Raw genomic sequence first — 113,211 nt, forward strand, 5'->3', positions numbered from 1 at the left:
ACGCCGGGTTAGCCGCGCTGGGCCAAGGATGGCCCATCGCGGCGGCCCACGGTCCAAAGCCGGAGTGAGGGCACACCGAGCCTAAGCGAGGTGCCGAGTGGTGGGGCAAGAGCCCTTTGGTTACTTTGGGGCTTTTCCAAAGTGACCCGCTGTAAGAGCGGAACCATAAGCCGCCGTTATCTAAATAACGGATATGTACACCACGTCAGAGCCCAAACCGCCCCCGCTCATGCTCATACAACGGCCGCACCAGCGCGAATTCATGGTCAATTTCATCCACCAGTTGCCCCAAGTCCGCAACCACAGGCTTGGCCGACTTGTCCTCAAGCAACTGACAAAGCTCAGCCAACCGTACAGCCCCGAGGTTACCGCTACTCCCCTTAAAGCTATGGGCAATCCGCCCCAGGGCCTTGGCATCATCCCGAGCCCGGCGCAGCGCCTCGACCCGCTTCTGCGAGTCATCGAGAAACGTGTCGAGCAGCTTCGGATACTCGCCCTCCATGACCTCCTGCAAGCCGGTCAGCACATCGGGGTCCAGATGAATCTCTGCCACTTGTTCGCTCCCTGATCAAGAATCGGCGGATTATGCCAGAGCCTTCCATGAAAACTCCACGCACACGCACCGCCCGCCGTCGGACCAACTGACTTCACTGCTCAACTGCCGCACCAGGCTCAACCCACGACCAGACAGACGGTCGATATCCAGCGGCCGGGCCAGCACTTTTTCCACATCAAACCCCGGCCCACTGTCCTCAATCCGCAAGGTCAGGCAACCACCCTCCCCCGTGGGCACCACATTCAGATGCACCCGCACATACCCGCTGGTCAACTGCGCCAGCCGTTCATTGCGCTCGCGGTAATAGGCCGCAAACCCCTGGGCATCCCGCTTGAGCCGCGAATCCAGCCCCAGCACGCCATGCTCCAGGGCATTGGAATACAACTCCGCCATCACGCTGTACAACGCCCCGCTTTGCTCACGCAGCCCATGAATCTCCAACAGCAGTTGCAGTAAATACGGCAAAGGGTTGTAGGACTTGAGCGTCTCGGCACGAAATTCAAAACCGACCGACCAATCCAGCGGCGACGACTGGCCACTGTCGGAATACACCACCACCGACGGCGAACGCAACGCTTCGCCCGCCTGCAGGCTGATCTCCACCATGCTGATGTCATCGCGCACCTCGCCGCGAAAACCCGCCAGGGCCTGCTCGATCTCTTCGAACAACCGGTCCGGCTCGCGGTTGGCGGCAAATACCTGCTGCAAGCGCTCGGCACCAAACAGTTGCTCATTAACGTCGGCCGTATCCAGCACCCCATCCGACAGCAAGAACACCCGATCGCCCAAGGCCATCGGCCAGACTTCAGTGCGGTCGTCAAACGCTTCGGCCGCCAGCACGCCCAATGGCAGATGCCGCGACACCAGCGGCGTGCGCTTGCCGCTGGCGATTTCATGCACGTAGCCCTCGGGCATGCCGCCGTTCCACACTTCCACCACCCGTCGCTGGGCGCTGAGGCACAGCAAGGTGGCGCAACAGAACATGTCCACTGGCAGGATGCGCTTGAGCTTGGTGTTCATCTCCCGCAGGGTCTGCGCCAGGCCGTAGCCCTTGGCGGTCATGCCGTAGAACACTTCCGCCAGGGGCATGGCACCGACCGCTGCCGGCAAACCGTGGCCGGTAAAATCCCCCAGCAGCACATGCATATCGCCCGACGGCGTGTAGGCCGCCAGCAGCAGGTCACCGTTGAACAGCGCGTAGGGCGATTGCACGTAGCGAATATTCGGCGCGGCATTGATACAGCCGGAGTGGGCGACCTTGTCGAACACCGCCTTGGCCACCCGCTGCTCCTGCAACAGGTAGTCGTTGTGCCGGGCGATGAGGTCGCGCTGCTGCAACACCGTGGCCTGCAAGCGGCGCAGGCGGTCCATGGCGTTGATCTTCGCCGCCAGGATCACCTGGTTATAGGGCTTGGCCAGGAAGTCATCGCCGCCCGCATCCAGGCACTGGGCCAGGGCTTCGCTTTCGCGCAGGGAGGTGAGGAAGATGATCGGCACCAGCGCCTCTCCCGCCAGTTGCTTGATCTGACGGGCCGCCTCGAAACCGTCCATCACCGGCATCAATGCGTCCATCAACACCAACTGCGGCCGCTCGCGGGCAAACACGTGCACCGCTTCCTGGCCATTACTGGCGGTGATCACCTGGTGGCCCTGACGGCGCACGATGGTCGACAGCAACAGCAGGTCGGCGGCGCTGTCTTCGGCGATCAGTACCGTCAGTGCTTCAAGCACCGGGGCCAGGACGCTCAACTGAGGTCGAACAGTTTGTCGAAGTTGGAAATGGCGAGGATCTTGCGCACATCGGAGTTGCTGTTGACCACTTGCACCTCGGCATTGTCGCCACCGGCATGGTCACGCAGCAGCAGGAGCATGCCCAGGGCCGAGCTGTCCATGTAGGTGGTTTCCTTCAAGTCCACCACGTAGATCTCGGGCACCTTGTAGAACCGCTCGTAGGCATCACGAAAGGCCTGGTGGCTACCGAAATCGAATCGCCCCCTGACGGTGATCGTCAACTTCGTCCCGTCCAGGGACACTTCTGATTCGACTGACATACGACTGCTTCCTTGTCATTGGCAATGTGCAACAAGGTTTAGCAGGAGATGGGGAAGTGGGCAAATCCATACGACAGGAGCGGTGCTTGTGTGGGAGCGGGTTTGCTCGCGAAGGCGGTTGATCCGTCAGTACATCGGGCGACTGACACACCGCTTTCGCGAGCAAGCCCGCTCCCACATTTAGAATGAATTCTGCCGGGGAAGGCGCTGGGACAGTTCATCCAGCAACTTCTGCTCGCGCTTGTCTTCCAGCGCGCGGGCTTCGTCGATGTAGCGCTGCACCAGTTTGCGCAGGCCTTCGACCCGGGCGTAGGCCTGTTGCCAACTGTCGCGGGCCTTGTCGACGTTGGCCTGGTGCCAGGCCAGGCTCTGGCGCTGTTGGCCAACGGCGGTTTCCAACTGGTTGAGAAAGCCCTGGTAGCCCATCAACCACTGCCCCGACACGCCCTTGCTGCCGCGCTCGATCCACTGCTGCTGATACTCGCCGCGAAAGCGTTCCAGGTCCCCCAGTTTGCTTTCTGCCAGGCGAACCTGGCCCTGGAAGTAACCCAGGCGCTGGACGGCGGTTTTTTCGGCTTTTTCGGCCATGTCCACCACCGGGGCAAGGCGTGCGGCGCGGGTGTTGGCCATGGTTTATCCGCCCGGTGCCGGCGCGAAGATGGTGCCCAGGTGCGCCTCGCTTTCACCCATGCTGATCTTGTCGTTGAGGCCCTGGCGCAGGTAGGTCACCAGTTGCGGTTGCAGGGCGATTGCCAGGTCGGTCTCGCGATCCCCCCCGGCCACGTAGGCACCGACGCTGATCAGGTCGCGGCTCTGCTGATAGCGCGACCACAGTTGCTTGAATTGCTGCGCCCGCATCATGTGCTCAGGCGTGACCACCGACGGCATCACCCGGCTGATGGAGGCTTCGATGTCGATGGCCGGGTAATGCCCTTCCTCGGCCAGCCGCCGGGACAGCACGATGTGCCCGTCGAGCACGCCCCGTGCGGAGTCGGCAATCGGGTCCTGCTGGTCATCGCCTTCGGAGAGTACCGTGTAGAACGCGGTGATCGAGCCCCCGCCGGCTTCCGCATTACCGGCACGCTCCACCAGCTTGGGCAGCTTGGCAAACACCGACGGCGGATAACCCTTGGTGGCCGGCGGCTCGCCGATGGCCAGGGCGATTTCCCGCTGGGCCTGGGCGAAACGGGTCAGGGAGTCCATCAGCAACAGGACGTTCTTGCCCTTGTCGCGAAAATATTCGGCGATGCGCGTGCAGTACATCGCGGCACGCAGGCGCATCAGCGGCGCGTCATCCGCCGGCGAGGCGACCACGACCGCGCGCTTGAGGCCTTCTTCGCCGAGGCTGTGTTCGATGAATTCCTTCACCTCACGGCCCCGCTCGCCGATCAGCCCGACCACGATGATGTCGGCCTCGGTAAAGCGCGTCATCATGCCCAGCAACACCGACTTACCCACGCCGGTACCGGCGAACAGGCCCAGGCGCTGGCCACGGCCCACCGTCAATAAACCGTTGATGCTGCGAATGCCCACGTCCAGCGGCACGCTGATGGGGTTGCGCTTGAGCGGGTTGATGGTCGGGCCGTCCATGGGCACCCAGTCTTCAGCCTTCATCCCGCCTTTGCCATCGAGTGCGCGACCGGCGCCGTCCAGCACACGGCCGAGCATGCTCATGCCCATGGGCAGGCGACCGGTATCGGCCAGCGGTACCACGCGGGCGCCGGGGGCAATACCGGCAACGCTGCCGACGGGCATCAGGAATACTTTGCTGCCGGAAAAGCCCATCACTTCGGCTTCAACCTGCACCGGGTGGTAGCTGTCGTCGTTGATCACCATGCAGCGGCTGCCCATGGCGGCGCGCAGCCCTTCAGCTTCCAGGGTCAGGCCAACCATGCGCAACAGGCGGCCCTCCAGGATCGGCTGGCCGGGCAACTCGGTGACTTCAGCGTAGCCACCCAGGCGCTTGGCGAAGCTGGTGCGATCAAGGCGCATCGGGGGTGTCCAGGTCGACGCTCAAGTCGGGCTCGGCGGGGTGCAGAGCCTGCTCGTGCAACTGGTCAAACAGCTTGGCCATGATCTGGGTGACGCGCGTCTCGATCGTGGCATCAATGCGACTGTGTTCGGTCTCCACCCGGCAACCACCGGGCAGCAGTGCGGCGTCTTCGACGATGCGCCAGGTTTCTTCATGGCGCTCGCGCAGGGCTTTGACCTGCTCGAAATCCTGCGGGTTGATGTACAGCCGCACATTGCCGACGCCCAGGGGCAGCAGCTTGAGGGCTTCGCGCATCACGCTTTCGATTTGCGTGGAGTCCAGGGCCAGCTCGCGCTGAATCACCTGGCGGGTGATGTGCTCCACCAGCCCGACCATGGCTTTTTCGATCTGTGAATCCTGCTCGGCGATAGGCTCGAACAGGCTGCCCATCAGGGTTTCCAGGCTGGCCAGCTTGACGCTCAGCGCTGCCTCGGCTTCCTGGCGAACCTTGAGGGTGGTGCTGCGAAAGCCGTCTTTCTCGCCGGTGGAAAAGCCTTCGTTGTAGGCTTCCTGGCGAATGCTTTCCAGCTCTTCCAGGGTCAGTGGCTGGACTTCTTCCAGCGGCACTTCTTCCATCTCGGCCGGGGTTTCTTCTACCGGCTCGGGTTCGGGCTCCGGGCGATGCGGGTCGAAACTGGGCAGCGACCAGACGTCGAACCCGCCGACGTCCCGTGCGCGAATCAGATCGCTGGGCGTCTCATCTTTGTTCGACATGCGCGGCGCCTTAAATCATTTCTTCGCCGCCCTTCCCACCGAGAACGATTTCTCCGGCTTCGGCCATACGGCGGGCAATGGTGAGGATTTCTTTCTGCGCGGTTTCCACGTCGCTGACGCGCACCGGGCCCTTGGCCTCGAGGTCGTCGCGCAACAGTTCGGACGCCCGCTTGGACATGTTCTTGAAGATCTTTTCCTTGACGCCTTCGTCGGAGCCTTTGAGGGCCAGTACCAGCACGTCGGAAGACACCTCGCGCAGCAACGCCTGGATGCCACGGTCGTCGACATCCGACAGGTTGTTGAACACGAACATGAGGTCTTCGATCTGCACCGACAGGCTGTCGTCGATCTCGCGGATCGAGTCCATCAACTGGCCTTCCACCGAGCTGTCGAGGAAGTTCATGATGTCGGCCGCACGCTTGATGCCACCCAGGGTGGTACGCGAAGCGTTGGAGTTGCCCGAGAACTGCTTCTCGAGAATCGTGTTGAGTTCTTTCAGGGCCGCCGGCTGCACGGTGTTCAGGGACGAGACGCGCAGGATGATGTCCAGGCGCACCTTGTGGTCGAAATGGCCGAGCACTTCACCGGCCTGGTCGGGGTCGAGGTACGCCACCACGATCGCCTGGATCTGCGGGTGTTCGTAGCGGATCACGTCGGCTACGGCACGGGGTTCCATCCATTTGAGGCTGTCGAGGCCGCTGGTGTTGCCACCCAGCAGGATGCGGTCGATCAGGCCGTTGGCCTTGTCTTCGCCCAGGGCCGAGGTGAGCATTTTGCGAATGTAGCTGTCGGAGCCCACGCCCAGGCTGGTCTGGTCGCCGACGATCTCGACGAACTCGCTCATCACCTGCTCGACTTGCTCACGGTGCACATTGCGCATTTGCGCCATGGCCACGCCCACCCGCTGAACCTCTTTGGGGCCCATGTGGCGCAGCACTTGGGCGGCGTCGGTCTCACCCAGGGACAGCAGCAATACAGCGGCTTTGTCGACCTTGGTCAGTTTGGCTACAGCGGCTCGGGCATCACTCATCTGCGTTAATCCACTCTTTCACGACCTGGGCCACACGACCCGGATCTTCGGCCACCAGGCTCTTGATTGCGTTCAACTGAGCGTCATAACCCTCGCTCGGGCTCGGCAACAGAATGCTTTGCGGGCCACCGAGGCTCACGCGGTCGTTGGCCAGTTCGCCATCGAGGCCGCCCATGCCACCCAACTCGACGTCACCACCGGCCAGGGCCAGTTGTTTTTTGCCGTGACCGGTGATGTTGTTGAGCACCGGGCGCAGCACACCGAACACCAGCACCAGGATAAACAGCACACCCAGCACTTGCTTGACGATGTCCCAGAACCACGGCTGCGTGTAGAACGCGGCCTCGGCGATCACTTCGCCACGCTCGGCGGAGAACGGCATGTTGATCACGCTGACGCTGTCGCCACGGCTGGCATCGAAGCCCACCGCGTCCTGGACCAGGCGGGTGAAGCGCGCCAATTCATCGGCGCTCCATGGGGCACGGGTGACTGCGCCGTCAGCGGCGTTGACCTTGACCTGATCATCAACCACCACCGACACCGACAGGCGATTGATCCGACCCTGCTGCTGCTTGGTGTGGCTGATGGAGCGATCAAGCTCGAAGTTCTTGGTGGACTGGTTGCGCTTGTCGGCCGGGTACGGCGCAAGCATCGGCTGGCCGGTGGCCGGGTCCATGATTTGCTGACCGTTGGCGTCCAGCAGCGGCTGGCCAGGTTGCACCGCGCCTGCGGTAGCGGCAGCGCCACCGGTGGTTTGCGGGGCCGAGGCCGGGGCTGGCGGCTGGTTGCTCAGGGCACCTGGAACGCCTTGCGGGCCATTGCTGGCGGTGCGCTGTTCGGTGGTCGATTGCTCACTGCGCAGGGCCGGCTGGTCCGGGTTGAACTGTTCGGACGTCGACTCGACCGCGCTGAAATCCACGTCGGCCGACACTTCAGCCTTGTAGCGATCGTTGCCCAACACCGGTTGCAGGATGTTGTGCACGCGCTGGGTCAGCATGCTTTCCATACGGCGGCTGTAGTCGAACTGCTTGCCGGCCATGGTCAGCGAGGAGTTTTCCGCCAGGTCCGACAGCAGGTTGCCCTTCTGGTCGACCACGGTGATTTGCGACTTGCTCAATTCCGGAACGCTGGTGGCCACCAGGTTGATGATCGCCAACACCTGGCCAGGCTCCAGGGAGCGGCCGGCGAACAATTCGACGAGTACCGAAGCGCTGGGCTTGCGCTCATCGCGCACAAACACCGAGCTTTTCGGAATCGCCAGGTGCACACGGGCGCCCTTGACGTTGTTCAACGCGGAAATGGTGCGCGCCAGTTCGCCTTCCAGGCCGCGACGGTAGCGGGTGGCTTCCATGAACTGGCTGGTACCCAGGCCCTGGTCCTTGTCGAGGATTTCAAAGCCGATATTGGCGTCGGACGGGGTCACACCGGCGGCGGCCAGTTTCATCCGCGCACGGGCCACATCATCGGCCTTGACCAACAAGGCGCCGGAATTCGGTTCAACGGTGTAGCTGATGTCTGCCGCCGCCAGGGTTTCCATGATCTGCTTGGAATCCATGCCCGCCAGGCTGCCGTACAGCGGGCGGTAATCCGGTTGCTGGGACCACAGCACCACGGCAAAACCAATCGCCACGCTGGCAGCCAGGCCGACCATCAGGCCCACCTGACGCAGCATGGTCATCTCGGAGAGGTTTTCCAGGAACGACAGGCCGAACAGCGGCGGCTTGCCGTCTGCCTTGGCGGGTGCGTTATCCACGACTGCTTCTGCCATGACTCAAATCGTCCTTAAACCGGCATCTGCATGATGTCTTGATAGGCTTGAACCAGCTTGTTGCGCACTTGGGTCAAGGCCTGGAATGAAACACTGGCTTTTTGCGAAGCAACCATCACGTCAGTGAGGTCCACGCCGCTTTTGCCGATCTCGAAGGCGGTCGCCAACTGATTGGATGCCTGCTGGGTATCGCTGACCTTGTTGATGGCCTGGCCGAGCATGTCGGCAAAGCTGCTCTGACCCAATTCCGGCACGGCTTGCGCGGCGGATTTCGGTTGAGACATGGCATCCATTTGCATGGACCGCATATCCAACATCAACCGATTGAATTCAACACCTTGGCTCATGAACGTTCTCTCCGACGACCCGCAATTTTTTGACACTACACAGCGACTACAGGGGTGGTAGCAACAAGGGTGCCAGCTCCGTGGCAATTCGTAAGAAAAGGCGACTGACCCTGTCGGCTTCGAGAATTTTTAAGTGGCGTAGAGGTAGGCTTCCACGTCCATCCCGGCGTCGCGCATCTGCGCCAGCTTGTAGCGCAAGGTGCGCGGGCTGATGCCCAGGCGTTCGGCGGCCTCTTTGCGACGGCCGCGCTCGGCGCGCAGGGTGTCGATGATCATCTGGAATTCACGGCGGCGCAGGTCGTCCCCCAAGGCACCGGCCGATTCCGCGGGCGCCGCTTCGCTCTGCGGCACGGCCGCCAGCGTGGGCAACGGCGCGGCCCCCGTGCCCATGGCCAGGCAAAAGTCTTGAGGCTGGATCAGTCCGCCCTGCTGCAGAATCAATGCACGCTGGATCGCATTGTCCAGTTCCCGCACGTTGCCGGGCCATGGGTAGCTGATCAGGCAGGCCTGGGCATCCGCCGACAAGCGCGCCTGGGCATGCTTCATTTTATTGACGTGCTTGCTCAGCAGGCGCTCGGCCAACGGGATGATGTCGGCCGGGCGTTCGCGCAACGGGCGCCAGGCCAACGGGAATACCGAGAGCCGGTAGAACAGGTCCTCACGGAAACGCCCCGCCGCGACTTCGCCCGCCAGGTCGCGGTTGGTGGTGGCGACCACGCGGATGTCCAGCTGGATCGGCTTGCGCGCCCCCACCCGCTCAACTTCACGCTCCTGCAACACCCGCAGCAATTTGGCTTGCAGGCCCAGGGGCATTTCAGAGATTTCATCGAGCAGGATGGTGCCGCCGTCGGCCTGTTCGAACTTGCCGGCCTGGGCGGCGATGGCACCGGTGAACGAGCCTTTTTCGTGGCCGAACAAGGTGGCTTCGAGCATGTTGTCGGGGATCGCCGCGCAGTTGATCGCAATGAACGGCTGGCTGGCGCGATGGGATTGCTGGTGGATGTAGCGCGCCAGCACTTCCTTGCCGGTGCCGGACTCGCCGGAAATGAGCACGGTGGAATCGCTGCGGGCGACCCGGGCCGCCAGCTCCAGCAATTGCGCACTGGCCGGTTCGAAGGCAATCGGGCCTTCACCGTCGGCAGCGCCCAAGGTGCCCAGGGCATGCCGGGCGACCAGTTCGATCAAGGCTTTGGGTTCGAAGGGTTTGACCAGGTAGTCCGCAGCGCCTTGGCGCATGGCGTCGACGGCGCGCTCCACGGCACCGTGGGCGGTCATCAACAGTACCGGCAATTGGGGCTGGCGCGCCCGCAACAGACCGAGCAATTGATGGCCGTCCATGCCCGGCATATTCACGTCGCTGACCACCAGGCTGAAGGACTCCTGCTCCACTGCCTCCAGGGCTTCTTCGGCCGAACCGACCGCCCGGTAGTCATGGCCCGCCAATAACAGCGTGTCAGCCAATGCCTCACGCAGGGCGCGATCGTCTTCAACCAATAAAACCTTGATAGCCATGACCTTTTACTCCGCGCTGACGGCGCATGAAAACAGCGGCAGCGTGATCAACGCGCACGTGCCGCGACCCAACCGGGAATGCAGCTGCAATTCTCCCTGATGCGCGCGGGCGACTGCCTTGACCACGGTCAGGCCCAGGCCGGTGCCGTTGGTTTTGGTGGTGAAAAAGGGCTCACCCAGGCGTTGCAGCACCACCGGGTCAATCCCGCTGCCGCTGTCGCTGATGCTCAGGCGAAGGGTGTCGCCCCGGGTGTACAGGTGCACTTTGAGCCGCGCCCCGGGGCCACTGGCCTGGGTCGCGTTTTCGATCAGGTTGAGCAGCGCGCCCACCAGGGTGTCGCGGTTGCACAGCAGCTCGCCGAGGTGGCTGTCGCATTGCCAACGGACTGACGCTTCCTGGGTATGCGTGGCGGCAGCGGCTTGCAGGGACTGCATCAACGCGACCGGGGTGACGCGGTCGGTCAACGGCAGTTCGCCACGGGCAAACACCAGCATGTCGCGCACCTGGTGCTCCAGCTCGTGCAGGCGCTCCTTGAGGCGGCCGGCAAAACGCTGGTGAGTGGCGGCCGGCAACTGTTCATCAGTCAAATGACTGGCGTAAATCAGCGCGGCGGACAACGGCGTACGAATCTGATGCGCCAGAGAAGCAACCATCCGCCCCAACGACGACAGGCGCTCATGGCGGGCCAACTGGTCTTGCAGGTGGCGGGTTTCGGTCAGGTCGTTGAGCAGCACCAACTGCCCGGGCTCGGCATCCAGAGACCGGGTGGCAATGGACAGGCGGCGCCCGTCCTTGAGGGAGATTTCGTGGCCGTCGTCTTCTCGCGGCGCAAAGCAGCGGGTGATGACCTCGCGCCACAGCTCGCCTTCCAGCGGCAGGCCAAGCAGGTCGCAGGCTGCCGGGTTGGCTTCGCGCACGCGGCCCTGGTCGTCGATGACGATCACGCCACCGGGCAACAGGTCGAGGAGGTTTTGCAGACGATTGGCCAGGCGCTCTTTCTCGGCCAGCTCTTCCATGCGCTGGGCACTGACCACCGCCAACTCGCCTTTAAGCTCGGAAACCCGCGCTTCCAACAGGCTGTAGGAGTCCGTCAACTGGCTCGACATCTGGTTGAACAGGGAAAACGCCTGTTCCAGGCCAAGCCGGCTGATTTGCTCTACGGAGGGGGCTGGCCCCTGAGTGTCAGGGACCGAAGATAGTTGGGCGGCGTGGGGCATCATGCTCTCTCGCTTGGCTGACCGTCAGTTAAACGGAACGTTGCGAGTGCTGTAGCAATACCCGTGCCGAAAAAAAACCGCTGATTAATCAGCGGCTTGAAAAACAGGCGTCAATCATCCGCCTGTTCATCACCTTCTTTGCGGCTCATGCCGTACTTGCGCATCTTCTCCACCAGCGTGGTGCGACGGATACGCAGGCGTTCGGCGGCGCGGGCGACGATGCCGTTGGCGTCGTCGAGCGCTTGCTGGATCAGGCCTTGCTCGAGGCTGCCGAGGTAGTCCTTCAAGTCCAGGCCTTCCGGCGGCAGCATGGCGGTGGAGCCGAAGTCCGGCGTGTGGCCGTTGATGGCGACACGCTCTTCCAGGTCGCTGCGCAGGCTGTCTACCAGTTGCTCGTCTTCGTCGTCGACGTAGCGGAATTTCTTCGGCAACTCGACCACGCCGATCACCCCGTACGGGTGCATGATCGCCATGCGCTCCACCAGGTTGGCCAGCTCGCGGACGTTGCCCGGCCAGCCGTGGCGGCACAGGGACATGATCGCGGCCGAGTTGAAACGGATCGAGCCGCGCTTTTCGTGTTCCATGCGCGAGATCAGTTCGTTCATCAGCAACGGGATGTCTTCGACGCGCTCGCGCAGGGGCGCCATTTCGATCGGGAATACGTTAAGGCGGTAGTACAGGTCTTCGCGGAAGCTACCGACCTCGATCATGCTTTCGAGGTTTTTATGGGTGGCCGCGATGATGCGCACGTCGACGCTCTGGGTCTTGTTGCTGCCCACGCGCTCGAAGGTGCGCTCCTGCAGGACCCGCAGCAGCTTGACCTGCATCGGCAGCGGCATGTCGCCGATTTCGTCGAGGAACAGGGTGCCGCCATTGGCCAGCTCAAAACGCCCGGCACGGCTGGTGATCGCCCCGGTAAAGGCGCCCTTCTCGTGGCCGAACAGTTCGCTTTCCAAAAGCTCTGCCGGGATCGCCCCGCAATTGACCGGCACAAAGGGCCCGTCGCGGCGCTTGGAATGGTAATGCAGGTTGCGCGCGACCACTTCCTTGCCGGTGCCCGACTCGCCGAGGATCAGCACGCTGGCGTCGGTGTCGGCCACTTGCTGCATCATCTGGCGCACGTGCTGGATCGCACGGCTGGTGCCGACCAGGCTGCGGAACAGGTTGGGTTCGCGGTGACGGCCGCGCTCGCGGGCCTGGTCGTACATCTCGCGGTAGACCTGGGCACGGTGCAGGGAGTCGAGCAATTTGCTGTAGCTGGGGGGCATTTCGAGGGTGGAAAGGACGCGGCGGCGCTGGTCTTCCGGAAGGTCCACAGAAGAAATATCGCCCATCAGCAACACCGGAAGGAACTCATCCCAGGTTGACAGTGTCTTTAACAAGCCCAGAACGGCGCCAGGAGCGTTTACCGTCCCGATCAGCACGCAAATGACTTCACGGCTCGAGGACAACGAGCTGACCGCCTGCTGCCAGTCATGGCTGCCGCAGGGTAGATTTTCTTCGCCAAGAAAATTCAGGATCACCGCCAGATCGCGGCGCCGAACGCTATCGTCATCGATCAGCAAAATTTTGGTTTCACGCCACATGCAATAGCAACTTCCCTAGTAAAACTCTAATGCCCTCGAGTTGGGGCAATCTAGAAAAACTGTAGGCATTTTCTGCGCTGCAGCTTTCTGACGTCTGAAAATAGCACTAGTTAAGTCAAAAAATCGTGCACAGTCAAATTTATGACGCGCGTTGTTCGGATTAACTGAGCCTTCAGCCGAACATATGGTAAACCTTTGACGCGTGTTTAGCTCGATTGAACTGCGACATCTCTTCGAAAATAGCCTGACGCTCCCCTGTCGTCGCTTCAAGCAACTGCTGATAGACCGAAAGCAGGTCTTCCAGCTTTGCCCGAATCGCCGCCTCATCCGCCGAATCCTCGTTGAGCGCAGCATCGATCAACGCGCGGCAGCCCAAATCCAGTTCGCCGATTGCACTCCAGTTGCGTTCAGCCAACGCCTCGGACAGCGCTTCACGGGTCTCGTCGATTTTTTGCAATGCTTGACTCATGACATCGTCCTCAGGCCTGTCGGCCTACTGCACCTCGGTGGCAATACCGTCCCAGCCTTCCTTGAGCGTAATCAAAAGACCTGCGACCTCATCGATCATAGCAGCGTCGTTCTGACGGTTGGCTTCCAGCAGGCGCATGCTCATGAAGGCATACAAGTTATCCAACTGCTGCAGCGCAATCGGGTCCGGTGTCTTCTCGGGGTTAAGACCGTCACGCAACCCGACGAGGATGTCCACCGCCTTGCCCAGCATCAGCCCCTTCTGCGCGATATCACCGCGAGCCATCGCACCCTTGGCCTGCGCCATACGATCCAGTGCGCCTTCCATCAGCAACTGCACCAGGCGGTGCGGGCTGGCTTCGGAGATCTGGGCGTGGGTGTTGACCTTCTGGTATTGGCGAAGGGCTCTCATGGGATTCATGTTTCTACCTCGTGACAGGCGACAACTAAAAAGGGTGGATGCTGATTATTATGTCGACGGCGTTACACAAAACTTTAGCCCGCCTGGCGCTGCGACACAGCGCCTTGGGCGGGCTTTATCCGCGCCCCCGTCAGGTGGTCTTCGGATTGTTCAGCGAGTTGAGCGTGGTCATTACGCTGTCGCCTTGGGCCTTGAGCTGGGCAACCAGGGAGTCCATCGCGTTGTACTTAACCGTCAGGGAGGCCGTCAGGGCATCAGAGCGCGTGTTCAGGGCGGTCTGTTGGTCGGTCAAATCCCTGAGGTTATCCTGCAGCGTCGAGGACTTTTCGGCGAACACCCCGGTCTTGCTCAGCGCAAAGTTGGCGGTCGCATTCGTCAGGCTTGCCAACAGCCCTGTGGGGCCTGTGAAGATGCTGTTGATGTCGGAGCCGTTAGTGAGAGCGGCCTTGTCAAATGCCACATCACTGACGCTCAGCGTGCCCGCTGTCTGGTCCGTGGTGACGCCAAACTGCGCCAGGGAGGAGAACGAGCCGCTACCGGTTACCGAGTTCATCACGTTGCGTATCGACGCCATCATGCTGCGCACCGAGCTGTCCCCGGTCAACGGGCCCGGCGTGACGGTGCCATCGGCGTTGGTGGTGACCTGAGTCTCGGCATTCACAGCCTTGACCAACGCACTGTAGGTGTCCGTGAAGCCCTTGACTGCCGACTTCAGGGTGGCGTTGTTTGCAGACACCTTGATCGTCGAAGCGCCGTTAAGGCCGTCAGTAGCTGCCGAAATCCCCGTCAAGGTGATGCTCACACCACTGATTGCGTTGGGCAGGATGTTGCTTGTGGACTCTTGAGGACTGCCATCCAGGTTATATATGGCGTTCTGCGGTGCCGAGCCCACAACTGTCGCGCCCGTATCCAGGCCCGAGGAGCCCTTGAAGGTGATGTCGCTACCTACACCGGTGGTCGAGGACGTGACCACCAACCGGGAACCGGTGGAGTCAGTCAGGATGTTGGCACTCAAACCCACATTACCGTACTGCGAGTTGAGCGAGTCACGCACCTGCTGCAGGGTCCCGCCAGGCGGCACGCTGACGCTGTAATTCTTGCCGGACTGGGAGACCGTAAACACCGTCGCCGAAGCCCCGGAATTGACAACGGCCGTCGGCCCGCCAGAAATCAGTGCCGAGGAGACCTTTGACGCCGTGGCCAGCTGGCTAACACTCAGCGTAAAGTTGCCGGCGGCGGCGCCAGGGCCCAGCGTGACCGTCGCGAGCTTGTCGTTCGAAAGCGTCGAACTCAAGCCGCTGAAGTTGACGGTCTGGGTCATGTTGTCCAACGCGCCCCGGAACGCGTCCAGGGCGGCCTGGATTTTACCGATCGAGGTCAGTTGCGCAGTGGATGTTTTTGTCTGGCTGTCGATCTGCGCTTGCTTGGGTGCGGTTTGCGCCCCCACCAACGACTTCACAAGACCTTGCACATCGATACCCGTACCCGGGCCGTTGACCGTTAAACCTGCTACGACTGTCATCGTCTTTCTCCTGATCCGGGGCTGATGCTTTATTGACGAACAACGCTTTAGGCAGTTTTCGCAACAAAGTTCATGCCAGTTTAGACCTTGGCGTCAAACAGCATGCTGCTGGCGTCATGAAGGCTCTGGGCGAGTTTCAGGGCCAATTCCGAAGGAATCTGGCGAATGACCTCACCGCTTTCGGTGGCGATGACCTTGACCACAACCTGGTGGGTGGAGTCATCAATGGAAAAATCCAGTTTGCGCTGGGCAGCCTGGATGAATTCGTTTATGTCCTTGACCGCTTTTTTCAAGTCGGTGTGGCTCGCTGGCTGCTGGGCATCTTTCGCGCCAGCAACGGCGTCCACCTTGGGTTTCTGCGGGTCGGCGCTGCCAGGAACAGGTGCGTTCTGTGGCGCTGCCGCAGGGTAAGACAGGTTCAGCTTGACGCTCATGTCCATGACCAATCACCTCATCAGACAAAAGACAAAAGGGCACGTAAACGCGCCCTTCCGTCAGTTACCAAGCGCCGTTATTACTGAAGCAGCTTCAGTACAGCGGATGGCAGTTGGTTCGCCTGGGACAGGATCGCAGTGGAAGCCTGTTGCAGGGTTTGTTGCTTGGTCAGCTGAGCAGTTTCAGCAGCGAAGTCAACGTCCTGGATCACGCCACGAGCAGCAGTGGAGTTGTCCGAGATGCTCTGCAGGTTGGCGATGGTGTTGTCGAAACGGTTTTGTACAGCACCGAGGTCAGCACGCTGGGAGTCGATGGTGGACAGTGCTTGGGTCAGCACGTCTACCGCGCTCTGTGCGTTGGCAGCGGTGGTCACGTCAGTGTTGCTGACAACGACTTTAGCCGAGTTGACAGCGTTGGTGCCGGTTGCGGCGAACAAACCGGCAACACCACCACCGGTACCAGTCAGCGAGTAGCTGGAGCTGGAGTTCAACGAGATAGCGCCGGTAGCAATGAGGGTAGTTGCGGCCAGGCTGGTAGGAGTAGCGTTGAACTTGCCGTCGCCGCCTTTGGTAGCGATGCTCATCAGCTGGCCGCCGGCATCAGCGTTAGCGAAGGTGAAGTTCTCACCCGAGTCGGATTTGATCGACAGGGAATTGGTCGACTGATCGAAGTTAACGCTGATGCCCAGCTTGGCAGCGTTGGAGTTCAGTTGGTCGGCCAGGTCAGCAGCGCTGGTGATACCGGTGAACGAAACAGTAGTGGCAGTAGGACCGCTACCGACTGTCAGGTCGAACTTACCGTTTGGAGTAGCGGTCGGGAAGCTGGTAGGTACAGTGAACTGAAGCTCAGTGCTGGCGGAGGCCTGCAGGCCGCCTACTGCGCCGTTCAGTTGGGCAGCGATATCCTTGGCCGAAGCACCGGCGGCGACAGCCAGAGAAGCTGAAGTCTGGCCACCACCGGTCACGCTGATGGTACCGGCGGCAATGCCAGTAGCCGTAGGGGTTTGAGCAGAAGACAGCAGTTGCTGCGAACCGATGTTGCTAGCCGATACGTTGCCCAGGCTCATGTTGATGGTCTGGTTGGCGTTGGCGCCTACTTGGAAAGCGGTAGTACCGAAAGAACCGTCCAGCAGGTTACGACCACCGAAAGTGGTGGTGGAAGCGATACGGGTCAATTCAGAAGTCAGAGCCGCGTACTGAGCCTGGTTCGACTTACGGTCGTCAGCGCTGAGGGAGCCGTTAGCGGACGATAGAGCCAGGGAACGCATGGTCTGCAGGATGTTGGTGGATTGCTGCATCGCGCCTTCAGCTGTTTGCGCGATGGAGTTACCGTCACCGGCGTTCTTGATGGCAACGCCCAGGCCGTTGATTTGGCTGGTCAGACGACCAGCGATTTGCAGGCCGGCCGCATCGTCTTTGGCGCTGTTGATACGCAGGCCGGAGGACAGGCGCTGCATGGAAGTTTGCAGGGCGCTGGAAGCCTTGTTCAGGTTGTTCTGAACGGTCAACGAAGCAAGGTTGGTGTTTACTGTTAAAGCCATGACGAAATCCTCGTGGGTGGTGTACTGCGGCTTCCGGCCCTGGCAACCGCCGGGTGTGGCCTAGAGAACCTTCGTAATAGTTATCGTCGTGAACGCAGGTTGCTTGAGGACTTTTTTGATTTTTTTTACTAGCACCGTGCCACCCCTTGTAATTCAAGCATTTACGATAGCCCAAACCTCCGCAATTGCTGGCTTTTCTGGCGCCAAATAAAAAACGCCCATGATCGTTCGATCATGGGCGTTTTTTTGTGCAGCGCCTTTAAAGCATCAAGGGCGATGCAAAATCGCCGAACCCCAGGACAGCCCCACGCCAAAACCACTGATAGCGACGCGCTTCCAGGTGGAATCCAGCATGTGCTTTTCCAGTAGTAACGGAATGCTTGAGGACACTGTATTGCCGGTCTCGACCATGTCCTTGATGAACTTGTCCACCGGGGCGTCTTCAAAACGCCGAGCCACGGCGTCGACAATCGCCGCACTGCCCTGGTGAATGCAGAACGCGTCGATCTCGTCAGCCTTGAGGTCCGACTCGTTGAGCAGTTCATGCAAGTGCGCCGGCACCTTGAGCAACGCAAAGTTGAACACCTGGCGGCCGTTCATGAAGAACACGCCGTCGCTGACCTTCAGGTGCGGCGCACCCGAACCGTCGGTGCCGAACTTGGACTTGCCCAGCTGCCAGGGTGCGTCTTCGCCCATCCAGGTAGCGGTGGCGGCATCGCCGAACAGCATGGTGGTGTTGCGGTCTTCCGGGTCGACGATCTTGGAGTACGGGTCGGCGGTGACCAGCAGGCCGTTTTTCAGGCCGGTGGCTTCCATGAAGCCCTTCATCGCGTAGATGCCGTAGACATAGCCCGAGCAGCCCAGGGAAATATCAAAGGCTGCCACGTGGGTTGGCAGGCCCAGCTTGTCCTGGACGATGGCCGCGGTGTGAGGCAAACCCTCTTCGTCGCCGTTCTGGGTGACGACGATCAGCGCGTCGATGGATTCGCGCTTCAAATCGGGGTTGTTGGCAAACAAGGCGTTGACCGCCTCGACGCACAGATCGGAGGTTTCCTGCGCGGCATCCTTGCGCGGCAGGAACGCCGACCCGATCTTGCCAATGATGAATTCTTCATCCTTGGCGAATTTGGCACCCTGGGCGTAGTTATCGATCCCGTCTGCCGGCACGTAACTGGCGATGCTTTTTATGCCAATCATTGTGGCTTCCCAATACTAAATAGCTGGAGAACACCCCGCGAAACACGTCGCCGGGTGCTGACAATAATGGGGGTAACCCCGCAAAAAACTCGCCGAAAACCGCCTTGATACCTTGGCAGCGGGTCCTCGCTGAGACCTGGCGACGACCTATCCTTTTCACACGATACAGTGAAGATGCCCTTTATGACTCACAGGTCACTCAATTTTCTGCGCTTTGTGCGAAACACGGGGACATACCAACGCCAAAAACAACAACGACCCACCCCGTTTCCAGGGTGAGCCGCCGGTTTGCCGCCGCTGAAATCACATCTTGTTGAACAGGCTCAACTGAGAGATCTTCACAAAGGCCAGTTGAGAGGCCTGCAGCATGGTTTGCTGAAGCTGCAGGTCGATCGCGGCCTGCCCCATGTCGACGTTACCCAACGAACTCATGGTGGCGGTGTTGGCAGTCCCCAGGGCGGTGTTTTCATCCGTTTGAAGGTCCAGGGCGTTCTGGCGGGCACCAATGGAGCCACGCACCTGGTCAATCTGCGAACTGGCGTTGTTCAGGTTGCCGATGGTTTTGGCCACCACATCCTTGAGGTTGTTCTGCGCAACCAGATTGCCATCCGCCGGTGTTTCCAGGGCTTTACGCAATTGGCCCAGGGTGTCCAGTGCGTTTTCATTCTTGTTGCTGACAGCGCTGACCGCAAACTGGTCGCCTGCCCCTGGCGCACCGCTGATATCAAAGGTAACGCCGGCCGCGTTGATCGACGTCGCACCGGCCGCCATGGTGCCTGTCGCGATGGTCTTGCTGTTTGGGCTGTAGGGCTGCGCATACACCTCATACGTGGTGCCGCTGGTGAATTTGATCACCGCGCCGGTGTTTGGGAACGTGCTGGCGTAAGCCGCCTGGTCCGTCACCTGGCCACCGGTGACCTGTGCGGTCGACGGGTTGCCGGGCGAACGCGAAGCACTGAACGTGTCCGGCTTGGATTGCAGGGTGAACGCCTTACCCGCCACCAGTGCATCGGAGGCGGCGCCAGGCGCCACATCCGCGCCGAGGGTCAGGCTGATATCGAACTTGACGCCGCGCAGGTTGACGCTGGACGAGCCCTCTTTGGTCGCGTCGAACGTGCCGTTGCCGGGAATCTCGGAGGTAATGTCGTTACCGTCCTTGTCGGTTACCGAATACTGCGTACTGCTGCTGAAGGTCAGCTTGTAGGGCTGGCCGTCGGTAAAACTCTTGGTGTAGGTCACGCCGGAGGTCACGGTACCCGCCGACACCGCAACCGTGCCGTCGTTGACCGCAGGCGGCAACAAGGTGGCTTGGGTGCGCCCGGTGTTGGTCGAGCTTTCCATCAGCGCCTTGCCGGTATCGCCGGCCGCCATCGACAAATTGTCCGAGATCTGCAGGCTCAGGGGCGTCTCGTCGCCCTGATAGGTGTAGGTGCCGTCGTTATTGCGGATGTAAGGCGGCGTATCGGTTTTCGACCCGGAAAACATGTAATTGCCGTTGGCATCCTTGGAGTTGAGCAAGCCGAACACCTGATCCTCAAGCGATCCCACCTCGCTGGCGATCGATTTACGATCAGCATCGCTGAGGGACTGGTTACCCGCACGCAGCGCCAGCTCATTACCGCGCTGCAAGGCAGTGTTGATACTACTTAACACCGTCTCCTCGTTGCTCAGCGAGTTCTGCAGGGTGTTGATGTTGCCGCTGAACTGACCCAGCATGTCTTTCTGCTGCTGCAATTGCAGCAACCGCGCGGCGGCAACCGGGTCATCCGATGCGGTTTGTACGCGGATACCGCTGCTCGCCTGGTCCTGGGCTTTCACCACACCGGAATAGTTCGTCTGATACTTGCTGGCGCTGGTGTCGAAATACTGCTGTGTAGAAATACGCATCGTCCCAGACTCCTTTAAAGGGCATTAATCAGTGTGCTGAAAGTTTCTTGCGCAGCCTTGATGATCTGCGACGACGCGGTGTAGTACTGCTGGAATTTGATCATGTCACCCGCCTCTTCATCCAGGTTCACCTGGGAAACCGAGTTGCTGGCCGCCTTGTTCGCCGCCAACAGCGCACCGGTCGCAGTGGTGTCGGTAGCGGCCTGACTGGCTTTTGAGCCCACCTGCGACACGAGACGAGCGTTCGCGCTGACCAGACTCACACCCGCAGTGCCGTCACCGACGCCCACGGTGGCCTTGGTCTGCAAGCTCAGCAATTGCTGAGCGTTGCGGTTGTCAGAGGTGCCCGACGCGTTGAACGAAAAGGTGGTGCTGTCGCCAGCGGCTGGCGAGCCGCCCACCGTGGTGTCGAAACTGAAGCTCTTGCCCGGGATCAACGCACCAGAGGCGTCACGCATCGGTACGTTGATGCTGATCTTGTTGCCCTGGCCCGGAATGATGGTGCCACTGCCGATCGGATTACCCTGCGCGTCGCTCACCGTATACGACTGGGTACCATCGGCCGCCGGCTTGCCAAACAGCATTTTCACCGGCATGGAGTTTTCGATACCGCTGCGCAGCTGGGCAGTATCGGCGCCACCATGGATATCCAGCGGGACCGTCAGCTGCGGCGGTGTGAACGTACCGGTGCCGGTGTTGGTCGTGCTCGCATTCCCCGCCAAGGGGCCTGCGAAGGCAAGCTTGTTAGCGTCCTTGAGGTCGACACCGATGCCCGTGGCCCCGTTGGCCGTGGGGCTGACCTTGAAGCTGTCACCCGCCGCCACCGGCCCTTTGCCATTCAGCGCCAGGGTAAAGCCATCAATCACTGGCGGCGGTGTGGTGGTGGTGTCGAACGACCCCATGGACTTGCCGTCGGAGCGCACGACGTTGTACTGGTTACCACTGGTAAACGTCACCTTGTAGTCGAAGGTCGTCAGCTGGCTGCTGTCCGAGATCGAGACATTAAGGTTGCCAGACCCCGCGCTGTTACCGGCCGCGCCCTGGCTGCGCTGGGAAATCGCCGCCGCGCTGTTGATATCGCTGAACAGCGACGAACCGAATTCGCCGTTAAGGTCCAGGCCCTGGCCCAACTGGTTGTTGACCGTGTCTGCCGTGGCAATTGCGATTCGTCCCAGGTCATTGATGGCGGGCATCAACACGTCACTGCGATAGCGCAACAAACCACCGATACTGCCGCCGGTCACCACATTGCCCAGGTCGAGGGACGTGTCGCCCATCGTGAGCTGGATGGTGTACTGGCTATTGTCGGTGCTGCTGGGTACCGCAGAGATATTATTGGAAATACCCCCTTCCACCAGCGACTGCCCCGTGCCGGTCGTCACACTGAACTGGCCGTTTTTTTCCGTGGCGGTGACGCCGATCAGCTCGTTGAGCGAGCGCACCGCCTCGTCACGCGAATCCAGCAGGTTGGCCGGCGCACTGGTGGACGTGCCCTGGGCCTGAGCAATCTGCTTGTTGAGCGAAGCGATTGAGGAGGTCAGCTTGTTAACCTGATCGCTCATGGTGCTCAACTGACTGTTGATCGTTTGTTTCTGCTGGTTCAACTGGCCAGAGATGGAGTTGAACCGGTTGCTCAAGGTCTGGGCGCTGGTCAACAGCAATTGGCGCGCGGACACGTCGCTTGGGGTGGCTGAAGCCGTCTGCGCCGCGGCAAAAAAAGCACTGAGCACTGACGATATGCCGGTGTTTGAATCCGACAGGGTCTTGTCGATGGCGCTGGCCTGGTCGAGGTAGGCGTTAGCGTCGCTGTCGAGTGCCGTACTGTTTTGATAAGCCGTCGTGAGGAACTGGTTATACACCCGACGCACGTCCGCCAGGGTAGTGCCGGTACCGATAAATACGCCGCCGTAGGCGTTCGACGCGTTGGCGGTCTGAGCGCTCTGCTGACGCGAGTATCCCGGGGTGTTGACGTTGGCGATGTTGTTACTTAAGACCGACAACGATCCCTGGGCGGCGTTGAGCCCCGACATCCCGATATTGAGCAAACTCATGATTCAGACCTTATAAATGAGTGGAAGCGCCCGCGGCAGCGTAGTTCTGGTAGCTGTTCATCGTTTTTGCAATCTGCGAAATCTTGCTGGCGTAATCCGGGTCGGTTGCATAACCGGCTTTTTGCAACTCGCGTACAAACTGTTCCGGGTTGTCGGCTGACTTCACAACTTCTTTATAGCGATCATTGCTTTGCAGCAACGTCACCAGGTCATGGAAGCTGTCCTGGTAGGAATTGTAGGAACGGAACTGCGCCGTCTCCTTGACCATCGCCCCATCGCGAAACTCGCTGGTGATCGCACGGGCCTGTTCGCCCTGCCAACTCTGGCCGGCCTTGATGCCGAACAGGTTGTGGCTGCTGGTGCCGTCCTCGGCGCGCATCACCGATTTACCCCAACCGGTTTCCAGGGCGGCCTGGGCCACCAGGTAGCGTGGGTCGACGCCAATCCGCGCGGCGGCCTGCTTGGCCATCGGCAACATGGTGGCGACAAACTCATCCTGCGAACTGAAGGCTTTTTTCGCCGGTGCCAACGGTGGCTGGGCCACGGCGCGACCGTAAATCTGCATCTGCCCATGCGGTATCGCGGCAAGGTTGCGGGCGGTGCTGTTGACCACACCGTCATCGGCGGCACTGTTACGCAGCGGCGCAGCCTTGGCGACGGTGGTGGTGGCATCGGTGCCCGGCACAATGCCGGCCAGCAGGCGATCCGTCAGCTTGCTCGGCAACGAGATGCGCCGCTGGTTCATCAGTGCAATGTCGTTGGCGTGGGAGTTAGTGCCTTCAGGCACCGCCACGCGATACGCCCACAAGGGCCGCTGACCGTTGCTGCGGCCCAACGGGCCATCGGCCTTGGTACCGGCGGCAATTTCGGTCGGCACATCCACTTTCTTCGCTGGCGCTGCCGGGCCTTGCAACGTGGCCGCCTGGGCGTCCACCGGTTTGTTCTTCTGCATCTGGCGCATCAGCACGTCCGCCAGGCCGATACCACCGCCCTCGCGGGACAGGGAGACGGCCAATTGCTGATCGTACATTTCCTGGTACTGCTTGGCCGCCGGCGTATTCAGCGGGTTGTCCTTGCCCAGGGCTTCGGTCGCCGAACGCATGGACTTGAGCATCTCACCCAAAAACAGCGACTCGAATTCCTGCGCGACCTTGCGCATGTTGCCTTCGCTGTTCTTGTCGCCGACCTTCAACTGGTTCAGCCGGTTGAGGTCGGAATAAGAACCCGAGTCCGCCGTGCTGCTCAGGCCGCTCTTGCGCATGTCCATGGCCATGGCGTCAGATCACAATCAGGTCGGCTTGCAAGGCGCCGGCCTGTTTCAAAGCTTCGAGGATCGCCATCAAGTCGCCGGGCGCTGCGCCCACCTGGTTCACCGCGCGGACAATTTCGTCCAGGGTGGTGCCAGGGCCGAACTTGAACATCGGCTTGGCTTCCTGCTGGGCATTTACCCGCGAGCGCGGTACCACGGCGGTCTGGCCGTTGGACAACGGGCCAGGCTGGCTGACGATCGGGTCTTCGGTGATGGTCACGGTCAGGCTGCCGTGGGTCACGGCCGCTGGCGAAACCTTCACGTTCTGGCCGATCACGATGGTGCCGGTACGGGAATTGATGATGACCTTGGCCACGGCCTGGCCCGGGTCGACCTCGAGGTTTTCCAGCAACGACAGGTAGTCGACGCGCTGGCTGGGGTCCAGCGGTGCAGTGACGCGCACCGAGCCACCGTCGATGGCCTGGGCCACACCCGGGCCCAGCAGGTCATTGATCTTGTCGACCACGCGCTTGGCGGTGGTGAAGTCCGAACGGTTGAGGTTCAGGGTCAGGCTGTTGCCCTGGTTGAAGCCGCTCGGCACCGTGCGCTCCACCGAGGCACCCCCGGGAATCCGGCCGGCCGAGGGTACGTTGACGGTGATCTTCGAACCGTCGCGGCCTTCGGCATCAAAACCGCCTACCACCAGGTTGCCCTGGGCAATGGCGTAGACGTTGCCGTCGATACCTTTGAGCGGCGTCATCAGCAAGGTACCGCCCCGCAGGCTTTTCGAGTTACCCATGGACGAAACGGTAATGTCGACCACTTGCCCCGGCTTGGCGAAGGGCGGTAAATCCGCGCTGATGGATACCGCCGCGACGTTCTTCAACTGCACGTTACCCGAGCCCGGCGGTACCTTGATGCCGAACTGCGAGAGCATGTTGTTGAAGGTCTGCAGGGTGAACGGGGTCTGGGTGGTCTGGTCGCCGGTGCCGTTAAGCCCCACCACCAGGCCGTAGCCGATCAACTGGTTGGACCGGACGCCGGAAATGCTCGCGATGTCTTTCAAGCGCTCAGCCTGAGCACCTGCGCTCAAGGCCAGCAGCAACATCGCAGCCATCAGCTGTTTGAAGTTCAAAGTGATCACCTAGAAAGGGAACAGCGGGCTAAGGAAGAAACGGTCAAACCAGCCCGGCTGACTGGCGTCAGCAAACGAACCCGTACCCGAGTAGGTGATGCGTGCATCGGCAATCCGTGTCGACGGCACGGTGTTGTCGGTGGAGATATCGTCTGCGCGGACCATGCCCGCAATGCGCACCAGTTCGTCACCGGTGTTGAGGGTCATCCACTTCTCGCCGCGTACGGCGATGATGCCGTTGGGCAGTACGTCGGCCACGGTCACGGTGATCGAACCGGTCAGGCTGTTGCCCTGCCCCGCCGCGCTCTTGCCGTTGGTGGCACGGTCGCCGCTGTAGCCGGCGTTCAGGCTCAGGTCGCCGCTGCCCAGCGGGTTGTTGGTGTTCGGCACACCGCCAAACAACGAGGTCAGGCCGATGCTGGTCTTGCTGTTCTTGTCGATCTGCGAGTTGGCGTTCTTGCTCGCCTGGGTCTTCTCGTTGAGGGTGATGGTGATGATGTCACCGACCCGGAAGGCCTTGCGGTCGCTGTACAGGTTCTGTTCGAAACCGGCCTGGTAGATCGAGCCATTGTTGGCGGCCGCCGGCAACGGCGTACGCGGCAACACCGGCGCATAGTACGGGTCATTGGGCTTTGGCGTCGGGGCGACACAGCCCGCGAGCACAGCAATCCCACTCAATGCCAAAACAGAAACATAGCGATTCATGACCCATACCTCACGGTGTTGCAGGCGCCGTCAATGGCGCCCCATAGACTTGATTACAGATTCTGCGTTACGAACGAAAGCATCTGGTCGGCGGTGGAAATCACCTTGGAGTTCATCTCGTAGGCGCGCTGAGTGGTGATCATGTTGACCATCTCTTCAACGGTGCTGACGTTGGACGTTTCCAGGGTGCTTTGCAGGGTGGTACCAAAACCGTTGAGGCCCGGGGTGCCGATTTGCGGCGCGCCGCTGGAAGCGGTTTCCAGGAACAGGTTGTTACCAATCGCCTGCAGGCCGGCCGGGTTGATGAAGTCGGCGGTTTGCAGGTTGCCGATCACCTGGGACGCCGGGTTGCCGGCAACGGTGATCGACACGGTGCCGTCGTTGCCCACGGTGAAGGTCTGGGCGTTGTTGGGCACCACAATGGCCGGCTCCAGCGCAAAACCGTTGGCGGTCACGACCTGGCCGTTGGAGTCCAGGTGGAACGTACCGTCACGGGTGTAAGTGGTGGTGCCGTCCGGCTGCAGAATCTGGAAGAAACCCTTGCCGTTGACGGCCAGGTCCAAGGGCTGGCCGGTTTGCTGCAGGTTGCCGGCGCTGAAGTTCTTCTGGGTGCCAACAATTGCCACACCCGTACCCAGTTGCAGGCCCGACGGCAATTCGCTGTCCTGGGTCGACTGGGCGCCCGGCTGCTTCTTGATCTGGTAGAGCAAGTCCTGGAACTCGGCGCGGTCACGTTTGAAACCCGTGGTCGACACGTTGGCCAGGTTGTTGGAAATGGTGGTCAGGTTGGTGTCCTGGGCGGACAAACCTGTTTTGGCAACGTATAGAGCCGGAAGCATGTTCTTCTCCTTCGTGCGCCTGTTTTATGGCGCCGCGCTACAAAAATGTGTGTGTGGCTGCTATCAGCTCATCGCCAGGACGCGGGTCATGGCCTGGTCATCTTCTTTGGCGCTGTTCATCATCTTGATGTGCAATTCGAACTGCTTGGACAGGGCCAGGACCGCGGTCATTTCTTCGACGGCATTCACGTTGCTCGCCTGCAGGAAGCCCGACGTCAGCTTGACGTTGGCATCGGCTTGCGCCGGCTGGCCATCCTTGGTGTGGATGGTGCCGTCCAGGCCCTTGGTCATGTTCTTGAGGTCGGGCTGTACCAGCTTGATCCGGTCCACTTCAGCCATTACCCGCGGGCCTTCACCCATGGCGCGGATGCTGATGGTGCCGTCCTGGCCGACTTCGATCTGCTGCTGGGGCGGCACGGCGATCGGGCCACCGTTGCCCATCACCGGCATACCGTTGCCGGCCCGCAACACACCCAGTGCATCGACGTTCATGCTGGCGCTGCGTACGTAGGACTCGCCGCCATCCGGGTTTTGCACGGCCATCCAGCCGTCGCCGCTGACGGCCACGTCGAGGTCACGGCCGGTTTCAATCATGGCGCCAGGGGAAAAGTCCGTGCCTGGGCGCTCGGTCAAGGCAAAGGCCCGCGCCGGAAAGCTGTCACCGAACACCGGCATCGAGCGCGCCTGCTCCAGGTCACGCTGGAAACCATTGGTGGAAACGTTCGCCAAGTTGTTGGCGTGGGCCTTCTGCGCCAGTGCATTCTGGCTGGCGCCGGTCATTGCCACATAAAGGTACTTATCCACGCTCTTTCCTCTTTCTGACGGACGCTTGCCGCCCACCGCTGTACTAATGAGGCTTAAGCAATTTGCGAACCAACTTTTTGAAATTAGGAAAAGTTCAAGCGGGGCGGGGGTTTGCCGGCGGGGAGCAACGTGAGGCAGTCGGGAGAGAGTCGAAAAAACGGCGGACTTATGCCGCTAACGGCAAGCGCAGGTATCAAGACCGACAAACAACAAATGTGGGAGCGGGCTTGCCTGCGATGGCGGTGTATCAGCCACCGCCTGCTTTGCTGACCCGCCGCCATCGCAGGCAAGCCAGCTCCCACAGTTTTAATCGCGTTCGGCCTTGAGGACTTCGTAGTCCCGCAACTTGTTGGCGATGGTGGTGTGAGAAACCCCCAGCCGCTTGCCCAACAGCCGGCTGCTGGGATGTTCGGCATACAACTGTTCCAGCACCGCCTTCTCGAAGCGCCCGACGATCGCCTCCAACCCGCCCTCCAGGGAAAAATCCCCCAGCGGCTGGCGCACGCCATAATCCGGCAGGCGAATGTGCTCGGCCTTGACCGTGCCGCCCTCACACAACGAAACCGCCTGGAACAGCACGTTCTCTAACTGCCGCACATTGCCCGGCCAGTGGTAATGACTGAGCCGGTCCATCGCTCCCGGCGCGAGCTTGGGCAGCGGGCAGCCAATCTGCCGGCTGGCCTGATCGAGAAAGTGCTCCACCAGGGGCGACAAGCCATCAAGGCATTCGCGCAGGGGCGGGATATGCAGCGAAAGCACGTTCAGGCGGTGGTACAGGTCCTGACGAAATTCCCCCCGGGCGCAGAGTTCCGACAGGTCCACCTGAGTCGCGCAGATCACCCGCACATCTAGGTACACCTCTTCATCACTGCCGACCCGGCGAAAGCACCCGTCCTGCAAAAACCTCAGCAACTTCACCTGCAACCGCGCGCTCATTTCTCCGACACCGTCGAGAAACAGCGTACCGCCCGCCGTCAGTTCCAAAAGCCCCAGCTTGCCCTCCGCCCTCGCCCCTTCAAACGCGCCGGGGCCATAACCAAACAGCTCGGTCTCGGCCATGGACTCCGGCAAACCGGCGCAATTGAGCGCCATCAACGGCGACTGCCCGCGCGGGCTGGCCAGGTGGCAGGCACGGGCGAGCAGTTCTTTGCCGGTGCCGGTTTCGCCTTCTATTAATAGAGGCGCATCCAACGGTGCCATGCGCCGGGCTTCACGCACCACGGCGGCCATGACTCTGGAGCTTTGGAAGATGCTGTCGAAGCCGCGCAGTTCTTGCTTGCGCACATTGTAGATACGCTCACCGACCCGGTCGGCGCGGTGCAGGGTCAGCACGGCGCCGGCCATGGCTTCGCTGTCGTCGTGTTCGGAGGATTGCAATGGGGCGATGTCGGCCAGGAACACGTCCCCCTTGACCTTGACCCGCAGGCCGTTGATCCGCGATTTACTGGCCCGCACCAGTTCCGGCAAATCGAAGTCTTCGGCGTAGCGCGACAACGGAATGCCCGGCACCTCGTCCACGCGCACCCCGAGCAACTGCGCCGCCGCGCGGTTGGCGGCAACGATGGAGCCGCCCATGTCGATGGAAAGCACCGGAAACTCCAGGGCGCCCAGCAGGGCGTTCAGCTCCATATGCCGACGTTCGCTGGGCATCAGCCCTACCCGCTTCACGCCAAATACCCCGGCAATCGCTTCGAACTGCGGGCGCAGGGCCTGGAACTGCAGGTTCACCAGGTTCGGGCAATACAGGTAGATGGCGTTGCCGTGCTCGCCGCCAACCTCGCCCTTGGCGACGTTCACGCCGTACTCCACCAGCAGGTTGAGGATGTCCCGCAGGATGCCGATGCGGTTCTGGCAATGCACTTTGATACGCATAAGAGGGCCCGAATGGTGGTCGCCGCTGCGTCTTTTTGCCGCTGGGCGCAGATAATCGTCAAGATTATGTGACAGCTGCAGGACTTTTCACACCGACAATTCGCCGCGTACAGCAGCAAAGCCGAAAATCGTAACGAAAACTTTACGAAGGTTGGTAACTTTTCCTACTGTGCACCCACAACGGTGGATGGATTCTTGCCCCTGGCGGCGTATCAATAGGCTCATCCCAGGACATAACAAGAACGAATGCCTAGCAGGAGAGCAGTATGAAGCAGACGCAGTACGTGGCCCGCGAGCCCGACGCGAACGGTTTTATCGACTACCCGCCCGAAGAACACGCGGTGTGGAACACCTTGATCACGCGCCAATTGAAAGTGATCGAGGGCCGCGCCTGCCAGGAATACCTGGACGGCATCGACAAGCTCGGCCTGCCTCACGACCGCATTCCGCAACTGGCGGAAATCAACAAGGTGCTGGCCGAAACCACCGGCTGGCAAGTGGCTCGGGTACCGGCGCTGATCCCCTTCCAGACTTTTTTCGAATTGCTCGCCAGTAAACAGTTTCCGGTTGCGACGTTTATTCGTACCCGTGAAGAGCTGGATTACCTGCAAGAGCCAGACATTTTTCACGAAATCTTCGGCCACTGCCCACTGCTGACCAACCCCTGGTTCGCGGAATTTACCCACACCTACGGCAAGCTCGGTCTGGCCGCCACCAAGGAACAGCGTGTGTACCTGGCGCGCCTGTACTGGATGACCATCGAGTTCGGCCTGGTGGACACACCCGAAGGCCGGCGCATCTACGGCGGCGGCATTCTGTCATCGCCCAAGGAGACGGTGTACAGCCTCTCGGACGCGCCCGAGCATCAAGCTTTCGACCCGCTGGAAGCGATGCGCACGCCGTATCGCATCGACATCCTGCAACCGCTGTACTTCGCCCTGCCCAACCTCAAGCGCCTGTTCGAAGTGGCGCAGGAAGACATCATGGGCATGGTCGAACGCGGGATGCAGCTGGGCCTGCACGCGCCGAAATTCCCGCCCAAGCCCAAGGCGGCGTGAACCGCGGCTTTTAAGGCCAGGTGAGTCTGTTCCCTGGCCCCGCGTTGCTTTAGGGTGACGCCACTGACGACCGTTTTCCAAACACTCGATTTCAGGAATACCCACATGACCACGTTGAACCAAGCCCACTGCGAAGCCTGCCGCGCCGACGCCCCGCAAGTCAGCGACGAAGAGTTGCCGGTGCTGATCAAGCAGATCCCCGACTGGAACATCGAAGTACGCGACGGTGTGATGCAGCTGGAAAAGGTCTTCCTGTTCAAGAATTTCAAATTTGCCCTGGCCTTCACCAACGCCGTGGGCGTGATCTCTGAAGCGGAAGGCCATCACCCGGGCCTGCTCACCGAATGGGGCAAAGTCACCGTGACCTGGTGGAGCCACTCCATCAAGGGCCTGCACCGCAATGACTTCATCATGGCCGCGCGCACTGACGAAGTGGCCAAGGATGCCGAGGGCCGCAAGTAATGCATTTTGACGCGATTGGCCGGGTGCCCGGGGACCCGATCCTCGGGCTGATGGAGCTGTATGCCCAGGACCCCAACCCGAACAAGTTCGACCTTGGCGTAGGCGTGTACAAGGACGATCAGGGCCTGACGCCGATCCCGCATTCGGTGAAGCTGGCCGAACAGCGCCTGGTGGAGCAACAGACCACCAAGACCTACATCGGCGGCCACGGCAATGCCGCGTTCGGCACGCTGATCAGTGAGCTGGTGCTGGGCGCCGGTTCGCCGCTGCTGAGCGAACGCCGCGCCGGCGCCACCCAGACACCCGGCGGCACCGGTGCCCTGCGCTTGAGCGCCGACTTTATCGCCCACAGCCTCCCGGGCCGTGGCGTCTGGCTGAGCAACCCGACCTGGCCGATCCACGAAACCATCTTCGCCAAGGCCGGCCTCAAGGTCAGCCATTACCCGTATGTGGGCAGCGACAACCGCCTGGATGTGGCGGCGATGCTGGCCACGCTGTCTACGGTGCCAACAGGCGATGTGGTGCTGTTGCACGCCTGCTGCCACAACCCGACCGGCTTTGACTTGTCCCAGGACGACTGGCGCCAGGTACTGAAGATCGTGCGCGAGCGCGAGCTGCTGCCGCTGATCGATTTTGCCTACCAGGGTTTTGGCGACGGCCTGGAACAGGATGCGTGGGCCGTGCGGTTGTTTGCGACCGAGCTGCCTGAAGTGTTGATCACCAGTTCCTGCTCGAAGAACTTTGGCCTGTACAGCGACCGCGTGGGCGCGCTGATTGTGTGCGCGACGAACGCCGAGAAACTGACGGATGTGCGCAGCCAGCTGGCGTTTACTGCGCGTAATTTGTGGTCGACGCCACCGGACCATGGGGCCGCGGTGGTGGCGACCATTCTTGGTGATGCCGGGCTGAAAAAGCAGTGGGCCGAGGAAGTGGAAGCGATGCGGGCGCGGATTGCACAGTTGCGTTCCGGGTTGGTGGAAGCGCTGGCGCCCCATGGCTTGTCGGAACAGTTTGCCCATATTGCGGCGCAACGCGGGATGTTTTCCTATACCGGGCTGAGCGCCTCGCAGGTGCAACGACTGCGGGAGAAGCACAGCGTGTATATGGTCAACTCCGGGCGTGCGAACGTGGCGGGGATTGATGCGACGCGGTTGACGCTGCTCGCGCAAGCGATCGCGGATGTTTCCAATACCTAATTGAAGAAACCGGATCCAAGTGTGGGAGCTGGCTTGCCTGCGATGCAGACAACTCGGTCTGTCTATAAAACCGACTTGATGCTATCGCAGGCAAGCCAGCTCCCACACTTGGACCGAGCCAATCTTTAACCAGCAACCATCTCAGCCTTGAGCTGCGCCTCTTTGGCCTGGGCATCCGCCAACCGATACAGCTCGATATGCCCGTCCCAGTGCTCGATCAACGCCGTGCACGACTCCACCCAATCCCCGCAATTGAGGTAGTCCACCTCGCCCACCTTGCGAATCTCCGCATGGTGAATATGCCCGCACACCACGCCGTGCAATTCGCGCTTGGTCACTTCGTGGGCAATCGCTTCTTCAAAATCACTGATAAAGCTGACGGCCGTCTTGACCTTGTGCTTGAGGTACGCCGACAACGACCAGTAGCCATAGCCATAGCGCGCCCGCCAATGGTTCAGCCAGCGGTTGAGGGTCAGGGTGAATTCATAGGCCGAGTCGCCCAGAAACGCCAGCCAGCGGTGATAGCGGGTGATCACGTCGAATTGGTCACCATGGATCACCAGCAAGTGCCGGCCATCGGCCGTCACGTGCACCGCCTCGTCCACCAGTTGGATATTGCCGAGGATCAGCTTCGAATAGCGGCGCAGAAACTCATCGTGGTTGCCGGTGACATAGATCACCTCGGTGCCGCGCTTGCTCATGGTCAGCAAGCGGCGGATCACGTTGGTGTGGGCCTGGGGCCAATACATGCCGCTGCGCAGTTTCCAGCCGTCGATGATATCGCCCACCAGGTAGACCTTGTCGGCGTGGTAGCCCTTGAGGAAGTGCGAAAGGTGTTCGGCCTGGCAGTCCCGCGTGCCCAGATGCACGTCGGAAATCCACAGGGTACGCACCCGTTGCTTGCGGCTGGGTTTGGCGAGTTCGGCGCTGGTCATGGGCATGCCTCACGGTGTTTTCGCGAGCTTGCGCCCATGGGGTTAATAGCCCATGACAGTGTTGCGTCAGTCTGATGACAGCGCCCAATACGGGCGATGCGATGTAAACTGCGGGCCTGCCCAGGAGACTGCGATGAGACCGAACCTCACGCTACGCCACTACGTCGAAGAGCCCATCGCCCACAGCCACGATCATGCCCAGCTGGTGTTTGGCCTGTCCGGGCATCTGGACTTCGAGGTGGATGGCCGTGGCAGCCAGGTGCAGCACAGCAGCGTGATGGTGCTGCCCTACGCCGCCCACCACGCCTGCATCAGCCGCGATGGCAGCCGCTGCCTGGTGCTGGACGTGCCCGACGAGCACTGGTTGGCGCAGTCCCTGGGGGACCATGCCGACGCCAGCCGCCGCCTGCTCGACCAGTCCGCCCACCTGACCCTCGACAATCGCCAAAGCCAACTGGTGCAGTGGCTGGCCAGCAGCCCGGTGGACGATCCGCTGATCGTCCAGCAAGGCGCCGTATTGCTGCTGGCCAGCCTCAATCTCGCGCAACCGCCGGTGGGCAAGCGCCTGCCGTATGCCGCGTTCAATGCGCATATCCAGCGACACGCGGCGCACCCACTGCAAGTGGCCGACCTGGCGAAGCTCGCCGACCTGTCCGTGGCCCGCCTGCATGCGCGGTTTATCGCGGAATGCGGACAGACACCGATGGACTACATCCGCACCCGGCGCCTGCAGATGGCCCGCAATCTGTTGCGCGACAGCCCGTTGCCCATTGGCGAGATTGCCGCGCGGGTGGGGTATGGTTCGCAAAGTGCGTTTGCGGCGGCGATGTTGCGGGAGTTTGGCGCATCGCCCGGTGCCATTAGACGAGCGCGGTCTACTGTGGGAACTGGCTTGCCTGCTGCGATAGCAGTGGATCAGTTAATAATTGATTGACTGACCCTCCGCTATCGCAGGCAAGCCAGCTCCCACATTTGATCTCCTCTGCTTTTGAAACAAGAGCCCTGCGACAAATCCCGCGAGCCCAACGACAGACGCGACCGCGTACAACCCTCTAGACTGCGATCCTGTAAACCCGTTGTTTAAGGACCGTAATGACTCCCCGCACAGCCCTAGGCGCCCTGCATATCGGCGCATTGATGTTTGGCCTCACTGGCGTGTTCGGCAAGCTGGCGGCCGCCTCGCCGGCGATCATCGTGTTCGGCCGCGCCGCGTTCGCCGTGATTGCCCTGGCGATCTTTGCGCGCTTCGCCAGCAACACCACCTGGCAAAAACTCCAGGCCCGCGACTGGCGCCGCCTGCTGGTCAGCGGCCTGCTGCTGGCCGCGCATTGGGTGAGTTTCTTTATTGCGGTGAAGATCGCGGGCGTGGCCATCGCCACCTTGGGTTTCACCACGTTCCCGGCGTTTACGGTGATTCTCGAGGGTCTGATTTTCCGCGAGCGGATTCGCGCCAATGAAATCCTGCTGGTAGTGCTGGTGAGCATCGGCCTGGTGCTGGTCACGCCGGATTTCAACCTCGCCAGCCAAGCCACCAGCGGCCTGTTGTGGGCCGTGGGTTCCGGTTTGCTGTTCTCGCTGCTGTCGCTGAACAATCGCGCCAGCGGGCGCATCCCGCCGGTGCAGGCTGCCTTGTGCCAGAACGTGGTCGTCGCCCTATGCCTGCTGCCGGTCGCCGCGCCCGGGCTGGCCGAGGTGCGTGGGCTGGACTGGCTGTGGATCGGCCTGCTCGGGGTGTTCTGCACCGGCCTGGCCCACAGCCTGTTTGTCGCCAGCCTCGCTGTGCTCAAGGCCCGCACGGCGGCGGTGGTCTTCGCCATGGAGCCGGTCTACGGCATCACCGTGGCCTGGCTGCTGTTTGCCGAAACCCCGACCCTGCGCATGCTGATGGGCGGCGCGCTGATCATCGTCGCCATCGTGGTGTCCGGGTTGATGGGCAGTGCCAAACCGGGCAAACAAGCCGCAGCCACGGCTGACGCTCACTGAGTACGGTCGTTATGCCCAAGGTCCCGTTGCGGGTCGATCTGGTCGCGCACCCGCTGCTTGAGCACCTTGGCTTCCGGGAAACCACCGTCGGCCTTGCGCTCCCAGATCTGCACGCCATCGCAGGTAATCCGAAACGCGCCGCCGGTGGCCGGCTCCAGTGCCACTTTGCCCAGGTCATCGGCGAACGTGCTCAACAGTTCCTGGGCCAGCCAGGCGGCGCGCAGCAGCCACTGACACTGGGTGCAATAGGTGATGACAATCTCGGGTTTGGCCGCAGACATGAATTGACTGGCTCCTGCTTGGCGGGTTGAAAGGATCGAGTGGCTATAATACCGGCCTTTACCGTCCAGCCTTGAGATTGATGATGCGCCGCCTGCTGTCTTGCCTGTTGCTGTGCCTGTTCCCTGTTCTCGTCCAAGCCGTCGAAAGCCCGCGCCCGAAGATCGGCCTGGTGCTCTCCGGCGGCGCCGCCCGAGGTCTGGCACACATCGGTGTGCTCAAGGCACTGGAAGAACAAGGCATCCACATCGATGCAATCGCCGGTACCAGCATGGGCGCGGTGATTGGCGGCCTGTACGCCTCGGGCTACAAGATCGACGAGCTGGAAAAGCTCGCGCTGAGCATCGACTGGAAACTCGCCCTGTCCGATGCGCCGCCGCGGGAAGACGTACCGTTCCGGCGCAAGCAGGATGACCGGGATTTCCTGGTCAAACAGAAACTCAGCTTTCGCGACGACGGCAGCCTCGGCCTGCCCCTAGGCGTGATCCAGGGCCAGAACCTGGCCTTGCTGCTGGAAAGCATGTTCGCCCACACCAGCAACGTGCGGGATTTCGACAAACTGCCGATCCCCTTCCGCGCCGTGGCCACCGACATCACCAGCGGCGAAAAGGTGGTGTTCCGAAAAGGCCACTTGCCCCAGGTGATCCGCGCCAGCATGTCGATCCCAGCGGTGTTTGCCCCGGTGGAACTGGATGGCCGACTGCTGGTGGACGGCGGCATGACCGATAACATCCCGCTGGATGTGGCACGGGAAATGGGGGTCGACATTGCCATCGTCGTCGACATCGGCACCCCGCTGCGCTCACGCAAGCAACTCAATACCGTGGTGGACGTGCTCAACCAGTCCATCACCCTGATGACCCGGCGCAATTCCGAAGAACAACTCAAGGCCCTGGCCCCACGGGACGTGCTGATCCAGCCGCCGCTGGCCGCCTACGGGGTAACGGATTTCGGTCGCGCCAAGGACATGATCGACGCCGGCTACCGCGCCACCCGCGCCCTCGACGTGCGCCTGGCGCACCTGCGCCCGGCGGAACCGGCAGACCCGTCGCTGATGGCCGCACGCACATCCGGCGAGCGCAATCCGGTGATCACCGCGATCAAGGTAGAGAACGACTCCAAGGTGGGCGACGAGGTGATCCGCTACTACATCCGCCAGAACCTCGGCGAGCCTCTGGACCTGGCCCGGCTGCAAACCGACATGGGCACCCTGTACGGTCTGGATTACTTCGAGCAGGTGCAATACCGCGTGGTGAAAAAGGGCAAGGAGAACACCCTGGTCATCAGTGCCCGGGGCAAACGCAGCGGCACCGATTACCTGCGCCTGGGCCTCAACCTGTCGGATGACATGCGTGGCGACAGCGCCTTCAACCTCGGCGCCAGCTACCGCATGAACGGCATCAACCGCCTCGGCGCCGAATGGCTGACGCGGGTGCAGATCGGCGACCAGCAAGAGCTGTACAGCGAGTTCTATCAGCCGATGGACACCGGTTCGCGCTATTTCGTCGCGCCCTATATCAGTGCCCAGGCGCAGAACGTTGAACTGATAGAAGACAACAACCCGATCTCCGAGTACCGCCTGGAGCGCTATGGCTTCGGGCTTAACGTGGGCCGGCAGATCGGCAACAGCGGCGAGATCCGTTTCGGCGTGGGCGAGGCCTGGGGCAAGGCGGATGTGCGCATTGGTGACCGGGATTCGCCGAGCATCAACTTCAGCGAAGGCTTTTATGAGCTGAAGTACTCCTTTGACTCGTTCGACAACGTGTACTTCCCCCACACCGGCGAAGACATCGGCCTGGCCTTCCGTGAGTTCGAACCCGGGCTGGGCTCTGACCAGCGCTATCGCCAGTGGGAGTTCAAGCTGGACAAGGCCATGAGCCGCGGGCCGGACACACTGATTCTCGGCGGGCGATATGGGCGCACCCTGGATGATTCGGACGTGGTGATTTCCAGCTTCCTGCTGGGGGGCGCGCGGCAGTTGTCGGGCTTCCGCCAGGATGCGATTGCCGGGCAGAACATCAGCCTGATGCGTGCGGTTTACTATCGCCGGCTGACGCCGCGGTCTTATCTGCCGCTGGATTTCCCGTTGTACGCGGGCGCCTCGCTGGAACGTGGGCGGGCGTGGAACAACGACAATGAATACGACAGCGGGTATATCAACGCGGCCAGTATTTTCCTGGGGTTTGATACACCGTTGGGACCGTTGAATTTCAGTTACGGGTTTAACGATGACAATCAGCAGGCGGTGTACCTGAACCTGGGGCAAACCTTCTAACTACGCCGCAAAACCCATGTGGGAGCGGGCTTGCCCGCGAAGGCGGTGTGTCAGTTAGCACATGTATTCACTGACACTCCGCCTTCGCGAGCAAGCCCGCTCCCACATTTTTGATCTTCTGTGTACTTGGGATCAGGACTTCTCGAGGTTCCCGAGGATGTGCTCATGAACCCGCATGCACACCCGCAGATCCTCTTCATCGACGCCCACAAACAGCTCATGGCGCAAGGCCGTGGCGATGGTTTCGATCTGTTCGATCAATGGCTTCGCGGTGTCACACAGCACGATGCGCTTGGCGCGGCGATCTTCTACCACGGCCTGGCGTTGCACCAGGCCCTGGCTTTCCAGGCTGTCGAGCAAACGCGCCAAGGTGGGGCCTTCTACCCCGACGCTCTGCGCCAGCTCGCGCTGGGTAGGCGGCTCGGTAAAGCGGGCCAGGTGCAGCAGCACCAGCCAGCGGGCCTGGGACAAACCCAACCCTGCCAGGCGACGATCCAGTTCGGCACGCCAACCTCGGGACATCTGCGCCAACTGCATGCCAAAACGGTGTTGATCGGTTAACGGCATAAAAAACTCATGGATTAGACTGAAAATAAAGTGTGGCTAATTATTAGTCAGCTAAGCATGACCCATGCCAGTAGGCAATACCCGGAATGTACTGATTCGTTACATTGTCGTAATTGGCACATCAAATCTCGAATTCCGACTGCAAAGCCGCCCTCACGCAGTACAAAACGCCCTCGGGAACCCGGCCGGTAAACAGCGGTGAAATCTCGGAAACAGGTGGCAATTCGCCTTCTCCGTCGAGGAAGGCATCCTGGATTTCGCCGAGCAAATCTTCCGGCAAATCAAGGGCCTGCTCCAACGACAACTGCTGCTTGCCGATGGACTCGGCGAGCAAGGTGTAGACGTTCTTTTCCGAGCATTGCAGCTGCCCGGCGATCTGGATCGGGGTCATGCCGGCACGGGCGAGGCTGATCAGCTCGTGGCGGATATCGGCGACCTCTTTCGGCGCCTCGACCTGGCCGCCGAGCACTTCGAGGAAGGCCTGGCCATAACGCTCCAGCTTGCGTGCACCCACACCGCTGACCCTGGCCATTTCGCCGAGGGTGGTGGGATGTTCGCGGAGCATTTCCAGCAAGGTGGAGTCGGGGAAGATGACGTAAGGCGGCACGCTGTGTTCCTGCGCGAGCTTTTTACGCAGGGCACGCAAGGCTTCCCATTGTTCGCGCTCTTCGAAGCGCACCAGTTGGCTGGCCTGGCTGGTGCTGGTTTTGGCGGTGGTTTGCGGCTTGAGGTCGCGGCGCAGCTCCAGGCTGACTTCGCCCTTGAGCAGCGGCCGGCAACTGTCGTTCAGGCGCAGGCCGCCGTAGCCTTCCAGGTCGATGTCCACCAGGCCACGGGCGACCATCTGCCGGAACAGCGAGCGCCACTCGCCTTCGGCGCGGTCCTTGCCCACCCCGTAGACCGAGAGCTTTTGGTGGCCGAAGCTGCGAATCTTTTCGTTGTCCTTGCCCAGCAACACGTCCACCAGGTGGCCCACGCCATAGCGCTGGCCGGTGCGGTAGATCGCCGACAAGGCCTGGCGCGCCGGCTCGGTGGCGTCCCAGGTCTGCACGCCGTCTACGCAGTTGTCGCAGTGGCCGCAGGGCTCGGGCATGTCTTCATCGAAGTAGGCGAGCAGGGTCTGGCGACGGCAGCGGGTTTCTTCGCACAGCGACAACATGGCGTCGAGCTTGTGCTGTTCCAGGCGCTTGTGGCGCTCGTCGCCTTCGGAGTTCTGCAGCATCTGCTTGAGCATCACCACGTCTTGCAAGCCGTAGACCATCCAGGCATCCGCCGGCAGGCCGTCACGGCCGGCACGTCCGGTTTCCTGGTAGTAGGCCTCGAGGGATTTGGGCAAGTCCATGTGGGCCACGAAGCGCACGTTGGATTTGTCGATGCCCATGCCGAACGCGATGGTGGCGACCATGATCAGGCCTTCCTCGTTGAGGAAACGCTTCTGGTGGTACGCCCGCAGCTCATTGGGCAGGCCGGCGTGATACGGCAGTGCCGGGTAGCCTTGCTCACTGAGGAAAGCGGCGACTTCGTCGACCTTTTTGCGCGACAGGCAATAGACGATGCCGGCGTCGCTGCGCCGATCGGAGAGGAATGCCAGCAACTGCTTGCGCGGCTGTTCCTTGGGCACGATGCGGTAAAAAATGTTCGGGCGGTCGAAACTCGACAGGAAACGCTCAGCGTTTTGCAGGTGCAGGCGCTCGACGATTTCTTCGCGGGTGCGTTTGTCGGCGGTGGCGGTCAGGGCGATGCGCGGGACGTTGGGGAACAGCTCCGCCAACTGGCCGAGCTGCAGGTATTCACGACGGAAATCGTGGCCCCATTGGGACACACAGTGGGCTTCGTCGATGGCGAACAGGGAGATTTCCAGGCTCTGCAGGAACGCCAGCATGCGCGGCTGCACCAGGCGCTCGGGCGCGAGATAAAGCATTTTTACTTCGCCACGCTTGATCCGTGCGGCAAGGTCGCGCTGCTGTTCAGCGCTGAGGGTGGAGTTCAATGCCGCGGCGGCCACGCCGAGTTCTTCGAGGGTGGCCACCTGATCGTCCATCAAGGCGATCAACGGCGACACCACCACCGCCAGCCCTTCACGCAGCAGTGCCGGCACCTGGAAACACAGCGACTTGCCACCGCCGGTCGGCATCAGCACCAGGGCATCACCGCCATTGGCCACGCGCTCAATGATCGCACCCTGGCGGCCACGAAAACTGTCGTAGCCGAAGATGTCCTTGAGGACGCGTTGAGCCTGCTCGAGCATGAAAAACTCCAAATATCGCCGAAATCCCACTGTACAGGCTGGTCGAAAAAGCCCGCCCCGGCGGAAATTAATCCGTAAGCGAACTTTTCCCGCGACTGGCGCTTGGCCTGTAGGGGCATCACAAAACGCGGCAGTATACCCGAGGGCCAGCCGGCAAAGGGTGCCGTTGAGGATATAGCCGGGATGGGAGATGTTGACGTTGCATTGCGTCAGATAGGCCCGTTCGATCCCTTCGCGAGCAAGCCCGCGCCCACAGAATCTGTGCTGCGGCTGGCCTGGGCGCTCAAGAAAGCCTAGAATTGCCCATCGTTTATTCCCAAGGTAGTCCGTCAATGTCCTTCGCTGAGCAACTAACCCGCCTGCAAGCCTTCCTCGATGCCGATGAGCTGCACGACGAGGCGCTGGACTACGTGGCCGCCCACGGCTATCTGACCGCGCTGTCGATCTGCTCCGACGTCGTGCCCGACCGTGAATGGATCGACGCACTGTTCTCCGAAGAGCCTCACTACAGTGATGCCGCCCAGCGCGAAGAAATCGAATCCACCCTGCTGGCCCTCAAGGCTCACATCGGCCGCCAACTGGCTTCCGATGAAGAGTTCGAACTGCCTTGCGACCTGGACCTGGGCGAAGACCCGGACGACTCCGAACTGCGCGGCTGGTGCATCGGTTTCATGGAAGGCGTGTTCCTGCGTGAAGAGGCCTGGTTCGAAACGGCTGAAGAAGAAGTCAGCGAAATGCTGCTGCCGATCATGGTCGGTTCGGGCCTGTTCGACGAGCAACCTGAGTTCTCCGACATTGCCTCCGACGCCAACCTGATGGACGACATGATCGTTCAGATCCCGGAAGCGCTGACCGCCCTGTACCTGCTGTGCAACGCCCCTGACGAAAAGCCGGCGATCCTCAAGCCTCGCCACCACTAAGACCGTTGCCCGTGGAGCCCATGGGCAACCGCTCTGTGATCACGCGTTACGCTCTGCTGGCCATTGGCTGGTTGAGCGTGGCGCTCGGGGTGATCGGCATCTTCCTGCCGGTACTGCCCACCACCCCCTTCCTTCTGCTGGCTGCCGCCTGCTTTGCCCGCAGCTCCCCGCGCTTCTACCAATGGCTGGTGGAACACCCGCGCCTGGGGCCGTGGATCCGTGACTATCTGGAGGGCAACGGCATTCCGCTCAAGGGCAAGGTGTATGCCATTGGGTTGATGTGGGTGAGTATCGGGTTTTCCTGCTACCTGGTGCCGCTGATCTGGGCGCGGGGGTTCATGCTGACCAGTGCGGTGTTGGTGACGGTTTATATCTTGCGGCAGAAGACGTTGGCCAAGCGTTGAAGCAGGTTCAAGACGAGCAATGACCTGTGGCGAGGGAGCTTGCTCCCGCTGGAGTGCGCAGCGCTCCCGCTTTTTTTGGGGCCGCTGCGCAGCCCAGCGGGAGCAAGCTCCCTCGCCACAAAAGCCACTCACCAGACAGTCTATCCAGCGGGCGTTCAGCGCATTGGCGGCAAGCCATACGCCGCCAGGTCAAAATCGGCCAACTTGCGAATAATCTGGTCGGCATGGTGGTACTTGCTGTCCGCCATCGCCTCATCCGGCACCGCAATCGCGGTCATGTGCGCAGCCTTCGCCGCTGTCACGCCAAACGGCGAATCCTCAAACACCAGGCAATCCTCAGGTGCCACACCCAAGCGGCGCGCCGCCGTCAGAAAGATATCCGGCGCAGGCTTGGCAGCTCCCACTTCCGGGTCATCCGCCGTCACGATGGTGTCGAACAGCCCAAACCACTCACGGTGTTGCGTGGTCTTGTGACCAAACGAGTTGCGCGACGAGCTGGTGCCCACCGCGATCGGAATGTTATGCGCCTTCAAGTGCCGCACCAGCGCTTCAGCGCCCGGCATGCCCAAGGCCTTGGGGAAACGCTCGCTCATCAACGGCTCGCGGATCACCAGAAATTCTGCGGGGGTAATCGGCAGGTCCAGGGCCTTGACCACGTAATCCGCCAGGTCCTGGGCACCGCGACCAATGATGTGCTGCTTGATCCCCCAGTCATAGGTGCGGCCGAAGCGTTCGGCGATGATCTGCGTCACTTCGGTGTAGATGCCTTCAGTGTCCAGCAACAACCCGTCCATATCGAAAATAACAGCCTTGATCGGGACAGCGGTACGCGGTGCATTCATCACTACAGATCCGTGGGCAGATGACTAAAAGGATTCAGCACAATAACGGCCACCCTTGCCTGCAAGCAACCGTTATGGACCTGTGCCGAACCCTGTCAGCCCCTCACTCAGGAAAATCCGCACCCTCAGTCACGTCAGCCCACGCATCAAAGTCCGCACTCAATGCCTTCACCTTGACCCGCGCAAAGTTCAACGCCGCCTTGCCCAGCAACAAGCGCAATGGCGGCTGCTCAGCTTCCACCGCCTTGACGATGGCAACCGCCGCCCGCACCGGATCACCCGGCTGCTTGCCGCTGTAGTTGCGAACCATGTTGGCCCGTGCCACTGCCGTTTCCTTGTAATCGGCAATCCCGTGAGCCGCCTCGTTGGCCGAGCGCCCGGCCCAGTCGGTACGGAACGGGCCCGGCTCGACCAGCAACACCTTGATGCCCAGTGGCGCGACTTCCTGGGACAACGCCTCGGAAAGCCCTTCGACCGCAAACTTGGTCGCGTTATAGAAACTCAATGACGGGAACGCCGCCACGCCGCCCACCGAGGAAATGTTCACGATGCTGCCCGAACGCCGGGCACGCATGCCGGGCAAGGCCGCACGGGTCATGGCGCTCAGGCCCCACACGTTGATTTCGAACATGTTGCGCACATCATCCAGGTCACTTTCTTCGAAGGAGCCGAAGTAGCCGACACCGGCGTTGTTGACCAACACGTCGATATGCCCGAAGCGCGCTTCAGCCGCCTTCACGGCCGCCTCGACCTGGGCCTGATCGGTCACGTCCAGCGTCAAGACCAGGGCGTGATCTTCGTGACCGGCGACGATGTCCTGCACTTGTTGTGGATTGCGCGCGGTGACCACGGTCGGGTAGCCGAGGCTCAGGGTGTGCAACGCCAGTTGGCGGCCGAAGCCGGTGGAGCAGCCAGTGATGAACCAGACGGGTTTTGCGGTGGAAGTCGTCATAAAGGGCCAATCCTCATGTGTGTAGGAAAAGTATGCGCGCCGCTGTTCTTGCTAAAAAGATGCATAATCCGCAAAGCCCTTTCGAAAATACCACACAATGGACACGCCCGATTTTCAGCAATTGCGCCTGTTTTTGCAGGTCGCCCGCTCGAAAAGCTTCACCCAGGCCGCCGACGCCAGCAGCCTGTCGGTGTCCACCGTCAGCCATCGCGTGCGCGCCCTGGAGAAACAACTGGGCGTGCAACTGCTCAACCGCACCACCCGCAGCGTCAGCGTGACAGAAGCCGGCGAACAGTTGATCCAGAAGATCACGCCGCTGCTGGAGGAACTGCAAACCAGCCTGCACAGCGTAGCAGCGGCCACGGTGGACGCTGCCGGCACCTTGCGCCTGAACATTCCCTCCACTGCCAGCAGAATGGTCCTGCAACCATTGCTCCGGCGTTTCCTGCGCAAATACCCGGGCATCAACCTGGAAGTGGCGGTGGACAACAGCCTGGTGGATATCGTCGCCCAGGGCTTTGACGCGGGCATCCGCTACGACCACGTGCTGGCCGAAGACATGATGGTGGTGCCGGTGGCGACGCAACTGCGGTTCGTCATCGTGGCCACGCCGGAGTATTTGCAGGGCCGCAAGCTGCCCACCCATCCCCACGATTTACTGGAGCATGAGTGCGTCAACTACCGCAGCGCGCAGACGGGCTCGCTGCACCGCTGGGATTTTGAAAAAGACGGCAAACAGATGCGGGTCACGGTAAAAGGCCGGCTGGCAACCAATGACGTGGAATTGATGGTGCGGGGCGCACTGGATGGGTTTGGTTTTGCCTACGTGGCGCGCTCCAGCGTCGAGCAGTACCTGCAACGCGGTGAGCTGGTGGAGGTACTGGACGACTGGATTGCCCACAGCGCGCTGTATTTGTATTACTTCAACCGTACGAACACGCCGAAGAAATTGCGGGTGTTTATCGAGTTCCTGAAGGAAGAATTCGGGACCTGATCCATTCAAAAAGCGAACCCCATCATGCTCTACCGTTTTGCCGCCGACGGCCTGGTGCTGTTTCATCTGTTGTTCATTCTGTTCGTGCTGTTCGGCGGCCTGCTCGCCCTCAAATGGCGGCCGGTGATGTGGCTGCACTTGCCTGCGGCCGCCTGGGGCGTTGCGGTGGAAGTGTTCCACCTGCCCTGCCCGCTGACCCGCTGGGAAAACCTGTTTCGTCATTTGGCCGGGCAGGACGGTTATGGCGGCGGGTTTATCGAGCATTACATCCTGACCCTGATCTACCCGGCCGGGCTGACCCCGCAGATTCAATTGGGGTTGGGCGCGCTGGTGCTGTTGATCAATATCGCGGTGTATGTGCGGCTGATCAGGCGCGGTTAGGCAAACAGCCGATGCCCACCAATGTTGCCTCAACCGCTTCATCCAACGGCGTATGGGGTTCGCTGCCCAATGCCTGTACCAGGCGGCGGTTATCCATGCGCACCTCGGTTTGCCACAGGTAGCGCATTTCCTGCATCTCGCGGAAGGTGGTGACAACAGGTGCTGCCAGTTTCAGCAGCCACCACGGGAAAGCACGTACAGAAGGCTGCTGGCCGGTCCTGCGTGACACCACCCGCTGAATCGCCTGGCTCATCTGCCGGCCATCGGCGTCGATATGCCCCGCCATATGGAAACGGGCGAAGGCATCCAGAGTGTCGCGGCGTGCGATCAACTCGACCATGGTGCGCGCCACGTCAGGCAGGTAGGCCCACTGATGCCCCACACCGGCTGCGCCGGGATAACTCACACTGGCCACCGGTTTCGCAGGCTTGACCAAGCCCTGGGAAAACCAGCTGCTGCCGGCCTTGGCACCGAAAAAATCGCCGGCGCGCACGATCAATACCCGGGCGCCATGCTCGGAGGCCTCCCGCAAACGCTGCTCCATCTCCACCCGGATCGCGCCCTTGCGGGTAAATGGGTTCTGCGGTGAGTCTTCTTCTAATCGCGCAAATGCGTCGGGGCCGTAGTTATAAACCGTGCCTGGCAAGACAATCATTGCCCCTTCAGCGATTGCCGCCGCGATGCTGTTGTCGATCATCGGTAACACCAGCTCTGCCCAACGCTGGTAGCCGGGCGGGTTGACGGCATGCACGATCACCGAACAGCCCTTCGCCGCCGCCACCACTTCCTCACGGTTCAGCGCATCACCTTTTATCCAGGTGAAATCGGCGTTCTGCTTGTGGGCCTTATCCACATCCCTCGTCAGGGCGCATACCTGCCAGCCGGCGGCAAACAACTGCCGCGCCACTTCGCCACCAATCCCGCCTGTCGCCCCCAACACCAGAACCTTGTTCATGCTTTTTTTCCCCTGAAGGTTGTTTGATGAAGCGATTCTGTTCGCCGGCGGGCTATAGAGGAATTGCCGAAGATCATCCAGACGCTATACATTTATGCATGGCATCGACTATTGGTTGGGAGCTTTACCGGTCATTCCTCGGGGTACTCAAGGAAGGATCGCTGTCGGGAGCCGCACGGCAGCTCGGCATTACGCAGCCCACGGTGGGCCGGCACATCGCTGCGCTGGAGAAATCCCTCAACGTGGTGCTGTTCACCCGCTCCGCCAGCGGCCTGCTGCCCACGGCCGTCGCCCTCACCCTGCGCACCCACGCCGAAACCATGGAAACCACCGCCGCCGCCCTCGAGCGTGCCGCGTCCCCCCAAGGCCCCGAAGTACGCGGCGTGGTGCGGGTGTCGGCCAGCGAAGTAATTGGCGTGGAAGTGCTGCCGCCGATCATCACCCGCCTGCGCCAACAGCACCCGCACCTCAAGGTCGAACTGGTGCTGAGCAACCGCCTGCTGGACCTGCTGCAACTGGAAGCCGACATCGCCGTGCGAATGGTCCGACCCAGCCAGGAACAACTGCTGGCGAAGCGTATTGGCATGATCGAAGTCGGCCTGCACGCCCGCAACGACTACCTGCAACAACACGGCACACCCCAAAGCCTGAATGACCTCACGGCCCATTCGGTCATCGGCTACGACCAGGAAAGCGCCTTCATCCGCAGCCTGGCCGTCAAAGGCTTCGACCGCAGCGCCTTTTCCCTCAGCAGCGACAGCGACCTCGCACAACTGGCACTGATCCGCGCCGGCGCCGGCATCGGCGGCTGCCAGGTCAAACTGGCCCGGCAAGACTCCCGCCTGAGCCGGGTCCTGCCGGACGCATTCGCCCTCCAACTCGACACCTGGGTCACCATGCACGAAGACCTGCGCAACAGCCCGCGCTGCCGCGTCACCTTTGATGCCCTGGTGGCCGGTTTGCAGCATTACGTACAGGATTGAGACAGCTTCGCTGGTGAAGAATCAGACTCCCTCACTCCCTTCATAGACGCCCCCATGTCCGAAGCCTTCGAAGTCCCCAGCCCCCACGAAAAACACGTCGAACATGCCACCGAACATGCCCACAGGCAGGGCGACAATTTCGCCAGCCGCATCGCCGTGATGACCGCCATCATGGCCACCGTCGGCGCCATGCTCAGCTACCAGGCCGGCTCCACCGAAAGCGAAGCGGCGATGGACAAAAACAACGCCGCCATCTTCAAGACCGAAGCCGCCAACCAATGGAACTACTACCAGGCCAAATCCAGCCGGCAGAACCTCGCCGAACTGGCGACGCATATCCCGGGCGTCGACGCCAAGCACTACACCGACGAGATCGAGCGTTATAAAACCCAGAAGGAAGACGTGCGCAAACAGGCCGAAAAGCTTGAAGCCACCTCGAAAGAATGGGATGAAAAGTCAGAGCAGGCGCTGCATCAGCATCACCGCTGGGCGCAGGCAATGACCGCAATTCAGATCGCGATTTCGATGGCGGCGATTACGTTGCTGACAAGGAAGGAGTGGTTGAAGCGCATGGCCTATACCGCCGGTGGCGTGAGTGTGGTGTTGGGTGGGATGGCCTGGCTGCATATTTAAGTTCCATCCTGCCATCGCTATATAGTAAAACGCATAACGCCTGACACTATAAAGCCGAGGAAAAGCCGGTGACCGCACAATCATCCAAGGAAGCTGTGGGCGTCGCCTATAGCATCGACTCAATGCGCTACGCCCAGGCCATGACCTGGCGCGCCATCGAAGCGCTGTCCAAACTCATCCGCCCCGGCATGCTCGAATCCGAAGCCCGCGAACTCGGCAAAAAAGTCCTCGCTGACCTCGACATGCAACGCATCTGGCACCCGCTGCTGGTGCGCTTTGGCGCCAACACCCTCAAAGCCTTCAACCAACGCTCCGACGGCGACCCTGTGCTGGGGGAAAACGACATCTACTTCATCGACATGGGCGCCGTGTGGCAAGGCCATGAAGGTGATGCCGGGGCGTCGTTCAGCACCGGCAACAACCCCGAGATGGCCGCGTGCGCGAGCGCGGCGAAAGAGTTGTTTGACCGGGTTGAACAGCGCTGGAGGAACGACAAAGTCGTCGGCCTGGAGCTGTATCGTTACGCCGAAGAACAAGCCAAAGCCATGGGCTGGGTGTTGAACCTGGACATCAAAGGCCACCGCGTCAGCGATTTCCCCCATGCGATTTACCGTGGCGGTGATCTTGGGGATTTTGACCAGTATCCGAATGAAGGGCTGTGGATTCTTGAGATACAGATTGCGCACCCGAGCGGAGCTTATGGTGCGTTTTACGAAGATTTGCTGGCTTAACTTTTCAAGGAATAAAGATGGAACGCTCGACCGAATTTCCCGTGCTGTTGTTTTCCTACGGCACGTTGCAGGACAAGGCCGTTCAACTGTCCAACTTTGGGCGGGAGCTGGTGGGGCAGCAGGATGCGATGCTGGGGTATTCAAAAAGCTGGGTGGAGATTACGGATCCTGAAGTGTTGGCGGCCAGTGGCAAGACTCATCATCCGATCGTTGCTCCCAGCGGGCGCAATGAAGACAGTGTTGAAGGGATGGTGTTTCAGATTACCGAACAGGAACTGGCGGCAGCGGATGCGTATGAGGTGTCGGACTATAAGCGGGTTTCGGTGGGGTTGGCTTCGGGGTTAACGGCTTGGGTGTATGTGCAGGCTTGAGGGGGTGCAGCTCGTCAACCGGAGTGATTTCCTACAGATCAATCGGAAGGCACGCCCTGCCGGGTTTGTGAGGCGGGGCATATAGTTCGCCGGTCGCTCTCATAGCGACCGGGTTTGGCGACTCGACTATAAGACGGCAGAAGCCTCCCGGCTAATTTGCGGGATGCTCCTGCGCGCAATAAGCTACCCAATGGTAGCTGTGCGCGGGAGACCTTCGGGTCTGCCGGCATTGTCCGTCTTTTTCCGGTTCGCCAACCCGCGTACAGCTGCCACCTTTTGTTTGGCGACAAATGTGTGGCTACTCTCCTCCTTAAGAGAACGGACATCACATATGAATCAATACATGGCCCTCACCAGCAACGATTGCGAAACACCTGCCCTTTTTGTAGATACCACTGCGCCGCTGGACGTACTGCTTGACGCTGCTGGTTATCGAATTCGCGCTGTTACTCAAGTTCTTGAAAATCTGGCACTGCGTGCGGAAATTAGCAGCGATACGGTTGTGCTCAGTGACTTTTCGCTGCTTTGCTCTATTCCGTTGCGCGATGGCTGTGATTTGCTGGATGTCATAGGACGGAGGATGGCGGCGCAGCACGCCTAAACCCATTTGCTTGATCCCGCAAAAACGAAAAAGGGACGACCTCTCAGTCATCCCTTTTTTGCGAACATTACCCACCTAGACGCACCGCGTGCCACGAGCCTTATGCTCGTATTCCCACCCCTTGCACGCCAACCCTACATGCTTGGGAATCAGAGCGGCCCCGCTGCTGTAGGAAGTAATGGTCCTACGAGTGAAGCCCAGCTCTACAGCCGCAGCGGAGAGCGACAGGTTGTTGCTGAGCATCCACTTTCTGAAGTCCTGCGTCAGCATGACTTCGCCGGACTGCTCCAGTGCCAAACGATGTAAGGTGACGGCGGATAACTCAAGGTCATTACCCCAAGTCACGTCAAAGCCCCACTCACCGACTTCAACCCGACCCAATAGAGCCAAGTCCTGAAGGGATTTTAGAATCGGAAAGGTATTTATGTGATCAGTAAGATCAACGGTATGCCGCTTGCCGTTGTTCCACTCAATGTCGATGGCATGCTTGCCGGCAACTGGTTGCACAGCAGAGATGCGAAGCTTGCTGGTCATAAGTCAGTTACTCCGGTTTTGTTCGTTCCTTACGCACCAAAAATCGGCGGTGTGGATTTCCCCTTGCAAACCATACATTCAACCCCCAGAAACTCTGCGTCTGAAGCTTCAGGGCAAAGGCGCCGCATTGACGGTGTACCAACCCGACGGGGTCTTGGCACACACCTGCGGCCTTAGCGGTGTTTCAACCGTTGTATTGCCCTGATTGGAGAGTTGGCGAACGGCAATCACACAGCCTGCCTTGAACGTACTGAATTTTACGAGTTGAAGTTCCATTTCGTAATCTTTGCCGGGTTCGGGGACAAGCGTGACAGGCGCGGGAAAGCAGGACATTTGCGAACCTCCCATGGCGAACCCTGCGATAAACGGTTTACCGGCCGGGATGACATGCTCGTCAAACACCTTGGGCGATTGGTTGATGGCTTTGCTCGCTTTGCTGGCAGGCATGCCAATCACGCTGTTCTGGCTGTCTGTCGCTCGAAAAGGGTAGAGACCCGCCGAGTCGACATGCGCTGTTTGCCATCCCGCTTCTTCCGGAGTATTGGTCAGAAGGGTCTCGTTGTAAAACATCTCGCAGGTCTGGCCACTGAGGAAGCCCGCATTGGAGGTGTCACCCGTGATCAGGCGGACGCGGGCGGTGTTGGCCGGGTCGTATTGGCTGATTTGTGCTTCGTTGCGAACGTCGGTTTTAGTGGTGGCGCAGCCGATAAGGGTCAAACTCACGGCCAGCGGAAAGAGTAAACGCATGGGTAACCTTCAAATCCTGTGATGGTTGGTGGCCGCAACCTTACTATGAAAGGTACGCCAGGTTTCGTACTAAGCCTATGGCGAGCGGTACGCCCTGCCGGACGAGGGCTGCGCACCCTTGATGGCAACGACCGGCACGCGTAGTTCGGGCTGGGTGATGTCATAGACCTGCAGCTCACACCCCTCCCCCTTATCTACGAATACAAACTCCGCCAGATAGACCTTTTGCCTCTCAGGAATAAAGGCACCTGCGATCGGCCCACAGGAGTAATAAGACGGTACGGTCGGATTGGCGGTCAGCTTTTTCTCAAACGTGTTCTTCGACGGATTGAATACAGAGTCTTCGTTGTAAAGCGTCCGATAACCCGGTGCCGGAATCTGACTGCTGATCGTCGATGACCCGCGCACTTGCAAAACCTGGCCGGGGTCGGCCTGCATTTCCAGCTGGGGGAAACGCTTGGAGACCGCGCTTTCGAGACGACTGAACCATCCGCCGGCGTTGCCTCGAAACGGTTTGACTACCGTCCCAAGTTGATCGGGACGTGTATCCGGGTCATTACCTCGGATCACTTCAAAATCTACCGGGCTGACTCCATCGCCTGATGACCGCATGATCACCTTCGCGTGCTGATCATCTGCGGTGACTTTCTTCTGCTCCAGCATGATGCCATCTGTCCAGAGTGTCGGTGCAGAACTGCGAGAATCGGAACCACAGCCATACAACCCCAAAAATAGAACCATCGTGACAACTGTCTTCACTGCGCTTCCCTGCGTTGAACTGCCGACGAGCGTCCAGATAACTAGCGCTAACTGGTCGCAATAACAAAATGCCACTATCGCCCAAAACCCTGACCAAATGAAACCGCCGTAGCGTGGGATTTCACCTTCGTTGGCTGGAAACTCCAAAGCCTATTTGTTAAAGCCAGCTTTTTACTCACCGACCTAGAGCACCCGTCTTATATGGCCGTTTTTAAGACGCCAAAAACCACAAACCCCCGGCTTTCTCTATGAAAACCAGGGGTTTGTGTTTACTTAATGTGGCGGTGAAGGAGAGATTCGAACTCTCGATACAATTTCTTGTATACACACTTTCCAGGCGTGCTCCTTAAGCCACTCGGACACTTCACCGTATCTCGTCAAACTGATTCAGTCTGTCGAGGCGCGCTAATGTAGTCGAAAGCTTTTCCGATGGCAAAGGTTTTTTTCAGAATTTTCATGCGCTTAGGCGGTTATGCCGTTCCGGCCCTCTGCGGCGCCGTGCACACCACGGCGATTCTGCCATTCTCGGGCACTCGCGGCGCTTGTCTATAGTAGCTGCTGCGCCGTGCCGAAGGCCGCCTGCGGGCGGGCATGGGGGAAAAGTCTGACTGGGTAGTCAGTCACGGCGCTTTACCAGGGCGGGCGCGGTGGGTAACGTCTGCCGTCTGTCCTTCTATTACAAGCATTACAAGGAATCGCGTCATGAGTGAGTTGATTGCCTACCACCTCGAAGACGGTATCGCGACCCTGACCCTGAGCAACGGCAAGGTGAATGCCATTTCGCCGGCCGTGGTCAGTGCGTTTAATCAAGCGCTGGACCAGGCCGAGAAGGATCGGGCGGTGGTGATCATCACGGGCACGCCGGGGATTTTGTCCGGTGGCTATGACTTGAAGGTGATGACCGCCGGCCCTAAAGAAGCGGTGAGCCTGGTGACGTCGGGTTCCACCCTCGCCCGCCGCCTGTTGTCGCACCCGTTCCCGGTGATCGTGGCGTGCCCAGGGCACGCGGTGGCCAAGGGTGCGTTCCTGTTGCTGTCGGCGGATTACCGGATTGGTGTGGACGGGCCGTTCAGCATTGGCCTGAATGAAGTGATGATCGGCATGACCATGCACCACGCCGGGATCGAGCTGGCGCGGGATCGTCTGCGCAAGTCGGCCTTCCACCGTTCGGTGATCAACGCCGAGATGTTTAACCCGCAGGACGCGTTGGGCGCCGGGTTCCTGGATAAAGTCGTGGCGCCGGAAGAGTTGCAGGCCGCAGCGCTGGAAGCGGCTCGCCAGTTGAAGAAGATCAATATGAACGCCCACAAGCACACCAAGCTGAAGGTGCGTAAGGCGCTGCTGGAAGCCCTGGATGACGCGATCATTCAGGATCAGGGGCATATGGGTTAATCAAACCCACGCCTGCTGAATCGAAGCCCGACCTTGAGTCGGGCTTTTTCTTACAAAGAATTCCGGATTGCGTACAACCGCTCTAGACAGTGTCTGTCACGTCTTGTTGAAACATGCGCTTAAACATCGCCTATCTCCTGACTCTATAGGGGCAATTGCCGAATACAGTGCACATCCGTACACTGCGCCACCTTTTGTCCCGATGGGCCGTGTCGATGCTTTTTTTGTTACGCATGTTGTTGATGGGCCTGCATTTTATGATGGCGGGGGTGCTGGGCGTGCTGCTGGGGATCTCTCGGCCGTTCAATCCGGACAACAGTCGTTACTGCGCACGCCTGTATGCCGTGCCGGCAATGTGGTTGTTGCGCCTGCGGGTGAAGGCCGACGTCGACTCGCTGCGCAACAAGCCCAGCAGTTGCGTGATCATCGCCAACCATCAGTCCAACTATGACCTGTTTGTGTTCGGCACCGTGGTGCCCTACCGCACGGTGTGTATCGGCAAGAAGAGCCTGAAGTGGGTGCCGTTGTTTGGCCAGTTGTTCTGGCTGGCGGGCAATGTGTTGATTGACCGGGGCAATGCGCACAAGGCGCGGCGTTCGATGCTGACCACCACCCACACCTTGCAGCATAAGGACACGTCGATCTGGGTGTTTGCGGAAGGCACGCGTAACTTCGGCGAAACCCTGCTGCCGTTCAAGAAAGGCGCCTTCCAGATGGCAATCGCCGCAGGCGTGCCGATTGTGCAGGTGTGTGTCAGCACCTATGTGAAGCAGATGAAGCTCAACCGCTGGAACAGTGGCGATATTCTGATTCGTTCACTGCCGCCGATTCCTACGAAGGGGCTGACCATGGATGACATGCCTCTCTTGATGCAGACATGCCGCGAGCAAATGAAAGACTGTATTGAGGCCATGGATCGAGAACTGGAAATGGTCTCCTGTAGGAGCGAGCTTGCTCGCGAAGGACGTTAACGATTACGCGCTCATTCTGGATTAACGCGCCGCTCTCAGGTTTTTCGCGAGCAAGCTCGCTCCTACAAAGGGCGTGTTCAGGCTAAGCTGCGCAACAACTGTCATCCAATAAAGAAGCGATCAGCACTATGGGTAGAGTTGTTGCGGCCGCCGTCTATAGCGCCGGTAAGAAAGTCACCGATATCACCCTCGACGAAGGCGCCGCCTGGGCCGCCAAGCCCGACCACTTTGTGTGGATCGGCCTGGAAGAACCCAGCGCCCTGGAGCTGGCCAACCTGCAACGCCAGTTCAACCTGCACGAACTGGCCATCGAGGACGCGCTGGAAAAGCACAGCCGCCCCAAGCTTGAAACCTTCGGCGATGCGCTGTTTATCGTGACCTACTCGCCGGTGCGCGATAACGGCAAGCTGGAGTTTATCGAGACCCATATCTTTGCCGGCAACGGCTATATCATCACCGCCCGCAACGGCCATTCGGCGTCCTACGGCTATGTGCGCCAACGCTGTGAGGCGCGGCCGCTGCTGCTGGAGCATGGCGAAGATTTCGTACTCTATGCGCTGCTGGATTTTGTCACCGAGAACTACCAGCCCGTGAGCGAGGCGATTCATGCCGAGGTCGATGAGCTGGAGCGCAACGTGCTGTGCAACTCCCTGAATGAACACGACATCCAAAAACTCCATGGCCTGCGCCGCGACGTACTGCGGTTGAAGCGTTACGTTGCGCCGATGGTGGAGATCAGTCAGGAGCTGCAGAAGCTGAGTTTTCCGTTTATCGACAAGAACATGCGCCCGTACTTTCGCGATGTGCAGATTCACGTCACCCGGCAGATGGAAGACCTGACCACCCTGCGGGATATCGCCAGCCAGACCATCGAGATTGGGGTGTTGCTGGAAGCCCAGCGCCAGAGCGTGGTGCAGCGCAAGTTTGCTGCCTGGGCCGCAATTTTGGCGTTCCCGACGGCGGTGGCCGGGATCTACGGGATGAACTTCCAGAACATGCCGGAGCTGCAATGGCACTACGGCTACTTTGCGGTGCTGGGGTTTATTGCGGTGGGGTGTACGGGGTTGTGGGCCAGTTTCAAGCGCTCAGGCTGGCTGTAGAAAACTGCTCTTGTGGCGATTGCTGTTGTGGCGAGGGAGCTTGCTCCCGTTCGGCTGCGCAGCAGTCGTGCTGTTAAAAGCGGGGGCGCTTCGCACCCCAGCGGGAGCAAGCTCCCTCGCCACAACAAGCTAATCAATCAACCCGAATTGATTAGGCCGCGCCTGCTTCTGGTTTGTGCGCCACAAACCGCATCATCCATTCCGCCACGGTCACGCCGTGGTGGTCTCGTTCCAGGCTGGCCACTCCATTGTTGTAGACCTTCTCCCCCAAAGTTGTCTGAAGAATCTCCAGCAACTCGCGGGAATAGTCGTGGATAAATTCCGGGTGACCCTGGAAGCACAGCACCTGGTCTTCGATGTGGTACGCCGCAAACGGGCAGAACTCGCTGGAGGCGATCACCGTGGCGTTTTCCGGCAGCGTAGTGACCTGGTCCTGGTGGCTGATCAACAGCGTCAGCTCTTCCACCACCGGGCTCATCCACGGGGCCTTGGCGTTCAATTTGTAGTCATGGATGCCCATGCCCCAGCCCTTGGTCGCCCGCTCGGTCTTGCCGCCCAACAGCAGCGCCAACAACTGATGACCGAAACAGATGCCGATCAGCTTGTCGCCACGGGCATGACGGCCCAGCAGGTAGGTCTTGAGGGTCTGGATCCAGGGGTCGGTGCCGAAAGAGTCAGCCTTGCTGCCCGTCACCAGGTAGGCATCGAACACTTCGTCATCCGCCGGGTATTCACCCTGCACCACGTTGTAGATAACGAACTCGGCGGCAATCGGCTGCTTGGAGAACAGGCGCTTGAACATCTGCCCGTACCCTTGGTACTGATCGATCAGCCCGGGACGCAGGATATCGGTTTCCAGGATGCACACGCGTAACGACATAAAAAATACCTGACACGGCGATGGGAATAATGAACACCCCCAGAGCCTGCCTTGAAATACCCTACCAAGGCAAGCCCCATCGCCATGCTCAATGTGGGAGCGGCGGTGCGACGATTCGACTTGCTCGCGAAGGCGGTGTGTCAGCAACCAAATACATCAACTGATCCGCCGCTTTCGCGAGCAAGTCGAATCGTCGCACCGCCGCTCCCACATTTTGATCACCGAAACACTTCACCCTGTGCGGCTTTCTTCAGCAACAGCGCCGGAGGCGTGAAGCGCTCACCGTATTGCTCGGCCAAGTAACGCGCCCGGGCGATGAAGTCGTTCAGGCCGTACTGGTTGATGAATTGCAGCGCCCCGCCACTCCAGGCAGCAAAGCCAATACCGAAGATCGAGCCGACGTTGGCATCGGCCGTCGACATCAACACGCCCTCCTCCACACAGCGCACGGTTTCGATGGCCTGGATAAACAGCAAACGGTCGCGCACGTCCTGCGGCGAGATCTGTTGGCCAGGCTTTTCAAAGCGGCTTTTCAGCTCCGGCCACAGGTGTTTCTGCCCGCCCGCCGGGTAATCGTAGAAGCCACTCCCCGCCGCCTTGCCCGAACGCTTGTATTCGTTGAGCAACAAGTCGATCACGGCAAACGCCGGATGCCGGGGTAACGGCTTGCCTTCGGCCTGTAGGTCCTTGGCTGTCTGCTGACGGATATGGCTCATCAGGCTGAGGGAAACTTCGTCAGAGACTGCCAGCGGCCCCACCGGCATGCCGGCCTTGCGCGCCTCGGTCTCGATCATCGGCGCGGCCACGCCTTCGCCGAGCATGGCGATGCCTTCGTTGGTGAAGGTGCCGAACACCCGCGAGGTGAAGAAGCCGCGGCTGTCGTTGACCACGATCGGGGTTTTCTTGATTTGCAGTACGAAGTCGAAACCCCGGGCCAGGGTTTCGTCGCGGGTGCGGGCGCCCTTGATGATTTCCACCAGGGGCATTTTGTCCACCGGGCTGAAAAAATGCAGGCCGATAAACTTGCCCTGGTCGGGTACGGCCGTGGCCAGTCCGCTGATGGGCAAGGTGGAGGTGTTGGAAGCGATGACTGCCTCGGCGCCGACCACGCTTTGTGCAGCAGCCGAGACCTTGGCCTTCAGCTCACGGTCTTCGAAGACGGCTTCGATGATCAGGTCGCAGCCCGCCAGGTCGGCGTCAGATTCCGTAGGAACAATCCTTGCGAGGATGGTTTCCCGCTGTTCAGCGGTCAATTGCCCACGGCCGACCTTCTTGTCCAGCAGCGCCGCCGAGTGCGCCTTGCCCTTCTCCGCCGCGGCCAGGTTGACGTCCTTGAGCACCACCTCAACGCCCGCCGAAGCGCTGACGTAAGCAATGCCTGCCCCCATCATCCCGGCGCCGAGCACCCCAACCTTGCGGGTCACATACGGCGCAAAGCCCTTGGGCCGCGAGCTGCCGGCGTTGATTTCATTGAGCTGGAACCAGAAGGTGCCGATCATGTTTTTCGCCACTTGCCCGGTGACCAGCTCGGTGAAGTAGCGGGTCTCGATCAGGTGCGCGGTGTCGAAATCCACCTGGGCACCTTCCACGGCGGCACACAGGATTTTCTCCGGGGCCGGGAAACAGCCGTTGGTTTTGCTGCGCAGGATCGACGGCGCAATGGCGAGCATTTGCGCGACTTTCGGGTTGGATGGCGTGCCGCCAGGGATCTGGTAACCCTTGATGTCCCAACGCTGTTTCGCCTCGGGATTGGCCAGGACCCAGGCTCGGGACTTGGCCAGCAGTTCGTCACGGTCTGTCGCCAGCTCGTCAATCAACCCGGCTTGCAGCGCCTGCTGCGGCGTAATCTTTTTACCTTCCAGCAAGTAGGGCAAGGCCTTTTCCAGCCCCAGCATGCGCACCATGCGCACCACACCGCCGCCGCCCGGCAGCAGGCCGAGGGTGACTTCCGGCAGGCCGATCTGGACCGACTTATGGTCCAGTGCCACGCGGTGCTGGCACGCCAGGCAAATCTCCCATCCGCCGCCCAGTGCCGCGCCGTTGATGGCGGCCACTACCGGTTTGCCGAGGGTTTCCAGGGTGCGCAGTTGCGCCTTCAACACCAGCACGCTGTCGTAGAAATCCTTGGCGTGGGGCTTGTCGACCTTGATCAGTTCATTGAGGTCGCCGCCGGCAAAGAAGGTCTTCTTCGCCGAGGTGATGATCACGCCTGCAATCGAATCCTTCTCGGCGTCCAGGCGGGCGACGGTGGCCGCCATGGCCTCGCGGTACACCCCGTTCATGGTGTTGGCGCTCTGGCCGGGCATGTCGATGGTCAGCACCACAATCTGGTCCTGGCCCTTTTCGTAACGAATGGCATCGGTCATGACTGATTCCTTAGGCTCAGAGGCGTTCGATGATAGTAGCGATACCCATGCCGCCGCCGACACACAGGGTGGCCAGGCCGTATCGCTGCTGGCGCACCTCCAGTTCGTCGAGCAAGGTGCCGAGAATCGCACAGCCCGTGGCGCCCAATGGGTGGCCCATGGCGATGGAGCCGCCGTTGACATTGACCCGGGCGGCATCGATGCCCATGTCCTTGATGAACTTGAGCACCACCGAGGCAAACGCTTCGTTGACCTCGAACAGGTCGATGTCTTCAACCCTCAGGCCGGCCTTGGCCAGGGCCTTGCGGGTGGCCGGCGCCGGGCCGGTGAGCATGATGGTGGGGTCGGTGCTGGTGACCGCCGTGGCGACGATGCGCGCCCGGGGTTGCAGGCCAAGTTCGCGGCCCTTCGCTTCGGAGCCGATCAGCATCAGCGCCGCGCCATCGACGATCCCCGAACTGTTGCCCGGTGTGTGCACATGGTTGATGCGCTCGACGTGGCTGTAGACCCGCAAGGCCGTGGCGTCGAAGCCCATCTGGCCCATCATTTCAAAGCTGGGCTTGAGTTTGCCCAGGCCTTCCAGGGTGGAATCGGCACGGATGAACTCGTCCTGGTCCAGCAGCACAATGCCGTTCTGGTCCTGCACCGCGATCAGCGACTTGTTGAGGGAACCGTTCGATCTGGCCCGCGCCGCTTTCTGCTGTGAGTGCAGGGCAAAGGCATCGACGTCCTGGCGGGTGAAACCTTCCAACGTGGCGATCAGGTCGGCACCGATGCCCTGGGGCGTGAAATGGCTGTGCATATTGGTTTGCGGGTCGAGCACCCAGGCGCCGCCGTCGCTGCCCATGGGCACACGGGACATGGACTCGACGCCGCCGACCACCACCAGGTCTTCAAAGCCGGAACGCACCTTCATCGCACCAAGGTTGACCGCCTCCAGGCCCGAGGCGCAAAAGCGGTTGACCTGTACACCGGCGACACTGACGTCCCAATTGGCCACCAAGGCAGCGGTCTTGGCGATGTCGGCGCCTTGGTCCCCCACCGGGGTGACGCAGCCGAGGACGATGTCATCCACTTGCCGGGTATCGAGGCCGGTGCGCTGCTGCAGTGCCGTCAACAAGCCCGCCACCAGGTTCACCGGCTTGACGCTGTGTAAGGCGCCATCAGCCTTGCCTTTGCCACGGGGCGTGCGTATCGCATCAAAGATCAAAGCTTGGGTCATAACGTCCTCGAACCAGTGTGCAAAGAATCGTGCCCTTACCTTAGGCGCCGGGGCGCCGGATTCAATGACCGAACCGCTCATTGACCTTGACGCTCACGCTCAGACGAACGGTAGGAGGCTACGGGAATCAGCTGATTAATCGTTTTAGCTGTCTAGCCGTAGGGCTGGCGTCTGGCTGGCAATTGGCCTCATGCGTTTTTAATAAGAACTCTGCAGGTGATGAGATGAAATGGATCTAAGCCGCACAGAACGAGGGCTCTAAGGTTGAATCTGTAAGAGAAGTAAAAGGTTGCTGCCGGGTTTTGCTGGAGCACCTGTAAGAAAAGAGTCATGTAGTACCGTCATAGTGAAACAGACCGGCACGCATTTGACGCTCAGGAATAACAACAAAAGGCAGTCAGCCATGTTCAAACATTCGAAAGTACGTCAGGCGGGACTTATTCTTTTCGCCACCACCCTGATTCTGATCTTGCCCAATCTAACCAAGGTTATTGGGTGACCCCTCACACCCCACATTCTGCGCAGACACAGCGCCAGGATCGCAGCCTTTGGCAGCGCCTTTCGGGATATTGCGTATAGCGATCCCGTCAGGGGCTGCCGTTTTGCGCGCCGGTTTCGGGTTGTTTGCGGTATCGTGAACCCCGCATCGACACTCAAACACGGGCCCTTCCTTGAAACAGATCATCGTCCTCCTGACCCTGCTGCTGGCCCTGCCGGTTTCTGCCGCGCAACTGACCATTGAGCTGGATCACGCCAGTAAAACCTGGGATACAACCGAACTGCTCAAGCGCCCGGATGCGCAGACCGTGCAGATCGTTGATGACGTGTCCTACAAGCGCACCATGACCTACCGCGCGGTGCCGTTGGCGGCGCTGTTGCCGGGCATCACGGCGGAAAATCATCTGCAGGCGGTGGCCCTTGATGGCTTTGCCGCTGAACTGGCGGCGGCGCCACTGCTTTCAAAAAGCGGCGCACGGGCCTGGTTGGCGGTGGAAGACCCGGCGCACCCATGGCCGCCACTGGCGGACGGCAAACCCGGTGCCGGGCCGTTTTACCTGGTGTGGACGGACCCGCAGGCAGGAAACATCAGCCCGGAGCAATGGCCGTTTCAGATCTCCGGGATCAAGCAATTGAAAACGGTGGCGGAGCGCTTCCCGGCGTTATTGCCGGACCCCAAACTGGCGGCGAATGACCCGGTAAATCAAGGCTTCGCGCTGTTCCAGAAAAATTGCCTGGCGTGTCATCGCCTCAATGGTGCCGGCGATGCGCAGGTGGGGCCAGACCTGAATCTTCCGTACAACCCCACTGAATATTTCGCCGGGGATTTCCTCAAGCGCTATATCCGCGACCCGCAAAGCCTGCGGCATTGGCCGCAGGCGAAAATGCCGGCGTTTGCTGCCAGTGTGCTGCCGGATGCGGACCTGGACCTGTTGGTGGGGTATTTGAAGCATATGGCAGGCAGAAAGCAGCCTTAAGGCTCCGGCAAACCTGTGGCGAGGGAGCTTGCTCCCGCTGGGCTGCGCAGCAGCCCCCATCAGACGATCGCATTTCTCCAGATAGAACTCGGGGGCAGGTTTTGGGGCCGCTTCGCAGCCCAGGGGGAGCAAGCTCCCTCGCCACAAAAAGCTTTCCTGGCACAGAGAGGTTTCCTGCTACACAAAGCGCCTCTCTCCCCCGGAATCCTACTGCTGCTGCACCGAAATCACCGGTGTCGGTGCCACAAATACCTTGGCATGCATCTGTTCATGCCCTCCCCCACGGCGCATGCCCCTTACCGGGCAGGCGTCCAGGTAATCCAACCCCACCGCCAGCTTCAAATGCCGCTCCGGGCGGGCCAACTGGTTAGTCACATCAAAGCTGTACCAGGCGTCATCCAGCCAGGCTTCGGCCCAGGCATGGCTGGCCAGGTGCTCGCAATCTTCGCTGTACAAATACCCCGACACATACCGCGCGGGAATGCCCAGGCTGCGGGCACAGGCGAGGAAGGCGTGGGTGTGGTCCTGACAAACCCCGGCACGCCCGGCAAACGCCTTGGCCGCGCAGGTGTCGACTTCGGTCGAGCCCGGCGAATAGGTCATGTACTGGTTCAGCGCATGCATCAGGTCGATCAACGCGCTGCGGTCACGGCGCTGGTGGCAGTGCTGTTCGGCAAAGCTGCGCAGGGCGTCGTCCGGCTCGGTCAAACGGGTGCAACGCAGGAACGGGAACGCCGATTGGCTTTCATGCTCGGCCTCGCGCAATTCGTCGATATCCACCTGGCCACGGGCGCCGATGATGATGGCTTCGTGGGGCTCGTCCAGGGTCAGCACGTGCAGGATATTGCCGAATGGATCCAGTTGCGCCCGCACCGGCCGCGGCAGGTCCAGTTGCCAGCTCAGCACGTGCTGGCGCTCGCTGTCGTGGGGCGTGAGGCGCAGGTACTGGATGCTGGCGCGCACCTGGTCTTCGTAGTGGTAGGTGGTTTCGTGGCTGATGGAAAGTCTCATGCCGCCTCCAGGTAGGAACTGTAAATAGCGTCACCCAGCTCGCGCACGAGGGGGATAAAGTCGGTCAGCCAAGCGTGCAGGCCTTCCTCAAGAATTTCGTCGATGGCGGTGTAGCGCAGGCGCGCGTCCATCTCGGCTGCCAGGCGCTGGGCCGGGCGGCCGTTGACGCCGGGCAGGCTGCCCAGGATCTGGTCGATTTCTTCACTGCAGGCGCGCAACGAACGCGGGACATCGGCGCGCAGCAGCAACAATTCGGCAACTTGCCGGGCACCGGGGGCGTCGCGGTAAATCTCGGTGTAGGCCTCGAACGACGACAAGGCCCTTAGTAGCGCGCTCCACTGATAGTAGGCGTGAGCCGTGCCGTCCGTGACCGCTTCGGCCTGGTCGCCAGCCATTTCGTAGCGGGCATCCAGCAGGCGCAACGTGTTGTCGGCCCGCTCGATAAAGGTGCCCAGGCGGATAAAACGAAACGCGTCATTCCGCATGATGGTGCCGTAGGTGGCGCCGCGGAACAGGTGGGAGCGCTCCTTCACCCACTCGCAGAACCGGCTCATGCCGTAGCGACTCAGGCCTTGCTGGGCGATGTCGCGAATTTCCAGCCAGGTGGCGTTGATGTTTTCCCACATGTCGGCGGTGATTCGCCCACGTACCGCGTGGGCACTGGCCCGCGCGGAACCCAGGCAGCTGTAGATGCTTGCCGGGTTGGCGGCATCCAGCGCAAAGAAATGCAGCAGGCGCTCGGCATGCAGCTCACCGTGGCGCTCGCGGTAATCGTCCAGGGTGCCGGTGATCAGCAGCGGCATCGCCAGTTCATGCAGGCCATCACCGCGCCCATCCTGGGGCATCAGCGACAGGGAATAACTGACATCGAGCATGCGCGCGAGGTTTTCCGCACGCTCCAGGTAGCGCGACATCCAATACAAATCCGAGGCAGTTCTACTCAACATCGTTCAATCCTCGACCACCCAAGTGTCTTTGGTGCCACCGCCCTGGGACGAGTTGACCACCAGCGAACCTTCTCGCAGTGCCACACGTGTCAGACCACCGGGCACCACACGGGTTTCCTTGCCTTGCAGCACGAACGGACGCAGGTCGATATGCCGTGGGGCAATGCCGTTCTCGACGAAGGTCGGGCACGTCGACAGGCACAGCGTTGGTTGTGCGATATAGGCGTGGGGCTTGGCCTTGATGCGTGCACGGAAGGCTTCGATTTCTGCCGCCGTAGCGGCCGGGCCGACCAACATGCCGTAGCCACCGGAGCCCTGGGTTTCTTTCACCACCAGCTCCGGAAGGTTGGCCAGTACGTGGGACAGTTCACTGGGATTACGGCACTGGAACGTCGGAACATTCTTCAGGATCGGCTCTTCGTCCAGGTAAAAACGGATCATCTCGGTGACGAACGGGTACACCGACTTGTCATCCGCCACCCCGGTGCCGATGGCATTCGCCAGCACCACATTGCCCGAACGATAAGCGGCCAACAGCCCCGGCACACCGAGCATGGAGTCGGGGTTGAAGGCCAGCGGGTCGAGGAACGCATCGTCGAGACGACGGTAGATCACGTCCACCGCTTTGGGGCCGTCGGTGGTGCGCATGAATACGCGGTCGTCGCGCACGAACAGATCGGCGCCTTCCACCAGTTCCACCCCCATTTCACGGGCCAGGAACGCATGTTCAAAAAACGCGCTGTTAAAGCGGCCCGGGGTCAGCACCACCACACTGGGGTTATCCAGCGGGCTGGAGCTCTTCAGGGTGTCGAGCAACAGGTTGGGGTAGTGATCGATCGGGGCGATGCGCTGGGCAGCAAACAGCTCGGGGAACAGGCGCATCATCATCTTGCGGTCTTCGAGCATGTAGCTGACACCGCTGGGGGTGCGCAGGTTGTCTTCGAGGACGTAGTAAGTGCCGTCGCCATCGCGTACGAGGTCGACGCCGGAGATGTGGGAATAGATATCGCGGTGCAGGTCCAGGCCCTGCATCGCCAACTGGTACTGCTCGTTGGCCAGCACCTGCTCGGCGGGAATGATCCCGGCCTTGATGATCCGTTGTTCGTGGTAGAGGTCGGCGAGGAACATGTTCAGCGCCTTGACCCGCTGGATGCAGCCGCGCTCGACGATCCGCCATTCACTGGCCGGAATGCTGCGGGGGATGGTGTCAAAAGGAATCAGGCGTTCGGTGCCTTGCTCATCGCCATACAGCGTGAAGGTGATGCCGGCCCGGTGAAACAGCAAATCGGCTTCGCGCCGGCGTTGGGCCAGCAGTTCGGGGGGCGTCTCGGCCAACCAGCGGGCAAATTCGCGGTAATGGGGGCGAACCTGCCCTGCCCCGTCGTACATCTCATCATAATAAGTGCGGATCATGCCGTACTCCTTGTCACCCGGACGCAAGAACCATCGCAAGGCCCGTGCCAGCGGCATAAACACTTAAGTATCAATCAGTTGGATATGGGCGCAGGCCTCGGCGCACCGTCCCGGTGCAGCAAATGCCCGCTGTCATGCCCGCCGCCTCATTGCAATGCAGGCCATGACTATCAACAGCATAGTCAGAGTTGATTTCACTGCCCGGCAAACCCTGGGGATAATCACCTCCATCCGCTGAACAGGACACGTCCTACAGCCTCATCCATTGCGCACCACCGCTTCTACCGAATTGCTCTGCTCCTTTGCGATCTTCCCTTTGGCCACCCTGCTCGGGTGGCTTTTTTTTGCGCAGGATTTTTCCCGCGCCAGAAACAAAAACGGCCGACCCAAGGGTCAGCCGATACGCTGTGTAGTTGTTCATCCTGCTACATGGGTAACCCACGCACCTCCTGTTTCACGCCCCATCCTTCAATGATTCCGCCCAAGGGCTCAACCACCGCCTCAAAGTCCTGCTCGAAGTCTCCTATGCCGTCGTAGGTGGCGAACATGATTTTGCTCAGCTCCAGGTACCAGGCGCCGTCATCCCGCGCGCTGACCTGGGCATTCAGGGATTCTCCACGAAACCGACCCGCAGCCCGGCGCGCACGTTCCTCATCCGGGAAAATGGCGTAGAACTCGATGGGGTGGAAACGCGAGAAGTCAAAGCCGCCCTCTTTCATGCGGCGCAACACGTTGGTGCTGATGTCTTCTTGATAGGCTGTGCTCATGAAACGTCCTCCTCAAACCGATGGATAGACTTTCCGTGCTTCCCAAGGCCCGCGCTGCAAGGGCGCGGGTGTTACGGCAATGACGTCGCCGCTGGGAGACAAGCATGTAGCTGACAAGACCAGACCTTAGCGATTCATTCGCTGATCTCCATTGCAGAGTAGCGCGAAGCTATCAGCTCCACCAGAGGCTGTTTAAAGACGTACAGGGAATATTCAGGCGGCGGGAGAAATGTCGAGGATTTGAATACTGTTTTGATCTTTCAGGCTTTTCAGCGTGGGCTCGGCCGTGCGGCCTTCCAGGTCGTTGAGGTCCAGTTCAGCGGCCACGGGCAGCAACTTGGCACGGATCATATGGGCAGCGTCTTCCAGGCTTGGTTTTTCGCCGCAGACGAACTGCTCCACAGACTGCACGCCATGATCATCAACGAAGGTAATTTTCCACGTTTGCATCAGTGCCTCCTCGATAAAACCCATGGGTGGGCTTACACACATCTGGACCTTGAGGGCTCGGAAAACGTTCCACTCAAGGCAGGAGGCACACGATCAAAGGGTCTTACTTTTCAGCGTGTTCGCGCAGGGCTTTGAGGGTGTTGAACGGGGCGTCCACCACAAACTTGTTAGCCAACCACGACGGCACGCTGCCACCTGGCTCGGTGTGCACCTGGTAGGTCACTTCGGTCAGGTTGTCGCCTTTAGGCACCAGCTTCCAGTAACCGTCGACCTGGGCCACGCGCACATAGCCTTTGACTTCCGGCTGGTAGGTCGGCACTTCCAACAGCTTGCGGGTCACCGTGCCGTCGGCGGCCTTGGTGGTGGTGATTTCCAGGATCGAGTCACGATCGGTCACCGGGAACGGTGCCTTGAACTGGGTGTAGGTCCAGCTCTTGTCGCCTTCGGTCTTGAGCAGTTTCTGCGACTTGCATTCGTGGATCCAGGAACAGGCCCCCACCACGTCTTCCTGCAACGCCTGGATCTTGGCCACCGGTGCCTTGATGGTGGTCACACCGCGATAAGCCTTGTACTTGGAGCCGGCAATTTCACTCAAGGAGACTTTGATGCCGTCTTCGTCCTTGGCCGTCTGCCAGTCTTCAGCGCGGGCAGCAGTTGCAAACAAAACGGTAAAACCGCACAACACTGCAATTCGTTTCAGTGAACCCATGGTCTTCTTCCTTATTGTTGAAGTTCAGTACTTTGAACAGCCCACTAAGCCGCCGTCATCTGTTCCCACCAGCCGATCAACTTGATCGCTTCTGCCTGGCTGCTGCCACAGACCTCGATATCCGCCTTGAACGAACTGCACACCGCTGGCCGCTCAGGCTGGCCAAACAACTGGCACAGAAGTTCGACCGACAGATGCAGGCAGCGTTCGCCCGCAGGTTTACCGGCAGGCATTCCCGGCAACGCAGAGCTGATGGATGGGGCAATGCAGCAAGCGCCACAGCCTTCACGGCATTTCATGACGAACAGATCCTCGACAACTCAAGTGTTGATGGCCACGTAAGACTACGCCCTTAAACAGACGTTTTAAATTGGCTTAACAGGGGTTTTTCACCGAAAACAAAAGTGACTGACCAGTCTGCGACAGAAGGTCAGGGTTACACATCACGTTTACTCGTCGGGTTTATTGTTTGAACTGGAAATCCAGCGCCGCCCCTTCCACTTCGCGCCGTTCTTCGTTGCGCAGTTGCAGCTGCATTTCGTTGCTGAGCAGGCGCCCGTTGATCTGGAACGCGCTGTTATCGGTGGGCTTTTCGGCAAACATCGGCGGCAGTAACGGCACGTTCTTCGGCTGGGGCATGGTGCCAAGGGGCTGCAGATGGCGAACCATGTTCGACGGCAGGCTCAAATCCAGCTCTGCAGGCGGTAACTGAGTCTTGGCGACTTCGTGGGCTGATTTTGATTTGCTGGCGATAGGCGCACGCTTTTTGGTCGGTGCGGCTTTCTTTGCCGGTGCTTTCTTCGCCACCGGCGCCTTCTTGGCCGGGGCGGCTTTTTTCGCCGGCGCCTTTTGCTGGGTGCTGGCAGCAGGCGCTGTTTCACTGGCAGGCGCCGCCAGGACGGCGCCAGCGTTACACAGGCTTAACACGCAGATCAGCAGCGCAGCAGGAAAGGTATAAGTCATATCGCCAGCAGCATTAACGGCAGAAGGCCATATGCTCGCTTGTTGAGGGCGGCATGACAAGCATGGTAATTAGCCAGCTTCCCGTTATGCCCCCTTTTAGCGCCTCAAAAACCCGCCGCAGTCTCCTGGCACAACTGGCTCGCCAGCATGCCGAGGGTCATTAACGCGCGCTCGGCCTCGCGATTCCAAGGCGTGCCGCAATTCAGGCGAATACAGTGGTTGAACTGTTCCGTATTACTGAAGATCAGCCCCGGTGCAATGCTGATGCCTTGCTGCAAGGCGCGTACGTGCAGTTCCTGGGTATTGACCCGGCCCGGCAAACTGACCCACAAGATAAAGCCGCCGGTCGGACGGGTCATCTGGGTGCCTTCCGGAAAATACTGCTGCACCGCCAACTGGAAGGCGCTGAGGTTCTTGCGGTACTCCTGGCGGATATACCGCAGATGCCGGTCGTAACCGCCGTTTTCCAGGTACGCGGCCGTGCCCATCTGGGTCACGCTGCAGGCCGAATGGGTGCTGAACATTTGCAGGCGCTGGATTTCCTGCTGGTACTTGCCGGCGATCATCCAGCCAATGCGGATACCCGGTGACAACGTCTTGGAGAAGCTGGAGCAATAGATGACCCGGTCCAGGCGGTCGTAGGCTTTCAGGGCCTTGGTGCGGCCCAGCTCGAACATCAGCTCGCCATAGATATCGTCTTCAACCACCTGGATATCGAAATCCGACGCCAGGCGCAGCAACTGTTTCTGCCGCTCTTCGGGCATGGTGCCGCCCAGGGGATTGCTCAGGCGCGTGGTCAGCACCAAGGCCTTGATCGACCATTGGTTGGCGGCCAGTTGCAGGGCTTCCAGGCTCATGCCGGTGGCCGGGTCGCTGGGGATTTCGATGACCTTGAGGCCCAGCAGGTCCGCCAGTTGCAGCAAGCCGTAATAGGTCGGTGATTCGGCGGCGATCAAGTCGCCGGGACGGGTCAGTACCCGCAGCGACATCTGCAACGCATCGACACAGCCGTGGGTGATCACCACTTCGGACGGGTCGACCACCACCCCTGCATCCCGCATGCGGATCGCCACCTGGCGCCGCAGCGGTTCAAACCCCGGGCTGAACATGTAGCTGAACGCCCGTGGGCTCTGGAAACGCGTGACCTTGGCCAGTTGCTGGTGCAACGCACGTACCGGCAGGTAGTCCACACTCGGCACCGCGGCGCCCAGCGGGAACACGCCTTCGCGACGGGACTCCACCAACACTTGTTGAATGATGCTGCTGCGGGTGACCAACCCTGGACGCTCGACCCGGGCGATGTCCGGCGTGGGCGCGGTGAGCGCAGGCGTCTGGTGCACGTAATACCCGGACTGCGGCCGCGCGCGAATCAAGCCCTGGTCTTCCAGGTTCGCGTAGGCCTGTAGCACGGTGGCGTGGCTGACGTTGAGCTGGGAGCTCATTTTGCGCACCGAAGGCACGCGCTCACCCGGTTGATAGACACCTCGGCGGATATCCTCAGCCAGTTGCTGGGCGATACGTTGGTAAAGCAACAGATTGGTCATGACGCAGCACTCGATTTCACGGGTATTTTATTTTTGTGTGAAACATACCGGCACAGTTTAGAAGTGTACGGGGACAGTTGCCACAATAGTCGAGCGCGGGCGGCAGTGATAGAAAAAACTGTAAGGGTGGTGAACTGAATCGCAGGCACAAAAAACCCGATCAGTGACCGGGCCTTTTGAAATGCTTTATCCATAACACCACACATCCATCGTGGGAGCTGTCGAGCTTTAGCGAGGCTGCGATGCAGGCGCTGCAGTCTTACGGGAAGACCGAGGCGATGCTATCGCAGCCTCGCCGGGGCTCGACAGCTCCCGCAGGGCGAGCGTTTCACCCTGAGCGTCTGGTTTTAGCGGGCTGCGCCCAGCTGGCCTTTCTCATCGGAAAACACAATTTCTACCCGGCGGTTCTGCGCCCGGCCACGCTCCGACGCATTGGCTTCAACCGGGTACTGATCGCCGTAGCCTTCCACCTGGATGCGTTTTTCATCGATGCCCAGGTCACTGAGCACATCCGCCACGGATTGAGCGCGGTCCCGGGACAGTTTGAGGTTTTCCGGCTCGCCACCGGTATTGTCGGTGTAACCCTCGATGCGCACTACGCGCTTGGGGTTCAATTGCAGGAACTGTACGACTTTGAGCACCGTGCGGTTGGCCGAGTTTTGCAGCTCTGCCTCGCCGGTGTCGAACAGCACGTCGCCCAAGGTCATCACCAGGCCGCGATCGGTCTGGACAGTGGTCAGGCTGGCGATCTGCGCCTCAAGCCATTTGCCCTGTTGCTGCACGCTGCTCAGCTTGGCTTCCCGCAGGGCCAGTTGCAGACGCTGGCGCTCCAGCTCCAGCTTGACGCCGCGCTCCTGGTTGAGGGCCTGCTCGGTGTGTTCCCGGGCAATCGCGCTGTAGCGCTGGCTCAGGTAGGCGTAATGCGCCACATCGGCACCACTGCCCCAGAAGCTGGAGAAGCGGTCGGCGCGGGCCAGGGACTCGCCGGCGCGAATCACGTCCTTGGGGGCGATACGCAGCACATTCGAATCTTCCTTGACCTTCTGGAAGTCACTGCTCGCCTGTTGCAAGGCGACATTGCTGTCGGGATGAGTCGCGCAACCGCCGAGCACACTGCCCAGCAATGCCACACAGCTCAACCCTCGAATCAACGGGCTCATTGGGCATCTCCCAACTGCAACTGCTTGCGCAAACGGGTGATACGGGTGTTGAGCACATTCAACTGCTCGCGGCTTTTGCGGGTCAGTACCTGGGCTTCCGCCAGGCGGGCGTCCAGCTCGGCTTCTTCAGCCTGCATGCGGGCGTCCTTGTAGGATTGATCGGCCATGTCAGCCTGGGCCTGGGTGAACTTGCCTTCAGCCAGCTTCAGCTCCGGCGAGTCATCGGCGGCGGCGCCCACGGCGTTGGCTTGTTCCAGGGCTTGCTGGGTCAGGCGCATTTGTTCATTCGGCGCAGGATCGGCTGCACATCCCGCCAGAGCTACAACGGCGAGGGCCGCGAAAAGAGGTCGAATAGTCACTGAAAATCCCTACTTTGTTGGGGTGCCGACGGGTTGCTGCAACTGCGCTTTCCAGCGCGCAAGATTGCTCTGCAGCGCGGCTTCCGCCAGACCGGACGCGGGCAATTCTGTCATCTTTTTGGCGAGCTGTCCGCGCAACCACGGATCGTTGCAGGCGGAGTTGTGGGAAATGGCCAGGTACAGGCCCGGCTGGTCGATGGGTATTTCGCGGGCCACCAGGTCGTTGCTCATGCCGAGGGTCTGGGCCATGGCCATACCGGAATAACGCCCGGCGAGCACGTAGTCGACCTCCCCCAGCAGCAGTTTCTGGAACGCCGGGGTCAGGGTGGGCAGGCGTTGCAGGGTCAGTTGCTCACCGGCGAAGGTTTCGAAGTCGCGGCTCAGGCGCGCCCTTTCCGACACTGCACCCTTGTGGCCCTGCAGGTCGCTGGCCTGGCTGTAGGCCAGGGTCGAATCCTTGCGGGTCCAGACCAGGTAATCGGTTTGCACCAGCGCCGGGTGGATGTAGTCCAGGGAGTCCAGGGCGTCGAGGGTCAACGGCGCATCGGCGAGGATGTCCATGCGCCCGCTGCGCACTTCGTCCAGTGCCGCGGCGCGTTTGCCGCCGTACAGCAAGTCGATTTTTACCCCGAGGTCCTTGGCCACTTGCTGCAACAGGTCGGCGGTGGCGCCGATCAAGTGCGTGGGGTCCTGGGGATCACGCCACAGGTAAGGCGGTGCGTCCGGGCTGCCGGTGATCACCAGGCGATCACATTTGCCAGCGGCCTGCGATACCGTCGGCAGCAGTGACAGTCCCAGTAGCAGGGCCCAGAGGCGCAGTTCCATGGCGGGGTTCTCCGTCAGTTATTTGTAGGAGCGAGCTTGCTCGCGAAGGTCGTTAACGATGACGCGGGGTGCCTGGCTTAACGCGGTGCTCTGCGGTTTTTCGCGAGCAAGCTCGCTCCTACAGGATTCATGTGCAAAAAAAAGCCCGGTCAAACGACCGGGCTCTTTATAAGTGAAGCGGCTGGATTAGACCAGCTTCGAAAGCTCTGGTACGGCTTCGAACAAGTCCGCCACCAGGCCGTAATCAGCCACCTGGAAGATCGGTGCTTCTTCGTCCTTGTTGATCGCAACGATCACTTTGGAGTCTTTCATACCGGCCAAGTGCTGGATCGCGCCGGAGATACCGACCGCGATGTACAGCTGTGGCGCAACGATCTTGCCGGTCTGGCCGACCTGCATGTCGTTCGGTACAAAACCTGCGTCGACCGCCGCGCGGGAAGCGCCGACCGCAGCGCCCAGCTTGTCGGCCAGGGCGTACAGGTGTTTGAAGTTGTCACCGTTCTGCATGCCACGGCCGCCGGAAACGACGATCTTGGCAGCGGTCAGCTCAGGGCGGTCAGACTTGGCCAGCTCTTCGCCAACGAAGCTGGAAGTGCCAGCGTCGTGAGCAGCCGCAACCGCCTCAACCGCAGCCGAACCACCTTCGGCAGCCACCGGGTCGAAGCCGGTGGCACGCACGGTGATGACTTTTACCGAAGCAGTGGACTGCACGGTGGCGATGGCGTTACCGGCATAGATCGGGCGCTTGAAGGTGTCGGCGCTTTCGACCGAGATGATCTCGGAGATCTGGTCAACGTCCAGCTGCGCAGCAACCCGCGGCAGGATGTTTTTGCCGTTGGAAGTGGCGGCAGCCAGGATGTGGCTGTAGCCAGCGCCCAGTTCTGCCACCAGCGGGGCAACGTTTTCCGGCAGTTGGTGAGCGTAGGCCGCGTTGTCGGCGACCAGTACTTTGCTCACGCCAGCGATTTTTGCAGCGGCTTCAGCCACGGCGCCGACGTTTTGGCCAGCGACCAGCACGTGGACATCACCACCGATTTTGGCGGCGGCGGCGACGGTGTTCAGGGTGGCCGGGGCCACAACCTTGTTGTCGTGTTCTGCGATTACCAAGATAGTCATGGTTAGATTACCTTCGCTTCGTTTTTCAGTTTCTCGACCAGTTCAGCCACCGACTTGACCTTGATGCCCGCGCTGCGTGCAGCCGGCGCTTCGACTTTTACGGTCTTGTTGGTGGAGGCAGTGGAAACGCCCAAAGCGTCCGGAGTCAGCACTTCGAGAGGCTTCTTCTTGGCTTTCATGATGTTTGGCAGGGACGCATAACGCGGCTCGTTCAAACGCAGGTCGGTGGTGACGATGGCTGGCAGTTTCAGGGAAACGGTTTGCGCGCCGCCGTCGATTTCGCGGGTCACGGCAACTTTGTCGCCGCTCACTTCGACTTTCGACGCGAAGGTGCCCTGGCCGTAACCGGTCAGTGCAGCCAGCATCTGGCCCGTCTGGTTGTTGTCGCTGTCGATGGCTTGTTTGCCGAGGATCACCAGCGATGGCTGTTCCTTGTCGACAACCGCTTTCAACAACTTGGCAACGGCCAGGGACGTCAGCTCTTCAGCGGACTCGACCAGGATGGCACGATCGGCACCCAGCGCCAGGGCGGTACGCAACTGCTCTTGAGCAGTGGTCGGACCGATGGAAACGACGACGATTTCAGTCGCAACGCCTTTCTCTTTCAGGCGTACGGCTTCTTCCACGGCGATTTCGCAGAACGGGTTCATCGACATCTTGACGTTAGCGAGGTCGACGCCGGAATTGTCCGCCTTGACGCGAACTTTCACGTTGTAATCGACAACGCGTTTGACAGCTACAAGAACCTTCATGGATTCCTCGTTACTCTCCGGTGAAAAGAAAGTCGCCTAGGCGAACCTGGCGGTTGATGCTCATCGGCACACAAGGGCACCTCCAAAAACGTCGGCGGATGACCTTGCTCACGGGAAGCGATGACCGTTCGTCAGTGGTGACCGAGAAGTCATTCTTTATCGCAGCGTGTAAACTGCGCGCCATCAGTTGGGCGCGCGTCACCTGTCTTGCTTTTGGACGTGCTCTTGAAACCAGCAGTCTGCCTACGGTAAGCGCAAAACCGACCGTATATTGACCGGAACACCTATTCTGGTCAATACGGCAAAATAGCCAGTCATAAGCCGCGCCTCTTTGATTTACCTAGCCTGCGGGCAATTCAAACAAACGTTTGTATTGGACGCTGAGAGTGGTGTAGATATAATGCGCCACCTAGAGAGAAAGGTGGGTCGCCCCCTGCCCCTTGCATGAGATTTCTGCAGGCATTGCGGGACGAATTACCGAACCTCCACCCATTAGAAAAAAAGCCGTTGAGCCTTGAGTAGGAGATAGCCTGTGGAACGCGAATACATGGAATTCGACGTGGTCATCGTCGGCGCTGGCCCGGCGGGCCTGTCTGCCGCCTGCCGATTGAAGCAGAAGGCCGCCGAAGCCGGTAAGGAAATCAGCGTCTGCGTGGTCGAAAAAGGCTCCGAAGTCGGCGCTCACATCCTGTCCGGTGCCGTGTTTGAACCCCGCGCCCTGAACGAATTGTTCCCGGACTGGAAAGAACTCGGCGCCCCGCTCAACACGCCGGTGGTGCGTGATGACATCTATGTACTGCGTTCCAGCGAAGCGTCCACCAAGGTGCCTGACTTCTTTGTGCCCAAGACCATGCACAACGAAGGCAACTACATTATTTCCCTGGGCAACCTGTGCCGCTGGCTCGCCCAGCAGGCCGAGAACCTCGGCGTTGAAGTCTACCCGGGCTTCGCCGCCCAGGAAGCGCTGTTCGACGAGAACGGCGTGGTGCGCGGCATCATCACCGGCGACCTCGGTGTCGACCGTGAAGGCCATCCAAAAGAAGGCGTCTACACCCCAGGCATGGAACTGCGTGGCAAGTACACGCTGTTTGCCGAAGGTTGCCGCGGGCATATCGGCAAGCAACTGATCCAGCGTTTCAACCTGGACAGCGACGCCGACGCCCAGCACTACGGCATCGGCCTGAAAGAAATCTGGGAAATCGACCCGGCCAAACATCAGCCCGGCCTGGTGGTGCACACCGCCGGCTGGCCGCTGGACATCATGAGCGCCGAGAACACCGGCGGTTCGTTCCTCTATCACCTGGAAAACAACCAGGTGGTCGTGGGTTTGATCGTCGACCTGTCCTACAGCAACACCTTCCTGTCGCCGTTCGACGAGTTCCAGCGCCTCAAGCATCACCCGGTGCTGGCCCAGTACCTGGAAGGCGGCAAGCGCATCAGCTACGGCGCCCGTGCCATCTGCAAAGGCGGCCTGAACTCGCTGCCGAAAATGGTGTTCAAGGGCGGCGCGCTGATCGGTTGCGACCTGGGCACCCTGAACTTCGCCAAGATCAAGGGCAGCCACACCGCCATGAAGTCCGGCATGCTCGCCGCTGACGCCGTGGCCGACCGCCTGTTCGCCGAATCCGAAGGCGGCGACGAACTGACCGCTTACGTCGACAGCTTCAAGAACAGCTGGCTGTACGAAGAACTGTTCGCCAGCCGTAACTTCGGCCCGGCGATGCACAAGTTCGGCCCGATCATCGGCGCCGGCTTCAACTGGTTCGACCAGAACATCCTCGGCGGCAAAATGCCGTTCACCCTGCACGACACCACGCCGGACTACGCCTGCCTGAAGCTGGCCAAAGACAGCAAAAAAATCGCCTACCCGAAACCCGACGGCAAGCTGAGCTTCGACAAGCTGAGCTCGGTGTTCATCTCCGGTACCAACCACGAAGAAGAACAGCCGTGCCACCTGAAGCTGAAAGACCCGAGCATCCCGATCGGCACCAACCTGCCGCTTTACGATGAACCGGCGCAGCGCTACTGCCCGGCCGGTGTGTATGAAGTGATCACCCAGGAAGACGGCGAGAAGCGCTTCCAGATCAACGCCCAGAACTGCGTGCACTGCAAGACCTGTGACATCAAGGACCCTTCGCAGAACATCACGTGGGTAACGCCGGAAGGTGCGGGTGGGCCGACTTACCCGAACATGTAAGGCATTGGCTTGAAAAACGAGGCCCCCAACTGGGGGCCTTTTTTGTGGCCAGAGAAACACCAATCAACTCGGTCAACTGTGGGAGCTGGCTTGCCTGCGATAGCGGTGGCTCAGCAATACATCTGTGGCTGACACACCACTATCGCAGGCAAGCCAGCTCCCACATTTTTAACCGAGTTGTGCCTGTAGGAGTTACGCCGCCCGCTCATCCCCCGGGCTGCGCTCGAAGTAGCGCTTATATTCCCGGCTGAACTGCGACGTACTCTGATACCCCACGCTATGCGCCGCCTGCGCCACGCCCATGCCTTCCACCAGCAGCAACTGCTGGGCCTTGAGCAGCCGCAGGCGCTTGAGGTACTGCACCGGCGACAACAGGGTGCAGCGCTTGAAGTGTTCGTGGAAGGTCGACGCGCTCATGTGCGCATACCCCGCCAGCGTCTCAATATTCAGTGGCTCGGCGTAATGCGCGTGCAGGTGGTTCAACGAGGTCGCCACCCGGGAAAACTGCCCCTGCTGCTCCACCAGTGCCCGCAGCACCTCCGCCTGGGGCCCGCGCAACGCCGTGAACAACAATTCCCGCACCCGCGCCGGGCCCATGATCCGGCTCTCCAGCGGATCGTGCAGGCACTGCAACAGGCGTTCGACACAGCCACGCATGGCGTCATCCAGCACCACCGAACTCATGGACGCCAGCGTCTGCGCCGCCGGCGGTGGCCCGCTCTGAATGCCCATCGCCATCACCAACTCACCCAGCACCACCCGGTCAATGCCGACCGTCACGCCTAAAAGCGGCGCATTGGGCATGGCAAAGGTTTCGCATTCGAAGGGCACCGGCATCGCCTGGATCAGGTAGTGCCCGGCGCCGTATTCCAGGGTGCGCGGGCCCAGGTAGGCGACCTTGCTGCCCTGGGCAACGATCATCAGGCTCGGCTCGTAAATCTGCGGGCCCCGCGCCACGTCGCAACTGGCACGCAAGACCTGCACGCCGGGCAAGTTCGTGGGCGAGAAACCATCACGGGGCGTCAGCGGTTCGATCAGGGCAACCAACGCGGCATTGGCGTCGACATGACGGGTCAACAACATGGCAAAAACTTCGCGAAAAAGGGGATGCAACCATCATCGCAGGTCTGGCGCCACAAGGATCCAATCCTGGGGCACTCCCGGACGAATAGGCATGAGACTCGGAGCAATCGCCATGGCCGCTCCCAGGCACGGCGCGGAGAATGCGCCCCCTCACCTGTCACTGCTCCTGCGAGGTTTCTCCATGTACACCGCCATCGGTTACGCCGCTCAATCGGCCACCACTCCCCTCGCCCCTGTGTCCTTCGAACGCCGCAGCCCTCGCGCTGATGACGTGGCGATCGAAATCCTCTACTGCGGCGTCTGCCACTCCGATATCCACCAGGCCCGCAACGAATGGGGCATCGCCGTGTACCCGCTGATGCCGGGCCACGAGATCGTCGGCAAAGTCACCGCCGTCGGCGCCAGCGTTACCGCACATAAAATCGGCGACCTGGTGGGCGTTGGCTGCATGGTCGACTCGTGCCGCCACTGCGACGCCTGCCACGCGGACCTTGAGCAATACTGCCTCGAAGGCCCGACCATGACCTACGCCACCCCGGACCGGGTCGACGGCAGCAACACCATGGGCGGCTACTCCGACAGCATCGTGGTCAGCGAGCACTTCGTGGTGAAGATCCCGGCCACGCTCGACCTGGCCAGCGCCGCGCCGATCCTCTGCGCCGGCATCACCACCTACTCACCGCTCAAGCACTACGGTGTGAAGGCCGGCGACAAGGTCGGGGTACTGGGCATGGGCGGTTTGGGCCATATGGGCATCAAGTTCGCCAAGGCCATGGGCGCAGAAGTAACGCTGTTCACGCGCTCGGCGAGCAAGGCGGAAGAAGGCCGTCGCCAGGGCGCCGATCACGTGATCGTGTCCACCGATGCTGAACAGATGAAAGCCGCTGCCGGGCACTTCGATTTCCTGCTGGACACCATTCCGGTGCAGCACGACTTGAACCCCTACCTCGACGTGCTGCGCTTTGACGGCGTGCACATCCTGGTGGGTTTGATCGAGCCGGTCGACCCGCCCGTGAATGCCGCCAAGCTGGTGCTGGGCCGCAAAGTGCTGGCCGGTTCGCTGATCGGCGGTATTGCCGAAACCCAGGAAGTCCTGGATTTCTGCGCCGAGCACGGCATCACCTGCGACATTGAAATGCTCGACATCCGCCAGATCAACGAAGCTTACACCCGCATGATTGCCGGTGATGTGAAGTACCGCTTCGTGATCGACATGGCAACCCTGAAGGCCTGATCATGATCGTTCCCAGGCTCTGCGTGGGAACGCATGCTGTGACGCTCTGCGTCACCGTTGCGCAGGGCTCAAGTCCTGCTGGACGCGGAGCGTCCGAAGCGGCATTCCCACGCGGAGCGTGGGAACGATCACGGCCTGGTCAGGCCTTCGCGCCCAACTCCGCTGACAGCCGGGCTGCGACCTGTTTGATCACAGGGATCAGCTCGGCCATTTTTGTAAGCGGCATGTAGGGCACGGTACTGGCGATGCTGATGCCGGCGACGATTCGCCGGCTGGCATCGCGCACCGGTGCCGCCACACAACGGATCGACGGTTCGTTGTCTTCCAGATCGAACGCATAACCGCCCGCCACGTATTCCTGCATGCGCTGCTCAAACTGCGCCCAGGATTGCTCGGGGTGCTGCGGCCACTGCAGGTTTTTCCCGCCCGCCGGCAAGCTGACCTGATACAGGCGCTGCCACTCCTCGACCGTGTCATCCAGCAGCAACGCCTTGCCGATCCCGGTGCGCGCCAGCGGCATGCGATGGCCTACGCGCGAGCGCATTTCCGGGCCGTTGCGGCCAGGGTTCTTATGCAGGTACAGCACGTCGTCGTATTCGCGGATGGCCAGGTGGATGGTGTCGCCGGTGAGGGCCGACAGTTCGTCCAGATAAGGCACCGCCAGGCTCACCAAAGGCAATTCTTCGCGGGCCTGGAAACCCAGCTCGATCAATTTGGGGCCCAGCAGGTAGCCCACTTGCGGCACCACGCGCAGGTAGCGTTCTTCCACCAGGCAACTGGCCAGGCGGTGGGTGGTGCTGCGGGTGGTGCCGATGCGCTTGGCAATCTCCTTGAGATCCCGCGCGCCAGCCGCCACGGCCTGCACCACGCCCAGGCCACGCAGCAGGGTCTGGGTGCCGGTGGGCGCGGCTTCTTTGACGGGAGTTGGGGCGTTTTCCTGCATATCGGGCCTATTGGGAAGTACGAAAACGGCGCCATTATGGGCGGTCACGACGGTTGTGACGAGGGAGCTTGCTCCCGCTGGGGCGCGAAGCGGCCCTGAAACAGGCAACCGCATTTTGACTGGATGAATGAGGTGTTTGCTATTGGGGCTGCTACGCAGCCCAGCGGGAGCAAGCTCCCTCGCCACAGCAAGCCCTCTCGCCACAAAAAGCCTGCTTACCACAAAGAACCGGCTGCCCTTTAACGCTGTTTCATGCGGTCGATAATGACCGCCAACAACAGGATCGACCCACGAATCACGTATTGGTAGAAGGTGTCGATGTTCTTCAGGTTCATCGCGTTCTCGATGATTGCCAGAATCAGAACCCCGGCAATCACATGCCGGATCATCCCGATCCCGCCGCTCAGCGACACCCCACCCAGCACGCACGCCGAGATCACTGTCAGCTCGAACCCCTGGCCAATCATCGGTTGCCCCGAGGTCATCCGCGACGCCAGGATCACCCCGGCCAACGCGCCAATCACCCCGTGCACGGCAAAGATGATGATCTTGGTCCGGTCAACGTTCACCCCGGCCAACAACGCCGCTTCCTGGTTGCCACCGATGGCCATGGTGTTGCGCCCGTAGGTGGTGTAGTTCAACAACCAGCCAAAAAACACAAAGCACAGCACAGTGATGACGATCGGCACCGGCACGCCAAACAGCTGGCCGTTGCCGAAGACGAAGAAGCTTTCGTCCATCACGCCAACCGCCTTGCCATTGGAGAAGATATACGCCAGCCCACGCACGATCTGCATCGTCGCCAGCGTCGTGATCAACGCGTTGATCCGCAGCTTGGCGATCACGATGCCGTTGATCAGCCCCACCACCAGGCCCATGGCCAATGCCGCCGACACGCCGAAGAACACGCTGTCGGTGTCGCGAATCACGATCCCCGCCACCACGCCCGAACAGGCGATCACCGAGCCCACCGACAGGTCAAAGTGCCCCGACGCCAGGCAAAACAGCATGGTGCAGGCCGCGATGCCCACGGTGGAAATCGCCAGCCCCAGGCCGCGCATGTTCAGCGGCGAAAGGAAGTTGTCGATGAAAATGGCACTGAGCACAAAGATGCTCAAGGCCGCCAGCAGCATGACCCAATCATCGAGAAACTTGCGCTGGTTGAACCCCGGCCAGAAGCTTCTTGCGGTTTTTACCTGTGACATACCCACCTCGTATTCTTCAGTCCCGCGTACGCGGAAGAGCCAGTTGCAGCAGCCGTGCTTCGTCCGCTTGATCGCGGGTCAATTCGCCTGTCAGGGCGCCTTCGCTCATCACCAGGATGCGGTCGGAGATGCCCATCACTTCCATCAGGTCGCTGGACACCACAATCACCGCAATGCCACTGGCTGCCAGGTTGTGGATGATCTGGTAGATCTCCGACTTGGCACCGATATCGATGCCGCGAGTCGGCTCGTCCAGCAGCAACACTTTCATCGGCATCGACAGCCAGCGACCCAGGATCGCCTTCTGCTGATTGCCGCCCGACAGGTACAAAATCGGTTGATCGGCAGACGGTGTGCGCACGTTCAGCGCGCTGATCTGGCGCTGGGCGTTGCTGCGTTCCCAGCCGCCCTGGATCAGCCAGCCGAAGCGGGCGTGATCGCGGCGCGCACTGATGTTGATGTTCTCCGCCACACTGGCACGGGGCACGATGCCTTCCTTCTTGCGGTCCTCGGGGCAGAGCAACACCCCCGCCGCAATCGCATCCCGCGGTGACTTGAACGTCTGCGCCTGGCCATGCAACACCAATTCACCCTGGGTGCTGCGCGACAGCCCGGCGAGCAAACGCAACAGCTCCGTGCGCCCCGCCCCGACCAAGCCGAACAGCCCGAGAATCTCGCCCTTGTTCACCTGCAGACTCACCGGTTCCTGCAACCCCGGCCCCAGCAAACCGTCCACCCGCAGCGCTTCACCGAAGTGCTCCCGCGGGCGGTAGTCGTAGATGTCCTGGATGTCGCGCCCAACCATGCAGTTAACCAGTTGATCGACGTTCAGCTGCTGCATGTCTTCGAACGTGCGCACGAAGCGCCCGTCCTTGAACACCGTCACGGCATCGCAAATCCGGAACACTTCTTCCATGCGATGGGACACGTACAGGATCACCCGGCCTTCATCCCGCAACCGGGCGATGATCACCATCAGCCGCTCGATCTCACGGGCCGAGAGGCTGCTGGTGGGTTCATCAAACGCAATCACATGGGCGTTGCGCGACATGGCCTTGGCGATTTCCACCAGTTGCCGCTGGCCGAGGGACAGGCTGCCCAGGCGCATGTTCGGATCGATTTCATCCGCCAGGCCCTTGAGCAGTTCCCGCGCCTTGCGCACCATCGCACCACGATTGACCACACCAAAGCGCGAGGGCATATGCCCCAGCAGTAGGTTTTCGGCAACGGTCATTTCCGGCACCAGTTGCAGCTCCTGGTGAATCACCGCGATGCCGCTGGCGATGCTGTCGGCCGCCGATTTGAAACTGACGCTGCGTTCGCCCAACTGCAAACTGCCGCTGTTGGGCGGGTAAAAACCGCCGAGGATTTTCAGCAAGGTCGACTTGCCCGCGCCGTTCTCGCCCATCAGCGCATGCACCGTGTGGGGCCGCGCTTCAAAGCTGATCTGCGCCAGGGCTTTCACCCCGGGAAACTCCTTGCCGATGCCGTTGAAGCGCAGGCTCTCTGCGGCGGCGCTGTTCATTTCCACAGACCGATCTTGCTCAACTCTTCCTTGAAGTTGGCGCGGGTGATCAGGGTCACGTTATCCAGTGCGGTGAACTTGGCGGGTTCGACGCCTTTGGTGACCCACTCGAACATCGAGGTGGCGGTTTTATAGCCGGAGGCGTCGGGGCTGAGCAGCATCGAGCCGTAGAAACCGGTGTCCGACTTCTTCAGTTCTTCGATGGCGTCGGTACCGTTGATGCCCACACCGATGACATTCGATGCCTTGAAGCCGGCGCTTTCGGTGGCGCGCACGCCGCCCAGCACAGTGCTGTCGTTCATGCCGCCAATCAGCAGGTTTTTCGCGCCGCTGGGCAGTTTCACCAGGGCCGAATTGGTGGAGTCCATGGCGCCCGGCACGTCGAGGGTTTTCTGTGCGGTGAACAGGATGTGGTCTACCGGCAGGCCGGCGGCCTTGAGGCCTTCTACCGAACCGTCGGTGCGTTTCTTGCCGGTTTCCAGCTCGTCAAAGGTATTGATGACGGCGTAGGTTTCTTTCCAGTCCCAGTTGCGATGCTTGGCTTCGGTGGCCATGGCCTCGCCTTGTTTCTGGCCGATCTTGTAGGCGTCCAGGCCGACGTAAGGCACGTCTTCCATGGGCTTGCCCTTGGCGTCGACGAAGCGGTCGTCCACCGCCAGCACTTTCAGGTTATTGAGCTTGGCCTTGGCCATGATGGCCGGGCCGAGGGACACGTCCGGCGGGCAGATCACGAAGCCCTTGGCGCCGTTGGCGGCCAGGGTGTCGATGGCGGACAGGGTTTTCTCGCCATCGGGCACGGCGATCTTGATCACGGTGAAACCATGGTCCTTGCCGGCTTTTTCGGCGAAGGCCCATTCGGTCTGGAACCAGGGTTCTTCGGCTTGCTTGACCAGGAAGCCGATCTTGACTTCCTCAGCGAATGCGAGGGTGCTGAGACTGCTGAGCGCAACGGCGACCGCAAGGGTGCGCACTGTCTTCTTGAACATAAACCACCTCTTGTTGTTATTGGAAAGTTGTTCGGTTTAATCGTGGTACATCACCGACCGCCCGCCATCGATCATCAGGCAGGTGGCATTGATAAAGGGCGCCTCGTCGGTCGCCAGAAACAGTGCACTCATCGCCACTTCGATCGGCTGGCCGATGCGCTTGGGCGGGTGCAGGTCGAAGGCGCGCTGACGCTCGGCATGCGGGTCGGCAAAGCCGTTCCAGTAATCGACGTTGAGTTGGGTTTCGATATAACCCGGCGCGATGGCATTCACGCGGATGCCCTTGGGCGCGTATTCGATGCCCAGGGCACGGGTCAGCCCCAGCAGGCCGTGCTTGGCCACCGGGTACGGGAAACAGCCGGGAATAATGTGGCTGGAATGGGTGGAGGCAATGTTGATGATGTTGCCGATGCCCTGCTCGATCATGTGTGGCAACACGGTGCGGCAGCCGTACCAGGCGCCGTCGAGGTCGATGGCGAAGCAGCGGCGCCAGTCTTCGTCGGTCATTTCCAGCGGGTCGCGGAACACGTTCACGCCAGCGCAGTTGACCAGCACATCGACGCGGCCAAAGCGTTCGATGGCCACGTCCACCAGGGCACGCCATTGGTCCTTGGAGGTGATGTCGACGGCTTGTGCGTAGATCTGGGCGCCGCGTTCGCGCCAATGGGCCGCGACTTTCTCGACTTTCTCGCCCTGGATATCACCAATCACCAGGCGCGCCTGCTGGGCCTGGAAACAAGCGACGATGGCTTCGCCAATGCCTTGGGCAGCGCCGGTGATGACCACGACTTTGTCCTTCAGTCGCTCGCCGTAAGTCGGCTCGGGCACCGGAGGTAACGACAACGGTTGTGCCTGCATCGCTTCACCTGTTTTGTTTTTGGTAGTGAGTGCTGATGCGCAAGACTATAAACCCAGAAACCGGAACATCTCAATATATAAATTATCATCCCATATAGTGAGCAAAACCATAAAAAAACCGGCTGTGGCAGCCGGCCTTTTTTTGCGCCTTTAACCCTGGGCAAAATCCCTCAGGGCGTCGCCTTCCATGCGGTAGCGTACCCACTCTTCCTGGGGTTGGGCGCCGATGGATTTGTAGAACGCAATCGCCGGCTCGTTCCAGTCCAGCACACTCCACTCGAAACGCCCGCAGCCGTTGTCACAGGCGATTTTTGCCAGGTGGCGCAGCAACTTCTTGCCTGCCCCGCCGCCGCGCTGTTCGGGGTTGATGTACAAGTCTTCGAGGTACAGGCAGTTGCTGCCCAGCCAGGTGGAATAGCTGAAAAAGAACACCGCAAAGCCGATCGGCAACCCATCCCGCAGGCAGATCAAGCCGTGGGCCGTGGCGCCTTCGCTGAACAGGCTGCGCTCGATGTCCACCACGCTGGCGATCACTTCGTGGCGGGCTTTTTCGTAGTCGGCAAGCTCAGTGATGAAGGCCAGGATCTGCGCAGCATCGCTGGGCACGGCGGGGCGAATCTCGATGGTCATGGACGGGCCTTGTCAGGGAAAGAAAGCACACATACTAAGGCGCTTTAATGACCGATTGCAGTGCAATTTGATTCGCGGCTAACCTGCAGGCCATCCCCGTTGAGAATCCCCATGCCCTTCACGCCACTGACCGACCTCGCCGCGACTTTATTGCCCCACGCCCTTGAGCCTTCGGAAGACGGCGCCCACGACCTGTCCCATTTGCAGCGGGTGTGGCACAACGTGCGGTCCATCCAGGCCGAGGAAGGTGGCGACCTGGAGGTGTTGTTGGCGGCCGTGTTGCTGCATGACTGTGTGGCGGTGGAGAAGAATTCGCCGTTGCGCGCCAAGGCGTCGCAACTGGCAGCGGACAAGGCCGGGGAGATTTTACAGGGGTTGGCGTGGCGGCCCGAGACGATTGCAGCGGTGACGCACGCCATCGCGACTCACAGCTTTTCGGCAGGCCTGACGCCGGTGACGCTTGAAGCAAAGATCATGCAGGATGCCGACCGTTTGGATTCCCTCGGCATGATCGGCGTGGCCCGCACGTTTTACATCGCCGGGCGCATGGGCAGTGCGCTTTATGACCCGGCTGATCCAACGGCACAGCATCGCGAGTACGACGACAAGCGCTTCTGCCTCGATCACTTCCAGACCAAGCTGCTGCATCTGGCGGATGGGTTTCAGACCGCAACCGGGCAACGCATGGCACGGGATCGGCACGAGCGGCTGAAGGGATTCATGGACCTGTTCATCGAAGAAATCGGCACGCCATACTCCGCTGCGGGCTAACGCAAGAACCGCGAACCACAGAACAAACCCTCGGGCCGTGCATGGTAAAAAGTTGGCCATACATCCAACAGACGCAAGGCACCTCCATGCACGCCTCTCCTGTGGTTGGCGGAAAACTGTTCGCCCTTTTCTGCCTCGCCAGCTACTTGCTTTCCTTGTCCTACGGTTCGACGTTTTTACTCTCGCTGCTGATCCATTCCCGCGGCGGCAACGAACACGACGCCGGCAGCGTGATCTCCATGGCCATGCTCAGCACCTTTGTGGCGGTGCTGGTTTCCGGGCACCTGGCTGACCTGCTGGGGGCCGCCCGGTCGATCGCCCTGCTCGGCGTATTGCTGGTGGTGGCGTGCCTGGGCTTTGCGTTGGCGCCGGGGTTTGGCGAGGGGTTGATGTTCTTTGGCCTGTCACTGGGATTGGGCTGGGGGGTGTTCTACACGCTGGGGCCGATCATCGTGACGATGCTGGTGGAGCCGGCCCAACGTACCCAGTATTTCGCCCTGCTGTCGGGCAGCATGATGACCGGGATCGGTTCCGGGCCGCTGCTCGGTCGGGCGACGAGTGCCCTGGAGTTTCCGCTGACGGCCGCGTTCCATATCGCCGCGCTGGCGAGCCTGGTGGGCGTGGTGATTTTCTGGCGGCTGGGTGTCGCGCTCAGCCAGCACACCGCACCGGCGTCGAAAATTTCCTGGGGGGCCACGCGCAAGGTGCTGTCGTCGAGGGCGGTGTTCGCGATCATCATGGTGGGCCTCGGCGGGTGCGTGTTTGGCGGGCTGTCGAGTTTCCAGACCAGCTACGCGGCGCTGCACGGGCTGGACTATTCGTTGTTCTTCCTGGGCTTTATGAGCGCGGCGATTACCAGCCGCCTGCTGATCGCCAGCTTCGTGGTCAAGCGTGATCCGTATTGGGCGGCGTGTGTGTTGTCCGGGTTGATGCTGGTGTCGATTTTCCTGTTCGGGTTCAAGGTCAGCGGCAACTTCAGCTACCTGCTGGCGGCCGTCACCCTGGGCGTCGGTTATGGCCTGACGTATTCGGTGATCAATGGTCTGGCGGCCAATGAGGCACCTGCGGGCACCCTGTCCCAGGCGTTGCTGTTGTTCAGCCTGGCGTACTTTATCGGGGTGTTTGGCTTCCCGTTGCTGGCGGGCAAGGTCATCGTCGAATACGGCATGCCCACCCTGTTGATGAGCGTGCTGGCGGTGGCATTGCTCAATTGGCTGATCACGGTGGCGCGACTGGTCTGGCGCCGGATCTCGTCACACAAAATCTTACAAGCGACCTAAGACCGTTCGTCGGTATCGAGGCACGAATCGCAAACGGGGGCGGACCAATATCAGGTAAGGACATTAATCATAGGGAGACACCATTATGAAGACCTCCACCTTTTCCGCCCTCGCCCTCGCCGGTTTGCTGTCTGCCGTTTCGCTGAGCAGCTTTGCCGCCTCCACCGGGTCGAGCGCCGACCCTGTCGGCAGCCCGCCCAACCCGGCGACCCAGGAGTCCAAGGACTCGATGGGCACCGGCATGGACACCAACGGCGGCGCCATCATCGACAACAGCAAAGACCCGCGCACCCAGGGCGACGACACCAATCGCAACAGCGGTGCGGTGCCTAACGGCAAAATGGGCCCGGGCACCATGCAGCCCTCGATCAACAAGGGTGACGACTCCAACATCCCCGGCGCGCCAAAACAGCCGGCGCCTTGACGCGCTGGAAAGACGAACACCCAACCATTTCCCAGTGAAGAGGTATGCATGAACGTCGATCACAACCTTGAAAAAGAAGTCCTGACCCGCCTGCTCCATGCCCATCCAAGCGGGTTGGGCAAGGAAGTGCTGGACAACTACCGAGGTGAAAAAGTGGTGGCCAGCGCCTTGGCCACCTTGCAGGACCGCGGGTGGATCAAGGAAGGCCATGTGACCTGCAACGATGCCGGTGAACATGCGCTGAACCTGCCGATCAAACTCACCGCCTCCGGCGTGGAAGCGGCTCGCAAGCTGGAAAGCGAAGCAGGCGAGTAACCCGCCTGATCTGATCCGGCCCTTGTTTGAGGGCCGGAAGGAGTATCGCAATGCCTCGTGGAAGCAAAGCCAAATACACCACCGAACAGAAGCGCCAGGCTGCTCATATCGAAGAGCGTTATGAGCATAAGGGCCTGTCGAAAGAAGAAGCCGAGGCCCGGGCCTGGGCCACCGTCAACAAGCAATCTGGCGGCGGCGAAAAGGCTGGCGGTTCTGGCCAGCGCAAGGCGCCGGCGAAGAAGTCCCAGGACCGGCATGAGTCGGCTAAACGCGCAGCAGCCAGCCGTGAAGGGCACCCGCGTAACAGCCGGGTTTCGCTGGGCACCCAGACCAAGGAAAGCTTGCTGAGGGAAGCGCGCGCCAAGGACATTCCCGGGCGTTCCACCATGCGCAAGGATCAGTTGATTGAGGCGCTGAGAAAGGCCGGTTGATGCAGGTCTTTGTGCCACTGCCTATCAAATGTGGGAGCGGGCTTGCTCGCGAAGGCGGTGTGTCAGCCAAAAAATCTGGCACTGATAGACCGCCTTCACGAGCAAGCCCGCTCCCACAAAAGCCCGCTCCCACCTTTTTGATCGGGTTTCCAGTCGCGGAATCAGCGGTGGGCGGCCACCAACAACATCATCGGACGCTCAAGCTCTTCCGCCAGTGCCGGGCGAGCCTTAAGGTCCGCTTCGCTCGGGCCCCATTCGTCGACGTGGCTCAAGGTAAAACCTGCCTCGATCAACAGCGTCAGCAACGTGCCCAACGTGCGGTGCTGCTTGATCACGCCATCCGCCAGCCAGTTAGTCACCCGCGGTCCTTCCAGTTGATAGCTGTCTACCGGCCAGCTTTTGCGTCCTTGCTCATCAATCAGCCAGCCCGGTTGCCGGGGCGCCATGAAGATCGGGTGCTCGATGGAAAACACCAACCGCCCGCCCGGTACCAGCGCTTGATGGATGCGCGCGAACAGGCCTTTTAAATCGACGATGTAATGGAAGGCCAATGAGCTGTAGGCCAGGTCGAAGGTCGCGGCGGGCAGTTCGAGTTGTTCAAGGTCGGCGATGGCGTAGGCAATGGCCGAAGATGAAGTCATCTCTTTTGCCCGCGCCAGCATCTTGTGGGAGACATCCAGCCCCAGCACCCGCTCGGCCCCCTGCTCCCGGGCCCAGCGGCTGAACCAGCCGTAACCGCAACCGAGGTCCACCACCTTCAGGCCCGACATCGGCGGCAACAGGGCCTGCAATGCGGGCCACTCCGGGGCGCCGGCGAGGCCTTCCACCGAGCGGCCCATTTTGCTGTAGCCCTCGAAGAAAACCTCGGTGTCGTAGATGTTCTGGGTCATAACGCTGCTCCGTGCTGAATGGCGACCATTCTGCCGAATCAGCCCCCGCTCAACAACGCATCCACTTCTGCCGTACCCGGTGAGGTCGCCGGGCCCCACCGCGTGACGGCGAGTGCCGCCGCCGCATTGGCGCGACGTGCCGCAACAGCCGGTGCCAGTCCATTGGCCAAACCGGCAATAAACACCCCGGCGTGGGCATCGCCTGCGCCGTTGCTGTCCACCGCGTTCACCTTGAACCCCGGCACATGTTCGGCCTGGCCGCTGCGGCTGACCCAACAGCCATTCGGCCCATCGCGTACCACCAGCAAGGTGTCGGCGGGCAAGTGTTCGTTGAGCTTGAGCAATGCGCCTGCAAGGTCGCTGGCGCCGGTGAATGCCAGGGCTTCCGGGCCGTTACTGGTCCAGATATCGATACGCGGCAACAGAGCGACCATCAAGGCCGAGTCCGGCGCCTTCACCAGCGGGCCCGGGTCGAACACCACGGTGATCGCCCTCGGCAACGCCAGCAGCCAATCGAGCAACGCCTGGGCCTTGCCCTCCAGCAACAGGCTGTAGCCGCTGACGTACACATAGTCGTCCGCGTTCGGCACCGCATTGGCCAGGTCTTGGGCGAGCAAGTCACCTTCGGCGCCGATATGGGAAATGAAGGTGCGTTCGGTGGTGGCTTCGGTCAGGGACACGCACAAACCAGTGTCCTTGTCGGCGCTGGCGGCCAGGGCCATTTCAATGCCCTCGGCCTGCATCGCCGCGCGCGCCAGGTCGCCGAAGCGGCCCGTGCCGTGGCGGCCCAGATAGACCACCGGCAAGCCGTTGCGCCGGGCGGCGGCCATCACGTTGAAGCCGCCGCCGGCTTCGAAGCTGGCGGAGTTGGCCAATACATCGCCGCCGGTGGCGGGCAATGTGTCGAGGGACATGACCAGGTCAACGATGACCTGGCCGCTGTGCAGCAATCTAGACATTAGCGCTCTCTACCAAAGCCGGGCGACGGTCAGCTGCGCCGCCGAGTACCGCATAAATCCCGCCGGCCACCAGGAAGGTGACGATCCAGCCCAGGCCGTTGTGGCCCAGCCAGGAATCGGACAGCGGCCCGGCGAACCAGATGTTCTCGGCGGTGGTGCCGATGGTGGTGAAGCTGAAGCCCAGCACAATCGCAATCGCCCAGGCGCCGAACGCACGCCACTCAACGCCGCCGCGGTACCAGTAGGCGCTGCTTGGCGTCACGTCCAGCAGGTCTTTGGGACTGTAGTAGTGACGATGCAGCAGGTCGACCACGAAGATCCCGACCCAGGCGGTAATCGGTACGGCCAGCAGCGAGATGAAGGTGATGAACGGGCCGTAGAAGCTGTCGGCGATCAGCATGAAGTAGATCGACCCGGCGAAGATCGCCACGATGTCGACAATCACCGCGTGCACACGCTTGACCTTCAAACCCAGGGTCAAGGTGGTGAGGCCCGCCGAGTACACCGACAGGTTATTCGACAGCAGCAGCCCGCCAAACGCGGTGATCAGGTACGGCACCGCCATCCAGGTCGGCAGCATGTCGCGGATCGCGATGATCGGGTCAGTGGCCGACGCCAGGTCATTGTTACCCACCGACAACAGGCCGCCGAGGGTAATCAACAGCACCAGCGGAATCCCCGCACCAAAGGCCGCCGACGCCACCAGGCGCACGGCCTTGACGCTGCGATGCTGGTAGCGCGACATGTCGGCACCGGCGTTGGCCCAGCCGATACCGGTACCGGCGGCCATGGTGCCGATGCCGATGATCATCGCGCTCAACGGCGCAGGCGTGGCGTTGAACACCGCGCTCCAGTCGATGGTGGCGCACAGGAAACCACCCACCACGATGTTCAGCGCACCGAACACGTAGGTCGACCACTTCTGGATCACCAGCAAGGTGGCGTGGCCCAGGCCCGATACGGCGAGGGTCAATAGCACGAAGATGCCAATGAACAGCAGGGTCAGGACCGGTGCGCTTTTGGCCGCAACCGGCGAGTTGAACAGGATCGAGCACAACGACAGCAGCACGAAGGCGGCGGTGGTGGTGTTGACGGTTTCCCAGCCCAGGCGCGACATCAGCGACACCAGGGTCGGACCGATATTGCCGCGTACGCCGAAGATCGCCCGGGACAGGGTCAGGCTCGGCGCACGGCCACGACGGCCGGCGATGGAGATGATGCCCACCACCGCAAACGACCCGGCGGCGCCGAGGACCGCGACGATGATTGCCTGCCAGATGGCCAGGCCGCGAAACGCCACGAGGGTCGCGCCCAAGGGCAACCCGAGGATGCTGATGTTGGCCGCAAACCAGACCCAGAACAGTTGCAGCGGATGGCCGTTGCACTCACCTTCCGGGACCGGCTCGATGCCGCGTTTTTCCAATTGCCCGGCGCTTTGGCCGGAAGAGGACGTACTCATGGTGGGGTGCTCCTGATGCCTGTTTTTTTGTGGTTGTGGCAGGTTGGCAAGTTGAATCTGTGTTCCGGTCTTCCTGACTCGGCGAATCACTGTAGGAGCGAGCGTGCTCGCGAAAAACTCAGGGGCACCGCGTCTTTGCTGGTTTCCCGCGTCATCGTTAACGACCTTCGCGAGCAAGCTCGCTCCTACAGTTGAACGGTGCAGTTCAGCGCAATGCGAGCAGCCCCTGGACCAGCGGCTCCAGGTCCAGGCCATTCACCTGTTTGATCTGCTCGATCATCGCCTCCGGCCAGCACTGCATCCCCAGGCACGCACCGAGCATCGCGCCAAGAATCGCAGCAATGGTGTCGGTGTCGCCGCCAAGGCTGGCGGCCATGCACAGGGCTTCGAAAGCGTTTATTTCTCCCACCGCCACTTGCTGTGCGAGGGCGAACGACACCACCACCGATTCCTGGGAAGCCACGGAGGTGCCGATCAATTCGTAGAGCAAATCGGTAAACAGGGCCTTGTCGCCGCTGTCGACGCTCAAGGTGCGGGCCCAACTGATGCGGGTGGCAATGCGTCCACCGGCAATCCAGTGGCCATGGCTTTCGGCCTGCTGGGCGATCTGGGTGCCGATGTTCAGCGCTTCGCCCAAATCGACACCGTTGATCCCGGCGGACACCACCGCCGCCACCGCAGCGGCGCTGGAGATGCCCAGGTTGGTGTTGTGGGTGACTTGGCAGGCCTGGATCACTGCCTGGATAAACTGCGCCGGGTCGTTGACGTCGGCCGCGATGCCCACCGGCGTGATGCGCATGGCAGCGCCGTTGGTGGTGCCGTAGCGCCCGGACTCTTCCGGGGTATGGCCCGCCAGGATCATGTCGATCGCACGCTTGGTGGAGGGCCCCAGCAGGTCCTGGGAACCCTTGGCGCGCATCACCGCTTCCCAGTCGATCAGGCGCTGGGCCAGCTCGGTGGGCTCAATCGTGCCCTGCCCGTCCACCAGCAACTGGCCGACGAGGATCGCTTGTTCGGTGTCATCGGTGATCGAGCCCTTGGGCATGTTCGGCGCGATCGGCTGATCGGCGTCGGCATCTTCCAGGGCGGTGATCGCGCCAAAACGTGCCTTGACCTGCTCGCGGCTCAGGGACTGGGTGGGCATGCCCAACGCATCGCCCAGGGCCAGGCCGTAGAAGGCGCCGAGGGCGCGGGTAGTGGCGGTCATGTCGGTGTTCCAAATTGAAGGTGCAGGCGAAAGTGCAGAGGGTCGAGCAGACTTTCAACGGACTCCATGAAGCGGTCTTGACGGTCGTAGGTGGTGCGCAGCGCCTTGAGGAACACCGTGCCCACCGGGCGGCCCAGCAACAGGGCGTCTTCCTCGCTCAACGGCTCGGCACCGATCCACTGGCTGCCGGTGGCGCCGACGAAGCCGTAGGCCGCCAGGGTGATGGTCAGGGAGTTATCAATCAGGCCAACGTGCGGCAGGCTTTCCAGGCCACCGGTGGCCGGCATCAGCGAGCGCTCCAGAGACACGAAGGTACCGTCGGCGGCGCGCCGGCGGCGGTCGAGGGCGATGAATTGGTCGCTGCCGTGGCTGCTGAGCAGGTCCGGGCGGGTGACCGCTTCCAGGCGCAGGATTTCGGAGGTCACCACCGCGCCGGTGTCGGCGAGGGCCTGGGCCCAGCCGCTGCGCTGGTCCAGCACCATGCCGTCGAAGGTGACGATGGAGCCGACGCCGCTTTGGGTGGCGATGTAGCTGCGGCGCTTGAGTTCAGCCAGGGCTTCACGCAGGGTACCGCGGCTGACGGAAAACTCTTCGGCCAACTGGTGCTCACCCGGCAGCAGGACACCGTCAGCCATCACGCCACCTTCGATACGGCGGATGAGCTCGTCGACGACGCGTTTTTTCTTATCAAATCGGACATGTCTAATCATGTACAAAGTGATAACCGAAAGCGCCCGGCTACAGCAAGCGAATTATTTCAGGGGAAGGGAAAATTCAGCCTCAGGGTTCCAGGCCGATGGGGAAAAATACCCCGCCGCTCCAGACGCCAAGCCAGTTCTTACCGTTGATCGGACGGGTCACCGCCAGCTCCACCAACTGATAGAACGCGTTGCGGTGAACCAGGGCTTCGAGGTTGGTGCGCACCCGCAGGTACGGCGAAGGTTCCTGGGTGTCCGGGTCAATCACCACCCGCAGCGGGTGTTCGATACCGGCCTCGACCTGCTCATCCACATTGGTGGAAAAGCGCAGGACCTGGCTTTCGCCCTGCCCGTCGACTTCCAGGGTAACGGCGACGAAGGGCGCATCATCGACCTTGATCCCGACCTTTTCCACGGGGGTGATCAGGAAGTAATCATCGCCATCGCGGCGGATGATGTTGGAGAACAGCTTGACCATCGGCTTGCGGCCAATGGGTGTGCCCATGTAGAACCAGGTGCCGTCGCGGGCGATGCGCATGTCGATATCGCCGCAAAACGCCGGGTTCCACAGATGCACCGGTGCGGGCCCCTTGCCCTTGGGCAATTGCGCCAACAGGTCGTTGGCCTTGGCCGAATCGGTCATGCTGCTCTCCTTGTAACTTACTGATCGCTCATGCCCAACAGGCTGCGCGCATAGTGCGCCAGGGGCTTGCCGATCAGATCTTCAGGCTTGTTGTCGTGGAACGTCAGTAAACCGCCACGACTGCGAATCCGCACAGTATCAATCAAATACTGGGTGCTGGTCTCGATCAACATGACCTGAATGGTCCCGGTGTCGAGGCCCAGGCGATCCACCGCTTCCTGGTCAGACCACTCATCGGCATTGCCGATCCGGTCATCCGCCTGGGCGAAGCGGCAGTACAACAGGTAATGCGCACCGGCCGCACGGGCTTCGGACATCGCCTGCTCCAGGCCTTCCGGCTTGCGGGCGCGACGAACCATCGGGAAGTATTCGACAAAACCGTTGAACGCCTCCTCGGCCACCACATTGGGCCGTGGGTAAGCGCTGCCCGGCGGGGTGAACGCACCTTGGGCAATAAAGACAAAGGAGTCCGGCTGTATGCGGATCGAATTGACGCGGTGGGTATCGCTGTGGTCCAGCAAGCCGGCATCGCTCATCTGATAGCGCGTGCCTTCGGCCATATCACTGACGGTCATGCAGCCACCCAGGGCGAGTGACGCCAGCACCAAAACCAGACTACGCATCCTAATTCTCCAGAAGCCGGTGACGGAAAACCGGCGAATGGGCACGAGATGCAGATTTTGCGCCAGCTTGCGGGACTAGCCGCCGATGATCTTCATGATGGTGGCGCCGCCGGAGAAGGCCACTTCCTGCTTGTCGCCCAAGGCCTTGACCAACAACCCCTGCAAGGCCGGCAGCGCCTGGTGGCGGGGTTTGTCCAGCAGGTCGCCGACGTAGTGGCGGTTGCTCGATGAGAGGCAGCCATGCAGCCAGCCGGTGGACGACAGGCGCAAGCGCGAGCAGGTGCGGCAGAACGGCACGCTTTCGTTGGCGATGACACCAAAGAAACCCTTGCCGGGTACTTCGTAACGTACGGCGGTGGCGTCCACCGGGGCGTTGGCCTGCAGGTATTCGTGATGCTCGCCGATCAGGCTGAGCAATTGCTGGAGGCTGACGAACTGCTGCAGGAACGCATTGGAATCGGTGGCCAGGTGGCCCATGCGCATCAATTCGATAAAGCGCAGCTCGTAACCGCGCTCCAGGCAATAGTCGAGCAGCGGCATCACCTGGTCGAGGTTCTGGCCGCGCAACGGCACCATGTTCACCTTGATCTTGATGCCGGCGGCGCTGGCCTGGTCCATGCCATCGAGCACGCTGGCCAGGTCGCCACCCCGGGCGATGCTGCGGAAGGCGTCGGCGTCCAGGGTGTCGAGGGACACGTTGATCCGGCGAATCCCGGCGTTCACCAGCAGCGGCAGCTTGCGCGCCAGCAGTTGGCCGTTGGTGGTCAGGCTGATGTCACTCAAGCCCATCTGCCCCACCGCGCCCATGAAGGCTTCCAGCTTGGGACTGACCAGGGGTTCGCCGCCGGTAATGCGCAGGCGCTCGATGCCGGCAGCCTCGATCAAGTACTCGACGCCGCGTGCCATTGCCTCGGCCGACAGTTCATCCTGCGCAGCCACCAGCCGCTTGCCGTTGGGCACGCAGTAGGTACAGGCGTAATTGCAGGCTGAGGTCAGGCTGATCCGCAAATTGCGGAATCGCCTGCCTTGACGATCAACGATCATGGATCACTCCGGCAGAGGATAATTCGGGCACGCTAAAACCTGACTGAAAAATCAAGTTTTAGCAAGGTCCTTGCCTGAGTATATTCCTGGGTGACTGCGCTGGGCAGGAAATCATATCGCCATCATGTTGGCGAATGATTCACGTGGCCGGCGTTTCTGCGTTCGGCAGCTCAGTGCTGTGCTTGCGCTTGTTGCCCATGCGCACGCCGATGTCCATCAGGAACTGGAAGAATCCTTCCTGGTCTTCCAGCACATTGCTCCAGAACGGCGAGTGGTACAGCGCAACGGCACCGTGCACCAACGCCCAGGCGGCGCAGTAGTGGAAATACGGCGGCACGTCTTCGAGTTTGCCTTCGCTGATGCGGCCCTTGATCAGCAGGGTCAGGCGTTCGAAGTTCGAGGCACGGATCTTGTGCAGCTCCTCGACCATTTCCGGCACCTGATGGCCCTTGACCACTTTTTCTTCCAGGCGATCAAACAGGCGGTAGCGCTGCGGGTCACGCATGCGGAACTCGAAGTAGGCGCGGGACAGTGCTTCCTTGTCCTTATCCACGTCGGCCGAGTGCAGCAGCTCGTTCAAATCGCGCTCGTAGTCGAGCATCAGGCGCAGGTAGATCTCGGCCTTGGACTTGAAGTGCTTGTAGATGGTGCCTTTGCCGATACCCACGGCATCCGCAATCATCTCGACGGTAACGCTGTCTTCACCCTGGTCGAGGAACAGCTTGAGTGCGGTGTCGAGAATTTCCTGCTCGCGGCGGCGAAACTCACGGACCTTGCGGGGTTCTTTGTGCATAAGAAAAAGGTCTGCAGAGGTGGATATGGGGAGGGTGGCGTGACCCAAGCCGTGCTTGTGGGAACGTTTTACCCGGTGCGCGGGATTATCCCGACTGAACGGTCGTTGGGCAACGCCTATATGAACAACCTTTGCACTTAACTTACAGCGTGCCAACGAATAAGCCGATTTGAGTCAGAAATAAAACAGCTTGTTGCTGCATGCGCATCGCAATCAATGAGAACTCAACCGAAGCGGGCGTATTCCAAATCTGTTTAAAAAACGACCAGATGCGGCTGGACTGAATCGGATACTGATCAATACTTGAAATGTCGGCGTGGCATCTCCCCCAAGTGACGCGTCGACCTGGGTACCGACGGACTGCGTGCCCTTGTTTTACTCCTAATGGTCTTAGCCCGGATTCACCCCCCAGAACCCGGGTTTTTTTTGCCTGGGATTTAGTGGGCCACGTGAGCCAGCGGGAACAGGCGCTTGAAGTTTTCAGTAGTCTGTTCGGCCAATCGCTCGTAGGACTCGCCCCGCAGCATCGCCAGGTAATCCGCCACATCCCGCACGTATTCCGGCAGGTTGGGTTTGCCGCGGTGGGGAATCGGCGCCAGGTACGGCGAATCGGTTTCCACCAGCAGGCGGTCCGCCGGCACTTGGCGTGCGACATCCCGCAGGGCGTCGGCATTGCGGAAGGTGACAATGCCCGACAGGGAAATGTAGTAACCCAGGTCGAGGGCGGCCTTGGCCATGTCCCAGTCCTCTGTGAAGCAATGCAGCACACCGGCCTGGGGCAACGCGGCTTCGCGCAGCAGGGTCAGGGTGTCGGCACGGGCGCCACGGGTGTGGATGATGACGGGCTTGCCGGTTTGCTGGGCGGCTTGCAGGTGCAGGCGGAAGGACGCCTGCTGCAACTCGGCGGCTTCCGGTTCGTAGTGGTAATCCAGGCCAGTCTCGCCGATGGCCACTACCCGAGGGTGATTGAGTTCACCGAGCAACCAGTCGAGGGCCGGGGCTTCGCCGGGCTTCAGGTCCAGCGGATGAATCCCCACCGAACAGTCGACGTCGGCATAGCGATCGGCCAGGGCTTTGACGTCGGCGGCATTTTCCGCGCTGACGCCGATGCACAGAAAATGCCCTACCCCGCGCTGGCGCGCGGCTTCAAGGGCGGCGTCGAGGGAGCCGCCGTGCTGGGCCAGGTCGAGGCGATCAAGGTGGCAATGGGAATCTACGAGCATAGGGATCTACAACTTGAGTCACGGGAAGTGTCTGGCCGACGATACACCCGTCGGCCACTGAAATTAACGCCGGCCGAGCAAACCGACCCACTGCACCAGCAAGGCCTCAAGCAACAGCACGCGGTTGAGGTTGGCCTTGCCCAGTACTTTCTGGCGCTGGGCGAGGATCCAGTCCTGAATGTTCAGGACCTTGTCCTGGGCGCTTTTCTGCGCCAGGTATTGCACGACTTTGCGCATGTCCGTAAGGCCCAGGCCGTTTTCGTCCTGGGTGAGTTGGTAGCGCAGGATCAGGCTCGACCAGTCGCAGAACCAGTCGAACAGCAGCAGCAGGGGAATGTCTTTCCAGGCGGTCTCAGCCAGCTGTGTGGCGGACAGCTCCTGCTTGAGCAGCTTCTTCACCCCCTCCACCACCAGGGCGCGCTGTTCACGCACGCCTTGGGCATGGAGTTTAACGGCGGCCAACGGCGAACCCGCCGCCAGGGTCAGCAACTCGACGCGCTCCGCCTCGCCACACTCCGGCAGCGCCTGGGCCAGCCACTGCAGGCTCATCGCCTCGCTCGGCAACGGGCAAGCCTGCTGCACGCAGCGGCTGCGGACGGTCGGCAGCAGGCGGCTGGACTGGTGGCTGACCAGCAGCAGCACGGTATCGCCGGACGGTTCTTCCAGGCTCTTGAGCAAGGCGTTGGCGGCGTTGATGTTCATCGACTCCACCGGCTCGATCAGCACCACCTTGCGCCCGCCCATCTGCGCGGTCTGCACCACGAAGCTGACCAGATCGCGCACCTGGTCGACCTTGATCGCCTTGTCGGCCTCTTCCGGTTCCAGCAGATAGTTGTCAGGGTGGCTGCCGGCCTTGAGCAGCATGCAGGATTTACATTCCCCGCAGGCTTCCAGGCCGTTGGGCCGCTGGCACAACAAGCTGGCCATCAACCGCTCCGCCAAAGCACGCTTGCCGATGCCCACCGGGCCGTGGAGCAAGTAGGCATGGGCGTGCTGGGCACGGCCTGCCAGTTGCTGCCAGAGGCTGTCCTGCCACGGGTAGGCTTCAGCCACGGACACGCTCCAGGAGTTTCGGCAACAGGGCGTCGATGGACTGTTGAACCTGAGTCAGGGGCTGTGCGGCGTCCAGCAGGTGGTAACGCGCGGGGTCGGCTTCGGCGCGCGTGAGAAACGCACTGCGCACGGCCTCGAAAAATACCCGGGTCTCCAGTTCGAAACGATCCAGGCGACCACGGGCGGTGGCACGGGCCATGCCGACTTCCACCGGAAGATCAAATACCAGGGTCAGGTCGGGACGCAAATCGCCCTGGACGAACGCCTCCAGGGTCGCAATACGCTCAAGGGACAAGCCACGGCCGCCGCCCTGATAGGCGTAGGTCGAATCGGTAAACCGGTCACAAATCACCACGGCGCCACGGGCCAGGGCCGGGCGAATGACTTCGGCCAGGTGCTGGGCACGGGCGGCGAACACCAGCAACAGCTCGGTGTCCGGGTTCATCTGTTCGTCGCCCGGAGTCAACAGCACTTCACGGATACGCTCGGCCAGCGGCGTACCGCCGGGCTCGCGGGTCAGCAGCACCTCGATACCTTCGGCGCGCAGGCGCTCGGCCAGGTATTCGCGGTTGGTGCTTTTACCGGCGCCTTCCGGGCCTTCCAGGGTAATAAACAAGCCAGTCACAGGCAGTCCTTAGTCAGAGTCATTGCGGGCTTTGCGGCGTGGCGTCGTCAGGCGCAGGAGACGGCTCGGCGGGCGTATCCACCGGCGCGTCCGCAGGTTTTGCCGCCGGCGCGGGCGCGGGGCTGGAACGGTAATCGGCGCGGCGCTTCATCTGGAACTCACGCACCGCAGCATTATGGGCATCCAGGTTATCCGAGAAAATATGGCTGCCATCGCCCCGGGCGACAAAATACAGGCTGCTGCCCGCCACCGGGTTCAGCGCAGCATGAATCGCCTCGCGCCCGACCATGGCAATCGGCGTCGGCGGCAGCCCGGCGATCATGTAGGTGTTATAGGGGTTGGCTTCCTTGAGGTGGGCACGGGTCAGCTTGCCGGTGTAGCGCTCGCCGAGGCCGTAGATCACCGTCGGGTCGGTTTGCAGCAGCATGCCGATCTGCATGCGCCGCACAAACACCCCGGCAATCTGGCCGCGCTCTTCCGGCACACCGGTTTCTTTCTCGACCAGCGAGGCCATGATCAGCGCTTGATAGGGTTCGGTGTACGGTGCCTCGGCCGAACGTTTGCTCCACTCCTGAGCAAGCACATCGTCCAGCCGGTTGTAGGATTTCTTCAGCAACTCGACGTCGGTCATGCCGCGCACGAAGCGGTAGGTGTCCGGGAAGAAGCGGCCCTCGGGGAACACGCCAGGATGGCCGAGTTTCTCCATCACCTCGCTGTCACTCAGGCCCGACAGGGTTTGCTCTATTTTTTCATGCTTGGCCAGGGCGGCGCGCACCTGGCGGAAGTTCCAGCCTTCCACCAGCGTGATGCTGTACTGCACCACTTCGCCACGCTGCCACAAACCGATCAGGCCCTCGGCGGTGAGGCCCGGGGTCATGCGGTATTCGCCGCTGTGCAGCGGCTGGCCGTCGAGGTTGAAACGCCAGTAGAGACGCAACCAGAACGCATCCTTGATCACACCGTCATTTTCCAGGCGATTGAAGGTGCCCGTGGGTGTCGAGCCGGCCGGTACGTCCAGCAATTGCTCCTGGGTCAGATTCAACGGCTGTTCAAGGGCCGAGGTCAGCTTCCAGGCCGACGCGCCCAGCAGCAAACCCGCCAGGACCAGACCGATCTCCAGCAACAATACAAATTTACGTCTCAAATCAAATACCCAATAGTGCGCGAACAATGCCCTGCAGTTTACGGGTGAGCGGCCCAACCGACCAGCTCATCGCAGCACATCCACGCACAGGCCAAATGCCATATACGCTATTGCACACAAAGACTTCGTCGGCCTGTTGCAGCTGCTCAAGGCTGATATCGGCCACGCTCACCGGGATGCCCAGCACCTGCGCCTGGGCCAACACCTCGGCCCGCATGACGCCGGCCACGCCACAGCGATTCAGATCAGCGGTCAGCAGCCTGCCGTCACGCACTAGAAACAGGTTGCTGAAGACGCCTTCAACGACTCGACCGGACATATCTAGCATCAAACCTTCGGCGTGCTCGGCATCCTGCCACTCGTTGCGGGCGAACACCTGTTCCAGGCGATTGAGGTGTTTGAGACCGGCGAGCAACGGTTGTTCGGACAAACGGGTGGTACACGCAAACAGGCGAATGCCCGACGCTGCATGTTCCGGGGGATAAGTGGCAGGCGGACTGCCTTGCAGAATGCGCCGCGCGGGAGCGACAGCGCTGATGCCATAACCGCGCTGGCTGTCGCCACGGGTCAGGATCAACTTGAGTACACCGTCACCGAGGGCGGCGGCATAGGCCAGCAATTCGCTGCGGATCAGCGGCTGATCCGCAACAATCGCCAACCGCCTGCAACCCTCTTCAAGGCGCTGCAGGTGGCGGTCGAGCAACACGGGCTGCCCGGCCTTGACGGCAATGGTCTCGAACAGGCCATCACCGTATGCCAGGCCACGGTCTTTCAGGGGCACTGCGCCCACTGGCTGACCGTCGACCCAACTTTCCATCACTCGGCGAACCGGCGGAACACCAGGGAACCGTTGGTACCACCAAAACCGAACGAGTTGGACAACACCACGTCGATCGGCATCTTCTGCGGCTCATGAGGCACGAAGTTCAGGTCGCAGCCTGCATCCGGCTCATCAAGGTTGATGGTCGGCGGAGCGACCTGATCCTTGATGGCCAGCACACTGAAGATCGCTTCGACCGCACCCGCCGCACCCAGCAGGTGCCCGGTCATGGACTTGGTGGAGCTGACCGCCAGCTTGTAGGCATGCTCGCCGAACACCGACTTGATGGCCTCGGCTTCCGCCAGGTCGCCCGTCGGCGTGGAAGTGCCATGGGCGTTGATGTACTGCACCTGGTCAATGTTGACCTTGGCATCACGCAACGCATTGGTGATGCAGCGTGCAGCGCCTGCACCGTCAGACGGCGGCGACGTCATGTGGTACGCATCACCGCTCATGCCGAAACCAATCAGCTCGGCGTAGATGGTGGCGCCACGGGCCTTGGCGTGCTCCAGCTCTTCGAGGACCAGCGCACCGGCACCGTCGGCCAATACAAAGCCGTCACGGCCCTTGTCCCACGGACGGCTGGCACGGGTCGGCTCGTCATTGCGGGTCGACAGTGCACGGGACGCGCCGAAGCCGCCCATGCCCAAACCGCAGGCGGCCATCTCGGCACCGCCGGCGATCATCACGTCAGCTTCGTCATAGGCGATATTGCGCGCCGCCATGCCGATGCAGTGAGTGCCCGTGGTGCACGCCGTGGAAATGGCGTAGTTAGGCCCCTGGGCACCCAAGTGGATGGACAGGAAACCGGAAATCATATTGATGATCGAGCCAGGCACGAAGAACGGTGAAATTCGACGGGGGCCGGAATCATGCAACGTGCGGCTGGTTTCTTCGATATTGGTCAGACCGCCAATACCCGAACCCATGGCCACGCCGATGCGCTCACGGTTGGCGTCGGTGACTTCCAGGCCGGCATTACGCACTGCCTGAAAACCGGCTGCCAGGCCGTATTGAATGAACAGGTCGAGTTTGCGGGACTCTTTGACCGAGAGATATTCCTCGACATTGAAGTCCTTTACCGAGCCGCCAAAACGGGTGGAATAGGCAGAAAGGTCCGTGTGTTCGATCAGACCAATACCACTGCGGCCAGCCAGAATGCCCTGCCAACTGCTCGGCACATCCGTACCCAGTGGCGACAACATACCCATACCGGTGACTACGACGCGTCTACGCGACACAGCACTCTCCTTTTTCTAATGACGACACTTTGCATCAGGCTTAAAGGAAAAAACCGCACGCCATAGGGCAGTGCGGTTTTTCCATCACAGCAAGCGACGATTACAAACTATTACGCCTGGTGGCTAGTAACGTAGTCGATAGCAGCTTGAACGGTAGTGATTTTTTCAGCTTCTTCGTCCGGGATTTCGGTCTCGAATTCCTCTTCCAGAGCCATCACCAGCTCAACGGTGTCAAGGGAGTCGGCACCCAGGTCTTCAACGAAGGAAGCAGTGTTGGTCACTTCTTCTTCTTTAACGCCCAGTTGCTCAGCAACGATTTTCTTGACGCGCTCTTCGATGGTGCTCATACCTTGTTTTCACTCCTAATGGACAAATTCAGGCAGCTGGCCAGTGGGTAAGTGTATAGAAAGGCTTTTCAGCTTTTCAACTGAAAGCTTCACCCTCGTACCCTATTGGCCATCTGCCTATAAATAGATTGCAGCTTTATAACGGATTTTAGACAGCTCGTATGACATTTTTTTGAAGCGATCCGTCACAATTTAACTCATGTACATCCCGCCGTTAACCGGGATTGTAGCCCCAGTCACGTATGCCGCACCGTCGGATGCCAGGAAAGAGACCACTTTCGCGATCTCTTGAGCCTGGCCCAGGCGGCCCAGCGGAATCTGCGCCAGCAACATTTCACGTTGCGCTTCTGGCAGTTCGCGGGTCATATCGGTGTCGATGAACCCAGGGGCCACCGAGTTGACCGTAATCGACCGCGAGCCCACTTCACGCGCCAGCGCACGGCTGAAACCTTCCAGACCGGCCTTGGCGGCTGCGTAGTTTACTTGGCCTGCGTTGCCCATGGCACCCACTACGGAGCCAATATTGATAATTCGACCCCAACGCGCCTTGGTCATGCCGCGCAAAACACCTTTGGACAGGCGAAACAGACTGTTCAAGTTGGTATCGACGACATCATGCCACTCGTCGTCTTTCATGCGCATCATCAGGTTATCGCGGGTGATACCGGCGTTATTCACCAGAATAGCCGGTGCACCGAATTGCGCTGTGATTTCAGCCAATACAGCAGCAACGGACTCATCGCTGGTCACGTTAAGCTCAAGGCCGGTGCCCTGAACGCCGTTTTCCTTCAGCGTCGCGGCAATGCGCTCAGCGCCGGCGGCGGAGGTGGCGGTACCAATGACCACAGCGCCCAGACGGCCCAGCTCCAGGGCGATCGCCTGGCCAATGCCACGGCTTGCGCCGGTGACCAGTGCAACTTTACCTTGCAGACTCATGCAGGCTTCTCCTGAGTTCGGAAATTATCAGGCCAGGGCTGCGCGAGCGGCAGCGAAGGCATCCGGGGTATTGAGGTTGGAAGTCGACACGCCTTCGGCGCAACGCTTGTTCAGGCCGGCCAGGACCTTGCCCGGGCCGCACTCTACCAATTGAGTGGCGCCGTTGGCGGCAAGGGTCTGCACCGACTCAACCCAGCGAACCGGCTTGTACAACTGCTCCAGCAGGTCGCGCTTGAGGGTTTCCAGGTCGGAAGCCACTGCAGCGCTGACGTTCTGCACCAGCGGGATCTGCGGCACCTGCCAGTTGATCGCGGCGATGGACTCGGCGAAACGCTCGGCAGCCGGGCGCATCAGCTCGCAGTGGGACGGCACGCTGACCGGCAGCGGCAACGCACGCTTGGCGCCACTGGCCTTGCAGCCTTCGATGGCGCGCTCTACAGCGGCCTTGGCACCGGCGATCACCACCTGGCCCGGGGAGTTGAAGTTGACGGCGCTGACCACTTCGCCCTGAGCCGCTTCGGCACAGGCCGCGATCACGTCAGCATCTTCCAGGCCGAGAATGGCAGCCATGCCGCCCTGCCCGGCCGGAACCGCTTCCTGCATCAACTGGCCACGACGCTCGACCAGCTTGACCGCTTCACCGAGGGTCAGGCTGCCAGCGGCCACCAGGGCGCTGTATTCGCCCAGGCTGTGACCGGCGACGTAGGCCGGACGCGCACCACCTTCTGCCAGCCACAGGCGCCACAGGGCGACGGAGGCGGTCAGAATGGCCGGTTGGGTCTTGTCGGTTTGGTTGAGCAGCTCTTCCGGCCCTTGTTGGGTCAGTGCCCACAGGTCGTAACCCAGGGCATCGGAAGCTTCCTTGAAAGTTTCCAGGACCAGCGGATGTTCCGCGCCCAGCTCGGCCAACATGCCGAGGGACTGCGAACCCTGCCCTGGAAAGACGAATGCGAGGGATGTAGACATGTAACAAGCCCCTAATGATCTGGTCGTCGGAAATTGACGCCCCACAGGTGGGAGCGCTAGAAACTGACAGATTGGATGGTCAATTGAACTGGCCGGTCACATTTAAGCATTTCCGGCCCCATTCGCCTAAGGCAACAGATCCTCAAGACGACCGTGCAAGCGTTGCGGCAGGTTTTCCTGGATCTCGATCAAGGCGCGCTGGATGGCACTTTGAAAACCCTGCACCCCTGCCGAACCGTGACTTTTCACCACAATGCCCTGCAACCCCAGGAAACTCGCGCCGTTATGCCGCGCCGGTGCCAGGTCGGCCTGCAAACGCCGCATCAAGGGCAGCGCCAGGGCGCCCACCAGGCGTGACGCCAGGTTGCGCTTGAACAAGGCTTCGATGCGCGCCGCAATCATCGTCGCCAGGCCTTCGCTGGACTTGAGCAGGATATTGCCGACAAACCCGTCGCACACCACCACATCCGCTTCGCCGCGGTACACGCCGTCACCCTCGACAAAACCGATGTAGTTCAAGCCGCGGGCGCTTTGCAACAGCGTCGCTGCCAGCTTGACCTGCTGATTGCCCTTGATGTCTTCGGTGCCGATGTTCAGCAACGCTACACGCGGCCGGGCCACGCCCAGCGCTTCGGCCGCCACCGAACCCATCAGCGCAAAATGCAGCAGATGCTCGGCGCTGCAATCGACGTTCGCCCCCAGGTCCAGCAACTGGCAGTAGCCCTGCTGGGTCGGGATTGCCGCGACCATCGCTGGCCGGTCAATCCCCGGCAGGGTTTTCAGCACATGCCGGGACAACGCCATCAACGCCCCGGTATTGCCGGCACTGACGCAGGCCTGGGCCTTGCCATCGCGCACCAGCTGCAGGGCCACCCGCATTGAAGAGTCAGGTTTGCCGCGCAAGGCCGTCGCAGGCTTTTCATCCATGGTAATGGTTTCGCTGGCCGGTGTAATCGTCAGGCGCGCGCGATCCACCGCCGGATGGCTGGCAATCAGTTCTTCAAGTAAGGAGGGTTGACCGACGAGGGCCAGGTGCAGCGAGGGCGTGGCAGACAGGCAAGCAATGCAGGCCTGAACAATGCTGCGGGGACCGAAGTCCCCGCCCATTGCGTCAATCGCGATGACTTGAGCAGACAAGTGATTACTCGTCAGCGCCCTTGTCGATCACTTTACGGCCACGGTATACGCCTTCTGGCGATACGTGGTGACGCAGGTGAACTTCACCGGTGGTTTTTTCTACAGACAGAGTGCTTGCCGTCAGGGCGTCGTGCGAACGACGCATGTCACGGGCAGAGCGGGATTTTTTGTTCTGCTGAACAGCCATAATTGATTAACTCCTAAACGTTTGGGTCACGCTTTAACTGCGCCAATACACTGAACGGGTTGGACCGCGTTACCTCGTCCTCGCTCGGTTCGGGCTCATCGAGACCCGCCGGCTGCTGGCATTCTTCCGGATGATGAGCAGGCACAATGGGCAAGGCGAGCAAAAGCTCCTCCTCGATCAGTGACTGCAGATCCAAAGGATCTTCGCCCAGTTCCAGCACGTCATAACCTTTCGGCAACGACTGGGTATTCGCACCCTCTTTCACCACAGCATAACTGCATTCGCTGTGGATCGGCAGGGTGACCAGCTCAAGACAACGCTGGCAAACCATTTTGACTTCGGTGTCGATAAAGCTGTGGATTACCACAGACTTACGTTCATCTCGTTCAAAAACGAATTTAGCCTGCACCGTACCGACAGTGTCGGAAAGCGGGTCGCAGAGTCTCTCCAAATCGGCCAGGAGCAGCTCACCTTGAAGGGTGGTGCCACGATCAGCCAATTTGCGCGGGTCAACGTGAGGTGGAATCGGGTCATTCAACATAGGCGCAGCATTATAGGGATGCACCCGGCCATGTCAAAGGAAATTCAGCCCTGTCCGTCGCAGGGCCTCCCCGCTAGAATCCGCGACTGCCTTGAGGAGACGCCCATGCTGCCTTTATTACTCGCTTCCAGCTCGGTTTATCGCCGGGAATTGTTGAACCGCCTGCACCTGCCGTTCATATGCAGTTCGCCGGACATCGACGAAAGCCGCCGCCCGGACGAGTCCGCCATGGAACTGGTCAAGCGCCTCGCCGAGGAAAAAGCCCGCGCCCTGGCCGTCAGTCATCCAGGGCACCTGATTATCGGCTCGGACCAGGTCGCCGCGCTCGACGGGCAGATCATCGGCAAGCCCCACACCTTCGAGAAGGCCCGCGAGCAGTTGCTGGCGGCGAGCGGCAAGCGCGTCAGCTTCCTCACAGGCCTCGCCGTACTGAATAGTGCCACCGGGCACTGCCAGGTCGACTGCATCCCCTTCACCGTGCACATGCGCACGCTGGACGCAGCCCGTATCGAACGCTACCTGCGCATCGAGCAGCCCTACGACTGCGCTGGCAGCTTCAAGGCCGAGGGTTTGGGGGTGAGCCTGTTTCAAAGCACCGAAGGACCGGACGCTACCAGCCTGGTCGGCCTGCCGCTGATTCGGCTGGTGGACATGCTGCTGGCCGAAGGTGTGCAGATACCCTGAGAACACCACAAAACAAATGTGGGAGCTGGCTTGCCTGCGATGCAGACACCTCGGTACATCTGTCGCACCGAGGTGATGCTATCGCAGGCAAGCCAGCTCCCACATTTTGAGTCATGCCGCGTTCAAGGCTTCAGCGCAGCGTCGGCCCCTGGAAGCCCATGTACAGCGCCAGCTTCTCAGCCACGCTGGCACCCAGCTTCTTGGAGAAGCGGTCAAACGGCGACTCCTGAACGGTGAAGTCCACCAGCTCTTTCTCGCCAATCACGTCCCGCGCCACCGAACTGGCACTGCCCAGGCCGTCAATCAAGCCCAGTGGCAACGCTTGCTCGCCGGACCAGACCAGGCCGGAGAACAGCTCCGGATGTTCTTTATCCTTGAGCCGGTCACCACGCCCTTGCTTGACGCTGGCAATGAACTGCCGATGGGTAGTGTCCAGCACGCCCTGCCAGAACTGGGTTTCATCCGCCTTTTGCGGCTGGAACGGATCCAGGAACGACTTGTGCTCGCCGGACGTGTAGGTACGCCGCTCCACCCCCAGCTTCTCCATGGTGCCGACAAACCCGTAACCGGCCGCCGTCACGCCAATGGAACCCACCAGGCTGGCCTTGTCGGCGTAGATCTCGTCGGCAGCGCTGGCGATGTAATAGGCGCCCGAGGCACCCAGGTCGGAGATCACCGCATACAACTTGATGTCCGGGTGCAAGGCACGCAGGCGACGAATCTCGTCATACACATAACCCGACTGCACCGGACTGCCGCCCGGGCTGTTGATGCGCAGGATCACGGCCTTGACCTTGGAATCCTCAAAGGCGGCCCGCAGACTGCTGACAATATTGTCGGCGCTGGCAGACTCCTTGTCGGCAATCACTCCGCGCACTTCGATCAATGCCGTGTAGTTGCCGCTACGGGTGGCACTCTTTTCCATGTCCATCAACGGACTGAACAGCGCCAGCATGCCCAACAGATAAATAAAGGTCAGCAGCTTGAAAAAGATCCCCCAACGCCGCGAGCGACGCTGCTCCTGCACACTGGCCAGCAGGGTTTTTTCCAGCAACTTCCAGCTTCTGTCATCGCCATTGTTATCGGCATTGGCCTTCTCAGGCGCTTTCCACTCATCGGTCATGCCATCTACCCCAGCAAAGACTTAATGGGCCCGGCTGAGCCAGGCCTGCAATTCAGAAAAACGGTCAATCGTCAGTCTCGGCTCATACGCCTGCAACGCCTGGGCAGACTGGGCGCCGTAGCTGACCGCCACGGAGTCCATGCCCGCATTGCGCGCCATCATCAGGTCGAACGACGCATCACCCACCATCAACGCCTGCCGGGGCGAAACGCCACATTGAGCGAGGATCTGTTCGAGCATCAGAGGGTGAGGTTTGCTGGCGGTTTCATCCGCCGCACGGGTGGCGTCGAAATAATCTTCCCAGCCATGGGCCTTGAGCACCCGATCCAGGCCGCGACGGGCCTTGCCGGTGGCCACCGCGAGGTGATAACCGTCGGCGCGAAACGCTTCCATGGCCTGGGCCACGCCTTCAAACAACGGTGAAGGCCGGGCATCCAGGGCCATATAGTGATCGGCATAGTGCTGACGAAAGGCTATCAGCTCGTCGTCACCGATCTCTGGATACAGGGTGCGGATCGCTTCCGGCAGGCCCAGACCGATAATGCCCTTGACCGCCAGGTCGTCGCACAACGCGTAACCGGAACGGGTCGACGCCGCGTGCATCGACTCGACAATCCGACCAATGGAATCGCACAGGGTGCCATCCCAGTCAAAGATCAGCAGTTTGTAGTCAGGGTGCGACACTCAGGCGCTCCACGGTCTTGGCCCACATCTCATCGACAGGCGCTTGCAGCTTCAATTCGCCGCCATCGGGCAGCGGAACCGTCAGCATGTAGGCGTGCAGGAACAGGCGCTTGCCGCCCAGGTCGCGAATTTCCTTGGAGAAATCCTCGTCGCCATATTTGGTATCGCCCGCGATGCAGTGCCCCGCATGCAGGGTATGCACCCGAATCTGGTGGGTACGGCCGGTGACCGGCTTGGCTTCGACCATGGTCGCAAAGTCGCCGAAACGGCGCAGGACCTTGAACAGCGTCAGCGCCTCCTTGCCCTCCTCGTCCACTTCGACCATGCGCTCGCCGGAACGCAGGTTGCTCTTCTGCAACGGCGCACGGACGCTCTTGATCGAGGTGGCCCAGTTGCCGCGCACCAGCGCCATGTAGCGCTTGTCCACGCCATCGCCGCGCAGGGCGGCATGCAGGTGGCGCAACATGCTGCGCTTCTTGGCGATCATCAGCAGGCCCGAGGTGTCACGGTCCAGACGGTGGACCAGCTCCAGCTCCTTGGCATCCGGGCGCAACTGACGAAAGGCTTCGATCACCCCGTAGTTGAGGCCGCTGCCGCCGTGAACGGCGATGCCGCACGGCTTGTTGATCACGATCAGCGCCTTGTCTTCGAAGACAATCGACGCTTCAAGGCGCTGCAACAGGCCCTGGGCCAGAGGGACCGGCTCGTCGCGCTCAGGCACCCGCACCGGCGGCACACGGACGATGTCGCCCGCCTGCAGCTTGTACTCGGGCTTGATCCGGCCCTTGTTCACGCGCACTTCGCCTTTACGCAAAATGCGGTAAATCAAGGTCTTGGGCACGCCTTTGAGCCTGGCAAGAAGAAAGTTGTCGATGCGTTGGCCGGCATATTCCGGCGAGACCTCGAGCAGCTGGACGCTGGGGGTCTGGGGGGCGGTAGTCGTCATGGCGGCGATGATAACAATTTTTTATGGAATTGAAGCACTTAATCATTGCTGCTATAGTCGCGAACGCCGCCAAAAGCGGCCTGGACAGAGGACTAGCGGCAAACTGCCGGCCCTGACCATCGCAATTCATCAGGACGCGAGGCCGTCCTACGGGGCTTTCGCCACCCTGGAAGGCTCGAGATTGTAACAAGCGCAGGTGACATGAGGCCTGAAGCGAGTGCAAAAAGCAGAGTGATTACTCGCCTTTTGCGCCGATATTTACGGCCAGTTCACAAAGTGCAGTCAGTCTTGAGCCAGACCACGGCGAATGCTTCGGAAACAACGCCTGTTACGAGCTGAGTGAGAGCACAGTCGCCCACACCCGGTCTTGTTTAGCCATGAGCGTGTTCTCCCCATTGGAGAACACGGTAAATGCCAACCCGCTGCGGATTCTGCGCGCGGCAGCACCCGAATTATCAGGGATACGTGTAGGGTGGAGATGCACAACCGTCGGACCGTGTAGCACTAGGCTTATATTTAGACGCTTCATCTCGTCCACAGTCGCCGGTTGATTCCTCCTCCTGACTGAGTGCTTAAGTCACCACAGCAAGCAGGAAGCGTACGTCGCGATATCGCCCATTTTGGCGGGTATTGCTGGACACTGGAGTGGCCAACCACTCTTGACGCACCTGACACCGACCGTGAGAAGTCGTGTGTGCCGAACGCCGTTTCCGGCAGCCCGGAAACCGACGGTACAACATGAAAAGAATGCTGATTAACGCAACTCAACCCGAAGAGTTGCGTGTTGCACTGGTAGACGGCCAACGCCTCTACGACCTGGACATCGAGTCCGGTGCACGCGAGCAAAAGAAGGCCAACATCTATAAAGGCCGGATTACTCGTATCGAACCAAGCCTTGAGGCTGCCTTTGTCGATTTCGGCTCCGAGCGCCATGGTTTCCTGCCCCTCAAAGAAATATCCCGCGAATACTTCAAGAAAGCCCCAGAAGGCCGCGTGAACATCAAGGACGTCCTGAGCGAAGGCCAGGAAGTCATCGTTCAGGTGGAAAAAGAAGAACGTGGCAACAAGGGCGCCGCCCTGACCACCTTCATCAGCCTGGCTGGCCGCTATCTGGTCCTGATGCCGAACAACCCGCGTGCCGGCGGTATCTCCCGTCGCATCGAAGGCGAAGAGCGCAACGAACTGCGTGAAGCGCTGAACGGCTTGATCGCTCCGGCCGACATGGGCCTGATCGTGCGCACTGCCGGCCTGGGCCGCAGCAGCGAAGAAATGCAGTGGGACCTCGACTACCTGCTGCAACTGTGGACCGCTATCAAAGAAGCGTCCCTGGATCGTTCCGCGCCGTTCCTGATCTACCAGGAAAGCAACGTGATCATCCGCGCCATCCGCGATTACCTGCGCCAGGACATCGGCGAAGTGCTGATCGACAGCGTTGAAGCCCAGGACGAAGCCCTGACGTTCATCCGCCAGGTGATGCCGCAGTACGCCAGCAAGATCAAGCTGTACGAAGACAGCGTTCCGCTGTTCAACCGTTTCCAGATCGAAAGCCAGATCGAGACCGCTTTCCAGCGCGTCGTCGAACTGCCTTCCGGCGGCTCCATCGTGATCGACCCGACCGAAGCCCTGGTGTCCATCGACATCAACTCGGCGCGCGCCACGAAGGGTAGCGACATCGAAGAAACCGCCCTGCAGACCAACCTGGAAGCGGCTGAAGAAATCGCCCGCCAGTTGCGCCTGCGTGACATCGGCGGCCTGATCGTGATCGACTTCATTGACATGACCCCGGCCAAGAACCAGCGCGCCGTGGAAGAGAAAGTCCGCGAATGCCTGGAAGCTGACCGTGCCCGCGTACAGGTCGGCCGTATCTCGCGCTTCGGCCTGCTGGAAATGTCCCGTCAGCGCCTGCGTCCATCCCTGGGCGAAAGCAGCGGCATCGTCTGCCCGCGTTGCAACGGCACCGGCATCATCCGTGACGTTGAATCGCTGTCTTTGGCGATCCTGCGCCTGATCGAAGAAGAAGCCCTGAAAGACCGCACTGCCGAAGTGCGCGCCCAGGTGCCGATCCCGGTCGCTGCGTTCCTGCTCAACGAAAAACGCAACTCGATCACCAAGATCGAACTGCGCACCCGTGCCCGCATCGTCATCCTGCCGAACGATCACCTCGAGACGCCGCACTTCGAAGTGCAGCGCCTGCGTGATGACAGCCCGGAAGCCCACGTCAATCAGTCCAGCTACGAAATCGCTGCTGCCGCTGCCGAAGTGGAAGAAGTCCAGCCAGCCGCTGCGACCCGCACCCTGGTTCGCCAGGAAGCCGCCGTCAAGACCGCACCAGCCCGTGCCAACGCACCGGTTCCGGTTGAAGCTGCTGCTCCGGTTGCAGCGCCTGCTGCCCTGCCTGAGCCAAGCCTGTTCAAGGGCCTGGTGAAGTCGCTGGTCAGCCTGTTCGCCACCAAGGAAGAGCCGGTTGCTCCAGTTGTGGTCGAGAAGCCTGTGACTGAACGCCCTGCACGCAACGAAGAGCGTCGCAACGGTCGTCAGCAGAGCCGCAATCGCAACGGTCGCCGTGACGAAGAGCGCAAGCCTCGTGAAGAACGTGCACCGCGCGAAGAACGCGCCCCACGTGAAGAGCGCCAACCGCGCGAAGCCCGTGAAGAAACGCCAACCGTAGCCCGTGAAGAGCGTGCTCCACGCGAAGAACGTGCACCGCGCGCTCCACGCGCCCCGCGTGAAGACCGCAAGCCACGTGGCGAGCGTGAAGAGCGCGTGCGTGAACTGCGCGAGCCGTTGGACGCAGCTCCTGCTGTAGCCGCTGCTGCCGTCACCGCTGCCACGGCTGAAGAACGTCCAGTTCGTCAGCCCCGTGAAGAGCGTGCGCCGCGCGCTCCTCGTGAAGAGCGTCAACCACGTGCCGAGCAGGCCGCGGTTGCCGGTGAAGAAGAAGAGCTGCTGTCGAACGAAGACCAGCAACAGGAAGACGGCCAGGACAACGCCGAAGGCGATCGTCCACGCCGCCGCTCCCGTGGCCAGCGTCGTCGCAGCAACCGTCGCGAGCGTCAACGTGATGCCAACGGCAATGAAATCGAAGGCTCGGAAGAGACCGGCGAAGCCACTGCCGGCGAACCAACTGGCGCCGAACTGGCTGCCGGCCTGGCCGTTACCGCTGCGGTTGCCAGCTCGGTCATCAGCGCACCTGCTGAAGCCCAAGCCAACGAGCAAGCTGAAGCCGCCACTGCTGCCATCCAGGAAAACCCGGTTGTAGAGACGCCAGTCGTCGAAGCGCCCGTGGTTGAAGCGACGACTCCAGTCGAAGCGCCAGCGGTTCCAGAAGTGGAAGTAGCACCGGTTCGCCATACTCGTGAAGTTCGTGAAGTTCGCGAGCCTCAGCCTGAAGCTGAAGTGGTTGCCGAGCCTGCGGTGGTTGTTGAACAACCGCCAGTGGTTGAAGCCGCTGTTGAAGCACCGGTTGAAGCACCGGTTGCCGAGCCAACCCCTGAAGTGCGCGAAGTTCGCGAAGAACAGACCGCCTTCCAGTGGACTGCCGAGCCTGCTGTAGTAGTTGAAGCAGTCGAAGCACCGGCACCGGCTCCAGTCGTCGAAGAAGCGCCAGCGCCAGTCGCTGAAGTGGTTGTCGCCGCTGAACCGGTCGCCGTTGTTGCCGAGCCTGCGCCAGTGGTTGAAGCGCCAGTGGTTGCCGAAGTGGCGGCACCGGTGGTTGAAGCCGCTCCGGCCAGCGCCCTGACCGAAAACGGCCGTGCGCCGAACGACCCACGTGAAGTGCGTCGTCGCCGCAAGGAAGCTGAAGCGGCCGCCGCTGCTGCCAAAGCCGCTGCAGAGGCTGCTCCGGCAGTCGCTGAAGTGGTCGAAGCAGCCCCTGCGCCGGTCACCGAAGCCGTGGTTGAGCACACTGCCCCTGTCGTTGACGAGAACCCGCGTTCCGTTGAAGAAGTGGTAGAGCACACCCCAAAAGCCCTGGAAGAAGAGCACGAGCCTAAACCCCTCGTCTGATTCCATCGGCCACTAAAAAGCCCCGCCTGAGTGATCAGGCGGGGCTTTTTTATGAGCGCTGGGTGACGCAGAGCGTCACGGGATGCATTCCCACGCAGTGCGTGGGAACGATCATCCCACGCAGAGCATGGGAGCGATCACCCGCTAGCGGTAGTTCAACAAGGCCGGCACGTCCACATCCCACACCACACCGGGATCGTCGACGGCCACTTCCTGCACCCACGCCTGGGCAAATAATGGCTTGGCTCCACGGTCTCCGGTCAGCGCCATCAAGGCTGGACCGAATGAACGGCCAAATCCCACGGGATGCCCGTACTGGCCTGCGTGCACCGGTACACTGATACCGTCGTCTTCAAGGCCTGCCATCACCTGGGCGATGCTCGTCGGCAGGACAAACGGCATATCCCCCAACACCACCAACCAACCGGCAGACGGACCACTGGCCGCCACCGCTGCGGCGATGCTGTCGCCCATGCCCGGAGAGCGCAACAGCAGCACCTCACAACCGTGAACCGTTGCCAACCGAATCACTTCGGTTCTGTCCGGCGACGTCACCAGCCAACGCCGGGCAACCGTCGGTGGCAAATTCACCAGGACCTGTTCGATCACCGGCCGTGTGATGCCATCCCGGCCCACGCAGGGCGCCAACAACTTGTCCTGATCCGCACCCGCCTCAGCCCGAAAACGACTGCCCTGCCCCGCCGCCAGGATAATCGCGGTGATGTCCGTCAACTGACCGCTGCCTGCAATGGTTTTTTCTGCAATAGATCAATCCCGTTCTTGATCGCGACAATTTCCGCCATCAGCGACAACGCGATCTCAGCCGGCGTATGGCTGCCGATATGCAGGCCAATCGGTCCATGCAGCCGCGCAATAGCCTCCGCACTCAGCCCCAGCGCCGCCAGGTTTTCACGGCGTTTCTCGCTGTTAACCCGCGAACCCAGGGCGCCAATGTAGAACGCCTTGGAATTGAGGGCTGTCAGCAGCGCCATGTCATCCAGGCGCGGGTCATGGGTAAGCGCAACAATGGCAGTGCGTTCATCGGTCTGGATATTCAGTACGGCCTCATCGGGCATGCCCGGCACAAAGCGCCCGTGCTGTTCTTCCCAGCCGTAGACAAACTCCTGGCGCGGGTCGCAGATCAGCACTTCGAAATCCAGCAACCGCGCCATTTCCGCCA

The 113,211-nt window shown here is 60.9% G+C and carries 114 protein-coding genes and 1 tRNA gene (1 of these 115 only partly in view); 28 read left to right on the forward strand and 87 right to left on the reverse strand.

The features are described from left to right. Positions 1-205: 205 nt before the first annotated feature. The 26 genes from HX855_RS13330 to HX855_RS13455 all read right to left on the reverse strand — a co-directional run bounded on the left by HX855_RS13330 (position 206) and on the right by HX855_RS13455 (position 28,939). A complete protein-coding gene (locus HX855_RS13330) occupies positions 206-553 on the reverse strand; it encodes an Hpt domain-containing protein (protein ID WP_088426307.1) in 348 nt (115 codons plus the stop codon). A 30-nt stretch (positions 554-583) separates the two neighbouring features. Then, a complete protein-coding gene (locus HX855_RS13335; protein ID WP_177083946.1) occupies positions 584-2,305 on the reverse strand; it encodes a fused response regulator/phosphatase in 1,722 nt (573 codons plus the stop codon). Then, on the reverse strand, positions 2,302-2,607 hold the full coding sequence (locus HX855_RS13340; protein ID WP_177083945.1) for an STAS domain-containing protein: 306 nt from the start codon (positions 2,605-2,607) through the stop codon (positions 2,302-2,304). Before HX855_RS13340 ends, HX855_RS13335 begins: the two co-directional genes overlap by 4 nt. A 180-nt stretch (positions 2,608-2,787) precedes the next feature. Further along, positions 2,788-3,237 (reverse strand): flagellar export protein FliJ, encoded by a 450-nt coding sequence (gene fliJ, locus HX855_RS13345; RefSeq protein WP_177083944.1) that lies wholly within the window; start codon positions 3,235-3,237, stop codon positions 2,788-2,790. A gap of 3 nt (positions 3,238-3,240) precedes the next feature. Further along, a complete protein-coding gene (gene fliI, locus HX855_RS13350; RefSeq protein WP_177083943.1) occupies positions 3,241-4,599 on the reverse strand; it encodes a flagellar protein export ATPase FliI in 1,359 nt (452 codons plus the stop codon). After that, a complete protein-coding gene (fliH, locus tag HX855_RS13355; protein ID WP_177083942.1) occupies positions 4,589-5,353 on the reverse strand; it encodes a flagellar assembly protein FliH in 765 nt (254 codons plus the stop codon). Before fliH ends, fliI begins: the two co-directional genes overlap by 11 nt. 10 nt (positions 5,354-5,363) lie before the next feature. Further along, positions 5,364-6,383 (reverse strand): flagellar motor switch protein FliG, encoded by a 1,020-nt coding sequence (gene fliG, locus HX855_RS13360; RefSeq protein WP_177083941.1) that lies wholly within the window; start codon positions 6,381-6,383, stop codon positions 5,364-5,366. Continuing rightward, on the reverse strand, positions 6,376-8,151 hold the full coding sequence (fliF, locus tag HX855_RS13365) for a flagellar basal-body MS-ring/collar protein FliF (RefSeq protein ID WP_177083939.1): 1,776 nt from the start codon (positions 8,149-8,151) through the stop codon (positions 6,376-6,378). Before fliF ends, fliG begins: the two co-directional genes overlap by 8 nt. Positions 8,152-8,165: 14 nt before the next feature. After that, positions 8,166-8,498 (reverse strand): flagellar hook-basal body complex protein FliE, encoded by a 333-nt coding sequence (fliE, locus tag HX855_RS13370; RefSeq protein ID WP_010166049.1) that lies wholly within the window; start codon positions 8,496-8,498, stop codon positions 8,166-8,168. A gap of 129 nt (positions 8,499-8,627) precedes the next feature. After that, entirely contained in the window at positions 8,628-10,010 is a 1,383-nt protein-coding gene (locus HX855_RS13375; protein ID WP_177083938.1) for a sigma-54 dependent transcriptional regulator, read from the reverse strand. A 6-nt stretch (positions 10,011-10,016) separates the two neighbouring features. Beyond that, positions 10,017-11,228: a PAS domain-containing sensor histidine kinase gene (locus HX855_RS13380; protein WP_218175767.1), complete on the reverse strand. Its 1,212-nt coding sequence runs from the start codon at positions 11,226-11,228 to the stop codon at positions 10,017-10,019. Between the two features lie 110 nt (positions 11,229-11,338). Further along, positions 11,339-12,814, reverse strand: a complete 1,476-nt coding sequence (locus HX855_RS13385; RefSeq protein WP_003214588.1) for a sigma-54 dependent transcriptional regulator — start codon at positions 12,812-12,814, stop codon at positions 11,339-11,341. A 172-nt stretch (positions 12,815-12,986) separates the two neighbouring features. Further along, positions 12,987-13,283, reverse strand: a complete 297-nt coding sequence (locus tag HX855_RS13390) for a hypothetical protein (RefSeq protein WP_010166041.1) — start codon at positions 13,281-13,283, stop codon at positions 12,987-12,989. Between the two features lie 24 nt (positions 13,284-13,307). After that, on the reverse strand, positions 13,308-13,703 hold the full coding sequence (fliS, locus tag HX855_RS13395) for a flagellar export chaperone FliS (RefSeq protein ID WP_010166039.1): 396 nt from the start codon (positions 13,701-13,703) through the stop codon (positions 13,308-13,310). 130 nt (positions 13,704-13,833) lie between these two features. Further along, positions 13,834-15,225 (reverse strand): flagellar filament capping protein FliD, encoded by a 1,392-nt coding sequence (gene fliD, locus HX855_RS13400; protein ID WP_177083935.1) that lies wholly within the window; start codon positions 15,223-15,225, stop codon positions 13,834-13,836. An 80-nt stretch (positions 15,226-15,305) separates the two neighbouring features. Beyond that, positions 15,306-15,665 carry a flagellar protein FlaG gene (locus HX855_RS13405; protein ID WP_177083933.1) on the reverse strand — a complete coding sequence of 120 codons (360 nt, stop codon included), beginning with the start codon at positions 15,663-15,665 and terminating at the stop codon, positions 15,306-15,308. Between the two features lie 74 nt (positions 15,666-15,739). Continuing rightward, positions 15,740-17,200 carry a flagellin gene (locus HX855_RS13410; RefSeq protein ID WP_177083931.1) on the reverse strand — a complete coding sequence of 487 codons (1,461 nt, stop codon included), beginning with the start codon at positions 17,198-17,200 and terminating at the stop codon, positions 15,740-15,742. Between the two features lie 267 nt (positions 17,201-17,467). Continuing rightward, positions 17,468-18,397 carry a ketoacyl-ACP synthase III gene (locus HX855_RS13415; RefSeq protein WP_003214601.1) on the reverse strand — a complete coding sequence of 310 codons (930 nt, stop codon included), beginning with the start codon at positions 18,395-18,397 and terminating at the stop codon, positions 17,468-17,470. Between the two features lie 303 nt (positions 18,398-18,700). Continuing rightward, positions 18,701-20,284 (reverse strand): flagellar hook-associated protein 3, encoded by a 1,584-nt coding sequence (locus tag HX855_RS13420; protein ID WP_177083929.1) that lies wholly within the window; start codon positions 20,282-20,284, stop codon positions 18,701-18,703. A gap of 14 nt (positions 20,285-20,298) precedes the next feature. Beyond that, positions 20,299-22,335 (reverse strand): flagellar hook-associated protein FlgK, encoded by a 2,037-nt coding sequence (flgK, locus tag HX855_RS13425; RefSeq protein ID WP_177083927.1) that lies wholly within the window; start codon positions 22,333-22,335, stop codon positions 20,299-20,301. A 10-nt stretch (positions 22,336-22,345) separates the two neighbouring features. Further along, the gene (gene flgJ / locus HX855_RS13430) at positions 22,346-23,608 is read right to left on the reverse strand and encodes a flagellar assembly peptidoglycan hydrolase FlgJ (protein ID WP_177083925.1); all 1,263 of its coding nucleotides are present in this window, start codon (positions 23,606-23,608) and stop codon (positions 22,346-22,348) included. A gap of 4 nt (positions 23,609-23,612) precedes the next feature. Then, a complete protein-coding gene (locus HX855_RS13435) occupies positions 23,613-24,701 on the reverse strand; it encodes a flagellar basal body P-ring protein FlgI (protein WP_177083959.1) in 1,089 nt (362 codons plus the stop codon). 27 nt (positions 24,702-24,728) lie between these two features. Then, positions 24,729-25,424, reverse strand: coding sequence for a flagellar basal body L-ring protein FlgH (flgH, locus tag HX855_RS13440; protein WP_177083923.1), 696 nt, complete (start codon positions 25,422-25,424; stop codon positions 24,729-24,731). 53 nt (positions 25,425-25,477) lie between these two features. After that, positions 25,478-26,263, reverse strand: a complete 786-nt coding sequence (flgG, locus tag HX855_RS13445) for a flagellar basal-body rod protein FlgG (RefSeq protein ID WP_003214609.1) — start codon at positions 26,261-26,263, stop codon at positions 25,478-25,480. 63 nt (positions 26,264-26,326) lie between these two features. Beyond that, positions 26,327-27,067 (reverse strand): flagellar basal body rod protein FlgF, encoded by a 741-nt coding sequence (locus tag HX855_RS13450; RefSeq protein ID WP_177083921.1) that lies wholly within the window; start codon positions 27,065-27,067, stop codon positions 26,327-26,329. Positions 27,068-27,373: 306 nt separating this feature from the next. Continuing rightward, positions 27,374-28,939, reverse strand: a complete 1,566-nt coding sequence (locus tag HX855_RS13455) for a sigma-54-dependent transcriptional regulator (RefSeq protein ID WP_177083919.1) — start codon at positions 28,937-28,939, stop codon at positions 27,374-27,376. Positions 28,940-29,205: 266 nt separating this feature from the next. Here HX855_RS13455 and phhA point away from each other — a divergent pair, with 266 nt between their 5' ends. The 3 genes from phhA to HX855_RS13470 all read left to right on the forward strand — a co-directional run bounded on the left by phhA (position 29,206) and on the right by HX855_RS13470 (position 31,655). Continuing rightward, complete coding sequence (gene phhA / locus HX855_RS13460) at positions 29,206-29,997, forward strand: phenylalanine 4-monooxygenase (RefSeq protein WP_177083917.1); 792 nt, start codon at positions 29,206-29,208, stop codon at positions 29,995-29,997. Positions 29,998-30,102: 105 nt separating this feature from the next. Continuing rightward, positions 30,103-30,459, forward strand: a complete 357-nt coding sequence (locus HX855_RS13465; protein WP_003214616.1) for a 4a-hydroxytetrahydrobiopterin dehydratase — start codon at positions 30,103-30,105, stop codon at positions 30,457-30,459. Beyond that, entirely contained in the window at positions 30,459-31,655 is a 1,197-nt protein-coding gene (locus HX855_RS13470) for an amino acid aminotransferase (protein WP_177083915.1), read from the forward strand. Before HX855_RS13465 ends, HX855_RS13470 begins: the two co-directional genes overlap by 1 nt. A gap of 125 nt (positions 31,656-31,780) precedes the next feature. On the opposite strand, the gene HX855_RS13475 is transcribed toward HX855_RS13470, so the two are convergent. Further along, positions 31,781-32,590, reverse strand: coding sequence for a UDP-2,3-diacylglucosamine diphosphatase (locus HX855_RS13475; RefSeq protein ID WP_003214618.1), 810 nt, complete (start codon positions 32,588-32,590; stop codon positions 31,781-31,783). A gap of 133 nt (positions 32,591-32,723) precedes the next feature. On the opposite strand from HX855_RS13475, the gene HX855_RS13480 reads away from it, so the two are divergent. Then, the gene (locus HX855_RS13480) at positions 32,724-33,524 is read left to right on the forward strand and encodes an AraC family transcriptional regulator (protein WP_177083913.1); all 801 of its coding nucleotides are present in this window, start codon (positions 32,724-32,726) and stop codon (positions 33,522-33,524) included. Between the two features lie 158 nt (positions 33,525-33,682). Further along, on the forward strand, positions 33,683-34,573 hold the full coding sequence (locus tag HX855_RS13485; protein WP_177083911.1) for a DMT family transporter: 891 nt from the start codon (positions 33,683-33,685) through the stop codon (positions 34,571-34,573). Here HX855_RS13485 and HX855_RS13490 read toward each other — a convergent pair. After that, positions 34,567-34,854, reverse strand: a complete 288-nt coding sequence (locus HX855_RS13490; protein WP_003214624.1) for a SelT/SelW/SelH family protein — start codon at positions 34,852-34,854, stop codon at positions 34,567-34,569. The genes HX855_RS13485 and HX855_RS13490 overlap by 7 nt on opposite strands. An 83-nt stretch (positions 34,855-34,937) precedes the next feature. Between HX855_RS13490 and HX855_RS13495 the strand changes: the two genes are divergently transcribed. Further along, complete coding sequence (locus HX855_RS13495) at positions 34,938-37,127, forward strand: patatin-like phospholipase family protein (protein ID WP_177083909.1); 2,190 nt, start codon at positions 34,938-34,940, stop codon at positions 37,125-37,127. Between the two features lie 132 nt (positions 37,128-37,259). Here HX855_RS13495 and HX855_RS13500 read toward each other — a convergent pair whose 3' ends face one another. Beyond that, entirely contained in the window at positions 37,260-37,694 is a 435-nt protein-coding gene (locus HX855_RS13500) for a MarR family transcriptional regulator (protein ID WP_017477432.1), read from the reverse strand. Between the two features lie 121 nt (positions 37,695-37,815). Continuing rightward, a complete protein-coding gene (gene recQ / locus HX855_RS13505; protein ID WP_177083907.1) occupies positions 37,816-39,942 on the reverse strand; it encodes a DNA helicase RecQ in 2,127 nt (708 codons plus the stop codon). A gap of 332 nt (positions 39,943-40,274) precedes the next feature. On the opposite strand from recQ, the gene HX855_RS13510 reads away from it, so the two are divergent. Together HX855_RS13510 and HX855_RS13515 are read left to right on the forward strand one after the other, a co-directional pair. After that, positions 40,275-40,862 carry a YecA family protein gene (locus tag HX855_RS13510; protein ID WP_017477430.1) on the forward strand — a complete coding sequence of 196 codons (588 nt, stop codon included), beginning with the start codon at positions 40,275-40,277 and terminating at the stop codon, positions 40,860-40,862. 20 nt (positions 40,863-40,882) lie between these two features. After that, positions 40,883-41,266: a YbaN family protein gene (locus HX855_RS13515; protein ID WP_177083905.1), complete on the forward strand. Its 384-nt coding sequence runs from the start codon at positions 40,883-40,885 to the stop codon at positions 41,264-41,266. Positions 41,267-41,421: 155 nt separating this feature from the next. Here HX855_RS13515 and HX855_RS13520 read toward each other — a convergent pair whose 3' ends face one another. Both HX855_RS13520 and HX855_RS13525 read right to left on the reverse strand, forming a co-directional pair. Further along, positions 41,422-42,108: an HAD-IA family hydrolase gene (locus HX855_RS13520; protein ID WP_177083903.1), complete on the reverse strand. Its 687-nt coding sequence runs from the start codon at positions 42,106-42,108 to the stop codon at positions 41,422-41,424. Between the two features lie 103 nt (positions 42,109-42,211). Beyond that, complete coding sequence (locus HX855_RS13525) at positions 42,212-43,060, reverse strand: oxidoreductase (RefSeq protein ID WP_177083901.1); 849 nt, start codon at positions 43,058-43,060, stop codon at positions 42,212-42,214. A 97-nt stretch (positions 43,061-43,157) separates the two neighbouring features. On the opposite strand from HX855_RS13525, the gene HX855_RS13530 reads away from it, so the two are divergent. Next, positions 43,158-44,054 (forward strand): LysR family transcriptional regulator, encoded by an 897-nt coding sequence (locus HX855_RS13530; RefSeq protein ID WP_177083899.1) that lies wholly within the window; start codon positions 43,158-43,160, stop codon positions 44,052-44,054. Between the two features lie 24 nt (positions 44,055-44,078). Beyond that, the gene (locus HX855_RS13535) at positions 44,079-44,435 is read left to right on the forward strand and encodes a DUF2784 domain-containing protein (protein WP_177083897.1); all 357 of its coding nucleotides are present in this window, start codon (positions 44,079-44,081) and stop codon (positions 44,433-44,435) included. Here the strand turns inward: HX855_RS13535 and HX855_RS13540 are convergent. Continuing rightward, positions 44,422-45,390, reverse strand: a complete 969-nt coding sequence (locus tag HX855_RS13540) for an SDR family oxidoreductase (RefSeq protein ID WP_177083895.1) — start codon at positions 45,388-45,390, stop codon at positions 44,422-44,424. The genes HX855_RS13535 and HX855_RS13540 overlap by 14 nt on opposite strands. A 98-nt stretch (positions 45,391-45,488) precedes the next feature. On the opposite strand from HX855_RS13540, the gene HX855_RS13545 reads away from it, so the two are divergent. The 5 genes from HX855_RS13545 to HX855_RS13565 all read left to right on the forward strand — a co-directional run bounded on the left by HX855_RS13545 (position 45,489) and on the right by HX855_RS13565 (position 48,709). Further along, positions 45,489-46,373: a LysR family transcriptional regulator gene (locus HX855_RS13545; protein WP_177083893.1), complete on the forward strand. Its 885-nt coding sequence runs from the start codon at positions 45,489-45,491 to the stop codon at positions 46,371-46,373. A 54-nt stretch (positions 46,374-46,427) separates the two neighbouring features. Beyond that, on the forward strand, positions 46,428-47,006 hold the full coding sequence (locus HX855_RS13550; RefSeq protein ID WP_177083891.1) for a DUF4337 domain-containing protein: 579 nt from the start codon (positions 46,428-46,430) through the stop codon (positions 47,004-47,006). 68 nt (positions 47,007-47,074) lie between these two features. Further along, entirely contained in the window at positions 47,075-47,737 is a 663-nt protein-coding gene (locus tag HX855_RS13555) for a M24 family metallopeptidase (RefSeq protein ID WP_177083889.1), read from the forward strand. A 17-nt stretch (positions 47,738-47,754) separates the two neighbouring features. Continuing rightward, a complete protein-coding gene (locus HX855_RS13560) occupies positions 47,755-48,108 on the forward strand; it encodes a gamma-glutamylcyclotransferase family protein (RefSeq protein ID WP_177042999.1) in 354 nt (117 codons plus the stop codon). 331 nt (positions 48,109-48,439) lie between these two features. Continuing rightward, entirely contained in the window at positions 48,440-48,709 is a 270-nt protein-coding gene (locus tag HX855_RS13565; RefSeq protein WP_177083887.1) for a short-chain dehydrogenase, read from the forward strand. A gap of 75 nt (positions 48,710-48,784) precedes the next feature. On the opposite strand, the gene HX855_RS13570 is transcribed toward HX855_RS13565, so the two are convergent. The 4 genes from HX855_RS13570 to HX855_RS13585 form a co-directional block, all read right to left on the reverse strand. After that, entirely contained in the window at positions 48,785-49,243 is a 459-nt protein-coding gene (locus tag HX855_RS13570; protein WP_177083884.1) for a DUF2442 domain-containing protein, read from the reverse strand. A gap of 108 nt (positions 49,244-49,351) precedes the next feature. Beyond that, on the reverse strand, positions 49,352-49,990 hold the full coding sequence (locus HX855_RS13575) for a hypothetical protein (protein ID WP_177083882.1): 639 nt from the start codon (positions 49,988-49,990) through the stop codon (positions 49,352-49,354). A gap of 75 nt (positions 49,991-50,065) precedes the next feature. Beyond that, positions 50,066-50,749, reverse strand: coding sequence for a hypothetical protein (locus HX855_RS13580; RefSeq protein WP_309139793.1), 684 nt, complete (start codon positions 50,747-50,749; stop codon positions 50,066-50,068). A gap of 279 nt (positions 50,750-51,028) precedes the next feature. Continuing rightward, a tRNA-Ser gene (locus tag HX855_RS13585) sits at positions 51,029-51,118 on the reverse strand. Between the two features lie 333 nt (positions 51,119-51,451). On the opposite strand from HX855_RS13585, the gene HX855_RS13590 reads away from it, so the two are divergent. The 3 genes from HX855_RS13590 (at position 51,452) to HX855_RS13600 (ending at position 54,212) form a co-directional block, all read left to right on the forward strand. Further along, on the forward strand, positions 51,452-52,141 hold the full coding sequence (locus HX855_RS13590) for a crotonase/enoyl-CoA hydratase family protein (RefSeq protein ID WP_177083880.1): 690 nt from the start codon (positions 51,452-51,454) through the stop codon (positions 52,139-52,141). A gap of 215 nt (positions 52,142-52,356) precedes the next feature. Continuing rightward, positions 52,357-53,112 (forward strand): 1-acyl-sn-glycerol-3-phosphate acyltransferase, encoded by a 756-nt coding sequence (locus HX855_RS13595; RefSeq protein ID WP_177083878.1) that lies wholly within the window; start codon positions 52,357-52,359, stop codon positions 53,110-53,112. A 128-nt stretch (positions 53,113-53,240) separates the two neighbouring features. Further along, complete coding sequence (locus HX855_RS13600) at positions 53,241-54,212, forward strand: magnesium and cobalt transport protein CorA (RefSeq protein WP_177042996.1); 972 nt, start codon at positions 53,241-53,243, stop codon at positions 54,210-54,212. Positions 54,213-54,363: 151 nt separating this feature from the next. Here the strand turns inward: HX855_RS13600 and HX855_RS13605 are convergent, their stop codons facing one another. The 3 genes from HX855_RS13605 to HX855_RS13615 form a co-directional block, all read right to left on the reverse strand. Then, positions 54,364-55,092, reverse strand: coding sequence for an amidotransferase (locus HX855_RS13605; RefSeq protein ID WP_177083876.1), 729 nt, complete (start codon positions 55,090-55,092; stop codon positions 54,364-54,366). Positions 55,093-55,310: 218 nt separating this feature from the next. Next, entirely contained in the window at positions 55,311-57,458 is a 2,148-nt protein-coding gene (locus tag HX855_RS13610) for a 3-hydroxyacyl-CoA dehydrogenase NAD-binding domain-containing protein (protein WP_177083874.1), read from the reverse strand. Between the two features lie 16 nt (positions 57,459-57,474). After that, positions 57,475-58,680 (reverse strand): acetyl-CoA C-acetyltransferase, encoded by a 1,206-nt coding sequence (locus HX855_RS13615; RefSeq protein ID WP_177083873.1) that lies wholly within the window; start codon positions 58,678-58,680, stop codon positions 57,475-57,477. Between the two features lie 671 nt (positions 58,681-59,351). Between HX855_RS13615 and HX855_RS13620 the strand changes: the two genes are divergently transcribed. Continuing rightward, a complete protein-coding gene (locus tag HX855_RS13620; RefSeq protein WP_177083871.1) occupies positions 59,352-60,155 on the forward strand; it encodes a cytochrome c in 804 nt (267 codons plus the stop codon). A gap of 207 nt (positions 60,156-60,362) precedes the next feature. Here the strand turns inward: HX855_RS13620 and HX855_RS13625 are convergent, their stop codons facing one another. The 14 genes from HX855_RS13625 to HX855_RS13690 form a co-directional block, all read right to left on the reverse strand. Further along, entirely contained in the window at positions 60,363-61,166 is an 804-nt protein-coding gene (locus tag HX855_RS13625; RefSeq protein WP_177083869.1) for a transglutaminase family protein, read from the reverse strand. Further along, the gene (locus HX855_RS13630) at positions 61,163-62,113 is read right to left on the reverse strand and encodes an alpha-E domain-containing protein (protein WP_177083866.1); all 951 of its coding nucleotides are present in this window, start codon (positions 62,111-62,113) and stop codon (positions 61,163-61,165) included. Before HX855_RS13630 ends, HX855_RS13625 begins: the two co-directional genes overlap by 4 nt. 3 nt (positions 62,114-62,116) lie before the next feature. Then, positions 62,117-63,526, reverse strand: a complete 1,410-nt coding sequence (locus HX855_RS13635) for a circularly permuted type 2 ATP-grasp protein (RefSeq protein WP_177042991.1) — start codon at positions 63,524-63,526, stop codon at positions 62,117-62,119. 425 nt (positions 63,527-63,951) lie between these two features. After that, positions 63,952-64,293 carry a ribonuclease E inhibitor RraB gene (locus HX855_RS13640; RefSeq protein ID WP_003193463.1) on the reverse strand — a complete coding sequence of 114 codons (342 nt, stop codon included), beginning with the start codon at positions 64,291-64,293 and terminating at the stop codon, positions 63,952-63,954. Between the two features lie 213 nt (positions 64,294-64,506). Next, entirely contained in the window at positions 64,507-64,743 is a 237-nt protein-coding gene (locus HX855_RS13645) for a hypothetical protein (RefSeq protein ID WP_256351693.1), read from the reverse strand. A gap of 103 nt (positions 64,744-64,846) precedes the next feature. Further along, on the reverse strand, positions 64,847-65,452 hold the full coding sequence (locus HX855_RS13650; RefSeq protein WP_177083862.1) for an START domain-containing protein: 606 nt from the start codon (positions 65,450-65,452) through the stop codon (positions 64,847-64,849). A gap of 44 nt (positions 65,453-65,496) precedes the next feature. Continuing rightward, complete coding sequence (locus HX855_RS13655) at positions 65,497-65,751, reverse strand: YkgJ family cysteine cluster protein (RefSeq protein ID WP_177083860.1); 255 nt, start codon at positions 65,749-65,751, stop codon at positions 65,497-65,499. Positions 65,752-65,914: 163 nt separating this feature from the next. Further along, positions 65,915-66,415 (reverse strand): hypothetical protein, encoded by a 501-nt coding sequence (locus tag HX855_RS13660; RefSeq protein WP_010165948.1) that lies wholly within the window; start codon positions 66,413-66,415, stop codon positions 65,915-65,917. 104 nt (positions 66,416-66,519) lie between these two features. Next, positions 66,520-67,959 (reverse strand): PLP-dependent aminotransferase family protein, encoded by a 1,440-nt coding sequence (locus tag HX855_RS13665; RefSeq protein WP_008434911.1) that lies wholly within the window; start codon positions 67,957-67,959, stop codon positions 66,520-66,522. Positions 67,960-68,306: 347 nt separating this feature from the next. Then, positions 68,307-69,119, reverse strand: a complete 813-nt coding sequence (locus HX855_RS13670; protein ID WP_177083858.1) for an OmpA family protein — start codon at positions 69,117-69,119, stop codon at positions 68,307-68,309. Next, the gene (locus tag HX855_RS13675) at positions 69,116-69,478 is read right to left on the reverse strand and encodes a DUF4398 domain-containing protein (protein ID WP_177083856.1); all 363 of its coding nucleotides are present in this window, start codon (positions 69,476-69,478) and stop codon (positions 69,116-69,118) included. The genes HX855_RS13670 and HX855_RS13675 overlap by 4 nt, the downstream gene beginning before the upstream one ends. A 9-nt stretch (positions 69,479-69,487) precedes the next feature. Further along, complete coding sequence (locus HX855_RS13680) at positions 69,488-70,303, reverse strand: ABC transporter substrate-binding protein (protein WP_177083854.1); 816 nt, start codon at positions 70,301-70,303, stop codon at positions 69,488-69,490. A 186-nt stretch (positions 70,304-70,489) separates the two neighbouring features. After that, positions 70,490-71,419 carry an electron transfer flavoprotein subunit alpha/FixB family protein gene (locus HX855_RS13685; RefSeq protein ID WP_177083852.1) on the reverse strand — a complete coding sequence of 310 codons (930 nt, stop codon included), beginning with the start codon at positions 71,417-71,419 and terminating at the stop codon, positions 70,490-70,492. A gap of 2 nt (positions 71,420-71,421) precedes the next feature. Next, positions 71,422-72,171, reverse strand: a complete 750-nt coding sequence (locus HX855_RS13690) for an electron transfer flavoprotein subunit beta/FixA family protein (protein ID WP_004371224.1) — start codon at positions 72,169-72,171, stop codon at positions 71,422-71,424. A 532-nt stretch (positions 72,172-72,703) separates the two neighbouring features. On the opposite strand from HX855_RS13690, the gene HX855_RS13695 reads away from it, so the two are divergent. Next, positions 72,704-74,368, forward strand: a complete 1,665-nt coding sequence (locus tag HX855_RS13695; RefSeq protein WP_177083850.1) for an electron transfer flavoprotein-ubiquinone oxidoreductase — start codon at positions 72,704-72,706, stop codon at positions 74,366-74,368. A gap of 192 nt (positions 74,369-74,560) precedes the next feature. On the opposite strand, the gene HX855_RS13700 is transcribed toward HX855_RS13695, so the two are convergent. After that, complete coding sequence (locus HX855_RS13700) at positions 74,561-75,451, reverse strand: AraC family transcriptional regulator (protein WP_177083848.1); 891 nt, start codon at positions 75,449-75,451, stop codon at positions 74,561-74,563. Between the two features lie 181 nt (positions 75,452-75,632). Between HX855_RS13700 and HX855_RS13705 the strand changes: the two genes are divergently transcribed. Next, positions 75,633-76,685, forward strand: coding sequence for an NAD(P)-dependent alcohol dehydrogenase (locus tag HX855_RS13705; RefSeq protein WP_177083846.1), 1,053 nt, complete (start codon positions 75,633-75,635; stop codon positions 76,683-76,685). Positions 76,686-76,824: 139 nt separating this feature from the next. Here the strand turns inward: HX855_RS13705 and HX855_RS13710 are convergent, their stop codons facing one another. The 6 genes from HX855_RS13710 to HX855_RS13735 all read right to left on the reverse strand — a co-directional run bounded on the left by HX855_RS13710 (position 76,825) and on the right by HX855_RS13735 (position 82,832). After that, positions 76,825-77,628, reverse strand: a complete 804-nt coding sequence (locus tag HX855_RS13710) for an IclR family transcriptional regulator (protein WP_177083844.1) — start codon at positions 77,626-77,628, stop codon at positions 76,825-76,827. A 239-nt stretch (positions 77,629-77,867) separates the two neighbouring features. Beyond that, positions 77,868-78,833, reverse strand: a complete 966-nt coding sequence (gene araH / locus HX855_RS13715) for an L-arabinose ABC transporter permease AraH (RefSeq protein ID WP_177083842.1) — start codon at positions 78,831-78,833, stop codon at positions 77,868-77,870. Positions 78,834-78,849: 16 nt separating this feature from the next. After that, positions 78,850-80,358, reverse strand: coding sequence for an L-arabinose ABC transporter ATP-binding protein AraG (araG, locus tag HX855_RS13720; protein ID WP_177083840.1), 1,509 nt, complete (start codon positions 80,356-80,358; stop codon positions 78,850-78,852). Further along, positions 80,355-81,344 carry a substrate-binding domain-containing protein gene (locus HX855_RS13725; protein WP_177083838.1) on the reverse strand — a complete coding sequence of 330 codons (990 nt, stop codon included), beginning with the start codon at positions 81,342-81,344 and terminating at the stop codon, positions 80,355-80,357. Before HX855_RS13725 ends, araG begins: the two co-directional genes overlap by 4 nt. A 36-nt stretch (positions 81,345-81,380) precedes the next feature. Next, a complete protein-coding gene (locus tag HX855_RS13730) occupies positions 81,381-82,202 on the reverse strand; it encodes an SDR family oxidoreductase (RefSeq protein ID WP_177083837.1) in 822 nt (273 codons plus the stop codon). A gap of 150 nt (positions 82,203-82,352) precedes the next feature. Continuing rightward, the gene (locus tag HX855_RS13735; protein WP_010165922.1) at positions 82,353-82,832 is read right to left on the reverse strand and encodes a GNAT family N-acetyltransferase; all 480 of its coding nucleotides are present in this window, start codon (positions 82,830-82,832) and stop codon (positions 82,353-82,355) included. 111 nt (positions 82,833-82,943) lie between these two features. On the opposite strand from HX855_RS13735, the gene HX855_RS13740 reads away from it, so the two are divergent. The 5 genes from HX855_RS13740 (at position 82,944) to HX855_RS13760 (ending at position 86,053) form a co-directional block, all read left to right on the forward strand. Then, positions 82,944-83,603, forward strand: a complete 660-nt coding sequence (locus HX855_RS13740) for an HD domain-containing protein (RefSeq protein ID WP_177083836.1) — start codon at positions 82,944-82,946, stop codon at positions 83,601-83,603. A gap of 86 nt (positions 83,604-83,689) precedes the next feature. Beyond that, positions 83,690-84,883: an MFS transporter gene (locus tag HX855_RS13745; RefSeq protein ID WP_177083835.1), complete on the forward strand. Its 1,194-nt coding sequence runs from the start codon at positions 83,690-83,692 to the stop codon at positions 84,881-84,883. Between the two features lie 85 nt (positions 84,884-84,968). Continuing rightward, positions 84,969-85,307 carry a hypothetical protein gene (locus HX855_RS13750; protein ID WP_177083833.1) on the forward strand — a complete coding sequence of 113 codons (339 nt, stop codon included), beginning with the start codon at positions 84,969-84,971 and terminating at the stop codon, positions 85,305-85,307. Between the two features lie 48 nt (positions 85,308-85,355). Further along, positions 85,356-85,622, forward strand: a complete 267-nt coding sequence (locus HX855_RS13755) for a hypothetical protein (protein ID WP_177083831.1) — start codon at positions 85,356-85,358, stop codon at positions 85,620-85,622. Positions 85,623-85,672: 50 nt separating this feature from the next. Then, the gene (locus HX855_RS13760; RefSeq protein ID WP_177083830.1) at positions 85,673-86,053 is read left to right on the forward strand and encodes a termination factor Rho; all 381 of its coding nucleotides are present in this window, start codon (positions 85,673-85,675) and stop codon (positions 86,051-86,053) included. A 161-nt stretch (positions 86,054-86,214) separates the two neighbouring features. On the opposite strand, the gene HX855_RS13765 is transcribed toward HX855_RS13760, so the two are convergent. From HX855_RS13765 to HX855_RS13865, 21 genes are all read right to left on the reverse strand, one after another. Continuing rightward, entirely contained in the window at positions 86,215-86,943 is a 729-nt protein-coding gene (locus HX855_RS13765; RefSeq protein ID WP_177083828.1) for a bifunctional 2-polyprenyl-6-hydroxyphenol methylase/3-demethylubiquinol 3-O-methyltransferase UbiG, read from the reverse strand. 38 nt (positions 86,944-86,981) lie between these two features. Next, positions 86,982-87,902: a PfkB family carbohydrate kinase gene (locus HX855_RS13770; RefSeq protein ID WP_177083826.1), complete on the reverse strand. Its 921-nt coding sequence runs from the start codon at positions 87,900-87,902 to the stop codon at positions 86,982-86,984. Next, positions 87,895-89,361 (reverse strand): cytosine permease, encoded by a 1,467-nt coding sequence (locus HX855_RS13775; protein WP_177083824.1) that lies wholly within the window; start codon positions 89,359-89,361, stop codon positions 87,895-87,897. Before HX855_RS13775 ends, HX855_RS13770 begins: the two co-directional genes overlap by 8 nt. A gap of 205 nt (positions 89,362-89,566) precedes the next feature. Continuing rightward, entirely contained in the window at positions 89,567-90,568 is a 1,002-nt protein-coding gene (locus HX855_RS13780) for an ADP-ribosylglycohydrolase family protein (protein WP_177083821.1), read from the reverse strand. Beyond that, the gene (locus HX855_RS13785; protein WP_177083819.1) at positions 90,565-91,278 is read right to left on the reverse strand and encodes a GntR family transcriptional regulator; all 714 of its coding nucleotides are present in this window, start codon (positions 91,276-91,278) and stop codon (positions 90,565-90,567) included. Before HX855_RS13785 ends, HX855_RS13780 begins: the two co-directional genes overlap by 4 nt. 70 nt (positions 91,279-91,348) lie before the next feature. Continuing rightward, positions 91,349-91,909: a DUF1285 domain-containing protein gene (locus HX855_RS13790; RefSeq protein WP_177083817.1), complete on the reverse strand. Its 561-nt coding sequence runs from the start codon at positions 91,907-91,909 to the stop codon at positions 91,349-91,351. 17 nt (positions 91,910-91,926) lie between these two features. Beyond that, the gene (locus tag HX855_RS13795; RefSeq protein WP_177083815.1) at positions 91,927-92,532 is read right to left on the reverse strand and encodes a DUF4823 domain-containing protein; all 606 of its coding nucleotides are present in this window, start codon (positions 92,530-92,532) and stop codon (positions 91,927-91,929) included. 75 nt (positions 92,533-92,607) lie between these two features. After that, positions 92,608-93,576 (reverse strand): GTP 3',8-cyclase MoaA, encoded by a 969-nt coding sequence (locus HX855_RS13800; RefSeq protein WP_177083814.1) that lies wholly within the window; start codon positions 93,574-93,576, stop codon positions 92,608-92,610. Between the two features lie 139 nt (positions 93,577-93,715). Then, on the reverse strand, positions 93,716-94,369 hold the full coding sequence (locus HX855_RS13805) for a TetR/AcrR family transcriptional regulator (RefSeq protein ID WP_177083812.1): 654 nt from the start codon (positions 94,367-94,369) through the stop codon (positions 93,716-93,718). 437 nt (positions 94,370-94,806) lie between these two features. Then, positions 94,807-95,592, reverse strand: a complete 786-nt coding sequence (locus tag HX855_RS13810) for a TatD family hydrolase (RefSeq protein WP_177083810.1) — start codon at positions 95,590-95,592, stop codon at positions 94,807-94,809. Positions 95,593-95,655: 63 nt separating this feature from the next. Next, entirely contained in the window at positions 95,656-96,645 is a 990-nt protein-coding gene (locus tag HX855_RS13815) for a DNA polymerase III subunit delta' (RefSeq protein WP_177083808.1), read from the reverse strand. Continuing rightward, positions 96,638-97,270 carry a dTMP kinase gene (gene tmk / locus HX855_RS13820; protein WP_177083806.1) on the reverse strand — a complete coding sequence of 211 codons (633 nt, stop codon included), beginning with the start codon at positions 97,268-97,270 and terminating at the stop codon, positions 96,638-96,640. The genes HX855_RS13815 and tmk overlap by 8 nt, the downstream gene beginning before the upstream one ends. Positions 97,271-97,289: 19 nt before the next feature. Further along, entirely contained in the window at positions 97,290-98,414 is a 1,125-nt protein-coding gene (gene mltG, locus HX855_RS13825) for an endolytic transglycosylase MltG (protein ID WP_177083804.1), read from the reverse strand. A gap of 1 nt (position 98,415) precedes the next feature. Further along, on the reverse strand, positions 98,416-99,231 hold the full coding sequence (gene pabC, locus HX855_RS13830; protein WP_177083802.1) for an aminodeoxychorismate lyase: 816 nt from the start codon (positions 99,229-99,231) through the stop codon (positions 98,416-98,418). Continuing rightward, the gene (fabF, locus tag HX855_RS13835) at positions 99,231-100,475 is read right to left on the reverse strand and encodes a beta-ketoacyl-ACP synthase II (protein WP_177083800.1); all 1,245 of its coding nucleotides are present in this window, start codon (positions 100,473-100,475) and stop codon (positions 99,231-99,233) included. Before fabF ends, pabC begins: the two co-directional genes overlap by 1 nt. Positions 100,476-100,585: 110 nt before the next feature. Continuing rightward, positions 100,586-100,822, reverse strand: coding sequence for an acyl carrier protein (acpP, locus tag HX855_RS13840; RefSeq protein WP_010165887.1), 237 nt, complete (start codon positions 100,820-100,822; stop codon positions 100,586-100,588). Positions 100,823-101,014: 192 nt separating this feature from the next. Next, entirely contained in the window at positions 101,015-101,758 is a 744-nt protein-coding gene (fabG, locus tag HX855_RS13845; RefSeq protein WP_177083798.1) for a 3-oxoacyl-ACP reductase FabG, read from the reverse strand. Positions 101,759-101,785: 27 nt separating this feature from the next. Further along, a complete protein-coding gene (gene fabD, locus HX855_RS13850; protein WP_177083796.1) occupies positions 101,786-102,724 on the reverse strand; it encodes an ACP S-malonyltransferase in 939 nt (312 codons plus the stop codon). Between the two features lie 126 nt (positions 102,725-102,850). After that, positions 102,851-103,861, reverse strand: coding sequence for a phosphate acyltransferase PlsX (gene plsX / locus HX855_RS13855; RefSeq protein ID WP_177083794.1), 1,011 nt, complete (start codon positions 103,859-103,861; stop codon positions 102,851-102,853). Between the two features lie 4 nt (positions 103,862-103,865). Next, positions 103,866-104,048: a 50S ribosomal protein L32 gene (rpmF, locus tag HX855_RS13860; RefSeq protein WP_004371305.1), complete on the reverse strand. Its 183-nt coding sequence runs from the start codon at positions 104,046-104,048 to the stop codon at positions 103,866-103,868. A 13-nt stretch (positions 104,049-104,061) separates the two neighbouring features. Next, a complete protein-coding gene (locus HX855_RS13865) occupies positions 104,062-104,589 on the reverse strand; it encodes a YceD family protein (protein WP_004371317.1) in 528 nt (175 codons plus the stop codon). 105 nt (positions 104,590-104,694) lie between these two features. On the opposite strand from HX855_RS13865, the gene HX855_RS13870 reads away from it, so the two are divergent. Further along, positions 104,695-105,273, forward strand: coding sequence for a nucleoside triphosphate pyrophosphatase (locus HX855_RS13870; RefSeq protein ID WP_177083792.1), 579 nt, complete (start codon positions 104,695-104,697; stop codon positions 105,271-105,273). A 130-nt stretch (positions 105,274-105,403) separates the two neighbouring features. On the opposite strand, the gene HX855_RS13875 is transcribed toward HX855_RS13870, so the two are convergent. The 3 genes from HX855_RS13875 to rluC are packed head-to-tail and all read right to left on the reverse strand — an operon-like array spanning position 105,404 to position 108,026. Further along, on the reverse strand, positions 105,404-106,396 hold the full coding sequence (locus HX855_RS13875) for a S49 family peptidase (protein ID WP_177083789.1): 993 nt from the start codon (positions 106,394-106,396) through the stop codon (positions 105,404-105,406). Between the two features lie 21 nt (positions 106,397-106,417). Continuing rightward, positions 106,418-107,080, reverse strand: a complete 663-nt coding sequence (locus HX855_RS13880; RefSeq protein WP_177083787.1) for an HAD-IA family hydrolase — start codon at positions 107,078-107,080, stop codon at positions 106,418-106,420. Next, positions 107,067-108,026: a 23S rRNA pseudouridine(955/2504/2580) synthase RluC gene (rluC, locus tag HX855_RS13885; protein ID WP_004371325.1), complete on the reverse strand. Its 960-nt coding sequence runs from the start codon at positions 108,024-108,026 to the stop codon at positions 107,067-107,069. Before rluC ends, HX855_RS13880 begins: the two co-directional genes overlap by 14 nt. Before the next feature lie 738 nt (positions 108,027-108,764). Between rluC and rne the strand changes: the two genes are divergently transcribed. Further along, a complete protein-coding gene (gene rne / locus HX855_RS13890; protein ID WP_177083785.1) occupies positions 108,765-112,031 on the forward strand; it encodes a ribonuclease E in 3,267 nt (1,088 codons plus the stop codon). A 144-nt stretch (positions 112,032-112,175) separates the two neighbouring features. Here the strand turns inward: rne and HX855_RS13895 are convergent, their stop codons facing one another. Then, entirely contained in the window at positions 112,176-112,763 is a 588-nt protein-coding gene (locus HX855_RS13895) for an NTP transferase domain-containing protein (protein ID WP_177083783.1), read from the reverse strand. Further along, a protein-coding gene (locus HX855_RS13900; protein ID WP_177083781.1) for an XdhC family protein crosses the window boundary here: on the reverse strand, positions 112,760-113,211 show its 3' portion. Its footprint extends 535 nt past the window's final position; the window shows 452 of its 987 coding nt (coding positions 536-987); its start codon lies beyond the right edge, outside the window — the gene reads right to left on this strand; the stop codon is at positions 112,760-112,762. The genes HX855_RS13895 and HX855_RS13900 overlap by 4 nt, the downstream gene beginning before the upstream one ends.

The organism is Pseudomonas sp. IPO3778, assembly GCF_013386825.1.
Lineage (GTDB): Bacteria > Pseudomonadota > Gammaproteobacteria > Pseudomonadales > Pseudomonadaceae > Aquipseudomonas.

Coding starts and splice junctions, on each gene's coding strand:
- HX855_RS13690 (WP_004371224.1), bottom strand. CDS start 72,171: ATGAAGGTTCTTGTAGCTGTCAAACGCGTTGTCGATTACAACGTGAAA.
- HX855_RS13435 (WP_177083959.1), bottom strand. CDS start 24,701: ATGGCTGCGATGTTGCTGCTGGCCTTGAGCGCAGGTGCTCAGGCTGAG.
- fliD (WP_177083935.1), bottom strand. CDS start 15,225: ATGACAGTCGTAGCAGGTTTAACGGTCAACGGCCCGGGTACGGGTATC.
- HX855_RS13600 (WP_177042996.1), top strand. CDS start 53,241: ATGGGTAGAGTTGTTGCGGCCGCCGTCTATAGCGCCGGTAAGAAAGTC.
- HX855_RS13760 (WP_177083830.1), top strand. CDS start 85,673: ATGCCTCGTGGAAGCAAAGCCAAATACACCACCGAACAGAAGCGCCAG.
- HX855_RS13865 (WP_004371317.1), bottom strand. CDS start 104,589: ATGTTGAATGACCCGATTCCACCTCACGTTGACCCGCGCAAATTGGCT.
- HX855_RS13635 (WP_177042991.1), bottom strand. CDS start 63,526: ATGATCCGCACTTATTATGATGAGATGTACGACGGGGCAGGGCAGGTT.
- fliS (WP_010166039.1), bottom strand. CDS start 13,703: ATGAATCCCATGAGAGCCCTTCGCCAATACCAGAAGGTCAACACCCAC.
- HX855_RS13665 (WP_008434911.1), bottom strand. CDS start 67,959: ATGACCAATCTGTTGCTTTACCAACGTATCGCCCAGCAACTGGCTGAG.
- HX855_RS13340 (WP_177083945.1), bottom strand. CDS start 2,607: ATGTCAGTCGAATCAGAAGTGTCCCTGGACGGGACGAAGTTGACGATC.
- HX855_RS13685 (WP_177083852.1), bottom strand. CDS start 71,419: ATGACTATCTTGGTAATCGCAGAACACGACAACAAGGTTGTGGCCCCG.
- HX855_RS13420 (WP_177083929.1), bottom strand. CDS start 20,284: ATGCGTATTTCTACACAGCAGTATTTCGACACCAGCGCCAGCAAGTAT.
- HX855_RS13405 (WP_177083933.1), bottom strand. CDS start 15,665: ATGGACATGAGCGTCAAGCTGAACCTGTCTTACCCTGCGGCAGCGCCA.
- HX855_RS13540 (WP_177083895.1), bottom strand. CDS start 45,390: ATGAACAAGGTTCTGGTGTTGGGGGCGACAGGCGGGATTGGTGGCGAA.
- HX855_RS13750 (WP_177083833.1), top strand. CDS start 84,969: ATGAAGACCTCCACCTTTTCCGCCCTCGCCCTCGCCGGTTTGCTGTCT.
- HX855_RS13705 (WP_177083846.1), top strand. CDS start 75,633: ATGTACACCGCCATCGGTTACGCCGCTCAATCGGCCACCACTCCCCTC.
- HX855_RS13710 (WP_177083844.1), bottom strand. CDS start 77,628: ATGCAGGAAAACGCCCCAACTCCCGTCAAAGAAGCCGCGCCCACCGGC.
- HX855_RS13700 (WP_177083848.1), bottom strand. CDS start 75,451: ATGTTGTTGACCCGTCATGTCGACGCCAATGCCGCGTTGGTTGCCCTG.
- HX855_RS13570 (WP_177083884.1), bottom strand. CDS start 49,243: ATGACCAGCAAGCTTCGCATCTCTGCTGTGCAACCAGTTGCCGGCAAG.
- HX855_RS13800 (WP_177083814.1), bottom strand. CDS start 93,576: ATGATCGTTGATCGTCAAGGCAGGCGATTCCGCAATTTGCGGATCAGC.
- HX855_RS13410 (WP_177083931.1), bottom strand. CDS start 17,200: ATGGCTTTAACAGTAAACACCAACCTTGCTTCGTTGACCGTTCAGAAC.
- HX855_RS13630 (WP_177083866.1), bottom strand. CDS start 62,113: ATGTTGAGTAGAACTGCCTCGGATTTGTATTGGATGTCGCGCTACCTG.
- rne (WP_177083785.1), top strand. CDS start 108,765: ATGAAAAGAATGCTGATTAACGCAACTCAACCCGAAGAGTTGCGTGTT.
- HX855_RS13390 (WP_010166041.1), bottom strand. CDS start 13,283: ATGAGTCAAGCATTGCAAAAAATCGACGAGACCCGTGAAGCGCTGTCC.
- fabG (WP_177083798.1), bottom strand. CDS start 101,758: ATGAGTCTGCAAGGTAAAGTTGCACTGGTCACCGGCGCAAGCCGTGGC.
- HX855_RS13470 (WP_177083915.1), top strand. CDS start 30,459: ATGCATTTTGACGCGATTGGCCGGGTGCCCGGGGACCCGATCCTCGGG.
- HX855_RS13375 (WP_177083938.1), bottom strand. CDS start 10,010: ATGGCTATCAAGGTTTTATTGGTTGAAGACGATCGCGCCCTGCGTGAG.
- HX855_RS13515 (WP_177083905.1), top strand. CDS start 40,883: ATGGGCAACCGCTCTGTGATCACGCGTTACGCTCTGCTGGCCATTGGC.
- HX855_RS13755 (WP_177083831.1), top strand. CDS start 85,356: ATGAACGTCGATCACAACCTTGAAAAAGAAGTCCTGACCCGCCTGCTC.
- HX855_RS13640 (WP_003193463.1), bottom strand. CDS start 64,293: ATGAGCACAGCCTATCAAGAAGACATCAGCACCAACGTGTTGCGCCGC.
- HX855_RS13550 (WP_177083891.1), top strand. CDS start 46,428: ATGTCCGAAGCCTTCGAAGTCCCCAGCCCCCACGAAAAACACGTCGAA.
- HX855_RS13480 (WP_177083913.1), top strand. CDS start 32,724: ATGAGACCGAACCTCACGCTACGCCACTACGTCGAAGAGCCCATCGCC.
- HX855_RS13735 (WP_010165922.1), bottom strand. CDS start 82,832: ATGACCATCGAGATTCGCCCCGCCGTGCCCAGCGATGCTGCGCAGATC.
- HX855_RS13595 (WP_177083878.1), top strand. CDS start 52,357: ATGCTTTTTTTGTTACGCATGTTGTTGATGGGCCTGCATTTTATGATG.
- HX855_RS13810 (WP_177083810.1), bottom strand. CDS start 95,592: ATGCTCGTAGATTCCCATTGCCACCTTGATCGCCTCGACCTGGCCCAG.
- HX855_RS13660 (WP_010165948.1), bottom strand. CDS start 66,415: ATGACTTATACCTTTCCTGCTGCGCTGCTGATCTGCGTGTTAAGCCTG.
- araH (WP_177083842.1), bottom strand. CDS start 78,833: ATGTCACAGGTAAAAACCGCAAGAAGCTTCTGGCCGGGGTTCAACCAG.
- HX855_RS13740 (WP_177083836.1), top strand. CDS start 82,944: ATGCCCTTCACGCCACTGACCGACCTCGCCGCGACTTTATTGCCCCAC.
- HX855_RS13565 (WP_177083887.1), top strand. CDS start 48,440: ATGAATCAATACATGGCCCTCACCAGCAACGATTGCGAAACACCTGCC.
- HX855_RS13725 (WP_177083838.1), bottom strand. CDS start 81,344: ATGTTCAAGAAGACAGTGCGCACCCTTGCGGTCGCCGTTGCGCTCAGC.
- HX855_RS13465 (WP_003214616.1), top strand. CDS start 30,103: ATGACCACGTTGAACCAAGCCCACTGCGAAGCCTGCCGCGCCGACGCC.
- HX855_RS13380 (WP_218175767.1), bottom strand. CDS start 11,228: ATGCCCCACGCCGCCCAACTATCTTCGGTCCCTGACACTCAGGGGCCA.
- fliG (WP_177083941.1), bottom strand. CDS start 6,383: ATGAGTGATGCCCGAGCCGCTGTAGCCAAACTGACCAAGGTCGACAAA.
- rpmF (WP_004371305.1), bottom strand. CDS start 104,048: ATGGCTGTTCAGCAGAACAAAAAATCCCGCTCTGCCCGTGACATGCGT.
- HX855_RS13730 (WP_177083837.1), bottom strand. CDS start 82,202: ATGCAGGCACAACCGTTGTCGTTACCTCCGGTGCCCGAGCCGACTTAC.
- flgG (WP_003214609.1), bottom strand. CDS start 26,263: ATGCTTCCGGCTCTATACGTTGCCAAAACAGGTTTGTCCGCCCAGGAC.
- fliH (WP_177083942.1), bottom strand. CDS start 5,353: ATGTCGAACAAAGATGAGACGCCCAGCGATCTGATTCGCGCACGGGAC.
- HX855_RS13510 (WP_017477430.1), top strand. CDS start 40,275: ATGTCCTTCGCTGAGCAACTAACCCGCCTGCAAGCCTTCCTCGATGCC.
- rluC (WP_004371325.1), bottom strand. CDS start 108,026: ATGACGACTACCGCCCCCCAGACCCCCAGCGTCCAGCTGCTCGAGGTC.
- araG (WP_177083840.1), bottom strand. CDS start 80,358: ATGAACAGCGCCGCCGCAGAGAGCCTGCGCTTCAACGGCATCGGCAAG.
- fabD (WP_177083796.1), bottom strand. CDS start 102,724: ATGTCTACATCCCTCGCATTCGTCTTTCCAGGGCAGGGTTCGCAGTCC.
- HX855_RS13875 (WP_177083789.1), bottom strand. CDS start 106,396: ATGACCGATGAGTGGAAAGCGCCTGAGAAGGCCAATGCCGATAACAAT.
- HX855_RS13500 (WP_017477432.1), bottom strand. CDS start 37,694: ATGCCGTTAACCGATCAACACCGTTTTGGCATGCAGTTGGCGCAGATG.
- flgK (WP_177083927.1), bottom strand. CDS start 22,335: ATGAGTTTGCTCAATATCGGGATGTCGGGGCTCAACGCCGCCCAGGGA.
- HX855_RS13745 (WP_177083835.1), top strand. CDS start 83,690: ATGCACGCCTCTCCTGTGGTTGGCGGAAAACTGTTCGCCCTTTTCTGC.
- flgJ (WP_177083925.1), bottom strand. CDS start 23,608: ATGGCCATGGACATGCGCAAGAGCGGCCTGAGCAGCACGGCGGACTCG.
- flgH (WP_177083923.1), bottom strand. CDS start 25,424: ATGAATCGCTATGTTTCTGTTTTGGCATTGAGTGGGATTGCTGTGCTC.
- recQ (WP_177083907.1), bottom strand. CDS start 39,942: ATGCTCGAGCAGGCTCAACGCGTCCTCAAGGACATCTTCGGCTACGAC.
- HX855_RS13560 (WP_177042999.1), top strand. CDS start 47,755: ATGGAACGCTCGACCGAATTTCCCGTGCTGTTGTTTTCCTACGGCACG.
- HX855_RS13535 (WP_177083897.1), top strand. CDS start 44,079: ATGCTCTACCGTTTTGCCGCCGACGGCCTGGTGCTGTTTCATCTGTTG.
- fliF (WP_177083939.1), bottom strand. CDS start 8,151: ATGGCAGAAGCAGTCGTGGATAACGCACCCGCCAAGGCAGACGGCAAG.
- HX855_RS13795 (WP_177083815.1), bottom strand. CDS start 92,532: ATGCGTAGTCTGGTTTTGGTGCTGGCGTCACTCGCCCTGGGTGGCTGC.
- HX855_RS13575 (WP_177083882.1), bottom strand. CDS start 49,990: ATGCGTTTACTCTTTCCGCTGGCCGTGAGTTTGACCCTTATCGGCTGC.
- HX855_RS13765 (WP_177083828.1), bottom strand. CDS start 86,943: ATGACCCAGAACATCTACGACACCGAGGTTTTCTTCGAGGGCTACAGC.
- fliI (WP_177083943.1), bottom strand. CDS start 4,599: ATGCGCCTTGATCGCACCAGCTTCGCCAAGCGCCTGGGTGGCTACGCT.
- HX855_RS13545 (WP_177083893.1), top strand. CDS start 45,489: ATGGCATCGACTATTGGTTGGGAGCTTTACCGGTCATTCCTCGGGGTA.
- HX855_RS13625 (WP_177083869.1), bottom strand. CDS start 61,166: ATGAGACTTTCCATCAGCCACGAAACCACCTACCACTACGAAGACCAG.
- HX855_RS13610 (WP_177083874.1), bottom strand. CDS start 57,458: ATGACCGATGCCATTCGTTACGAAAAGGGCCAGGACCAGATTGTGGTG.
- HX855_RS13605 (WP_177083876.1), bottom strand. CDS start 55,092: ATGTCGTTACGCGTGTGCATCCTGGAAACCGATATCCTGCGTCCCGGG.
- HX855_RS13615 (WP_177083873.1), bottom strand. CDS start 58,680: ATGACCCAAGCTTTGATCTTTGATGCGATACGCACGCCCCGTGGCAAA.
- HX855_RS13790 (WP_177083817.1), bottom strand. CDS start 91,909: ATGACCGATTCGGCCAAGGCCAACGACCTGTTGGCGCAATTGCCCAAG.
- fliJ (WP_177083944.1), bottom strand. CDS start 3,237: ATGGCCAACACCCGCGCCGCACGCCTTGCCCCGGTGGTGGACATGGCC.
- HX855_RS13455 (WP_177083919.1), bottom strand. CDS start 28,939: ATGCGTATCAAAGTGCATTGCCAGAACCGCATCGGCATCCTGCGGGAC.
- HX855_RS13475 (WP_003214618.1), bottom strand. CDS start 32,590: ATGACCAGCGCCGAACTCGCCAAACCCAGCCGCAAGCAACGGGTGCGT.
- HX855_RS13805 (WP_177083812.1), bottom strand. CDS start 94,369: ATGCACAAAGAACCCCGCAAGGTCCGTGAGTTTCGCCGCCGCGAGCAG.
- HX855_RS13650 (WP_177083862.1), bottom strand. CDS start 65,452: ATGGGTTCACTGAAACGAATTGCAGTGTTGTGCGGTTTTACCGTTTTG.
- HX855_RS13520 (WP_177083903.1), bottom strand. CDS start 42,108: ATGAATGCACCGCGTACCGCTGTCCCGATCAAGGCTGTTATTTTCGAT.
- HX855_RS13415 (WP_003214601.1), bottom strand. CDS start 18,397: ATGATTGGCATAAAAAGCATCGCCAGTTACGTGCCGGCAGACGGGATC.
- HX855_RS13780 (WP_177083821.1), bottom strand. CDS start 90,568: ATGACCGCCACTACCCGCGCCCTCGGCGCCTTCTACGGCCTGGCCCTG.
- HX855_RS13590 (WP_177083880.1), top strand. CDS start 51,452: ATGAGTGAGTTGATTGCCTACCACCTCGAAGACGGTATCGCGACCCTG.
- HX855_RS13385 (WP_003214588.1), bottom strand. CDS start 12,814: ATGTGGCGTGAAACCAAAATTTTGCTGATCGATGACGATAGCGTTCGG.
- fliE (WP_010166049.1), bottom strand. CDS start 8,498: ATGAGCCAAGGTGTTGAATTCAATCGGTTGATGTTGGATATGCGGTCC.
- acpP (WP_010165887.1), bottom strand. CDS start 100,822: ATGAGCACCATCGAAGAGCGCGTCAAGAAAATCGTTGCTGAGCAACTG.
- HX855_RS13770 (WP_177083826.1), bottom strand. CDS start 87,902: ATGTCTAGATTGCTGCACAGCGGCCAGGTCATCGTTGACCTGGTCATG.
- HX855_RS13645 (WP_256351693.1), bottom strand. CDS start 64,743: ATGCAAACGTGGAAAATTACCTTCGTTGATGATCATGGCGTGCAGTCT.
- HX855_RS13495 (WP_177083909.1), top strand. CDS start 34,938: ATGCGCCGCCTGCTGTCTTGCCTGTTGCTGTGCCTGTTCCCTGTTCTC.
- HX855_RS13775 (WP_177083824.1), bottom strand. CDS start 89,361: ATGAGTACGTCCTCTTCCGGCCAAAGCGCCGGGCAATTGGAAAAACGC.
- pabC (WP_177083802.1), bottom strand. CDS start 99,231: ATGGAAAGTTGGGTCGACGGTCAGCCAGTGGGCGCAGTGCCCCTGAAA.
- HX855_RS13525 (WP_177083901.1), bottom strand. CDS start 43,060: ATGACGACTTCCACCGCAAAACCCGTCTGGTTCATCACTGGCTGCTCC.
- HX855_RS13870 (WP_177083792.1), top strand. CDS start 104,695: ATGCTGCCTTTATTACTCGCTTCCAGCTCGGTTTATCGCCGGGAATTG.
- HX855_RS13680 (WP_177083854.1), bottom strand. CDS start 70,303: ATGGAACTGCGCCTCTGGGCCCTGCTACTGGGACTGTCACTGCTGCCG.
- HX855_RS13670 (WP_177083858.1), bottom strand. CDS start 69,119: ATGAGCCCGTTGATTCGAGGGTTGAGCTGTGTGGCATTGCTGGGCAGT.
- phhA (WP_177083917.1), top strand. CDS start 29,206: ATGAAGCAGACGCAGTACGTGGCCCGCGAGCCCGACGCGAACGGTTTT.
- HX855_RS13485 (WP_177083911.1), top strand. CDS start 33,683: ATGACTCCCCGCACAGCCCTAGGCGCCCTGCATATCGGCGCATTGATG.
- HX855_RS13655 (WP_177083860.1), bottom strand. CDS start 65,751: ATGAAATGCCGTGAAGGCTGTGGCGCTTGCTGCATTGCCCCATCCATC.
- HX855_RS13490 (WP_003214624.1), bottom strand. CDS start 34,854: ATGTCTGCGGCCAAACCCGAGATTGTCATCACCTATTGCACCCAGTGT.
- HX855_RS13530 (WP_177083899.1), top strand. CDS start 43,158: ATGGACACGCCCGATTTTCAGCAATTGCGCCTGTTTTTGCAGGTCGCC.
- HX855_RS13785 (WP_177083819.1), bottom strand. CDS start 91,278: ATGATTAGACATGTCCGATTTGATAAGAAAAAACGCGTCGTCGACGAG.